General features: G+C 29.9%; 77 protein-coding genes (2 of these 77 cut by a window edge). 64 read left to right on the top strand and 13 right to left on the bottom strand.

Annotated elements, in window-relative coordinates; genetic code table 11:
• On the bottom strand, positions 1–525 hold the 5' portion of the coding sequence (locus tag OCU47_RS15730; protein ID WP_261829559.1) for an ArnT family glycosyltransferase. Its footprint begins 1,017 nt before the window's first position; 525 of the gene's 1,542 nt are visible here — the first part of the coding sequence; the start codon lies at positions 523–525; the stop codon falls past the left edge of the window.
• A gap of 410 nt (positions 526–935) precedes the next feature.
• On the opposite strand from OCU47_RS15730, the gene aguA reads away from it, so the two are divergent.
• On the top strand, positions 936–2,027 hold the full coding sequence (aguA, locus tag OCU47_RS15725; RefSeq protein ID WP_261829558.1) for an agmatine deiminase: 1,092 nt from the start codon (positions 936–938) through the stop codon (positions 2,025–2,027).
• A 159-nt stretch (positions 2,028–2,186) separates the two neighbouring features.
• Positions 2,187–3,050 carry an N-carbamoylputrescine amidase gene (gene aguB / locus OCU47_RS15720; protein ID WP_261829557.1) on the top strand — a complete coding sequence of 288 codons (864 nt, stop codon included), beginning with the start codon at positions 2,187–2,189 and terminating at the stop codon, positions 3,048–3,050.
• Positions 3,051–3,212: 162 nt separating this feature from the next.
• Here aguB and OCU47_RS15715 read toward each other — a convergent pair whose 3' ends face one another.
• Complete coding sequence (locus tag OCU47_RS15715) at positions 3,213–3,893, bottom strand: helix-turn-helix domain-containing protein (protein ID WP_261829556.1); 681 nt, start codon at positions 3,891–3,893, stop codon at positions 3,213–3,215.
• A 238-nt stretch (positions 3,894–4,131) separates the two neighbouring features.
• On the opposite strand from OCU47_RS15715, the gene OCU47_RS15710 reads away from it, so the two are divergent.
• From OCU47_RS15710 to OCU47_RS15685, 6 genes are all read left to right on the top strand, one after another.
• Entirely contained in the window at positions 4,132–5,856 is a 1,725-nt protein-coding gene (locus OCU47_RS15710; RefSeq protein ID WP_261829555.1) for a glycoside hydrolase family 13 protein, read from the top strand.
• A gap of 211 nt (positions 5,857–6,067) precedes the next feature.
• Positions 6,068–6,937 carry a hypothetical protein gene (locus OCU47_RS15705; protein ID WP_261829554.1) on the top strand — a complete coding sequence of 290 codons (870 nt, stop codon included), beginning with the start codon at positions 6,068–6,070 and terminating at the stop codon, positions 6,935–6,937.
• Between the two features lie 144 nt (positions 6,938–7,081).
• A complete protein-coding gene (locus OCU47_RS15700) occupies positions 7,082–8,854 on the top strand; it encodes a M3 family oligoendopeptidase (protein WP_261829553.1) in 1,773 nt (590 codons plus the stop codon).
• A 448-nt stretch (positions 8,855–9,302) separates the two neighbouring features.
• Positions 9,303–12,209, top strand: coding sequence for a helicase C-terminal domain-containing protein (locus OCU47_RS15695; protein ID WP_261829552.1), 2,907 nt, complete (start codon positions 9,303–9,305; stop codon positions 12,207–12,209).
• 84 nt (positions 12,210–12,293) lie between these two features.
• Positions 12,294–15,503 (top strand): DEAD/DEAH box helicase, encoded by a 3,210-nt coding sequence (locus tag OCU47_RS15690; RefSeq protein WP_261829551.1) that lies wholly within the window; start codon positions 12,294–12,296, stop codon positions 15,501–15,503.
• Positions 15,504–15,566: 63 nt separating this feature from the next.
• Positions 15,567–16,103 carry a hypothetical protein gene (locus OCU47_RS15685; protein WP_261829550.1) on the top strand — a complete coding sequence of 179 codons (537 nt, stop codon included), beginning with the start codon at positions 15,567–15,569 and terminating at the stop codon, positions 16,101–16,103.
• 118 nt (positions 16,104–16,221) lie between these two features.
• Here OCU47_RS15685 and OCU47_RS15680 read toward each other — a convergent pair whose 3' ends face one another.
• A complete protein-coding gene (locus tag OCU47_RS15680; protein ID WP_261829549.1) occupies positions 16,222–17,220 on the bottom strand; it encodes a DUF4097 family beta strand repeat-containing protein in 999 nt (332 codons plus the stop codon).
• 17 nt (positions 17,221–17,237) lie between these two features.
• On the bottom strand, positions 17,238–17,837 hold the full coding sequence (locus OCU47_RS15675; protein WP_261829548.1) for a DUF1700 domain-containing protein: 600 nt from the start codon (positions 17,835–17,837) through the stop codon (positions 17,238–17,240).
• Positions 17,838–18,317: 480 nt separating this feature from the next.
• Here OCU47_RS15675 and sfsA point away from each other — a divergent pair, with 480 nt between their 5' ends.
• From sfsA to OCU47_RS15620, 11 genes are all read left to right on the top strand, one after another.
• Positions 18,318–19,010: a DNA/RNA nuclease SfsA gene (gene sfsA / locus OCU47_RS15670; protein ID WP_261829547.1), complete on the top strand. Its 693-nt coding sequence runs from the start codon at positions 18,318–18,320 to the stop codon at positions 19,008–19,010.
• A gap of 119 nt (positions 19,011–19,129) precedes the next feature.
• Positions 19,130–19,813 carry a beta/alpha barrel domain-containing protein gene (locus OCU47_RS15665; RefSeq protein WP_261829546.1) on the top strand — a complete coding sequence of 228 codons (684 nt, stop codon included), beginning with the start codon at positions 19,130–19,132 and terminating at the stop codon, positions 19,811–19,813.
• Between the two features lie 191 nt (positions 19,814–20,004).
• Positions 20,005–21,309 carry a diaminopimelate decarboxylase gene (lysA, locus tag OCU47_RS15660; RefSeq protein ID WP_261829545.1) on the top strand — a complete coding sequence of 435 codons (1,305 nt, stop codon included), beginning with the start codon at positions 20,005–20,007 and terminating at the stop codon, positions 21,307–21,309.
• A 135-nt stretch (positions 21,310–21,444) separates the two neighbouring features.
• Positions 21,445–21,666 carry a DUF3006 domain-containing protein gene (locus tag OCU47_RS15655; protein ID WP_261829544.1) on the top strand — a complete coding sequence of 74 codons (222 nt, stop codon included), beginning with the start codon at positions 21,445–21,447 and terminating at the stop codon, positions 21,664–21,666.
• Positions 21,630–22,181 carry a signal peptidase I gene (gene lepB, locus OCU47_RS15650; protein WP_376778042.1) on the top strand — a complete coding sequence of 184 codons (552 nt, stop codon included), beginning with the start codon at positions 21,630–21,632 and terminating at the stop codon, positions 22,179–22,181. Before OCU47_RS15655 ends, lepB begins: the two co-directional genes overlap by 37 nt.
• A 27-nt stretch (positions 22,182–22,208) precedes the next feature.
• On the top strand, positions 22,209–23,597 hold the full coding sequence (gene pepV, locus OCU47_RS15645; RefSeq protein ID WP_261829542.1) for a dipeptidase PepV: 1,389 nt from the start codon (positions 22,209–22,211) through the stop codon (positions 23,595–23,597).
• 114 nt (positions 23,598–23,711) lie between these two features.
• Positions 23,712–25,835, top strand: a complete 2,124-nt coding sequence (gene ftsH, locus OCU47_RS15640; protein WP_261829541.1) for an ATP-dependent zinc metalloprotease FtsH — start codon at positions 23,712–23,714, stop codon at positions 25,833–25,835.
• A 274-nt stretch (positions 25,836–26,109) separates the two neighbouring features.
• Positions 26,110–28,248, top strand: a complete 2,139-nt coding sequence (locus tag OCU47_RS15635; RefSeq protein ID WP_261829540.1) for a HelD family protein — start codon at positions 26,110–26,112, stop codon at positions 28,246–28,248.
• Positions 28,249–28,381: 133 nt separating this feature from the next.
• The gene (locus tag OCU47_RS15630; RefSeq protein WP_261829539.1) at positions 28,382–29,194 is read left to right on the top strand and encodes a transporter substrate-binding domain-containing protein; all 813 of its coding nucleotides are present in this window, start codon (positions 28,382–28,384) and stop codon (positions 29,192–29,194) included.
• Positions 29,195–29,223: 29 nt separating this feature from the next.
• The gene (locus OCU47_RS15625) at positions 29,224–29,880 is read left to right on the top strand and encodes an amino acid ABC transporter permease (RefSeq protein ID WP_261829538.1); all 657 of its coding nucleotides are present in this window, start codon (positions 29,224–29,226) and stop codon (positions 29,878–29,880) included.
• Complete coding sequence (locus tag OCU47_RS15620; RefSeq protein ID WP_261829537.1) at positions 29,867–30,589, top strand: amino acid ABC transporter ATP-binding protein; 723 nt, start codon at positions 29,867–29,869, stop codon at positions 30,587–30,589. The genes OCU47_RS15625 and OCU47_RS15620 overlap by 14 nt, the downstream gene beginning before the upstream one ends.
• Before the next feature lie 224 nt (positions 30,590–30,813).
• On the opposite strand, the gene OCU47_RS15615 is transcribed toward OCU47_RS15620, so the two are convergent.
• Positions 30,814–31,992: a cation diffusion facilitator family transporter gene (locus OCU47_RS15615; protein WP_261829536.1), complete on the bottom strand. Its 1,179-nt coding sequence runs from the start codon at positions 31,990–31,992 to the stop codon at positions 30,814–30,816.
• Between the two features lie 190 nt (positions 31,993–32,182).
• On the opposite strand from OCU47_RS15615, the gene OCU47_RS15610 reads away from it, so the two are divergent.
• Positions 32,183–33,478: a M18 family aminopeptidase gene (locus OCU47_RS15610; RefSeq protein ID WP_261829535.1), complete on the top strand. Its 1,296-nt coding sequence runs from the start codon at positions 32,183–32,185 to the stop codon at positions 33,476–33,478.
• A 67-nt stretch (positions 33,479–33,545) separates the two neighbouring features.
• On the opposite strand, the gene OCU47_RS15605 is transcribed toward OCU47_RS15610, so the two are convergent.
• A complete protein-coding gene (locus OCU47_RS15605; RefSeq protein WP_261829534.1) occupies positions 33,546–33,755 on the bottom strand; it encodes a hypothetical protein in 210 nt (69 codons plus the stop codon).
• Positions 33,756–34,179: 424 nt separating this feature from the next.
• Between OCU47_RS15605 and OCU47_RS15600 the strand changes: the two genes are divergently transcribed.
• Positions 34,180–34,869: a YesL family protein gene (locus tag OCU47_RS15600; protein WP_261829533.1), complete on the top strand. Its 690-nt coding sequence runs from the start codon at positions 34,180–34,182 to the stop codon at positions 34,867–34,869.
• 356 nt (positions 34,870–35,225) lie between these two features.
• Here the strand turns inward: OCU47_RS15600 and OCU47_RS15595 are convergent, their stop codons facing one another.
• On the bottom strand, positions 35,226–37,727 hold the full coding sequence (locus tag OCU47_RS15595; protein WP_261829532.1) for a glycoside hydrolase family 3 C-terminal domain-containing protein: 2,502 nt from the start codon (positions 37,725–37,727) through the stop codon (positions 35,226–35,228).
• 339 nt (positions 37,728–38,066) lie between these two features.
• Between OCU47_RS15595 and OCU47_RS15590 the strand changes: the two genes are divergently transcribed.
• The 7 genes from OCU47_RS15590 to OCU47_RS15560 all read left to right on the top strand — a co-directional run bounded on the left by OCU47_RS15590 (position 38,067) and on the right by OCU47_RS15560 (position 50,781).
• A complete protein-coding gene (locus OCU47_RS15590) occupies positions 38,067–39,017 on the top strand; it encodes an ABC transporter permease (RefSeq protein WP_261829531.1) in 951 nt (316 codons plus the stop codon).
• A 61-nt stretch (positions 39,018–39,078) separates the two neighbouring features.
• Complete coding sequence (locus tag OCU47_RS15585) at positions 39,079–39,912, top strand: carbohydrate ABC transporter permease (RefSeq protein ID WP_261830643.1); 834 nt, start codon at positions 39,079–39,081, stop codon at positions 39,910–39,912.
• Between the two features lie 104 nt (positions 39,913–40,016).
• Positions 40,017–41,675, top strand: coding sequence for an ABC transporter substrate-binding protein (locus OCU47_RS15580; protein WP_261829530.1), 1,659 nt, complete (start codon positions 40,017–40,019; stop codon positions 41,673–41,675).
• 466 nt (positions 41,676–42,141) lie between these two features.
• Positions 42,142–42,972: an AraC family transcriptional regulator gene (locus tag OCU47_RS15575; protein WP_261829529.1), complete on the top strand. Its 831-nt coding sequence runs from the start codon at positions 42,142–42,144 to the stop codon at positions 42,970–42,972.
• Between the two features lie 259 nt (positions 42,973–43,231).
• Positions 43,232–45,553, top strand: a complete 2,322-nt coding sequence (yicI, locus tag OCU47_RS15570) for an alpha-xylosidase (RefSeq protein WP_261829528.1) — start codon at positions 43,232–43,234, stop codon at positions 45,551–45,553.
• Positions 45,554–46,141: 588 nt separating this feature from the next.
• Entirely contained in the window at positions 46,142–48,307 is a 2,166-nt protein-coding gene (locus OCU47_RS15565; protein WP_261829527.1) for a glycoside hydrolase family 3 C-terminal domain-containing protein, read from the top strand.
• Between the two features lie 125 nt (positions 48,308–48,432).
• The gene (locus OCU47_RS15560) at positions 48,433–50,781 is read left to right on the top strand and encodes a glycoside hydrolase family 95 protein (protein ID WP_261829526.1); all 2,349 of its coding nucleotides are present in this window, start codon (positions 48,433–48,435) and stop codon (positions 50,779–50,781) included.
• Between the two features lie 209 nt (positions 50,782–50,990).
• Here OCU47_RS15560 and OCU47_RS15555 read toward each other — a convergent pair whose 3' ends face one another.
• Both OCU47_RS15555 and OCU47_RS15550 read right to left on the bottom strand, forming a co-directional pair.
• A complete protein-coding gene (locus OCU47_RS15555; RefSeq protein ID WP_261829525.1) occupies positions 50,991–52,007 on the bottom strand; it encodes an IS1595 family transposase in 1,017 nt (338 codons plus the stop codon).
• Between the two features lie 436 nt (positions 52,008–52,443).
• Positions 52,444–55,563 (bottom strand): X2-like carbohydrate binding domain-containing protein, encoded by a 3,120-nt coding sequence (locus OCU47_RS15550; protein ID WP_261829524.1) that lies wholly within the window; start codon positions 55,561–55,563, stop codon positions 52,444–52,446.
• Positions 55,564–57,033: 1,470 nt separating this feature from the next.
• Here OCU47_RS15550 and OCU47_RS15545 point away from each other — a divergent pair.
• The 8 genes from OCU47_RS15545 to OCU47_RS15510 all read left to right on the top strand — a co-directional run bounded on the left by OCU47_RS15545 (position 57,034) and on the right by OCU47_RS15510 (position 67,612).
• Positions 57,034–58,824 carry a cache domain-containing sensor histidine kinase gene (locus tag OCU47_RS15545; RefSeq protein WP_261829523.1) on the top strand — a complete coding sequence of 597 codons (1,791 nt, stop codon included), beginning with the start codon at positions 57,034–57,036 and terminating at the stop codon, positions 58,822–58,824.
• Position 58,825: 1 nt separating this feature from the next.
• On the top strand, positions 58,826–60,346 hold the full coding sequence (locus OCU47_RS15540) for a response regulator transcription factor (RefSeq protein WP_261829522.1): 1,521 nt from the start codon (positions 58,826–58,828) through the stop codon (positions 60,344–60,346).
• Positions 60,347–60,378: 32 nt separating this feature from the next.
• The gene (locus tag OCU47_RS15535; protein WP_261829521.1) at positions 60,379–62,574 is read left to right on the top strand and encodes a methyl-accepting chemotaxis protein; all 2,196 of its coding nucleotides are present in this window, start codon (positions 60,379–60,381) and stop codon (positions 62,572–62,574) included.
• A 243-nt stretch (positions 62,575–62,817) separates the two neighbouring features.
• Positions 62,818–62,988 carry a hypothetical protein gene (locus OCU47_RS15530; RefSeq protein WP_261829520.1) on the top strand — a complete coding sequence of 57 codons (171 nt, stop codon included), beginning with the start codon at positions 62,818–62,820 and terminating at the stop codon, positions 62,986–62,988.
• A 25-nt stretch (positions 62,989–63,013) separates the two neighbouring features.
• A complete protein-coding gene (locus tag OCU47_RS15525; protein WP_261829519.1) occupies positions 63,014–63,667 on the top strand; it encodes a hypothetical protein in 654 nt (217 codons plus the stop codon).
• A gap of 334 nt (positions 63,668–64,001) precedes the next feature.
• Positions 64,002–64,367, top strand: coding sequence for a hypothetical protein (locus OCU47_RS15520; RefSeq protein WP_261829518.1), 366 nt, complete (start codon positions 64,002–64,004; stop codon positions 64,365–64,367).
• A 16-nt stretch (positions 64,368–64,383) separates the two neighbouring features.
• Positions 64,384–66,915 carry a glutathionylspermidine synthase family protein gene (locus OCU47_RS15515; RefSeq protein ID WP_261829517.1) on the top strand — a complete coding sequence of 844 codons (2,532 nt, stop codon included), beginning with the start codon at positions 64,384–64,386 and terminating at the stop codon, positions 66,913–66,915.
• 10 nt (positions 66,916–66,925) lie between these two features.
• Positions 66,926–67,612 (top strand): hypothetical protein, encoded by a 687-nt coding sequence (locus tag OCU47_RS15510; protein ID WP_261829516.1) that lies wholly within the window; start codon positions 66,926–66,928, stop codon positions 67,610–67,612.
• Between the two features lie 370 nt (positions 67,613–67,982).
• On the opposite strand, the gene OCU47_RS15505 is transcribed toward OCU47_RS15510, so the two are convergent.
• Positions 67,983–69,575 carry a peptide chain release factor 3 gene (locus OCU47_RS15505; RefSeq protein WP_261829515.1) on the bottom strand — a complete coding sequence of 531 codons (1,593 nt, stop codon included), beginning with the start codon at positions 69,573–69,575 and terminating at the stop codon, positions 67,983–67,985.
• Positions 69,576–70,214: 639 nt separating this feature from the next.
• On the opposite strand from OCU47_RS15505, the gene OCU47_RS15500 reads away from it, so the two are divergent.
• From OCU47_RS15500 to galU, 28 genes are all read left to right on the top strand, one after another.
• A complete protein-coding gene (locus tag OCU47_RS15500) occupies positions 70,215–72,479 on the top strand; it encodes an alpha-amylase family glycosyl hydrolase (RefSeq protein ID WP_261829514.1) in 2,265 nt (754 codons plus the stop codon).
• A 683-nt stretch (positions 72,480–73,162) separates the two neighbouring features.
• Positions 73,163–75,421, top strand: coding sequence for an alpha-amylase family glycosyl hydrolase (locus tag OCU47_RS15495; protein WP_261829513.1), 2,259 nt, complete (start codon positions 73,163–73,165; stop codon positions 75,419–75,421).
• Between the two features lie 552 nt (positions 75,422–75,973).
• Positions 75,974–77,326 carry an alpha-amylase family glycosyl hydrolase gene (locus OCU47_RS15490; RefSeq protein WP_261829512.1) on the top strand — a complete coding sequence of 451 codons (1,353 nt, stop codon included), beginning with the start codon at positions 75,974–75,976 and terminating at the stop codon, positions 77,324–77,326.
• Positions 77,327–77,470: 144 nt separating this feature from the next.
• The gene (locus OCU47_RS15485) at positions 77,471–79,342 is read left to right on the top strand and encodes an alpha amylase N-terminal ig-like domain-containing protein (RefSeq protein WP_261829511.1); all 1,872 of its coding nucleotides are present in this window, start codon (positions 77,471–77,473) and stop codon (positions 79,340–79,342) included.
• Positions 79,343–79,465: 123 nt separating this feature from the next.
• Positions 79,466–81,592, top strand: coding sequence for a methyl-accepting chemotaxis protein (locus OCU47_RS15480; RefSeq protein ID WP_261829510.1), 2,127 nt, complete (start codon positions 79,466–79,468; stop codon positions 81,590–81,592).
• Between the two features lie 682 nt (positions 81,593–82,274).
• Positions 82,275–83,078, top strand: coding sequence for a sugar-phosphatase (yidA, locus tag OCU47_RS15475; protein WP_261829509.1), 804 nt, complete (start codon positions 82,275–82,277; stop codon positions 83,076–83,078).
• A gap of 81 nt (positions 83,079–83,159) precedes the next feature.
• Entirely contained in the window at positions 83,160–84,263 is a 1,104-nt protein-coding gene (gene glf, locus OCU47_RS15470) for a UDP-galactopyranose mutase (RefSeq protein ID WP_261829508.1), read from the top strand.
• A gap of 247 nt (positions 84,264–84,510) precedes the next feature.
• Positions 84,511–85,608 carry a pyridoxal-phosphate-dependent aminotransferase family protein gene (locus OCU47_RS15465; RefSeq protein WP_261829507.1) on the top strand — a complete coding sequence of 366 codons (1,098 nt, stop codon included), beginning with the start codon at positions 84,511–84,513 and terminating at the stop codon, positions 85,606–85,608.
• A 1-nt stretch (position 85,609) separates the two neighbouring features.
• On the top strand, positions 85,610–86,371 hold the full coding sequence (locus tag OCU47_RS15460) for a phosphocholine cytidylyltransferase family protein (protein ID WP_261829506.1): 762 nt from the start codon (positions 85,610–85,612) through the stop codon (positions 86,369–86,371).
• A 261-nt stretch (positions 86,372–86,632) separates the two neighbouring features.
• Complete coding sequence (gene tagD / locus OCU47_RS15455) at positions 86,633–87,031, top strand: glycerol-3-phosphate cytidylyltransferase (RefSeq protein WP_261829505.1); 399 nt, start codon at positions 86,633–86,635, stop codon at positions 87,029–87,031.
• 303 nt (positions 87,032–87,334) lie between these two features.
• Positions 87,335–87,916, top strand: a complete 582-nt coding sequence (locus tag OCU47_RS15450; protein ID WP_261829504.1) for a sigma-70 family RNA polymerase sigma factor — start codon at positions 87,335–87,337, stop codon at positions 87,914–87,916.
• Between the two features lie 416 nt (positions 87,917–88,332).
• The gene (gene cps2T / locus OCU47_RS15445; RefSeq protein WP_261829503.1) at positions 88,333–89,481 is read left to right on the top strand and encodes a beta 1-4 rhamnosyltransferase Cps2T; all 1,149 of its coding nucleotides are present in this window, start codon (positions 88,333–88,335) and stop codon (positions 89,479–89,481) included.
• A gap of 155 nt (positions 89,482–89,636) precedes the next feature.
• Positions 89,637–90,956, top strand: a complete 1,320-nt coding sequence (locus tag OCU47_RS15440) for a UDP-glucose dehydrogenase family protein (RefSeq protein WP_261829502.1) — start codon at positions 89,637–89,639, stop codon at positions 90,954–90,956.
• Between the two features lie 17 nt (positions 90,957–90,973).
• A complete protein-coding gene (locus OCU47_RS15435) occupies positions 90,974–92,095 on the top strand; it encodes a glycosyltransferase family 4 protein (protein WP_261829501.1) in 1,122 nt (373 codons plus the stop codon).
• 36 nt (positions 92,096–92,131) lie between these two features.
• Positions 92,132–93,121 carry a glycosyltransferase family 2 protein gene (locus tag OCU47_RS15430; RefSeq protein WP_261829500.1) on the top strand — a complete coding sequence of 330 codons (990 nt, stop codon included), beginning with the start codon at positions 92,132–92,134 and terminating at the stop codon, positions 93,119–93,121.
• Positions 93,122–93,155: 34 nt separating this feature from the next.
• Entirely contained in the window at positions 93,156–94,121 is a 966-nt protein-coding gene (locus tag OCU47_RS15425; protein WP_261829499.1) for a glycosyltransferase, read from the top strand.
• A gap of 137 nt (positions 94,122–94,258) precedes the next feature.
• Positions 94,259–95,437, top strand: a complete 1,179-nt coding sequence (locus OCU47_RS15420) for a glycosyltransferase (RefSeq protein ID WP_261829498.1) — start codon at positions 94,259–94,261, stop codon at positions 95,435–95,437.
• Between the two features lie 22 nt (positions 95,438–95,459).
• The gene (locus OCU47_RS15415) at positions 95,460–96,794 is read left to right on the top strand and encodes an O-antigen ligase family protein (protein ID WP_261829497.1); all 1,335 of its coding nucleotides are present in this window, start codon (positions 95,460–95,462) and stop codon (positions 96,792–96,794) included.
• Positions 96,795–97,254: 460 nt separating this feature from the next.
• Complete coding sequence (locus tag OCU47_RS15410) at positions 97,255–98,682, top strand: lipopolysaccharide biosynthesis protein (protein ID WP_261829496.1); 1,428 nt, start codon at positions 97,255–97,257, stop codon at positions 98,680–98,682.
• Positions 98,683–98,925: 243 nt separating this feature from the next.
• A complete protein-coding gene (locus OCU47_RS15405; protein WP_261829495.1) occupies positions 98,926–103,932 on the top strand; it encodes a heparinase II/III domain-containing protein in 5,007 nt (1,668 codons plus the stop codon).
• A 248-nt stretch (positions 103,933–104,180) separates the two neighbouring features.
• Positions 104,181–105,068: a dTDP-4-dehydrorhamnose reductase gene (gene rfbD / locus OCU47_RS15400; RefSeq protein ID WP_261829494.1), complete on the top strand. Its 888-nt coding sequence runs from the start codon at positions 104,181–104,183 to the stop codon at positions 105,066–105,068.
• Positions 105,069–105,167: 99 nt separating this feature from the next.
• On the top strand, positions 105,168–105,800 hold the full coding sequence (locus OCU47_RS15395; protein ID WP_261829493.1) for a sugar transferase: 633 nt from the start codon (positions 105,168–105,170) through the stop codon (positions 105,798–105,800).
• Positions 105,801–105,820: 20 nt separating this feature from the next.
• Positions 105,821–106,864 (top strand): mannose-1-phosphate guanylyltransferase, encoded by a 1,044-nt coding sequence (locus tag OCU47_RS15390; RefSeq protein WP_261829492.1) that lies wholly within the window; start codon positions 105,821–105,823, stop codon positions 106,862–106,864.
• Positions 106,865–106,912: 48 nt separating this feature from the next.
• Positions 106,913–107,782 (top strand): glucose-1-phosphate thymidylyltransferase RfbA, encoded by an 870-nt coding sequence (gene rfbA, locus OCU47_RS15385; protein ID WP_261829491.1) that lies wholly within the window; start codon positions 106,913–106,915, stop codon positions 107,780–107,782.
• 87 nt (positions 107,783–107,869) lie between these two features.
• Positions 107,870–108,433, top strand: a complete 564-nt coding sequence (gene rfbC, locus OCU47_RS15380) for a dTDP-4-dehydrorhamnose 3,5-epimerase (RefSeq protein ID WP_261829490.1) — start codon at positions 107,870–107,872, stop codon at positions 108,431–108,433.
• A 14-nt stretch (positions 108,434–108,447) separates the two neighbouring features.
• Positions 108,448–109,497: a dTDP-glucose 4,6-dehydratase gene (gene rfbB / locus OCU47_RS15375; RefSeq protein ID WP_261829489.1), complete on the top strand. Its 1,050-nt coding sequence runs from the start codon at positions 108,448–108,450 to the stop codon at positions 109,495–109,497.
• A 253-nt stretch (positions 109,498–109,750) separates the two neighbouring features.
• The gene (locus OCU47_RS15370) at positions 109,751–112,345 is read left to right on the top strand and encodes an N-acetylmuramoyl-L-alanine amidase (RefSeq protein WP_261829488.1); all 2,595 of its coding nucleotides are present in this window, start codon (positions 109,751–109,753) and stop codon (positions 112,343–112,345) included.
• A gap of 341 nt (positions 112,346–112,686) precedes the next feature.
• Positions 112,687–113,562 carry a UTP--glucose-1-phosphate uridylyltransferase GalU gene (gene galU / locus OCU47_RS15365; RefSeq protein ID WP_261829487.1) on the top strand — a complete coding sequence of 292 codons (876 nt, stop codon included), beginning with the start codon at positions 112,687–112,689 and terminating at the stop codon, positions 113,560–113,562.
• 139 nt (positions 113,563–113,701) lie between these two features.
• On the opposite strand, the gene trpS is transcribed toward galU, so the two are convergent.
• The 3 genes from trpS to OCU47_RS15350 all read right to left on the bottom strand — a co-directional run.
• Positions 113,702–114,715, bottom strand: a complete 1,014-nt coding sequence (gene trpS, locus OCU47_RS15360) for a tryptophan--tRNA ligase (protein WP_261829486.1) — start codon at positions 114,713–114,715, stop codon at positions 113,702–113,704.
• Positions 114,716–114,791: 76 nt separating this feature from the next.
• Entirely contained in the window at positions 114,792–114,953 is a 162-nt protein-coding gene (locus OCU47_RS15355) for a zinc-ribbon domain-containing protein (RefSeq protein WP_261829485.1), read from the bottom strand.
• 182 nt (positions 114,954–115,135) lie between these two features.
• On the bottom strand, positions 115,136–115,343 hold the 3' end of the coding sequence (locus OCU47_RS15350; protein WP_261830642.1) for a GerAB/ArcD/ProY family transporter. 851 nt of this gene lie beyond the right edge of the window; 208 of the gene's 1,059 nt are visible here — the last part of the coding sequence; its start codon lies off the right edge, out of view; it ends in the stop codon at positions 115,136–115,138.

Genomic DNA, 115,343 nt, shown 5'->3' with positions numbered 1-115,343 from the left:
CCAATTAATGTTATCTTCGATTTTAGCCATAGATATCATTGCAATTGTAAATAATAAAATATAGACACTATCAGCATCGCCAGTTCTAGCACAATGGGAAAGTAAATATTGTGATGTGGTAGCTAAAACTGCTGTTGAAATAATACACGCAATTTTACCATGTTTTTTCTTCACAAATAAAGCAACAAGTATAATTGTTAGTAGTGCTGATACTGCTGAGTATAGTCTAAGCCCAAGAGGAGAAAATCCTACAAGCTTATAGCCAAGCATTATAAGCCAATAACTTAGAGATGGTTTTAAATTATAGTAATCAGTTTTATAATTATATGTATTAACTATATAGTTTTTATTGTGCAACATTTCATATGCATTGACTCCATGTCTTGCTTCATCCCAATCTGCTATTGGATAAGAATTAAGATTTGCAAAGATATTAAAACATGCTAATACTAAAATTCCTAGTAATAATATGAAATAATACTTTTGAAAAAGGTTGGGCATGGTTGTTTTAATATTTCTAATCATGTTTGCTCTCCTTTATTAAAGCGTATTTAAAAAAAATAAAAAGTGTTATGTTTCTACTTAGATTATTGACAAAAATAAGTTCATAATTGATATTGTTATTCTCAAAAGTACTTGCAGTATTTTGAAATTATTAGATGTCTTATGGATTGTATAAAACTCATTAGTCATGAATCTTTATAAGAAATGAACTTTTATGCAACCACATTATTATATCATATATAGTAGATAGTTCTAAATCTATTAAACCAATACCTGTAAAAGTATTTATAGATAATTACTAATTAAAGTATTTATTAGTATCGAATTCATCAAGATTCGTCATACTAATAAAATACTATTGTTTATGTATAATAATATAGATATAATATGTTTAGATATAGACAAAATGGTAAGCAAAGGTGGAATGGTAGATGAAAATAATTAATAGTACGCCTAGAAAAGATGGCTTCAGAATGCCAGGAGAATTCGAACCACATGCTGGTTGCTGGATGGTATGGCCTGAACGTTCTGATAACTGGCGTTATGGTGGAAAGTATGCTCAAAGAGTTTTTGTGGAGGTAGCCACTGCTATATCAAAATTTGAGCCACTTACTATGTGCGTTAGTGGAGCACAATATGATAATGCTAGAAGTATGCTTCCAGATCACATAAGAGTTGTAGAAATTTCAAATAATGATTCATGGGTTAGAGATTCAGGACCAACCTTTGTAAAAAATGATGCAGGTGAAGTTAGAGGAGTAGATTGGAGATTTAATGCATGGGGAGGACTTGTAGATGGTTTATACTTCCCTTGGGATCAAGATGATAAGGTTGCAGGCAAGATTTGTGATATAGAAAGAAAAGATAGATATAGATTAGAAAGTTTTGTACTTGAGGGTGGTTCTATCCACGTAGACGGAGAAGGTACTGCTATGGTGACAGAAGCATGTCTTTTAAGTGCAGGTAGAAATCCATCAATGACAAAACAAGAAATTGAAGAAGTATTAATGGAATATCTTAATGTAGATAAGGTTATATGGCTTGAAAGAGGTATATATCTTGATGAAACTAATGAGCATGTAGATAATGTATGTACATTTGTAAGACCAGGAGTTGTAGTACTAGCATGGACAGATGATGAAACTGATCCACAGTATGAGCTTTCTAAAAGTTGTTATGATATATTAAGCAATACTACGGATGCAAAAGGACGTACTCTTGAGATACACAAAATGTATTTACCATCACCAATATGCATATCAGTAGAAGAAAGCAATGGTGTAGATCAGGTTGTAGGTACTCAACCTAGAATGCCTGGGGACAGACTAGCAGCATCATATGTAAACTACTATGTAGCTAATGGTGGAGTAGTAATGCCTGTATTTGGTGATCCAAACGATGAAAAGGCAGTAGAATTAATGAAGAAGTTATATCAGGATAGAGAAGTTGTGCCAATATATGCAAGAGAAATCTTACTTGGTGGTGGAAACATCCATTGTATCACTCAACAACAACCAGTATAATAGGTTAAGGGTTAAAAATACAATTTGACTTATAAAAATTATGAGCACATTAATAGATTCCTATTATGGCATGTGTTTATATCATGTGATTTTAGATATTTAAATGAGAAATCACAATAAATAATTAAAAAATAGATTATCTTAGGAGGAATTTGCATAATGAGAAAAGTGAAAGTAGCAGCAACTCAGATGTCTTGTTCTTGGGACATAGATGAAAATATAAAAAAAGCAGAAGAAATGGTGAGAGAAGCAGCACAAAAAGGTGCTAACATCATACTTCTTCAAGAATTATTTGAAACACCATACTTTTGCCAAAAAGAAAAATATGAGTATTTAGATTTAGCTAAGAGTGTTGAGGATAATAAAGCAATAAACCATTTTAAAGTTTTAGCTAAGGAACTTAATGTAGTTTTACCAATAAGCTTTTTTGAGAGAGCAGGAAATGTAGCTTTCAATAGTATTGCAATCATAGATGCAGATGGAACAGTTTTAGGTACATATCGTAAGACTCATATTCCAGATGGTCACTGTTATGAAGAAAAGTTTTATTTCTCACCAGGAGATACTGGATTTAAAGTATGGAACACAGCATTTGGCACAATAGGTGTAGGTATATGTTGGGATCAATGGTTCCCAGAATCAGCAAGATGTATGGCATTACTAGGAGCAGAAATTTTATTTTATCCAACAGCTATAGGTTCTGAACCAATTTTAGATATAGATTCACAACCTCATTGGCAAAGGTGTATGCAAGGTCATGCTGCAGCGAATATTATGCCATTAGTAGCATCAAACCGTATAGGAACTGAAACTGATGAAACTTCTATGACCTTCTATGGAACATCTTTTATTGCAGATCAAACAGGAGGAATTGTTACTCAAGCAGATAGAGAAAATCAAACAGTTTTAGTTGCTGAATTTGATTTAGATGATATAAGAGAAATGCGTCGTAGTTGGGGAGTTTACAGAGATAGAAGACCAGAAATGTATGGTCCAATAATGTCTTTAGATTCAAGTAAATAGTTTGATTTCTATAAAACATATTAATATAAAGGGTTATTGCATTAGTAAAAATAAAATGCATAACCCTTTTTTTGTTTAATTTTCATAGATTAAGTTTTTATTAATTCAAAAGTAAGTTTCCTATAGTTTGGAAATACGCTAATCCTAAAAGGATAGAGTTTATTATGGTTTTTGTGAAGATAAATCATTTCTATATTTAGTAGGTGTTACTCCTACTATTTTTTTAAAGTTTCTACTGAAATTAGCTTGGTCACAAAATCCAAGAAGAGTTGAAATTTCTAGAATGCTTTTTTCTGTACTAACTAATAGAGCTTTAGCTCTGTCAATTTTTATTCTCTTGAAATATTCCATTATTGATACGCCAGTGGTTTTCTTAAAGCAGCTAGATAAATATCCAACAGAACTATTTAGAGCTTTCGCAATATCTGCCAAGGTAGGAGAACTCTCGATATTTACATATAGGTAGCCAATAATTTTGTTTATTATAAGGTTATCTGTAACTTCTACAAAATCAAGTAATATATCTATATAAGCAGTGGCAATATCTAGTTCTAGTTTTTGTAATGCGTCTATTGTATTGGCTAATAATATTGCCTTATAAAACTTATTATATATAGTATGTAGATATTGTTTTGTAGCCCCTTTTTTTATTATTCCTCTGGCGAATACAACATTCCACATCAATAGGTCATTTCTTTTTGTAATTATCGGAATATTGTCTTGTAGTTCTTCACAGTGTTTATGTTTTATTAATTTGAGTAGTCCATCTTTGTTTTTTGTTTCAAACAAAAAAGACACATCATTAGAAAAAAAGTAATAATCAGAAACAAATACATCGTACATAAGCAACACCTCATATAAATTTAATACACCTCTAATAAAATTAATACACCTCTAATAAAATTAATACATTAATCGTTTAAATTAAGTAGGAGAAAAAGTTATCATAATATTATTTTACATGAATTATAAACAAAATAAAATAATTATGAACAAAATGCTCAATAAAGTAGTTGCTATAATATGCCTAAGAGTTGCAACCCTTTATAAAAAAGAATAATGATATATCGGAGGTATTGTTATGAATAAATACGCAGTATACCATGTTACAGATGTCCCTTATGCATATGGCAAAGATATAGATACTTTACAAGTAAGATTAAGAGTAGCTAGAAATGATATAAAGAGCTGTAAAGTTCACTATAAAGATAGATATAATTGGACTACAGATTTTGATGTTAAAGAGATGAAAGTTGTAGTTAATACAGAATTATTTGATTTTTATGAAACAGATATATCTGTGGACAGAAATAGATATAGATATTTTTTTGAATTAGAAGATTATGAAGGAAATATAATTTTTTTAGATGATAGAGGCTTCAGAACAGATAATATTAAAATTAAAGAGGCCACAGCATTTCAATATCCCTATATAACAGAAGCCGATTTATATAAAGAAGAAAAATGGCTTCAAGAAGCAGTTGTTTATCAAATATTTGTAGATAGATTTGAGAATGGAGACAAAACTAACGATTTACCGAATACACTTCCTTGGGGGGGAGAAGTAACACCTAAATCTATGTTTGGAGGAGACTTACAAGGAATAATTAATAAATTAGATTATATAGAAGAACTTGGTGTAGATTTAATTTATTTGACACCTATTTTTAAATCTACTTCAAACCACAAATATAACACCATGGATTACTTTCAAATAGATCCTCAATTTGGTACGTTAGATACAGCAAGAGAACTTGTGAAGAGATGTCATGAAAAAAATATTAGAATAGTTTTTGATGCGGTTTTTAATCATTCAGGTAGCGATTTCTTTGCATTTAAAGATGTAATAAAGAATGGAGAAAATTCTAAATATAAGGATTGGTATTTTGTAGATGAGTTCCCTGTGGATACTAACAAGGTGAATTATTATACCTTTGCTAATCACGTTTCTGAAATGCCTAAGTTTAATACAGCAAACCCAGAAGTAAAAGAATACTTATTGAAGGTTGCACAGTATTGGGTTAAGGAAATAGGAATAGATGGTTGGAGATTGGATGTATGCGACGAAGTTGATCATGATTTTTGGAGAGCTTTCAGAAAGGCAGTAAAAGAGTGCAATCCAAAGGCCATAGTTGTAGGAGAAATAATGCATGAAGCAAGTTCTTTCCTAAAAGGAGATCAGTTAGATAGTATAATGAATTATCCGTTTAAAGGAGCAATGACAGACTTTTTTGCAAAAAGAAGTATTAGTGCAGAGAAGTTTGATGATATATTATCTGTAAATAGATGTATTTATATGGATAGTATAACTAGACAAATGTGGAATTTGTTTGACAGTCATGATACTGCTAGATTTTTAACTGAATGTGATAGTAATATTGAAAGAATGGAGCTTGCAATAGCATTTCAATTCACTTATGTTGGAGTTCCATATGTATATTATGGGGATGAGATAGGCCTTGAGGGGGGCCATGATCCTCAATCAAGAAAATGTATGATATGGGATGAAAGTAAACAGAATAAAGACTTCTTTAACCTATATAAGAATTTAATAAAAATAAGAAAAGAAAATCCTGTACTAGTATATGGAGAATATAAAAACTTAGTTTGTAAAGACAATGTGATTATTTTTGAAAGAGTATTAGGAAATGAAAAAATAGTAGTTGCTATAAATAATAATTACGGAAGAAAAACAGTAGAAGTTAATTTACAAGGAGAATATAAAGATCTACTTGCAGAAAATAATCATTGTTATGATAATTGTATAGATTTAGAGCCTATGCAATTTAAAATATTAAAAAAGTAGATAATAAATTTTAAGAAATCTCAAAAATAAAATTTGAGGTTTCTTTTTTATAACAAAAAATTAATATCAGTGAATAAAACAAAGAACTATCACTTGGTTTAATGGTTAATTTAATAAAACTCTTGCTGTATCAAAAAAAATTGTTAAGAAATGTAGTTGGTGCACGATATTAAAAAATGTATTAGTATTATTTACAAAAGGGGGAAATAATATGTTTATTATTTTTGGTGTTTTAGCAACAATCTTGGTTATAGTTGAAGAGTACCTATTATCAGCTTATGCTAATTTTTCTGTATTAGGGTTTACTTTTTTTGGTGTTCTACCAGTTGGAGCAATAATAATAGGTATGTTTTTGGGATGGATGTTGTCAGTTGGAATTAAAAAAAGCAGAAAGCGATTCAAAAAATCTTATTGTTTGGTTGCTGCCTTAATAGGTCTTATTACTTTCTTTGGAATAAGTTATATGGAATATGAAACTACATACATTAGTAATAATACCAATGAACTTAATCGAAAATTTGAAGGAATGCCATTAAGAGATCTTGTTTACCAAGAGAATGGCAAGATAGAGCATTATACTTATTTTACTTATGTAAAAGATTCTTTGGATAATGCCCAATCTACAATAACTCTTAAAGGAGGACATAAATTTGATGTTGATACAAGAGGAACTATTAATTATATAGAGTTCTTTGCTGAATTGATTCTTATAATGATAGCAGCAGCCATTTGTGTAAAAACATCTTTATCCAACAATAAATTCTGTGAGACTTGCAATGTCTATTATAAGACAAAGAAGTTATTTTTCTTTCTTGCTTCAAATTACGATGAAGAAATGGATGCTTTAGATGATGCCTTAAAGAATCCACAAAGGTTAAAAGAACTTGTTGCTAAGAAAAGAAAGAAGAATGGTAGAGAAACCTTTTTTAATGTAGAACTTACTTATTGTCCAGAATGCAAAAAGGGCCAAATTTTAGTTAAACAATATTCTGTTAAAGGAAACAGTGCTGATGAAGTTGTTGCTAATAGAAAGACTATAGAACTAGATAATGGTATTGTTGATATATTAATTAATAAGTAAAGTAGATGTAAGTTTAAGCGTAATGTCTAGTAGAATCTATAGATTTTATGATAAAAGAACTATTTTAAGTTAGAAAGGAATTTCTAGGATAAAATAGTTCTTTTTGTGTTATAATGATATAAAAAATATTAGGGGGCAAAATATATGGAGTTAAATTGGAACTTAGATGCGCTATATAAGTCATTTGAGTGTGATGAATTTAAGAATGATCTTAAGAAATTGGATGAAGTCATAAATGATATTAACTTATGGGCAGATTCTACAGTTAAGGATCATGAAAATGAAGTTAATAAATTAGAAGAGTACATCAATAAATTTTCACGTTTTGTTGAGCTTATAGAGAGATTGTATTCTTATGTAAGTCTTAACTTAAGCACAGATACAAAAAATGCTACTGCATTAAAATATTCAGATATTCTAAATCAAAAGAATACTTTAACTGTAGGTGCTTCTACAAAGATTGAAAAGTGGATAAGTGAGATAGCAGATTTAAATGATAAAATTGAAAAATCTGAATTACTTAAAGAACACAAATTTTTACTACAAGAAGTTGTTGAAAAGAGTCAATATTTACTTAGTGAAAAAGAAGAAGCAATTATCTCTAAGATGCAAAATACAGGTTCTAACGCTTGGAGTAAATTAAAGAATAATTTGATATCTACATTAAAGGTGGATATAGAGCAAGATGGAGAAATGAAGCAATTACCTCTTACGGTAGTACTTAACATGGCTTATGATAAGAATGGTGAGGTAAGAAAGAAGGCTTATGAAGCAGAAATAGCAGCATATCCAAAAGTTGAAGAAGGTGTTGCTGCTGCACTTAATGGAATTAAAGGTGAAGTCTTAACAGTTTGTGAATTAAGAGGATATAAATCACCATTAGAAATGACTCTTAAGGGTTCAAGAATGGATGAAGAGTCCCTTGAAGCTATGTTAACAGCAATGAAAGAAAGTTTGCCAGCATTCAGAAAGTATTTAAGAAGAAAGGCTGAAATATTAGGATATAACAATGGGCTTCCATTCTATGAAATGTATGCACCAGTTTGCGAAGCTGATATGAAATTTACCTATGAAGAAGGAACAAAATTCGTAGAAAAGAATTTTAGAACTTTCAGTGATAATCTTGCTGACTTTGCAAAAAAAGCAGTAGAAAATAGCTGGATAGATGTAAAACCTAAGGAAGGTAAAGTTGGAGGAGCATTCTGTTCAAATCTTCATATGATAGGTGAAAGTAGATTCTTATTAAATTATGGAGATGCTTTTAGTGACGTTGTAACTATGGCTCATGAATTAGGTCATGGATTCCACGGAGAATGTTTAAAGAATGAAGCTATACTAAATTCAGATTATCCAATGCCAATAGCAGAAACTGCTTCAACTTTCTGTGAAACTATAATTAAAAAAGCTGCTATAAAAGAAGCAGGCAAAGAAGAAGCACTTGCTATTCTTGAAACTGAAATTTCAGATTGCAATCAAGTAATAGTTGATATATACTCAAGATTCTTATTTGAAAAGTCAATCTTTGAAAAGAGAAGAGAGTCAGCTTTAACTGTAGAAGAAATAAAAGAATGTATGCTAAATGCTCAAAAAGAAGCTTATGGAGATGGGTTAGATCCAAACTTCTTACATCCATATATGTGGACTTGGAAACCTCATTATTATTATGCAAGTTCTAACTTCTACAACTTCCCATATGCTTTTGGACTTTTATTTGCAAAGGGACTTTATGCAGAATATTTGAAGAGAGGCAAAGAGTTCACTAAGGCTTACGAAAACTTACTTTCAATTACAGGAAAGAACAAAATTGCAGATGTAACTAAGGTTATGGGAATAGATATTCATGATGTGAACTTCTGGAGAGGGTCATTGAAGACTGTAGAAGAAGATATTGAAAGATTTATAGAATTGAGCAAGTAAATATATAGAACTAAGTAGGTAATATGTTTTATGAAACTGTATGGGACTATTCCATAAGAATGTTGGTAGAATTATAGTGTATTTTAAAACAATAGGTCGTAATTTGTCACCAACATTTAAGTGGAATACTTCTATACATACTTGTACAAGATAAAACTATAGGATAGTAACTTTCATCAAATTTGAAGGTTACTATCTTTTTTTGGCTAGATGATATAGTTGGTGGAGTAGTAAGAACTTTGAGTTAGGTGGATTTCCATGATATAAATTACTTGATTATATGCAAAATCTAAGAAATGTTGTTTATTAAAGCTAAAGTTATGAAGAAGTAAGAGAGAATATTTAATATAACATATATATAAATCTTGTATGGATTAATAAGTTGCTTTTAAAATTGCTTGAAATAGAATAAAATATAAGAATGGATAAAAAAATTAGAGGTATGAATATGGATAAGGTTACTAGCTTTGCAGACAATTTAATATATGTGCATATAGAAACTACAGGCAGCGATTTAACCCTTAAAGAATGCGATCCTATTAAGTGGGAGAGAATAATCGAAATAGGTGCTGTAAAATTTAAGGGTGAAAAGTATTCAGAGTTTCATGCTTTTGTTAATCCAAGAAAAAAGTTACCAGTAAATATATTGGATTTGTGTGAAGGCATAGATGAAGAAAGACTTAAGAATTCTGAAACAATTAAAGAAGTGTTACCAAGGTTTTTAGAATTCATAGAGGGATTACCTATAGTGCTTCATAATGCAGAAGCAGAAGGAAACTTTTTGAAAACATATGCAGCAGCTTTGGAGCTTAATATAAATAATGAAATATTGAGTTCAAAGGAACTTGCTGTTATTGTAAATCCATCATTAAAAGAATATACTCTAGATTTTTTAATAAAGGAATATGTAGCTAATAACGAGGGTGAAAAACACAGAGCTCTTGAGGATGCAAGGAGCTTAGCTATTGTTGTGCAAAAGATCATTGAGGAGTTATGGCTTGAGTCAAGTTTGGTAATGCCATATGAATTTACTGAAGTGGATGATTGGAATTGGTATAAATATATAGCTCCCAAAGCTGTAACTTTATATGAAAGGCCTTTAATGGAGAGAGATCTAGTGCCAATAATTCCTGTGAACTATGATAAATATGAGGAATTATTTAGAGATGAAAAGCTGTGGCAGAGAACAGGAAAAAGTTACAGTATTAGAGAGCAGCAGATACAAGTTTCTGAAAAAATAAGAGAAGGTTTTGAAGATGGAAAAATTACATTAATTGAAGCACCAACAGGTATAGGGAAAAGTATGGCTTACTTGCTACCAGCAGTGATTTATTCGTATAAGACAGGAAGCAAAATAATAATATCTACAAATACTAAGGGGTTACAAAATCAACTTGTAGAGAAGGATATACCTAATCTGCTTGATATAATATCCCTTCAAAATAATATTAATTTTATGAGTATAAAAGGAAAGTGTAATTATCTTTGCGGTGATAGATTTAAGCTTATGGATAAGCCAGAAAGTTTAAGAGATAGGCTAGGGTATGTATATTTATATAGATATATATTCACCAAAAAGCTTGGGGATGTAGAAGAGATAAATCATTGGGTGAGAACTACATTTAATATAGACAGTTTTTTAGATGAATGTACCTGTGAATCAGAATATTGTGATGTAAAGAGTTGTGATTATAAAGAGCAATGTTATTATGCAAGAGAGGTTGATAAGCTTAAAGAAGCTAACATAATAATTGTTAATCATTCTTTGTTATTAAAATGGCCATATGGTACTGAAGTAGAAATAAAAAACCTCATAGCAGATGAGGCACATAACTTAAAAATGGAAGCTTACGCAGCTTTTCAAAGTGAGGTAATATCTTCAGAAATAGCTAAAACCATAAGAGAAATTTATTCTAAAGAAAGTAAGAGTGGATATTTGTTATATTTAGCTAAGAAATATAGAGACATTGTAGATGAAAAGAATGTATCAGTATATTCTAGAAATCTTAACAAGGCAGTAGATATGGTTACTGAATCTTTTAGAGATTTTATTAAATTGAAGAGAAAAGATAAAAAGGATGAAGAGGAAATCTATGATATCAATGAAAGTATAAACTTACAAGATAATAGATTTAATATCGTGAAGAAAGCACTTCAAGAATTTTTGCAGCATTTAACTTTATTTAGTATAGAAGTAAATAGGGCAATAGAAAAGTTACAATGCAATGAGGCCTTGAAGGAGGATAAAAGACTGAAAATCTTGCTTGAAAAAGCAAAGAATTTAGAAGTTATAAAAGAAACTATTGATAGCAGTATAAAGCAGGAACGAGAAAATTACTGCTATAGTTATAGTGTACATAAAGGATTTAGATGGTGGGCGATAAAATATATTCCTTTAGATGTACAGGATGAATTTTATGCAAAGGTAGTTGAACCTTTAGAAAGTGGATTGTTTATTTCAGCTACTTTAACTTCTGGAGGCAATTATGAAGATTTTAAGAGGACTTTAGGTTTCACCAAGTGTATAGAAAATAAGAAAAGTCTTGTTGAGATTCCTAAGATTGAACCTGCATTTAAATATAAACAAAATAGTATTATATATTCACCGAATTTAAAAGCTGATCCTGCCAACATACATGAATTTGCAGAGGAGGCAAGTGTTTTTATTCTCAACATTATAGATAATATAAAAGGCAATGTATTGATGTTATTTACTTCTACAGCAAGGCTTAAGGCTTTTGAGAAGGCAGTAACTCCAGATTTTGAAAAAAAGGGCATAAGAATATTAACAAGGAAAGGTGACTTACAAAAATTAAAGAACAGAGATAAAAAATACTTTTTCCTTGGCTCAAGGGGGTTCTTTGAAGGGGTTGATATTCCAGGAGATGCTATGAATACTGTAATTCTTGACAAGGTTCCAAATATAAATGGTAAAGAGCCGTTATATGAAGCTTTAATAAAAAGAAAACAAAGGGAAGATTTAGATTATTTTAAGTATTACAATATAATAAATTACCCTATAGTAGCTATTGATATAAAGCAGATATATGGTAGGCTTATGAGAACAGAATATGATTATGGCAATTTTATAATATTATCGAAGTTTTATAATATAACCAGCATAAATCGAAATCTGGAGAAAGAACTTTACGGGGTTAGAGTGATACGTGCTGATTCAGATATAATCAAAGATGACATAAATAGAAGATATAGGATGTGGCAGAAGGATAATTATAATAAGATAATTTATGAGGTGGGAAATAGATTGAAACTAGCTAGAACTCCAGAAGAAAGGCAGTTAACTTTAAAACAGGAATATGAAAAAAGAAAACTAATGTACGATAAAAATGTTTAAAAGTTCTATAATGGATATAATTTAGACAGAAGAGTAGGGCATCTTTCAGATGCTTAAAGAATTATTTTAAGGGGTTTGTGTGTAATGATTAAGATAGAATTGCTTAAAAATGTAAGGCTTTATGCTAAAAGAAATAGTGGCATGAAAGCTAAAGCATATTTTGAAGAAGGTCTAGTATCAAAAACTGAATATGGAGTATATAAAGATCATTTTATAGTTAGAGGGGAAGTTATATCACAAGATTTATTTAATTTGTATAACACAGAAATTGATATTAACTTATCAGATAACGCATTCTCTGAATTTAGATGTACTTGCAAGGATTTTGACAGGGAAGTAAATGAATTGGGGAGGTCCTTGTATGCTTGCAAACATGTTGTGGCTACTGCATATAATGCTATAAATATGCTGATTGAAGAGCAAGGCAGGCAAAATATGATTTCTAAGTCACAATTTATATTGGAGAAACTAGAGAGCAAGGCTCATGATAAAGTAAAAATAGACCTAGAGCTCAGCAGGGTTGTAAAATCTTATAATTCCTTTATTGCAGAGTTTAGAATTGGAGAAAAGAAAAAGTACTCCTTAAAAAATGTTTTACAATTTATAGATGCATATAGACATGGAGAAAGATTAGAATTTGGTAAAGAATTTATATTTGATGCTAATAGGCAATACTTTTCAGATAGAGACAAGAAAGTCATAGATTTTATAATTGGCATGTTGGATATAGAAGGCTTCTATATTGATAGAAGATTTAGCAGGAGTTCAGAAATCATAAAAGGAAAATCGGTAAGAATTCCATACAGTAGGATAGGTGAGTTCTTACTTTTATATTGTAATGAGAAAATTAATTTTGAATACAATAATTTGATACATAATAGAATTGAAATTGTTCAAGAAGACTTACCTTTAGCTTTTTCTGTGGTAGACATGGGAGAAGATATAGAAGTTCTACCTGAGAAATCAATGCCAGTAGAACTTTCAAATTATGGTCAATTGTATTTATATGATTATAAGTTATATATACCAAAAGAAAATAAAATTGAGCAGTATAAGTTAATAAATGAAGCTTTTGCAAAAGATAAAAGTTTATTGTTTAAAGCTTCATCTTTGGAAACAGTTGTGACAAAACTTGTGCCAATATTAAAGCAGGTTACAGATGAAGTTGCAATTGATTCAGTGATCCAAGAAAGAATTATTAGTGAGAAATTAAAGGCTAAATTTTATCTTGACAGAGACAGAGGTATAATTCTTAAAGCTAAGTTTTTTTATAACAATTATGAAGTTGGTACAGAAGAATTTACAGCTAACAATATGTTGATTTTAAGAGATTTAGAAAAAGAAGCTTATATAAATTCGGAAATTTATGATTTGGGATTTGTAAAGGATGATAACAAGTTTTTCCTTAGAGGAGAAGGTGAGTTTGAATTTTTATCAAAAGGAATTGATAAGTTACTTAAATTAGGCGAAGTATTTTATTCTGATAGATTTAGAAATCACAAAATACACAAAATGGACTCCATTAAGGCTAATATTCAAAAGACTGAAAGAGGCTATTTAGATTTTACCTTTAGTATTGCAGATATTAGTGAAGCTGAAATTAAGAACATATTGAGGGCGTTTAAGGATAATAGAAAATATTATAAGTTAAAAAATGAAGATTTCATTGATCTAGCAGATAAAGAAGTGGCAGAGTTCTTAACGTTAATTGAAAATTTATCAATGTCATCTAAGATTAGTAACAGTACTATTGAGGTTCCTAATAACAAGGCCTTTTATCTTGAAAGTTATATAGATGATAATGAGATGGATTTTATTGATGGTAGGCAGGATGTAAAAGAGATAACTAGCAAGGTTAAGGATTTGCATCAGATGGATTTTCGTGTTCCACAAAATCTTAATGCAGAGCTTAGAGAATATCAGGTTACAGGTTTTAAATGGTTTAAAACCTTAGCTTATTTAGGATTTGGTGGGATTCTTGGAGATGAGATGGGACTTGGTAAGACAGTGCAGACAATAGCGTTTATTTTGTCTGAAGGTTTTAAGAACAGCCTGATAGTTGTTCCTACATCATTAATTTATAACTGGAAAAATGAGTTTGAAAAATTTGCGCCTAGCTTGAAGGTAGGAATAGTTGCAGCTAATAAAGAAGAAAGAGAAGAAACTTTAAATAATAAAGACAAGTATGAGGTAATAATAACAACCTATAATTTACTTAGAAGAGATATTGACATTTATAAAGAATTAAACTTTGATTTGATGATAATAGATGAAGCACAAAATATTAAAAATCCGGGTTCGCAGGCAGCAAAGGCAGCAAAACTTATAGATGCAAAACTTAAGTTTGCATTAACTGGAACTCCTATAGAAAATTCTTTAGTAGAACTATGGTCAATTTTTGATTTCATTATGCCAGGATATCTGTATTCAAAAGGTGTATTTACTGAAACTTTTGAAAAAAAATCTCATGATGAAAATTCATTAAAAGAACTTAATAGGCACATAAAGCCATTTATATTAAGAAGATACAAAAAGGATGTAATTTTAGAGTTACCTGATAAGATAGAAACAAAATTGGTTGTAGAAATGACTGAAAAGCAAAAGAGAGTCTATTCTGCATATGTTAAGGACGTTAAAGAAAAGATAGAGGAGAATATTTCAGAAAAGAGTTTAGAAAAGAACAAAATAGAGATTTTTTCTTATTTAACGAAGTTGCGAGAATTATGCTTAGATCCATCAGTAGTAGTAGATGGCTACAAAGGTGGAAGTGGTAAAATAGATGCACTTGCAGATTTGCTGGATACTAACTTAAATGAAGGGCATAGGATACTTGTATTTTCACAGTTTACAAGAGTATTAAAGAATATATCTAAGACTTTAGAGAAGAATAAAATAAGTTATTGCTATTTAGATGGAAGTATAAAATCAGAGAAAAGAATGGAGTTGGTAAATGAATTTAATGAAGGAAAGTACTCTGTATTTTTAATATCATTAAAGGCAGGGGGGACTGGATTAAACTTAACTTCTGCGGATATGGTTATTCACTTTGACCCATGGTGGAATCCAGCAGTAGAGGATCAAGCTACAGATAGAGCTCATAGATATGGACAAAAGAATGTAGTTGAAGTAATAAAAATGGTAGCTAAAGGGTCAATAGAGGAGAAAATATTAAAGTTACAGGAAGATAAAAAAGAACTTATAACAAAAGTATTAGGAGATGAGCTAGAAGCAGCAGATTCATTCTTGAAACTTTCTCAGGAAGATATTGTTAAATTATTTGAAATAAACTTATAGCCTATTTACCAAAATAAGGAAAAATGTTAATATATATATATACTTTTTAAGGGGTGTATATGAATGAAATTTCAAAATATTATTTTTTATTTTGGTGAATCTAAAGAATGCTCGAATATAAAATCTATGCTAAAAAAAGCTTTACCCAATACAGAAATAAAATCCATATCTAAAGTGATGTCTAAAGAAAAGTTAACCTTTTCTGATTATGAGAGAGTTGGGTTTATTATTCCTTTGGAAAAATGGGAAGTTCCAAAGGAGGTAGAAGAATTTTTTACTAAAGTAGAATTAAAAAGAATAAATTATACTTTTGCTATAATCACTAATAGTATCTTAAGAGGAAAAGCTATTTCTCAAATTGATGAATTATTAATTTTTAATGGATTATATTTAAATTATGGTATGTACATTAATGACTGTAATTCGCATTTTGTATTGGATAAGATAGTAGAGAAAGTAATGAGGATGGATGATTATATTGAATCTGAAGGGCTGGTATATAAATCAGTTTATTCAACGAAAGATGCTTTTGTAAGATTAGAATCAGTGATTAAAAGAAAAGTATTTAGGCAAGTAAAGTCGGTAAATAGTTCACAATAAATGATCTGAAATATTATATTTAGAACTTAGATATTAAATAAAAGTTGAAATAAAAAACAAAGTCTTTATGGCTTATATAATCATAAAGGCTTTGTTTTTCTACATAGAAGAGTTAAATTTAGTCAGCGGAATATTTTAGATTTACATCACCAGAGACAGTTCTAACTTCTATTTTTGAATCTATATTGTTTAGTGATGAGCCATTTAGTTTATGCTCTGAGGAAGTTGAAGATTTTAATTTTAAGTCATTTTCTATACTACCAGAAACAGTTGATATTTCTAAGTTAGGTGAAAAATCTTTTGGTGCGTTAATTGTAACTTCACCAGATGTTGTATTACATGAAATTGAGTTTATATCATTTTTAAACATTAAGGATAAATCTCCAGAAACAGATTTTCCAGAAAAGGATTTTAATTTGCCGTTAACTTTAATTTCACCAGAAACAGAAGAAATATTAGTTGAAACACTATTTATTGAATCTGCAATTACATCTGAAGAAACAGTTTTAACTGATAAGTTAGTGGCACTAATATCACTTAATTTAACATCCCCAGAAGTAGAGTTAATATTTAAAGTATTAAATGTATTTTTACTTAGGCTTATATTACTTGATTGAGTGTTTAATGTTAGCTTTTTATTATAATTATTAGGTAAATAAATTTCTAACTTATAATTAAGATTACCAAAGTTACTTAATAATCCTTTCTTGAATTTTGTTTTAACATCTAAGGTTTTGTTTGTTAGTGACTTAGAAAGTTTAACTTTTGATGAATCCCCAATTAAGTTTACTTGCACATAGTTTTTATCCCAATTTTCAATCTTTAAGTCAGGAGAAACAAAATCTACAGATAAAACATCTATATTATCTAAATTTTCTTTTACAGAGTCAGTAAGATTATTAATTTCTGAATCATCAAAAGTGTACTGATTTAATGAGTGAAAATTTCCCCAACCATTAAAATTGAAGTTTATTCCATGACCGTTATTAATTAAGTTTATTATATCGATATTGGAGTTCCTTAAAATGACAGCAGCAGAAACATATGAGCATATCATTACTATAAATATAATTAGAGAGAAGATTCCAAGCTTTTTATATGATTTTCTTGAATTCATTGTATGATTACCTCCTGTTATCTAAAGAAATTGATGATTTGTTTTATTAAAAATAGTGAACCTTTAATAACAAATATCATTCCAATGATTAATAAAATACATAGACAAATACTGCCAATACCTAAAAGTACTTGAGCTGAACCTGGTATGTTTATATCTACATTAGAGAAGTGAGATATAATTTGATTGAAACCAAGTAAGCCAGAAACAATAAAACCTACACCAACAACTCCTATAGCGAAGCAGATAGCAACAAAAGCTACCACTAATCCTAATATTCCGAAACCAACTCCCAAGATAACTGGACTTAAAATTAATAATAAAATAATGGCCAATACCCAGAAACCAGTACTTTTACTTTTCACACTAGTATTGCTTTGGTAATTAGTATCTTCATATGATCCTTTTTTTCTAAATCTAGTTGAATAAGTGTCTATATAATGTTTTACTATAGAATGTGGATCTCCTAATTCATTAATGATTTCTTGCTCTGTTTTTCCTTGAGATAAACCAGTAGAAAAGCGTTGCTCATAATCATAAAGAATTTCAGAGCGCTCGCTTGCAGGAAAATCACTTAAGCCATTTGCTATAATATTTAAAAACTCTTCTTTATTCATCTTAAAAACCCCCTTTAAAAATAAATTCACGTTGCAATTTCTATCTTATTCCATATCACAACAATATTATATTAGATTAATATTAAACATTACAATAGACTATGTGATGTTTAAGAAAGTATTAAGTATTAAGAAAATCTTAATAAATGTATTGTATATAACTTGACCATTTTAATAAAATTTGATATAAGTAACATCTAAATGTTTTTATATCAAACTTTATAGAACATTTAGATGAATCAACAACTTATCCACAAAAACTGTGTACAACTTGTTGATATTTGTGCATAACATTGTGAAAAAGTCTAAAATAATTCTGAGAAATAGTAAATAGAGTATGCTAATTGTGTATAACTTTAAAAAAATGAATAAATTAATGGCGAAAAAGATAAAATGACATAGAATAATTAAAAAATAAGTAACAAAGTTAAAGGAATTATCCACAATATCAACAGCTTTGTGGATAAAGTGGTGGATAAGATGTATTTTGATAAAAAAATAGTTAATGCAATTTTTTTAAGAAGACCTAATAGATTTCAAGCCTATGTAAAATTAAGAGATGAAGAAATCATGGTTCATGTTCCTAATACAGGTAGGTGTAAAGAAATTTTAACCACAGGAACTACAGTACTTCTAAGAGAAGAGTTAGGTGAGCATAGAAAAACAGCCTATGATTTAATTGCTGGTTACAAAGGAAAGCAGCTAATAAATATTGATTCTCAGATTCCTAATAAAGTGGTTTTTGAGGCGTTAAAAAATAAGAAGATATTAAATTTAGAGAAATATAATATAATAGAGAGAGAGAAGACTTTTGGTAATAGTAGATTTGATTTCAAATTATCAAATGATTTAGGAGAAGAATATTACTTAGAAGTTAAAGGTGTAACTTATGAAGAAAATGGGGTTGTTATGTTTCCAGATGCTCCAACAGAAAGAGGAAAGAAACATTTATTAGAACTAATTGAAGCAAAAAAACAAGGTAAGGGAGCAGGAGTTTTGTTTTTAATTCAATTAGATAATGTAAGATATTTTACACCATACAAGGATATGGATCCGAATTTTTCAGCAGCGTTAAAGTTAGTGGTAGAAAGTGGAGTTGATGTTATGGCGTATTGCTGTTATGTTACAGAACATAGTATTACATTAAAAGAAATTGTAAGAGTAAAAATTTAGATACATGGGAGGCTTTAAATAAAAATTAAATTTTTTTTAAGTACATCTATCATTAGTAAAAATGAGTTATAATTAAGATATATTTAAAATTTGAGGAATAATTAGGGGGAAAGAATAGCATGGATAAAATAGTTAAGGAGCCTAAATTTATACCAGAGGTTAGAAGCAGCCTGAGAAGTCATCTTATAGAAGTACCATCTGTAATTAGAGATGCTAGTGGGATCAAGATATTTGGTAAACGCATAAAATCTCTTGTTTTTAGTACTGATGTGGCTGTAATAAAAAATACTAATGCAGATGCAGTAATAGCAGTGTATCCATTTACTCCGCAACCCATAATTACTCAAGCCCTAATAATGGCAGCAGATGTACCAGTATTTTGTGGAGTTGGTGGAGGGATAACCCAAGGAAAACGCGTGGTTAACTTAGCACTAGATGCAGAATTTAAGGGTGCTGTAGGGGTAGTTGTAAATGCTCCGACTTCCAATGAAATAGTAGCAAAATTGAGAGGAACAATAGATATTCCTATAGTGGTAACTGTAGTATCAGATCATGAAGACATTGAAGGAAGAATTGAGGCTGGTGCAACAATACTTAATGTGTCAGGCGGAAAAAATACAGCTAATATAGTTAAAGCCATAAGAGAAAGACATCCAGAGTTTCCTATAATTGCAACAGGAGGACCAACTGATGAAAGCATAACTGAGACTATAAGAGCAGGAGCTAATGCAATAACATTTACTCCACCAGGTTCAGGTGAAATATTCAGCGAATTAATGGACAAGTATAGAAATAATTTTTAGATATTATTTATACATTAATTGTTAAATGATGTCTTGATATATATTAATTAAATAACTTGAGTATACTAAAGAAATGTGATATTCTTTATTTAAAATACGTCACGGAAGTCTGTGGCGTTTTCTTTTATAGTTATTTGGTTAAAATTATGTTGTTTTTAGAAAGGAAATATAATTGAAAGGGGCTATTAGTAATGAAATTATTTGGTACAAGTAAGGTCGAAAATAATGTATTATGTATTGGTAATATTGATGTAATAACTTTAGCTAAAGAGTTCAAGACACCATTATACATTATGGATGAAGAACATATAAGGAATATTTGCAGAAGATATTATGATTCTTTTAAATGTGAACAACTAAAAAATAGGGTTGCATATGCAGGAAAAGCTTTTTTAACATTAGCTATGTGTAAGTTATTAGCTCAAGAAGGACTTTATTTAGATGTTGTTTCTGGGGGAGAACTTTACACTGCCTTTAGTTCAGGATTTCCAATGGAGAAGGTATATTTTCATGGGAATAATAAAACTATGGAAGAAGTAGATCTAGGAGTAAAACTAGGTGTTGGGGCCTTTGTTGTAGATAATTTTTATGAAATTGAAAATTTAAATTCTATTGCTAAAGTGTATGGAAAGAAACAAAAGATCTATTTAAGAGTTACTCCAGGTGTTGAGGCTCATACGCATGAGTACATAAAGACAGGGCAAATAGACTCTAAGTTTGGGTTTACAGGCATAGGGGAAGCTGAGGCTGTTCTTAATGTGGCAAAGAAGACATTAGAGTTAGACCACATTGAACTTTCTGGATTACATTGTCATATAGGATCACAAATTTTTGAAACAGAACCATACAGAGATGCAGCTAGAATTATGTTGAATATAATTAAAAAGATAAAAGTAGAATTAGATTATGAAATAAAAGAGTTAGATTTAGGTGGAGGATTCGGAATATATTATAATGAGGAAGATGAACCACGCAAGATTGAAGCTTATACTAAAATAATTTTAGATTCAGTGGAGGAGTTCTGTAAAGAAAACAAAATGGCAGTTCCTATATTAACTATAGAACCAGGTAGAAGTATAGTAGGAAATGCAGGAACAACTTTATATACAGTAGGTTCAATAAAAGACATACCTGAGGTGCGAAAATATGTTGCAGTTGATGGCGGGATGGGAGATAATATAAGACCTGCTCTTTACAATGCAAAATATGAGTGCGTGTTAGCAAACAGAGTTGAAGGAAAAAAGAATGAAGTTGTAACAATTGCAGGAAAGTGCTGCGAGTCTGGAGATATATTAATAGAAAATGTAAAATTACCTTTGATTGAAAGTGGAGATTTACTTGCAGTACAAAGTACAGGTGCTTATGGATATTCTATGAGCAATAATTATAATAAGATTCCTAGACCAGCTGTTGTATTTGTTAAGGACGGAAAAGCTAAGTTAGTCTGTAAAAGGGAAAGTTATGAAGATGTAATTAAAAATGAGATAAACTTATAAAAATAAGGATGGGAAAGCCATCCTTATTTTTATTTAGCAATATAAGTAGTACGTTCTAAATTTATAATTTTTATGGTATAATAAATAAATTAAAATATTAGATAAAATTGTATAAAAATATGAAGGAGATTTTATATGGAGAAGCCAATACTAACAGTAGATAGGATTGAAAATGATATTGCTGTCTGCGAAAAAGAAGATGGTAATATGGTTGACATGAAACTGACACAAATTATTGGTAAAGTAGTAGAAGGAGATGTATTATCTTTTACAAAAGAGGGTTATAAAGTAAATACAGAGTTAACTAAGAAAAGAAAAGAATGTGTAGAAAGTGCGTTAAAGGAGATGTGGGAATAGTGGGGAAGGCAAAAAGGCTTCTATTTGATTGGGTTATCCCTATAGTTGCAGCATTAATATTAACATTTTTGATTAATAAATTTTTATTGTTTCAAGTAAGTGTGCCAACTGGATCAATGATTCCAACAATAGAAAAAGATGATAGATTGTTAATAACAAAGGTGTATAATTATAGCTCTATAAAAAGAGGAGATATTTTGGTTTTTAATTCAAGAGAGTATAATCAGCCATTTGTAAAAAGGGTCATAGGACTTCCGGGTGAAAAGGTAGAAGTAGTAGATGGCGTAGTATATATAAATGGCACAGAGCTTAAGGAAGATTATGTAAAGAATCCAGATAAAATGTCTTGTAATTTTGGTGTTATACCACAAGGACACTATTTATTTTTGGGAGATAATAGAGCTATATCAGAAGATGCTAGGTATTGGAAAAATAAATTTATTGATGAGAAGGATATTATGGGTAAAGCTAGATTTACAGTGTATCCATTCAGTAGATTTGGTAGTTTGAAATAGTTAACAATTGTAAAGGGGGACATAGAAATGATAGATGAAAAAATTGATAGTTTATCTAATAAACTAATTGAAGATACACAAAAGGTTTTGCAAATTAATAGTGTAGTTAAATACAATGAGAGTGGAACAAGATTTGGTATTGGTGTTACTAAAGCACTTAACACAGTGTTAAGCATAGCAGAGGAAATGGGGTTTAAAGCTGTAAATTTAGATAATTATATTGGATATGTTGAATATGGTGAAGGGGAAGATTATGTTGCTGTTCTTGGACATCTTGATGTGGTTCCAGAAGGAAATGATTGGATTTATCCACCATATGGGGCTGAAATACATGATGGTAAAATATATGCTAGAGGAGCTTTAGATGACAAAGGTCCTATGATGGCAGCACTATATGGACTTAAGGCATTAAAGGACAGTGGACTTAAAACAACTAAAAGAGTAAGAATAATCTTTGGATTAGATGAAGAAAATGGAACTGATTTGGATATGGATTACTATAAAAGGTTGGAAAAATTACCGGTAGCAGGTTTTACTCCAGATGCAGAGTTCCCTATAATTTTTGCAGAAAAAGGAATATTAACTTTTGACATAAAAGCAATTACTGATAATAAATTGGGAAATGTAGAGGTTATTTCTATTAGTGGTGGAAACAAAGCTAATATGGTACCAGATTATTGTGAGGCAATATTAAAAGGTGTAGATTTTAATGTGTTATTGGGAATAATAAAAAGTGTTGAAGCAGAAACTGGCATAAAGATTATCTGTACAGAAGAAGCCCAGGACCAAGTTATTCTTAAAGCTCATGGGCTTTCAGCTCATGGTAGTACACCTGAACTTGGTAAAAATGCTATTATAGCTATATGCATGGTTCTTAATGCTCTAGGTGGTACATCAAAATTAGCAGAATATATAAACTTTGTAGCTGAAAAAATAGGAACAGATACTACAGGTGAAAAGCTTGGAGTTGCTATGACAGATAAGCCTTCAGGAGCATTAAGTTATAACTTAGGTATATTAAGTTTTGATGGTGAAAACATTTCAACTACAAGCAATGTAAGATATCCAGTAACATACTCTAGAGAGGATGTTTTAGAGCCAATTAGACAATTTGTAGATTTTAATGAATATGAATTTGAAGAAATAAATCATTGTACACCGCTTCATTGTGATAAGGATTCTGAGTTGATAAAAGCATTACAGAATGTTTATAAGGAACAAGTAGGAAAAGAGGCAACTTTAATTGCCATAGGTGGTGGAACTTATGCTAAGTGCATGCCTAATATAGTTGCATTTGGACCTATTTTCCCAGGAAAACCAGATTTGGATCATCAAGCTAATGAATATATTGAAATAGAAGACTTAATTATGTGTGCAAAAATATATGGTAATGCTATATATGAACTAGCAAAATAGACACTGCTGATTTAAGTTTAATAATATTAAAATGCTTTGAAAGCATGCATGAAATGTATTTTGAAGTATTATATGTACAACTAGATTTAATTTAACAAAAGAGAGGTGTAGGGATTGTTTAAAGATAAGAAACAAATTAAATATTTAATTATTTATATTGCCATAGCCATAGGATTCATTGTTATATTTAACTATGGTAAGGCAGGACTTACTACAAAAAAAATCACATATAGTGAGTTTAAAACTTTGTTACATGATAATAAGATTGAAAAGGTAACTGTGGGACCAAGTACAATTAATATAGATCCAAAGGAAAGTGCAGGATATAATGGACTTACTCTATATGCAGATAAGGTAGTGCCTGATACTACTTTAGTTGCTGAGTTAGAGAAGGCAAAGACTGATAGTGGGTTAAAATATGATGGAGCGCCTGAAAAAGGAATTTCATTTACAGAAATACTTATTTATTATATTTTACCTTTTATTCCTATTATAATAATAGGAAGACTACTTTTTGGCAGAATGGATAAAAAGATGGGTGGAGGAGTAATGTCCTTTGGAAAAAATACTGCTAAACTATATGCTGAAGCAGAAACAGGAGTAACATTTAAGGATGTAGCAGGACAAGAGGAAGCAAAAGAGTCATTAAAAGAAATAGTCGATTTCTTACATAATCCTCAAAAGTATGTAGATATAGGAGCCAAGTTGCCTAAGGGAGCATTATTGGTAGGACCTCCGGGAACAGGAAAAACTCTTCTTGCAAAGGCAGTTGCTGGTGAAGCGAAGGTACCATTCTTCTCAATGTCAGGATCTGACTTTGTTGAAATGTTTGTTGGTATGGGAGCATCAAGGGTAAGAGATTTGTTTAAGCAAGCAGAAGAAAAAGCACCTTGTATAGTATTTATAGATGAAATTGATGCTATAGGTAAGAGTAGAGAAGGTTCTATTCAAGGTAATGATGAAAGAGAGCAAACTTTAAATCAACTTTTATCAGAAATGGATGGATTTGATTCCTCAAAGGGAGTTGTTATTTTAGCAGCTACAAATAGACCAGAAGTACTTGATAAAGCTTTATTAAGACCAGGTAGATTTGACCGAAGAGTTATTGTAGATAGACCTGATTTAAAAGGAAGAATTGCAATACTTGAAGTACATTCTAAAGATGTTAAGATGGATGATGAAGTAAATCTTGAAGCTATAGCAAAGGGAACTCCAGGAGCTGTAGGAGCTGATCTTGCAAACATAGTAAATGAAGGTGCTATAAGAGCAGTAAAACAAAGAAGAAGGTTTGTAATACAAGAAGACTTGGAAGAGGCTATTGAAGTAGTAATTGCAGGTAAAGAAAAGAAAGATAGAATAATGTCACCAAAAGAAAAGAGTGTAGTAGCTTATCATGAGGTAGGTCATGCATTAGTGGCTGCAATGCTTAATAATACAGATCCAGTTCATAAAATAACTATAGTTCCAAGAACCATGGGAGCTTTAGGATATACAATGCAACTACCAGAAGAAGAAAAGTATCTAGTTAGCAGAGATGAAATGTTAGATGAAATTACTGTAATGCTTGGTGGTAGATCAGCAGAAGAGGTTGAGTTTAATATAGTATCCACAGGAGCTTCTAATGATATAGAGAGAGCTAGCCAATCTGCAAGAAGAATGATAACTATGTATGGTATGTCAGATAGATTCGATATGATGGGACTTGAAGCTACACAAAATAGATATCTTGATGGAAGAGCAGTTATGAATTGTTCAGAAGCTACAGCTACAATTATCGATGAAGAAGTATTAAATATAATAAAAAAATGTCATAATGACGCAAAGGATGTATTAAACAATAATAGAGATTTACTTACAGAAATAGCTGATGTTCTTTTAGAGAAGGAAACAATTTCAGGAGATGAATTTATGGATATAATATATAAGAAGTATCCTGAAAAGAAAGCTGAAAGAGAAGAAAAAGAAAAGCAAAAGAAACTTTTAGAAGAGGAAGCTAAAAAGAAAAAAGAGGAAAGAGAAATTCTTGAAAGAGAGATTCTTGAAAAAGAATTAGCTAAAGCTAATGAGATAGAACAAAATAAATTAGCTGAACAAAATCCTCAGAATGATATTAGCAGTCAGCAAAATCAAAATATGATTACTGATAATAATCAAAAAGTAGAAGGTAATGAAGTTAATAGTTTAGCAGCAAAAGATAATCAGACTGAAAATGATAGTACAGAAAACAATCAGTGGTAATAATGAAAATCTTTAAATTATTTACATGATATATTTAACTATGTAACTTAAACAGAAAGTAAGCTAAATAAGTCAGGCAGACCGCAAAAGGCTGCCTGTTTTTGTCCTTACATGGTATCGTAATAGATATAAGGCATATGAAAATAAATAACAAGTCCAAACATACTAGCAGATGGTCTTATTTATTTTTTGAAGATTCTTAAGCTTAAGTAGTAATAATGAATAATTAAAAATGCATTTTAATAAATGTGTTTTATGTAGGAGATGAGTATTAATGAAAAATGAAGAAATTAATGAACAAAAGCAAGTTGAATTCTTGGTAGAAAAGAAGAAGTTAGACGAGACACTTGAGATTATTAATAGTGAAATTTTAAATTATATAGAGAGAAGAAAATATATAACTGATTATATTCGTGATTATAGACAAAAGGTAGTTGAAGATTATAAAGATGATGAAGATGCAATTATAGAGTATTTTGATCATGAAAGGTTTGTAAAAGAAGAAGCATATAAAACTATAGATAAAAAACTTAAGGAACTAACAATTTTGAAGGAATCGCCTTATTTTGGTAAAGTTACTTTTGAAGAAGAAGGAGAAGAATATCCGGAAACTCTTTACATAGGTAGGTTTGGTGTTACAAGAGAACAAGACTTAGAACCTATAATTATTGATTGGAGAGCTCCTGTAGCTTCATTATTTTATCATGGTAGCTTAGGCAAGGCTAGTTATGATGTTCCTAAAGGTGTTGTAGATACTGAAATTCTAGGAAGAAGACAGTTGATAGTTAAAAAAGCTCAACTAAAAGGAATGTTTGACTCTGCTATAGATGTAAAAGATGAAATTCTTCAGATGGTACTTAGTTCTAATACCAATGAGAAGTTAAAAGATGTTATTATGACGCTTCAACAAGAACAAGATAAGATTATTAGAATGGATAGAAATAAAACCATAGTAGTAAATGGAGTAGCAGGAAGTGGTAAGACCACTATAGCTCTTCATAGAGTAGCATATTTGCTTTATAATTACAGAAAGCAGTTAGAAAACAAGGTGTTAATTCTAGGACCTAATGCTGTATTTATGGAGTATATATCACAAGTGTTACCTAGCCTCGGGGAAACAGGGGTTAAGCAGGAGACATTTACTAACTATGCAATAGAAGAAATAGGATTAGATGAGTCAATTATAGAGTTTAATGAATTTATTGAAAAAATATTATCAGGAGATGAGGCGTTTATTAAAGATGTTCAGAGAAAATATTCTGATAAGTTTATTAATGAATTAGATGAGTATGTTGAGCAGTTAGAAAATAATTATTTGGATGTACCTACAGTTAAATTTTTTGATAAAGAAGTAATAAGTGCAGAAGAAATTAAAGAATACTTTCAAAAGCATTATGCATATATGCCTTTATTTAGAAGAAGTCAAAGAATAAAGAGAGTTATTTTTGAGAAGATAAGAGAAAAAAGAGATGAAGAAGTAAGAATTTTAAATAAAGAAATTGCTGAAGAAAAGAAATCCTTAAGTAAGGATGAACTTTTATTACAAGAGTCAAACATAGACTTTAAGCGAAAGATAAGAATTAGAGAGATTATCAGAGAAGTAATGGATACTAAGAATAGGATTAGTGAGTGGATTGATAATGAAGATATAGTTTCTTTATATAAGAAGTTTGCTAAGATTGAAAGATTATCTATAGCAGATTTATCACCAATACTTTATTTGATGATTAAGCTAGATGGCAAGAAAGCAAAAAATACAATGAGACATGTAATCATTGATGAGGCTCAAGATTATAGTAAGTTACAATTTATAGTTGTAAAAGAATTAACAGATTGTAAGAACTTTACCATAGTTGGAGATTCAAATCAAAGATTATTTAAGTTTTCAGAAGTTCCAGCCATGTTAGATTTGGATAACATATGGAATGAAACAAAAGTAGAAAAATTAAATTTGAATAAGAGTTATAGATCTACTTATGAAATTATGGATTATGCAAATAAATATTTAAAGGAAGAGAAGATAGTTCCAATAGTTAGAAGTGGTAAGGCAGTAGAAGTTACCTCAGCTAGTAGTGGAGAAGAATTATCAAGTAAGATAATAAGTGAAATAGAGAAAATAAATAAGGAAGGTCTTGAAAGTATAGCTATAATTACTAGAGATGCTGATCAGTTAAATAGAGTTCATTCATTAATTAAAGATAAGGTTCATATAGCTAAATTTGATAATGAATATGTTATTTATAATGGTGGTACTGTAATAATTCCATCATACTTTGCAAAAGGATTAGAGTTTGATGCAGTAATAATGCTAGATTCTGATGGAAATGATTCTAATGAAGATTTAATTAAATATATTATTTCAACAAGAGCACTACATTCCTTGAAAGTTATCAAATTATCAAACATAATTTAGATTTTTTAATAATATGAATTATAAATAGATAAGTTGGTAAAAATATAGTAAACCAATAAATGCTATTGCATATTTATACAAAAGTGTTGTATAATCATGCAATAGGAAAACAAATGTTAGGGGGCACTATATTATGAAAAAAGGATTATTAAAAAAGATAGCTTCAATAGCTTTAGTTTCAGTGATGGCTGTAAGTGTATTAGGATGTACTAACAAGTCTGGTACGGCAGCTAGTGATGATCTAAGTAAGATTAAAGCAAACAAAAAAATAGTAGTTGGGTTAAGTCCAGATTATGCACCATTTGAATTCAAGGATAAGCAAGGCAACATTATTGGAATGGACGTAGAGATAATAAAAGAAGTTGCAAAAGATCTTGGAGTACAATATGAAATAAAAGGAATGGACTTTGATGGTTTAATCAAATCACTAGAAGCAAATAAAATAGACGTTATTCTTTCAGGTATGAATCCAAATCCAGAAAGAGAAAAAAGTGTTACATTCTCAAGAGGATATTATGATTCAGTTAGCCAATTGGTAGTGAGAAAAGGTGATGCTGGTAAGTATAAAACTGTAGCTGATCTTGCTGGAAAGACAATTGCAGTACAAAAAGGAACAGTTCAAGAAACACAAGCCAATACTGCTAAGGCAGGAACTGTTAAAGCACTTGGAAAGACATCAGATTGTATATTAGCTTTACAAGGTAAAAAAGTAGATGCAGTTCTTTTAGATCAACCAGTAGCTATGTTTAATGCAAAAGCAAATGCTGATTTAGAGCTTGCAGATGTACAAATAAAGGATACAACTACTAAGCCTTTTGCAGCAGCAATGAGAAAAAATGAAACAAAATTACAAGAAGCAATAAATAAAACATTAGATAGACTTGAAAAAGAAGGAAAATTAAAGAGTTTCTTTAATGATGCAGTAAATAATGTAGGATCATTATAGTAAGTGAACTCGGGGACGGAGGTTAATAAATGAGTTTTGAGTTTTTGAAAAACTATTATCCCTTTTTCTTAAAAGGAGCTGGAATAACAATAGTATTAGCATTCTTTTCAGTAATAGTTGGTACAATATTAGGATTATTTTTAAGTTTACTAAAGTTATCCAACAATAAAGTGTTGAGATTTATAGCTAGTGCTTATATTGAGTTTGTAAGAGGAACGCCAATTTTAGTTCAAGTATGGATTGTTTATCTAGGGTTATCCAACATAGGACTTAACCTACCAGATATAGTAACGGGTATAATAGCTCTTTCATTGAACTCAGGTGCTTATGTTGCAGAAATAATTAGAGCAGGAATTAATGCGGTGGATAAAGGTCAAATGGAGGCAGCAAGAAGTCTTGGAATGAATAAAGGACTTGCTATGAAAGAAATTATTATACCACAAGCATTTAAGAATATTTTACCTGCTCTTGGTAATGAATTTATTTCTGTTATAAAAGAATCTTCTATAGTATCAGTATTAGGAGTAGCGGAACTTATGTATAATTCTCAAACAGTTGGATCTATAACTTACAAAGGCTTACCACCATTATACGTTGCAGCTGTAATGTATTTTCTAATAACATTTACTTTATCAAGAGGGTTAGCATTAGTTGAAAGGAGGTTGAAGGTAAGTGATTTACGTTAATGATCTTCATAAATATTATGGTGATAATGAAGTCCTAAAAGGAATAAATCAACATATTAAAAAAGGTGAAGTTGTTGTTATAATAGGACCTTCAGGCTCTGGAAAAAGTACGTTCCTAAGATGCTTAAATCTATTGGAAGAGACAACAAATGGACAAATAATATTTGAGGACAAAGATATCACTGGTACAAAGGTAGATATAAATAAAATTAGAGAAAACATGGGTATGGTGTTTCAACATTTTAATTTGTTTCCTCATAAGACAGTCTTAGATAATATTACATTGGCTCCTATTAAGGTTAAGGGGAAATCAAGGGAAGAAGCAGAAAAGAAGGCTTTTGAGTTATTAGATAAGGTTGGACTTAAGGAAAAGGCTAATGTATATCCTGCTTCATTATCAGGTGGACAGAAGCAAAGAATTGCTATAGCTAGAGCTTTGGCAATGGAACCTGATGTTATGCTTTTTGATGAGCCAACCTCTGCATTAGACCCTGAGATGGTAGGAGAAGTGTTAAATGTTATGAAATCACTAGCTTCTGAAGGCATGACAATGGTTGTGGTTACACATGAGATGGGCTTTGCTAGAGAAGTTGGAGATAGAATAATATTTATGGATGGAGGCTTTGTTGTAGAAGAAGGTACTCCAGAAGAGATATTTAGTAATCCTCAAAATGATAGAACGAAAGATTTTTTATCAAAAGTTTTATAAACATAAGGTTTAACTTATTTAGTAGAATTGATTCTTTAATGAATAAAAAAGTAATAGAGCAATAAAAAAGTTGCCTATAAAGAGATGCTAATTTCTTTATAGGCAACTTAATTTTATAAGAAAGTATTGAGTAAACTATCATAAAAATATTTAAGTGCATTTGGCTTCACGCTAATTGATTAATTTAATGTTCAACCTTTCTATGTTAATTGAAAGTGATAAATTTAATTGAAGGATTTATCAATAGTAATTACACAGTTATATTCTGGATGTAAGTTTTTTATATCTAGGATTATTTTATCAATTAAACTTTGTTCATTAGTAGAAGTATTAATTTCGTAACTATTAACAACTAAATCGAAAATTAAGTTTTTTGATTTCCCATCTCCAACTATTCTGAAATCATGCATTGACTTGATTTCAGGATAACTTTTAATAACTTCAGATACCTCATATCTAGCAATATTTATTTCTTCATTATCTAGGCATACAGGATCCATATGAATGACCAATATAATATTTAATTTTTTAGAAAGTTCTCTTTCTGCTAAATCAATAATATCATGGATTCTCATTATATCTATATTTGATGGTATCTCAGCATGTATAGATGCCATACATTTGCCAGGACCATAATTGTGTATAATAAGATCATGTACTCCACTTACATGCTTATAAGATGAAACACCATTACTAATTGCATCTACTAATTCTTTGTCAGGAGCTTCCCCAATTAATGGGCTTAAGGTTTCTTTAGTTAATTTAAAACCAGAATATAAAATACCAAGAGCAACTAAAATACCTATGTATCCATCTATAGGAAGAGTTGTGAAATTTGATAATAAGAAAGATAACGAAACTACACTAGTTATAACTACATCTCCAAGAGAGTCGAGAGCTGTTGCCTTTAGTGCATTAGAATCTATTTTTTCACCTAAATTTTTATTAAATAACCCTAAAAATATTTTAAAGCATATTGATAATAGTAATAATATAAAAGGTACAATTTTAAACTTTATAGCAGATGGATTAATAATTCGGTCGAATGAAGATTTAGTAAATTGAAACCCTACAATAATAACCATGAAGGCAACAATAAGAGCAGATATATATTCAACTCTTCCATGGCCAAAAGGGTGCTCTTTATCAGCAGGCATACTAGAAATTTTAAAGCCTATAATAGTAATGATGCAGGAGCTGGCATCGGATAAGTTGTTGAATGAATCAGCTATAATAGCAATACTTCCTGATAGAAGACCGACAAATAATTTTATTGAAAATAAAAACACATTTATTATAATCCCTACAACACTGGCTGCATAACCTACTTTTATCCTAGATTCTTCATTTTTATAATCCTCGTTAATAGGTCCAAAGCGTCTTAAAATATAATTAGATAACATAAAAAAGTCCCCCCATTAAAAAATTAATATATATTCCATAAATCGATTAATTGCTAGATTTTTGAATAAAGTGGATGATTATATAAATTAATTATATACTAAAAAATAAGAGAAAAATGAAAAATAATAAAATAATATCATCATAATATGATAAAATATAACAATGAGATATAGAAAAGAGGTAAAAGTTATGGAAAAAAAGTTAGCCCTAGAATTAATAGACTTTATATATGATTCTCCAACAGCTTTTCATGCTGTTAAGTCTGTGAAGTCACTAATTGAAAAAGAAGGATTTAGAGAATTAAAATCAGATGAAAGATGGAATCTAGAACAAGAAGGAAAATATTATGTTACAACTAATGACTCGGCTATAGTAGCATTTGTTGTAGGAAAAGAACTACCTCAACAAGCAGGGTTTAAACTAATAGGAGCACATACAGATGCCCCAACTTTTAGAATTAAACCAAAGCCAGAAATGGTTGCAGAAGGAAAGTATTTAAAATTAAATACAGAAGTGTACCCAAGTCCAATACTTACTACTTGGTTTGATAGACCTCTATCTATAGCAGGAAGAGTAACGCTAAGAAGTGATGATATACTAAACCCTAGAACAGAACTTTTAAATGTTAAGAGACCTATAATGATAATTCCTAATTTAGCAATACATATGAACAGAGATGTAAACAATGGAGTTAAAATTAACCGTCAGGAAGATACATTGCCGCTTGTAGGCTTGATAAATGATAATCTTGAAAAAGAAAATTTTTTAATCAATCTAATTGCTAAAGAATTAAAAGTAAATAAGGAAGATGTATTAGATTTTGATTTATATTTATATGAATTTGAAAAGGGGTCAGTAATAGGAGTGAATGAAGAATTTATATCTTCATCAAGAATTGATGATCTTGAAATGGTTCATGCTGGAATTAAGGCACTTATAAGTTCAAAGGTTAATAAGGCTACAAATGTTATGGTTTGCTTTGATAACGAAGAAGTAGGTTCGTCTACAAAACAAGGAGCAAATTCAGAATTTTTAGCCCAATTGCTTGAAAGAATAGTTCTTGTTTTAGGCGGAGATAGAGAGGATTATTTTAGAGCATTAAAGAAATCTTTCATAATTTCAGCAGATGTTGCTCATGCAGTACACCCTAATGCAGGTTCAAAGCATGATCCAGTATTGAGACCAATGATAAATGCAGGTCCAGTGATTAAGATAGCTGCTTCTCAAAGTTATACTTCAGATGCAGATTCTTCTGCAGTATATGAAGAGATATGCAGAAAAGCAGGAGTTCCATGTCAGAAGTTTGCTAACAGATCAGATTCAGCAGGAGGTTCAACTATAGGACCAATCTCTGCAAGGCATCTACATATAAGATCTGTAGATGTAGGAACAGCATTACTTGCAATGCACTCAGTAAGAGAACTTTGTGGAGTATCAGATCATTACTATACTACTAAATCTTTTGAAGAATATTTTAATTTATAATTTAAGAAAAAGAAGTGCAGTACGCTTTTATTGCGTAAAGCACTTCTTTTGTATTTGTAACTTATTACTAAAGATCTTCTGTATTGGTAGGGGTGATATAATCAAATTCTGCATAAGAGATATTGTTACAAACTATAGGATCTTCTACTGGATCTGGAAGTTTAGTGTAGGTACCAGCTTCCTTAGAGTAACTATTCAACTCTTCCTTAGTTGGCTTCATAATATCTCTTATCTTAGGAGCATATTTTCCATCAGTTTTATCTTCAACATTTTTCATAATGAGAAGCCACCTCACAATACTATTATTTTCTATAGGATGGGGTAATTTTAACGGTAATAATAGTATGTGCTTTTTACAATTTTAATATAGAAAATAATATTGGAATATATGGGCGTGTATTCTTATTGTTTCAAAAATTGTTGATGGATATTATCATAAGTGTATAGTTTATCATGATATAGAAGTATAATTTTTAATGATGAAATAATTTAATAAATACTTTATTATAAATACATAAAAATAAAACTTAAATATGGTGTTAAACATCTATATAGGTTAAAGAAGCATTATTATCTATCCCCTCAAAATAGGTAATGCTTCTTTGTTTTTTTTAAATGGTATTTATGATAATATAAACTTATAAGTAAATAATAACCTCTAGAACTTATAGATTAAACGTGTACAAACAGGAGGAATTGAAATGAGCAATAATAAGGATTTATATGAAAATAAGTTTTACAGTATTGTAAGTTATATAACATATTTATTTATAACAAATTTTTGGTTCTTAGTAATGATTTTTCCCCTTTGGTTTTATATTTGGGGAGCAGGTAAGAATATTTCACTTAGCTTGGTTTTACTTTGTTCAATATTAATAGGGCCAGCGGTGACAGCACTTTTTTCTGTAATGGGAAAATTAGTTAGAGGAGAAGATATAAGCTCTACTAAAGATTTTTTTCATAGTTATAAAATTAACTTTGGACAGGCTTTTTATATAGCAATAATTATAAATGCATTAATTACTGTTTGTTATATTGATATTGGATATTTTGTTTCAAGAAATTTAATGATTGTTTCATATATATTTTTGGCAGCAATAGTTATACTTTTAATGCTAAGTTTTTATATTTATCCGATTTTAAGTAGATTTAATTTGGGGATTATCCAGATTTTCAAACTTGCTATAAGATTAGGAGTAAAAAAAGTATATATAAGCTTAACTAGTATTTCAATGATAATAATAGTGTTAGGTTTTGTAAAATTCATGGGAATTTCATTGGTTGGGGTTTTATTTGGAGGTAGTGTGATCTGCTACATTATAATGAGACTTCAAAAGAAAACAATGGATGAATTAGAAGAAGAATTAAAGAATAAATATAATATAGATTAGTGGTGCTAATATAATATAGTAATTCTATATAGAACTGTTCCATCTAAATGTTGGTGGACAAAGTGGCTAAATTTAGATGGACAAGCTACAAAAAATCGACAATATTCTACCAACATTTAAGTGGAATAGTCACATATACGTTCACAACACTTTATAAAGGCAATAGGTCTTGTGAATTTTAGTAAGTAAAAATAAAAAGTTGTTCTAGTAAGGAGTTTGCATCTCCAAATCTAGAGCAACTTTTTTGGTTTTTATAATTTCTAATTAAATTACTGTATTAAAAATTATCTATTTTAAATGAGCTTCGTTAGAATTTACATATAAGTAATAGCTAAACAATAAATTTTGGAAAGTTATTATTGTACTGTTATTGATTGTTGCAACTTAATATTAGCTGAAGAACTGCCAATAATAATCTCGGCAAAGCCTTTTTCTAATGAAAAATCATTTATTTCTTCATTCCAGTACATTAAATCTTCGGATTTTAAAGTAAATGTAACATTTGCAGTTTCACCTGAAGACAAATGGATTCTTGTAAAGTCAACTAGTTGCTTGTTAGCACGTTTAATTCTATTAGAAGGAAGATGCACATACATTTGAGGTACTTCATCTCCAGCTATATCGCTAGTATTAGTTAAATCAAAGGTAACTAAAACTTTATCACCAGCACTGATTGAATTTGATTCTATATTTAAATTGCTATACTTAAAGGTTGAGTATGATAAACCATGACCAAATGGATAAAGAGGATCTTCTTCAAAATACATATAGGTTCTCTTACCGTTGATTATGTCATAATCATTTATATCAGGCATAGTGTCTAAGTTTTTATACCAAGTCATGCTAAGTCTTCCTGCAGGATTATAATCAGCAAAAATACTATTAGCTAAAGCATTACCTAGTTCCTGGCAGCCATGAGCTGTGTAAATTATTGCAGGAATATTATCATTAACCCAATTAATAGCGAAAGGATATCCACTGATAACTACCACTATTGTATTAGGATTTGCAGCATGTACAGCTTTTATAAGTTTTTCTTGATAAGTTGGAAGTTCGATATCTGGTCTATCAATTTCTTCTTTTGCATTGATTAAAGGATGATTTCCAACAACAACTATAGCTACATCACTCTCTTTTGCAAGCTTAACTGCTTCTTCAATACCATTTTCTATAACTTCTTTTTTAAATGAAGCTTCATTTTTATAATTTATAAAATTTTGCTCATATCCTTTGGTGACATGTAAGAAGCCACTGGTATTTTCATACTGTATATTGTCACCATTCCAAGTCTTGATTTTGAATTTATCAGAATAAAAATCCTTAATTTTGAATTGCTGTTTTGCATACCAGCCCCAGATATTTTCTGAAGAACAATCAATAGTTAGGTCATCTGTATTCAAATATTTGTTATTAGTTTTGTTTTTAAAGGTGTAGCTGTTATATCCCCAATCACAGACTTCAAATTTATCTGCAAATTCAATGTTATTATGAGAACAAGCAATATTTTCGAAAGAATCTCCTGATAAACTTAGATATTTTTTTGCTTCTTCGCAATATAAAGCAATAGTGTCATTTCCACTATGGTATAAAATTTCTTTATCTGGAAGCTTTGTTTTTATTCCATCTAGTGCAGTAATTTTATATGGAACATTTCCAGAATACCACCCCTTAGGTAAAGCATCAGCTAAAGGTCCTAGAACTGCAATTTTATTTATTTTATCTCTTTGAAGAGGAAGTAAGTTGTTTTCATTTTTCAAAAGTACCACAGCTTCTTCTGCTGCCTCTAAGGCTAATTTATTATGTTCTTCTGAACAAAGCTCTTCTTCAGGAATATTAGAGTAAGGATTCAACTCATCAGGATCAAATTCTCCTAATCTAAAACGAATTTTAAATATATTTGTAAGTGCTTTGTCTATATCAGCCTCTGTAATTAACTTTTTATCTATAGCCTCTTGCGCAGCTTTGATTACTAATTCAGCCTCATCAGTGAAGCAGTCAATACCAGCTTTAAGAGCATTAGCAATAGTTTCAGCATGTGAAGAGTAATATTTATGATGTGTAACAGTTTGACTCATATCACCGCCATCACATACTATAAAACCGTTACAACCCCAAGTATCTTTAACGATAGTTTGAACTTCAGGATTTACTATGCATGGAATTCCATTTATGCAATTATAAGCTGTCATCATAGAATAGGCTTTCCCTTCAGTAAAGGCTGGTTTAAATGCTTTCAAGTAATATTCATTCTTAACTCTAGGAGTCAAATAAGAAGAAAGCCAAGTTCTACCTACTTCAACGTTATTGGCATAAAAATGCTTTGGAGCTGGAACAAATTTTAGATAAAAAGGATCATCGCCATGCATTCCCTTTATTAGTTCAACAGATAATTTTCCTGTTAAGCAGGGGTCTTCACCATAGGCTTCTTCAGTTCTTCCCCAACGAGGGTCTCTTTCCATATCTATTGTTGGAGCCCAACGTGTTAACCCAAATACTCGATTATGTTTATCATAATAAATTCTAGCTTCGTCTCCTATAACAGAGCCAATCTGTTTCATCAAGTTTGTGTCCCATGTGCACGATAATCCAATTGGCTGAGGAAATATGGTGGCAGGTTCTTTAGGCATTGATATTCCATGAGCAGCTTCACCTCCTACATGATACTCCCTTATGTTAAGGCGTTCTATGGGTGCTTGATTAGTCGGTAAAATACTAATTTTTTCTGATAAAGTTAGTCTAGAAATTAGATCATTAATTCTAGTAGTTAAGTCAAGCTGAGGATTCATATAAGAAAATTTATTTAAGGGTTCCTTTCTATCTTTATATTTGCCTGCAGAAACAGAATTTTTATTAATCATATATATAACCTCCATAAAGTTTTTCTTAATAACAATCAAATAATGAATGTACATAAATATTGTAAGATTCAATAGTTCAATGTAATCGTTATTATAAGTTACTTTATATATTAAAGGAAAAATAACATATTAATACATGCAAAAATATACCTTCATAGCATATAAAAGTATAGATTTATTGTGATTTTATATAAATTATTAGTGTTTTTTTATAGGAATAGCACTAATTTTTATATGAAAACATATACATTTTTGTGGGTATCCGAAAAATGTAATCGATATTAAAATTACATTGTAAGGTGAACGAAGAAGCAAATTAAGAAGAAATGGGGGAGAAGGATGCAAGTTACATCTAAAGTAAAAACAAAACAGCAGAAAAAGAATAACTTTTCACTTAGAAAAATAAAAGAACAAAGATTTTTAATATACATGTCATTACCATTTGTAATCTGGCTAATTATTTTTAAATATATACCATTGGTTGGATGGTCAATGGCTTTCCAAGATTATAGACCAGGAAAATCAATATTCAATCAAAAATGGGTTGGTTTAAAACATTTTAAAGTATTATTCCATGAGGATACATTTTATCAATCATTAACAAATACACTTGCGATGAGTTTACTAGGATTGGTTTTTGGAACATTCTTTGCTATACTATTTGCATTGCTATTAAATGAGTTAAGAGCGATAAAGTTTAAGAGAGTAGTTCAAACAATATCTTATTTACCACACTTTATTTCATGGGTTGTAGCATCAACAATAATTGTTAGTATGTTATCTCAAAGTGGAATTATAAATGAATTATTAATGAATTTACACATTATAAATTCTCCAATAAATTTTATGTCCAACCCTAATATGTTTTGGGGAATAGTTACAGGTTCTGATATATGGAAGGAAACAGGTTGGAATGCAATAATTTATCTTGCAGCAATAACTTCAATAGACTTAGAACTTTATGAAGCAGCTGAAATGGATGGATGTAATAGATTTCAAAAGATGTTACACATAACATTACCAGGAATAAGACCAACAATAATAGTTTTATTGATAATGAGTATAGGAAATCTTGTTAATATAGGATTTGAAAAACAAATGTTATTAGGTAACAATATAGTAGCAGATAAATCACTTGTATTAGATAAATACGCTCTAGATTATGGTATCGGAATGTTTAGATACTCATTTGGTACAGCAATTGGTATGTTTAAATCAGTAGTAAGTATAATCTTATTATTTATAGCGAACGGAATTGCTAAAAAATCTGGCGAAGGTAGAATAATGTAAGGGGGGACGTATTGTGAGAAAAAGGAAGATAACAACTTTTGATATAGTATTAATAGTAATAATGATTTTGGTTGCGATAATAACAATATACCCATTCTTAAATGTTCTTGCAGTTTCATTTAATGATGCCAATGATACAGTAAAGGGTGGAATTCATATTTTACCAAGAAAGTTTACTTGGCAGAATTATAAGGAAATATTCAGCGGAACAAGTAAGCTAACACATGGCTTTATAATATCAGTTTTAAGAACTGTAGTAGGAACTGGAGTGGGTGTTATAGCAAGTGCTATGGTAGCTTATACTTTAAGTAGAAGAGACTTCATATTTAACAAGGCTGTAGCTGTATTATTTGTTTTAACAATGTATGTAGGTGGAGGATTAATTCCTGAATACATGCTTATAAGAAATCTTGGATTAGTAAACAAATTTGCAGTTTATATATTACCAGGTTTAATTAGTGCATTTAATGTAATTATAATTAGATCTTTTATAGATGGATTGCCTGAGGCACTTCAAGAATCAGCAAAGATAGATGGTGCAAACGATATAACAATATTCTTTAAAATAATATTACCGTTATGTGTACCAGTAATTGCTACAGTATCATTATTCATAGCAGTTGGCCAATGGAACAGTTGGTTTGATACTTACCTTTATGCAAAGAGCAATGATGGCTTAACAACATTGCAATATGAATTGATGAAGGTTATGGATAATGCTTCAGCATCAGCTAAAGTAGATCCACATAGTTTAACAGCTAGAACAGTTAATTCAAACCCAGAATCAATAAAAATGGCAATTACTATGGTAACAACAGTACCAATATTATTGGTATATCCATTCCTTCAAAAGTACTTTGTGTCAGGTATGACAATAGGTGCAGTAAAGGGTTAACAGGTTAATAATAAGATAATAAAACTGAAGTTAATAATTATCTTATTTTTATAAAATTTCTATAAATAAAAATATTAAATTTAATTATTATAAGGGGGATTATCATGAAAAAGAGAAAGCTTGTATCAGTTATATTAGCAGTAGCAGTAGTTGCTGGTACTATGGTAGGTTGTGGTTCAAAGGACGAAAGTAGCAATAGTGCTACACCAAAAAAGGAACTTGACAAGAGCCCAATAACATTAACATTCTTCACAGCAGATACAACAGATGATATGCCATTTACAGATGATGTTGCTAAGGAGATTACAAAAAGAACTGGTGTAACTTTAAAAATTACTCATCCAGTTGGAGGAGATACACAAGCAATTCCATTAATGATTGCTAGTGGAGAATATCCAGACTTAATATATGCAAAAGGTGATACTGGAAAGTTAATTGACGCAGGAGCACTTTTAAAACTTAATGATTATATCGATAAGCAAGGAGACGATCTAAAGAAGTTATACGGAGATCAACTTAAGAGATTAAAGTATAGCGAAAAGGATCCATCAATATATACAGTTGGTACTTATGGAGTAAGTTCAGCTCCTTGGGATACTAGTGGAACTTTACAATTACAAAATGGGGTATTAAAGGAACTTAACTACCCACAAGTAAAGACATTAGATGATTTTGAAAAAGCATTAAAAGATTATAAGGCTAAGCATCCAGATAAGATTGGGTTATCTTTAATGGGTAGTGACTGGAGATGGTTAATCACTGTTGGTAATACTGCTGGTTATGTAGCAGGATATCCAGATGATGGACAATGGATAGTTGATGAATCAACTCAAACAGCTAAATATAAATTTACAGATCCAAAATTAAAAGACTTCTTCAAATGGTTAAACAAATTAAATGATGAAAAATTATTAGATCCAGAATCATTTACACAAAAATATGATCAATATATAGCTAAATTATCAGCAGGTAAAGTAATCGGTATTGCAGATTCTACTTGGGATTATGGTACAGCTACTACAAGTTTAGTTGGAGCTGGAAAAGAAGATCAAACATTTGCTAAATTACCAGTAACTTTAGATGCAAACACTAAATGTCCAGCATTAAAGGACTATGGCTTTGGCGGAGGCTGGGGAATCGGTGTTTCTGCAAATAGCAAGAATAAAGATAGAGCATTCCAATTCCTTAACTGGATGGCATCAGATGAAGCTCAAGTTTTAATTAACTGGGGTATACAAGACAAACACTACAAGATGGAAAATGGTAAGAGAGTAGTATTACCAGAAGTTCAAAAACAAAAGAACACAGATAAAGATTTCGGTAAGAAAACAGGTGTAGGACAATATGTTTACCCATTCCCAGAAAGAGGAGATGGAGCTAAGGATTCAACTGGAAATTACTACACTACAAATAGCCCAGAAACTTATACAGCTAACTACAACAAAGCTGAAAAAGAAACTTTAGCAGCATACAAAGTAAAAATGTGGCCAGATTTATTCCCAACACCAAAAGACTTAGGTGGAGTATCTAAACATGGTCAAGCTTACCAATATAATATTCCAAGTGATAGCGACTTAACAGTAATCCAAAAGAAATGTGATGATTATACTCAAAAAGCTATAACTCAAGCAATTCTTGGAAAACCAGCAGATTTTGATAAAGCTTGGGATGAAATCCAATCAACATTAAAGAGCTACAATGTAGACAAAGCTAACGAAGAAATGTCTGCTCTTGTAAAAGAAAAGATGAAGTTATGGAACTAATTTTAGGTTAGTTGCAGAATATATAAATTAACTGTTTGAAATATTAAACTTGGTTAAGGTAATAACTTTAACCAAGTTTTTTTATAATTAATTATATTTTAAAGTTTCATTGATTTTTGTATTTTGGAATGCTGTTATTTGAGCAAGTGCATATGTTGTTGGCAGGTTAATTAATCTTTATATATGTATGCTGTAAAAAGTTTCTGCACTTTGATGTATAGGATATATATAGCTAGTATTCGTATAGAACTGTTCCATAATAATGTTGTTGGACAAGTTACAAAAATTCGACATTTTTTTCACCAACATTTAGATGGAACACTTCTACATAAATATATATTGGATTAATACTTGCATTGATATTTAGAAAATTACGTACTTTTAATAATTAACAGTATTAATAACTTACCTTTTCTATATTTACAAAATATAGAAAAGGTAAGTCTCAATAAATATGGAGGTAAATATGAATTATTATCAGGAGAAAATAGAGAATGATGATATAATCCCGGCTAAAATTTATATACGAAAATCAGAAGGTGGAAATTGTCATTATCCAGTTCATTGGCATAAAAATCTTGAATTTGATTTAGTTCTAGAGGGAACTATTGAAGGTAAGATCAATGGCAATAAAGTAGAAGTTTTAGCAGGAAACTTTTTTTTTGTAAACAGTGGAGAGTTACACGAAACTGATGCACAAGATAGAAATAAGATGTGTTCTATTACTATCCTATTATCTTATAATTTGCTAAGAGAATATTGCTCAGATATTGATTCGTATTATTTTGATTTTACAGATAACAAGAAGGCTCAAGATAAAGTAAGGAATTTAATTATAAAATGCGCTGAATTATATGAAAAACAAGAAGAATTTTATTCACTTGAGATATCAATTTGTTTAAGACAGATATGTAGTGTTTTATTAAAAGAATGTAAAAAGAAAAAACAAGAAATTAATTATAGTAGATATGAAGAGAAGAGTTTGCAAAATATTAAAAAGGTAATTACATATATGGAGGAAAATTATGAAAACACTATTTCACTTGAAAATATAGCAGATGAAGTAGCTATGACTCCTAATTATTTTTGCAGATTTTTCAAGAAAACAACAGGGGAAACCTTCTACAACTACCTAAATGAAATAAGACTATATCATGCTCATAGAGAAATCATAAATAGTGATTCATCTATTACTGAAGTTGCTTTAAATAATGGTTTCCCTAATGTGAAATCATTTATTGAAGTTTTTAAAAAGTGCTATAAAGTTACTCCAGCGAGATATAGAAAACAATTTTAAATAAGGTAGAGTAAAATTTTATAAAGATAATAATTGCCAAAAACAAGTCAAGAAACAACAATACTTTGAAATAAAGTGATGATAATATAATGAATGAAAGGAAGTGAAATTTATTTTATATTTTAAGTAGATATATTAACACATAATTCTTTGTATGTAATTATCACAATAAAATATATAAAATTTATGTGGTATACGGTTACATGGCTAATTTGTATAATAAAATCATGATAAGAAATCATAATTAAGGAGTGATAGTATGAAATTTAGTAACGGTTGCTGGCTAAACAAAGATGGATATCAAGTATCAAGTCCAGCTGAAGTATATAGCACAAAAATAGAAGATAATGTTTTAACAATGTATTCTCCATGTCGTAAGATTACACAAAGAGGGGACACATTAGGTGGGCCCGTAATAACATATAAAATATCATCACCATTAAAGAATGTAATAAGAGTTCAAGCTTATCATTATATGGGGATAAATCAAAAAGCCACTGAATTTGAACTTAATGAAGATAAATCTACTAAAGTTGAAATAAATGACTTAGAAAATGAAGTGACATTTAAATCAGGTAACTTAACAGCTAAAATTAATAAAGAAAACTGGTTAATGGAATTCTTAAGAGGTGAAGAAAGATTAACTTTCACTGGGAATAGAAATGCTGCTTATATAGTAACTGATGAAAAAGAAGTGTTTATGAGAGAACAATTAAGTCTATCCGTAGGCGAATTAGTATATGGTTTAGGTGAAAGATTTAGTCCATTTGTTAAGAATGGTCAAACAGTTGATATATGGAATGAAGATGGTGGTACAAGTACAGAACAATCTTATAAAAATATACCATTCTATATGACTAACAAAGGCTATGGTGTTTTTGTAAATGATCCAGGAAAAGTATCTTTCGAAGTAGGATCAGAAAAAGTTACAAAGGTTCAATTTAGCGTTCCAGGTGAATCTCTAGATTATTTCATAATTGGTGGAGATAGCATGAAGGAAGTTATTGAAAACTATACAACTTTAACAGGAAAACCAGCATTACCTCCAGCATGGACTTATGGCTTATGGCTAACAACATCATTTACAACAAATTATGATGAAGAAACAGTTACTAGTTTTGTTGATGGAATGGCAGAAAGAGATATACCACTAGAAGTATTCCACTTTGACTGCTTCTGGATGAAGGACTATAACTGGTGTAACTTTCAATGGGATAAGAGAGTATTCCCAGATCCACAAGGTATGCTTAAGAGACTTAAAGCAAAAGGACTTAAGATCTGTGTTTGGATAAATCCATATATAGCTCAAGAATCTTCATTATTTGAAGAAGGTAAGAAAAATGGATACTTCATAAAGACACAAAACGGAGATGTATGGCAATGGGATATGTGGCAACCAGCAATGGCTATTGTAGACTTTACAAATCCAGCTGCATGTAAATGGTATGGAGACAAGCTTAGAGTTTTAATGGATATGGGAGTAGATTGCTTCAAGACTGACTTTGGCGAACGTATACCAACAGATGCAAAATATTTTGATGGATCAGATCCATTTAAGATGCATAACTACTACACTTACTTATACAACCAAGTAGTATTCAATGTTATCAAAGAGAAAAAAGGAGAAAATGAAGCTGCTGTATTTGCTAGATCAGCAACAGTTGGTGGACAAAAGTTCCCAGTACACTGGGGTGGAGATTGCAGTGCCGATTTTGAATCAATGGCTGAAAGCTTAAGAGGTGGATTGTCATTATGTATGTCAGGATTCGGATTCTGGAGCCATGATATGGGTGGATTTGAAAGTACAGCAACACCAGATGTATACAAGAGATGGGCTGCATTTGGATTGTTGTCATCACATAGCAGATTACATGGTAGTACTTCTTACAGAGTTCCATGGGTTTATGATGAAGAAGCAGTTGATGTTGTAAGATTCTTTACTAAATTAAAATGTAGCATAATGCCATATTTATTTAATACTGCTAATGTGGCATCAGCAACAGGTATCCCAATGATGAGATCTATGATATTAGAATTCCAAAATGATTTAAATTGTAATTATGTAGATCGTCAATATATGCTAGGAGATTCAATACTTGTAGCTCCAATATTTAATGATAAGGGAGAAGCTAACTACTACTTACCAGAAGGAACTTGGACAAACTTCATAACTGGAGAAAAATATGAAGGCGGAAGATGGGTTAAAGAACATCATGGATATCTAACTGTTCCAATGATGGTACGTGAAAATAGCATCATAGCAGTTGGAAACCAAAATAATAAACCAGAGTATGACTATAGAGAAAATGTATCTTTATATGCATATGAATTAAAAGAAGATGTTAAAGCAACAGCAAGAGTTCTTGATACAAAGAGCAATGTACAACTTGAAGTTGAAGCTATTAAGACAGGTAACACAATAGCTATAAAAGCTGTTGGAACTGATAAGCCATGGAGTTTTGTATTGAAAAATGTTAAGAATGTATCTAAGGTGGATGGAGCAGAGTTTTCAGTAGAAGAAGATGGTACAAGAATTACTTTAGTATCAGGAAACTGTGAAGTTAAATGTCACTTAGCATAAAAACTAGAATTGGTTAATAGTGATATATGAATATATGTTTATATAGATTATTTCCAAGTTAAGAAGCCATAACAGAATACAAATTACAATGTTTAAAGCTATGCGGTTTTGAAAGCTGCATAGCTTTAGATACAAGTTATAGGAAAATGTAATGATTAATTAATAATAAATAAGAAATAAATTTGAAAGTAAAGATCAATCCTTGTTTTTATATTGCAGATTAATATAATATATAAGTCTTAAATAATATTCTACATAAATACCCAATAGAGTAGTAAGAACGTGTAGTTTATTTATTGGAATATATATAAGTACTATATTGAATAGTTTAATATTTGTAAGCATGAGGTAAGCCTGAAAAGAATAATCTTTTTAAGGTTGATAGCAGATGCAAATTTAAATGGGATAGATATAAATTATAGATAGAACGAATATGTTGCTAAGGATATAAAATTCTCTAAACCAAGAAAAATAGATATGGATTATAGATAGATTAATAGAGCAAAATCTCAATCAAATTTAGGTTTAAATATCAAATGTCAAATAGATATAAGTTATAGATAGATTAATACGAGGAGGAAAAACGATATGTCAACTCATACGTTAGATAACCAACCAAAGATAGATAAGAAAATAGAAGAAAAGATAGAGAAATTAATTAGCCAACTAACTTTAAAAGAAAAAGCAGGTATGTGTCATGGAGCTGGATTATTTAGAACAGAAGTAATAAAGAGATTAGGAATTCCAGCTTTAAAAATGTCAGATGGCCCAATGGGCGTTAGACATGAGTTTCCAAATGCTAATTGGGAACCTATAGGCAATACAGATGACTTTGTAAGTTATTTACCTTGTAATGCATCTTTGGCTTCAACATGGAATCCAGATTTAGCATATGCTGAAGGTTCAGTTTTAGGAAAAGAAGCAAGAGGTAGAGGAAAAGATATAATTTTAGCACCAGGTATAAATATAGTAAGAAGTCCGTTATGTGGTAGAAACTTTGAATATATGTCAGAGGATCCATATCTAATAAGTAAGTTAGTTGTACCTTTTGTTAAAGGTGTACAAGAAAATGATGTAGCTGCATGTGTAAAACATTTTGCAGTTAATAATCAAGAAACTGAAAGATTGAATGTGGATGTAAAAGTAGATGAAAGAACATTAAGAGAGCTATATTTACCAGCCTTTGAAGCAGCTGTTAAAGAGGGGGATGCCTACTCAATTATGACAGCATACAATAAGCTTTTTGGAGTATATTGCTCACATAGTCCGTATTTGCTTGAAGAAATACTAAGAGAAGAATGGGGATTTGATGGGGTAACTATATCTGACTGGGGTGCAGTGCATGATACAAAGGAAGCTGCTGAAGGCGGATTAGACATAGAAATGTCTGTTACTTATAACTTTGATGATTATTTCTTTGGAAATCCACTTATCGAAGCTGTAGAATCAGGAAAAGTCAGTGAAGAAATCATTGATGCAAAGATTAGACGAATACTAAGATTGATGTACAAAATAAACATGTTCTCTGAAGAAAGACAAAAGGGAGAATACAATAGTCCAGAAAGTAGAGCAAAGACACTAAATATAGCAAGAGAAGCAGTTGTACTTCTAAAGAATGAAGAAAAGATTCTTCCTCTTGATGAGAAAAAGATAAAAACATTAGCAGTTATAGGTGATAACGCTAATATAATTCAATCAAATGGCGGTGGCTCTGCTGAAATAAAAGCATTATATGAGATAACACCTTTACTTGGAATCAAAATGAAGCTTGGTGGAAATACAGATATTAAATTTGCAAAAGGATATACAGCAAACAAAGATGAAAAAGAAACGTTAATGAATGAAGCTGTAGAACTTGCAAAAACTTCAGATGCAGTCGTAATAATAGGTGGACTAAAGCACACTAAAGAAAACTTTGTATTATTCTCTAATGCTTTAGGTTCAAATAGAGAAGATGGAGAAAAGATTAACATTGATAGTGAAGGCAATGATAAGACAGATTTATCTTTACCATATGATCAAGATGAATTAATCAAGAGAATATTAGAAGTAAATAAGAATGCGGTGGTTGTTATGCTTACTGGATCTCCTGTAGATATGAGTAGCTGGGCAGATGATGCAAAAGTTATAGTTCAAACTTGGTATAACGGTATGGAAGGTGGTAGAGCTTTAGCAGATGTATTATTTGGTGATGTTAATCCATCAGGAAAGCTTCCAGTAACATTCCCTAAAGTATTAGAAGATTGTCCAGCACATAAGTTAGGAGAGTTCCCAGGCGGAGAATCTGTTAATTATGGAGAGGGTATATTTGTTGGTTATAGATACTTTGACACATATAAGGTTGAACCTCAATTTTGCTTTGGGCATGGATTATCTTACACTGATTTTAAATATAGTGATTTAGTTGTTGCAAAGGATGAAAATGATGATAATGCAAATATAGTAGTTAAATTTGCAGTAACTAATATTGGAGACAGAGAAGGTGCTGAAGTAGCGCAATTATATGTAGCAGATCTAGAATCATCTGTGGAGAGACCTGCTAAAGAATTAAAAGGCTTTAAGAAAGTTTGGCTAAAACCAGGTGAATCAAAGGTAGTTGAACTTGAAATAGATAAAAAAGCATTAGCCTTTTATGATGTAACACAAAAGAAGTGGATTGTTGAACCAGGTGAATTCACTATATCTATAGGAAGTTCTTGTAATGATATTAGATTAGAAAAATGTATGTCAGTAAATAATTCTTATAGAGCATAATTTGTGAAATTGATTTTTATTAAAGCATATTATTTATGATGGGTTGGATATAGTTTAAAGCAGATAGAGTTCATTAAATATAGTTATTTAGTGAAAGAATATTTTGTGTAAGGAAGGCTAGGGGTATGGAAAAGTCAAAAGTAAATAGCAATTTAAGGTTATGGTATAACACACCTGCAAAAGAATGGGTAGAAGCACTTCCAGTTGGAAATGGCAGACTTGGAGCTATGGTTTTTGGAAATGTGTCAAAGGAAAGAATTCAATTAAATGAAGATACCTTATGGGCAGGAATTCCAAGAGATACTCAAAATTATGAATCACATAAATATTTAGAAGAAGTGAGATCATTAATAGTTAAAGATAAATTTTTTGAAGCTCAAAAATTGATGAATGATAAATTACTTGGAGCATACACTGAATCATATTCTCCAATGGGAAATTTATATTTAGACTTTCAACATTCATCAGATGCATATATTAATTATAAACGTGAATTAAATATACAGGAGGCTGTGCTAAGAATTAGTTATGATATAGAGGATGTAAATTATAGAAGAGAGATATTCGCCTCTAAGCCAGATAATGCAATAATAATGAAATTTGATGCAGACAAAGTTAATAGTATTAGTTTCATAGCTCATTTAGATAGTTTGCTTAGATATGAAGTAGAAAGTATTAGTCCAAATTCAATAGCGTTAAATGGAAGAGCACCAATACATGCTGTACCAAGTTATGAACAATCAGATAATGCTATAATTTATGATGAAGATAATAGAATGGGCATGACATTCCAAACTAGAGTTAATGTAAAATTAGTGGGGGGGACGGTTAGTACTAAAGATGGTGTACTTAGTGTAGAAAATGCAAATAGCGTTATTTTAGTAATAACAGCTCATACTAGTTATAATGGCTTTGATAAAGAACCAGGCACTGAGGGTGTTAATCCCATAGAATTATGTAAGAACACTATAGAAAAAGTAATAAATAGATCCTATAGAGAGATATATAATATTCATGTTATAGACTATATGAAATTATTTGATAAGGTAGAGTTTGACTTAGGTGATGCTGATAAAAATAGCATCCCAACAGATGAAAGATTAAAACGTGTAATTGAAGGAGAACAAGATTTAGCCTTAGTAACACTATATTTTCAATATGGCAGATATCTATTGATTAGTAGTTCAAGAAAAGGAACTCAACCAGCTAACCTTCAAGGTATATGGAATGAAGACTTAAGGCCAGCATGGAGCAGTAATTATACCACTAATATAAATGTAGAGATGAATTATTGGCCAGCTGAAGTTTGTAATTTATCTCAATGTCATGAGCCTTTATTTAGAATGTTAAAAGAGTTATCTATAACAGGAGCTAAAACAGCCAAAATTCAATTTGGATGTGATGGATGGACTGTTAATCATAATGTGGATTTATGGAGACATTCAACTCCAGTTGGTGGTCATATCATGTGGGCATATTGGCCAATGGGGGCAGCTTGGATGTGCCAACATCTTTGGGAACATTATGACTTTACAAGAGATCAGAAGTTTTTAGAAGATGAAGCATATCCTCTAATGAAGGGAGCGGCTACTTTTTTATTGGATTGGTTAATAGAAGATAAGGAAGGTAATTTAGTAACCTGTCCATCAACTTCTCCTGAAAATGCCTTTGCAGATGAGAACGGAAATGCTTGTTGTGCTAGTATAGGATCTACTATGGACATGGCTATAGCAAGGGATTTGTTTACTAATTGCATTGAAGCAAGCAAGATATTAGATGTTGATAATGATTTTAGAGAAACGTTAGAAAAGGCAAAGGCTAAGTTACTACCATATAAAGTAGGAAAGCATGGCCAAATTCAAGAGTGGTTTAAGGATTTTGAAGAAACAGAACAAGGTCACAGACATATGTCACATCTATTTGGCCTATATCCTGGGAAGGAAATAACTGAAGAAACCAACAAAGAAATTTATGAAGCTTGCAAAACTACAATAAGTAGAAGACTGGTTGCAGGTGGAGGGCATACTGGTTGGAGCTGTTCTTGGCTAATTTGTTTATTTTCAAGACTTAAAGATGGAGAGTCTGCATATAATTATGTATTGACATTATTAAAAAAATTGACATTATCTAATTTATTTGATGTATGCCCTCCATTCCAAATTGATGGTAATTTTGGTGGTACAGCAGGGATAGCAGAAATGCTAATTCAAAGTCATAATGGTGCAATAGAGATTTTACCAGCAATTCCTAAGGCTTGGAAAGATGGTTCAGTAAAAGGACTAAGAGCAAGAGGTGGATTTGAAGTTGATTTTTCTTGGGAAGATGGTAAAGTTAGAAAGATTGAAATAATATCTGATAATGCAGCACCACTTAAATTAAAATATAATGATAAAGAAATTGAAATTGCAGCATTTAAAGGAGCTAAGTACGTTTTTAATAAGGATCTTAGATTAACGTTAATAAAAACAAAATAATATGTTTACCAAAAAGAATTTAGTTAACAAATATAAAATACTAAGTTATTAATATAAAGATAATCCCTTTAAAGCAAGTCACTTGAATTGAAAAATTCATGTAACCTGCTTCTTTTCTTATTAACTATATTGGTTTTATTTGATATAGTTAATAACTTGTCAATACATAGCTGTTACTTCTTAAAACTACAAGTTAATTAAAGTAATAATTAATGTGATACCCCATCTAAAGTTACATTCTTAAAATCAACAGTTCTCAAAACTTTATTGCTGTTTAGTAATTTTATAAATAACTGTTTTACTGCAACACAAAATTGGTTTGCCTTGTTTTTAATATCCCAAACATATAAATTAAGATAATAATTCACATATTTCGTGGCAATCCCCATGAATTTTTCTATATATCTAATAAAATTAAATCCATTATTTCTGGCTGTTTTGTTATCTAAGTATTCCCCTGTTTTGGTTTTATACCGTTTCGATCTTTCTAACTCTATTCTAAACTTATTTTTCTTTGCAAAACTTATATACGAAAAATTTCTTGCTGTACATAGTATTGACTTTGGTTTCACTAACGGAGATAAGAACTTTCTTGCATCTTCATAATTTACTACACTATTGTCTATTCCTCTTAAAACTATATTTTTTGAATCATCTATGCAGCTTATTACTCTTATTCTTTCATTCATAGGTGCTTCAAACCTTGAATATTTTAATCTAGCTTTTTTAGTTTCTAAAGGAATTTTCTTATTTCCTTTTAAGTTTTTTCGCATCATAAAATCATCAACTTGCACATGATGTGACAACTCACTCGCCATTACTTTACTCTCAATAGAACTTAATATCTTATGTCTCCACGCAAAAGCTGTTTTAATATTTATTTTTAATTCCTCTGATATTGCTTTCAATGTCATACCCTTAGCCATGCAGCCTAAATATTGTATCCATACGTGAATATCTTTTTTACTGTAGCTTAATGGAGATGTGGTAACCTCAGAAAAAGTTTTATCACAGCATTTACATAGATGTCTTTTATACATATTGGTGCCTGACTTTGTGTATCCATATTTTATTATGTTGATACTGCCGCAGTGTGGGCATTTGGCTATGTTTTTAGCTGATTTTAAAAAGTCGTAATAGTAGTTTAAACAATCTTTTATGTAAGTTTCCTTAAATTCTTCATTGCATTGGTTCGTTGAAAATAAATCTAATTTATTAGTCCTCACCTCAATCACTCCATTCAGAAAATATGTTCTCTCTGAATTTTTGACTGATTATTTTTTTATATTCACTGTGATTAAAATTTTTTATGAAGAATTAAGGAGAGGTATGTGACTATGTATCTATGAGAATCCCTATAGAACTATTCCATAATAATGTTGTTGGACAAGTTACAAAAATTCGACAAAATTTTCACCAACATTTAAGTGGAATAGTTCTATACACGATTTAGAATATACCTAAAAGCACCTATACCTAAAAGTACTATGTTAATTTCTTATGTATAAAAAAATAACTGCATATAAAAATTATGATTTTATACGCAGTCTTTAAATTTTTGTAATAGTTAATTATAGAATGTTAAGGTACATAATGTTAGATACTTTAACATTTAATTTCACTCAATATTTAACTTGCAAAATGGTATTCCTTTATAGATTACTAAGGCTCTACACCATACACTAAAGTATCATTATAGTATACTGGGCATTTAGTAAAGTCAACAAAACTTGATGAGGAATTGAAGGAGTAATCATTGGTCTGATTGTAGCTGCTCCAATTATTTTTAGCCAGCATTGTTTGGATATCAATGCTACTTCCAGCTTTAAGCATACCAGCTGAGTTTGAAAAAGTGATTTCTAAATATGAATCTGAATTAGTTTTTGTTGTAGATAATTTATTGAATGTACCAATGACGTTGGTACTTCCAATACTTGACCAATTACACCAGAATGTTTGGTTAACATCAGAATCTACAGTGTAATAATATCTTATTTTGACTTTAGATAAATCTAGATCACTTGTTGATGTATTAGTTAATCTAAACATTGGGTCTAACTTGGTACTTGATGCTGTAGTAGTACCGTTAAATGTTTGTAATTTTAAAGTACTGCTTTGCACTGGCGTAGGATCTGGTGTAACGTCTGAATTCTTAATAGTAACTGCTAATGTACAATTATTGCCTGCACTAAATTTGAAAATTAAGTTTAATGATCCTACTGATTGCTTTGCTAAATAACTTTTTGATATAGTAACTGTACTATTAGAAACAGTATAATCAGTGCCTTGAATCAAAACTGTTGATTCACTTGATATTGAAGATAATGTGTTACCATTTAACGTAGTTGATATTTGAATATCAGTTTGCTTATCTTTAGATAAATCAAAAGATGCTGTTGTTGGAGAAATTGTTGAGTCATTAATAGTTGGTTGCGTAGGTTGGGTTGGTTCAGATGAATTTACAGGGTCTCCATAAACTATACCTCTACCATTAGTTCCAACATATACACGGCCAAATATTCTTGGATCTCCAGTAATTGTAGCATTTGTACATCCATATTGGTGGGCATCATCATTAATTCTTATCCAGTTTGCACCATAATCATCTGATCTGAATATTCCACGTACTCCTCCGATTTGAGCACTTGTATATAATGCAACATTTGTTTTATTAGGGGCTGCTTTACCAAAACCAATAACATCTGCTTTATCAACATTAGTTAGTTTGGTAAATGTTGCACCTGAATCAGTTGAATGCCATAAGCCATAAACGCCTTCTTTATCGCTTCCACCAGTTAACCATATATCACCCTCAACTCCTGGTACTGCTTTGAAATCTCCAGTACCTGTTGTAGGTAATCCTGTGGCAGAAGTTTTAGAGAAGGTTGTGCCACCGTCGGTACTAATATAAAATACTCCATTTAAGAAACCATAAAATTTCTTTGAATTTACACGATCGGAGTAAACCCTTGCATGAGCAGGTATACCAATGCAGCTGGTCCATGAGTTACCGTTAGTTTTAGAGTAGCCTACAGTAGCTTTTTCACCAGTAGGGCTCCATACAACTGTATTTCCATCTGCGGAAACAGCAACAGAACCGCCACCTTCACTACCTGAAATATCTGAGTTCCCAGGGTTCCAATTGCTTCCTCCATCATTTGAAGAAGCAAAGCATTGAACTTTCTTATCAGTAACACCTACACGTACAACATAGTTTGGATTTGATTCAGCATAATCAATGCAAGAAGTAGTTGAGAATGTAGGGTTTGAAAACATTTTACTTGGAACCTTTGTTAAGTCATTGTCATACTTGAATCCAGATACATCACCTAAACCACTTAATAAGTGTGCTCCGGAAGGTAAACTAACTAATGAGTTTACAGCAGTTTCTTCAATACCGTCAGCTTTAACTGAAATAGTTATTTTATCACCTTTATCTAAGTTAGTAAGGTTATCTGAACCATATAATGTTGCACCAGTTCCATATAACATCTCATCAGAATTAAATGGGTTTATCTCTATGTCACCTATCATCCAACCTATTTTTGGATTCATTTCAGGGAAAGCAGGAGTTGTTCCCCAATTTAACCATGGTGAAACAGAGATATCTTGAGTGTAGCGCATAGTTCTTGTTGGATAACCATTCCATGACCATAAAGAAGTCCAAGTAGCACCTCCATCAGTACTACGATAAATGTTGGCATCAGGCCACCAAGAATTTAATGTAGTTACTACTAGGGTATTGGGATTTTGAGCATCTACTGCTAATCCTCCATATCCATAATAGTCATCTTCACTAGTTGAAGCTACAGGACTAATTTTTGTCCAATCACCAGTTTTTGTATTACACTTCCAGACATCACCCTTACTCCCATCATAAGGGCCACAGGTATTGCTATATGTTACGTATAGCATACCATTGGATGCTAAAACTCCATGATGAGGAAAGTAACCAGCTTTAGGTTGGCCTTCTACAGGTGCCCAGGTAGAGCCACCATCAGTACTCTTATATATAGTGTTATTTGTATCAGCCACGCCAACATAAATTGTTTGAGAACCAGAAGTTCCTTTTGCTGAAGTTGGATCAAAAACAACCCACGCAACTCCGATTTGATCTTTAAAATAATCGTCTGCATAATTACCTACAGCACTAAAACTTGTTACCTTAGACCAAGTTACACCTGCATCTGTGCTTTTCCATAGGCCATTACCACTTCTAGTACCAAGGTATAAGATATTGTTATTGTTTGGATCTATGACTAATCTCTCTCCCATAGATCTACCGGGCATATTTCCACCAAGTTTTATTGGTAGGGTTGTAGATTGCCAGGTTTTACCCCTATCACTGGACCTTAAAATCTTTCCATTTTGAGTAGTCCAATCATTAGTGTAGGTTCCAGCAGCAATGTATACACGATCAGGATTTACAGGGTCTGTTGCAAGGCTTTCACAACCTAAAGAATTCCAATCATCAAATCCTACCCAGTCTGTTAATGGAATCCATTTATTATTAATTTTATCCCATCTATAGGCTCCACCCATATCTGTACGGATGTATTTTAAATCTTTTTCTTTAGCATTATAAATGATTCCTGGTATAAATCCACCACCAACAATTTTTGCGTTATTCCAGTTGTAAGCAGTAGTAGCTACAGTTTGGTTTGATGCTACATTTGAATTTGTAGCAGCTTTAGCAGTCTTAACGTAAGAAGTTGTTAAGTTTAATGCAAATGAAGAACTAAAAAGAACAGCAGTAAATAAACTAAGAACTTTTTTATTCATACAATCATCTCCATAATAAATTTAACGATAATACTAAATTCTGAAATTCATTTATAATATGGTGTTTACGATTAATGATATTAATAATTCTGTTTGAAATGGTAATAGAAAATTGTTAATAAAATTATTTAGAAATAGGATTAGATTTGTTTAAATTAATTAATAATGGAGTGAGCTAAAACAAGAAAATTCCCCCTCTATATTTTATTCCAAACACTCAAATCAATATATTTCAATTGCTTGAAATATACACTAATTATACAATTGTAGAAAAGGTTTACAAATGTAAAAATTAGACATGATTTACATGCAAAATTATACTGAACAGTTTAGAAAATTGGATATATAACTATAGAAGTCGCAGAATAATGATGTGAAATACTAAATAATTTATCAAATGTTACAAATGGAAAATGTAATCCACAGTTAAGTAAAAACTTATGAGTGTCCTATATATTTATAAAGTTATATATAGAAGTATTATATTTAAATCTTGGTAATAAGTGTTGAATTATTGCAACTTGAACAGGGCATTATTATTGAGGAGTTTTGTATAGATAACATATACATTATGTATTAGAGTGCAGAAATTTTGTCATAACTTATACATCATTAGTATCAATAGAAATGAGAAAATAGGCTTATAGCAATGGTATAGCTTTAAGCCTATTTTCAATTAAATTCAAAGATGGTTTTATTGAAAGTGTAATGATAGATTTTTAATATATATGTTCAAATAAATAAATTGCATATTAAGTTTATTTTACTGATTATTAATGTAGAACATTACTTAGAACGTATATATTACAAGGTTGTTAAGTATTTATAATTAATGTAGTGGACAAAATATTATTAATTAATAGTCCGATAATTTGTAAGGTAAACGAACTGTATTAATTAGTAGTTTTTCAGGTATAAAATTATTAAATCTAACCATTAGGTTGACACTTTCTTTATAAAAATTTGCAGGTAATATTCTAGAATATTTATGTGGTATCTATGTTATTTGAGCAGCTATGAATATAATCCTTAAATCATTTTTAAGTAGTGTATAAAAAATGTTATCAAGCTGCTTAAAATCGTAGCATTTTATTTAGTTGTATAAGTAAAAACTAAATACTTGTAAAGTTACAAAATTTATATTTTAAAGTATACATGGATCATCTATAGTGTGCACCTATAATACTAATTACAGTATTAAGTTTACTATAGATTTTTTTTATTAAATACTATATAAATTTTATAAATTTTACTCGCTAAATTAGTTATAAAAATTTTTAAAATATTAAAAATGCAAATATAATAATAAACTAATTAAGCTGAGTTAAATATTTAACTGAAAATATAATTATGTTTTTGATACTGTAATGTATGTGATTAAATGAGAGAGAATGAGAGAAATTCAGTATACGATTACAATAAAATGTGGTATATTTATATAAAGGATATATTAAGGAATGAGTAGAAAAAATGAAAAAAACAAAATATTTGTCGACCGCTGTAAAAAATATGAAAATAAGAAATAAGTTGATATTTATATATCTCATAGTTGTTTTTATTCCAGTGTTAATTGTTGGTGTGTATTTAACTAAAAGTATGACTAACATAGTAATAAATAATACGATTCATGAAGCAAGTTACAATACGGATATAGTTAAGTATAGGTTTGAAGAGATTATAAGAATAGCAGCTGATGTTTCAGATAGAATCTACGTTAATCAAAGTATCGCAAACCTAATTAATCACAAATACACTAGTTACAATGAAATAATAGAGGCATATGGTAATAACACTACTTTAGACGAATACCTTAGATCTTATAGTGAGATTAAGAGTATAAGACTTTATACAGATAATTCAACTATGTTGGATAATTCTCAGTTTATTTATGCAAGCAATGATATAAAAGCGAAGCAATGGTATAAGAATGCTCTTGAAAATAACGGAAAGATAAATTGGATTTATAAAAATGATGAAATTACAGGCACTAATGGACTAAGTTTAGTGCGTTGTATAAAGGATTATAGCGGAAATAAAATAGCTGTATTGGTAATTAACGTAAATAATAGTAACTTAAAATCCATAATACAAGGAGAACCTTATGAAACTGTAATATCACTGGATAACAATTCAATATTCAGCTCAACATTAGGTGTAACAGATAAAACATATGATATAAAAGATTATAACGTACCAGTAAGAGATGAAAATTATAAAATTAAAGGTAACTTTAATGATAAACCTAGTTACGTAGTGGTAAATTCATTTTTTTCTGAAAAAGCTTTAGTAAATAAGTTCGAAATTTTAATGGCTGTTCCTATTGAATCAGTTACAAAGCAGACTATGCCAGTTGCTATTAAAGGAATAGTTTTAATCATTGTTAATATATTAATATCTCTGATATTAATTTTAATTTTCTCTAAAAACTTATCGGATAGAATATTTATTTTAAAACGTGAGATGCATAAAGTTGCCTCAGGTGATTTTAATATAGAAAAAACTATTGAAGGTAAGGATGAGATTGGAGAATTATATAATGATTTAAATATTATGATGGAAAGCTTGAAGCAGTTAATAAATGAGGTATATGTGGAAAGGATACATACAGAAGAATTAAGAACAAGACAAAAGGAAGTACAATTTAAAATGTTGGCAAGCCAGATTAATCCACACTTTTTATATAATACTCTAGAAACAATTAGAATGAAGGCATTTTGTAATGATCAAATTGAAATTGCCAATATTGTTAAGATGTTAGGAAAGATAATGAGGAGAAATCTAGAGGTCACAGATAAGATTGTTTCTTTAAAATCAGAAGTTGAGTTACTACAGAATTATTTAAGTATACAAAAAATTAGATTTGAAGACAAAATAGAATATGAATGTAATGTGTATTTAGACGCTGATAAGTGTGAAATACTACCTTTGCTTATACAGCCAATTGTTGAAAATGCTTTTGTACATGGCTTAGAAAATAAGAAGGAGAAAGGCAAGATAGTTATAAATATATATAATAATAACAACAACTCAATAATTGTAGTTACTGATAATGGATTTGGTATACCTCCTGATAAGTTAGCACAAATAAACAATGATTTTGCTAGTGATGATAATAAAACTAGAAGAAGCATTGGGATAAACAATGTAAACCAAAGAATAAAACTTTTTTATGGTAAGGAATATGGTTTAAATGTAGACAGTGAAGTAGATAAGGGAACTAAAGTTACAATTCTACTACCTATGTTAGGAAGAGGGGAATAGTATGTTAAATGTATTAATAATTGATGATGAGCCAAGTGTTAGAGCAGGGTTGAAAAAAATAATTAAATGGGAGCAGCATGGATTTTCTGTATGTGGAGAAGGTATAGATGGTGATGATGGCTACAACAAAATAATGAAATTGAAACCTGATCTAGTATTAATGGATATTAATATGCCAGGAATGTTTGGAATTGATGTTATTAAAAAATCTCAAGAAAATGGATTTAACGGCAAGTTTATAATAATTACAGGATATTCAGATTTTCAATATGCTAAGAGTGCAATAACTTATGGAGTAAAAGCATATATCTTAAAGCCAATAGATGAAGATGAGCTGACTGAATTGATTGTAAGTTTAGGCGAGGAAATAAATAGAGAAAAAGATAGTGAAAAGAATGTAGCAGTTAGTAAAAAGTATTTAAGAGAGTTAACATTTAAGCAATTAATTTTAGGGGAAAGTAAAGAAAAAATAGATTTAGGAAACTTAGAATTTGATACAGATAATTTAAAAGTAGAAGTCGCTCTTGTATCTAATTCAAAATATAATAACAATGCAGAGATGTACAAGCTAGAAAAGATGGTATCAGAGCAAGTTGGAATGATAGAAAATCTTCATATTTTGATATTGGAAAACTTTATTGCTTTAGTTTTTATAAATTTTAGTATGAGTCATATAATGAAAACTTTGAACAAACTTGAAGAAAAGTTAGATAAAAAAACATTCATTACTTTAGGCAAAGAAGAAATGTCATTAGAAAAAGTTCAATATTCATATTTAGATGCTAAAGAGTTAATGAAAAAGAAATTCTTATTTTTTGAATATAGAATAATATCAAAAGAGATTATAGAAAAAATCATGAAGGAATCATTAAAAGAATATGAGGATATTGAATTAAATAATTTATATAGCTATGTTGAAATTAATGATATTGAGAAGTTGGTCAAATGTTTCTTGAAATTTGCTAATAACTTGAGAAGAGAAGGGTACTCAGAGGAAAAAGTTAAGATAGTAGCAATAAATAAAGCTTTAGAGTTAAGAGAAAAAATAATTAATGATTATAACATTAAGAAAGAAGAAATTACTGACAGTAATGAAGTAATGGAGGAATTTTATACAAAAACAAGTCTTAATGAAACAATTGATTATTTAGCAGAACAATTTATAAACTTATCTGAAAAAGTAAGCAACATCTCTACAGATAGTACTATGAAAAGAATTATTAATTATATAAATAAGAATTATTATAATGATTTAAAACTGGAGCTATTAGCACAAATATTTAATTATAATAGTGCTTATCTGGGCAAAGCCTTTAAGAATTATGTAGGCGAAAATTTTAATACTTATTTAGATAAGGTGAGAATTGAAAAAGCAAAAGTATTGTTGATGGAAGATAAACTTAAAGTATATCAAGTATCTGAAAAAGTAGGGTATAAAAACATTGATTATTTTCATGGAAAGTTTAAAAAGTATGTGGGAACTAGCCCACTTAACTATAAAAAGCAACTTGAAAACAAGTAAGATTAATTAATGGTATACAGGGGTGAAGAATTATGAAAGGGAAAAGAGGCAAAATACAACAAAGAGAAATTACAGATGATAAGAGTGATGATTTAATTAAAAATGTAGATGGGAGAAAGAAGAAAAAAAGAAGATTGAGAAATGAAAATAATAATTTTGCTAAAGGAATTATGAGAAAATTAGTTAATAAAACAGTAGGGAAAGAAAGTAGATTATTAAAAAAATTATTGTTGACTATTAATTCAATTGTAATAATATCATTAATAGGAACTGGAGTAATTACTTTTACTGTAACAAAAAGTAATTTTAAAAAGCAGTTTAAAAATTCATCTATGGAACTACTAGAGAAAAATACAAGTTCTATGGACTTAATTAATAATATAATAAATAGTGCATCTATTGAAATACTTGCAAACGATAACTTATCTAAGTTCTTAACTGACCCTGCTGTAAGTAAGGATTTTGCTACAAGACAATCAACAGAAAAGTATTTAGGCACAACAGCAAATAGTTCTGTGTCAAAATTAATAAAAAGTATATATGTTTATAATGACAACGGATTGTCTATATCCTCAGATGGTACAACAATAACTGATGAAGAAATAGCTAAAGTGAAAGAAACAGAATGGTATAAGAAAGCTACAAAGCAAGTAAGTGGGAGTATTTGGACAACTCCTATGTTAGAAAAAGAATCAGACACAACTAGCAACAAAAAGGTCATTAGTAATGTAAGAATATTAAAAGATGTAAATACGTGGCAAGTAATGGGAGTACTAAGAATCAATATAGATGTAGAAAAGCTGCAATCTATTTTTAATGGAAACAATGGCGGAAGTAATGGATATGAATTTATAGTAGATAATAATGGCACAGTTATATCACATAGTGATGATAAATTGATAGGTACGAAGATAACTTCAACATATATGCAAGAAGCCCTAAAGAAGAATTCAGGGGATTTCACATTTAAGGATAAAGGTACAAGTTATTATGGTGTGTATACAAAATCTAATCTAACAGGTTGGAAATATTTTTCTATAATACCTGAGAAAAATTTAACTTCATCAGCTAATATTATAGGTATTGTTATTATATTAATAGGAATATTGGTTGTAGGAATTGCATTTGTAATATCACTTTTGATTAGTAGGCAGATTAGTAATCCAATTAATGACATTATAAGTATAACCAAGGATGTTTCAGAAGGAAACTTTAAGGTTGAAAATGTTAGTAAATATAAAATTACAGAATTAAATCAGTTAAATCATAATTTTAATAGTATGATAAAAGATTTAAGCGATTTATTGGGAACTACAGCTTCTTTAGCCGTAGAAACTAATAATTCAGCAACAAAGATGGTTTCACTATCAGAAGAAATATATTCATCTTCTAAGCAAATTGGAGAAGCTGCTGAAGAGATAGCTACAGGGTCTTTGAAGCAAACTGAAGAAACTCAAAATTGTGTGAAGATATCAGATGATTTTAATACTATTGTTAATAGCACAGATGAATATATTAATGATTCGAATTCAGCAGCAGAAAATTCAATGATAAAAATTCAAGAAGGTTTTGTAAGTATAGATTCATTGAAAGTATCATCAGCAAAAAATTCAAAGGCAATGGAAGATCTGGGAGGCAGCATTGACACTTTACACACATATACTAAGGATATTGTAAAGATATTAGGAAATATAAATGGAATAGCATCTCAGACTAATTTATTAGCATTAAACGCATCTATTGAAGCAGCTAGAGCTGGGGAAGTTGGTAAAGGGTTTAATGTGGTAGCACAAGAGATAAGAAAACTATCAGAAGAGTCAAATCAAGCATCAAAAGAAATAAAGGCAATAATTGATAATGTTAATAATACAATTGAATTATTATTAGGATTATCCAATGAAGCGAAAGAAACAATTAGAGATGAAAATGAGAAAGTTAATAGTACAATAGGGTCATTTGAGGAAATCAAGGCTTCTATAGATAAGACTAAAATTGCTATGCAAAAAACATTACAATCTATGAATGATATAAATAGTGAGAGAGAAATATTGAAAAGTTCAATAAACAATATTGAGATTATTTCAGAAAATCATACAGCTTCTACAGAAGAAGTGATTGCAACAATACAAGGACAGGTAGAGGCTAATGAAACATTAACTGAAATTTCCGCTGAATTAAAAGAAAAATCTGAAAAACTAAATAAGTTAATAAATAAATTTCAATTTTAATTTTAGATTAAAGATGGACTGCAGTTGGTTTTACAAACAAATTGCAGCCTTTATTTTATATATTATACTAGTTATAAAGTGTAAAAAGTTTTATATTTCACTGATAAAGTAAAATTTGTTTTATTGATTATATAGATACGAGGGTATATGGTTATAATAATATATTTATCACAATATATTTTATATTAATCGTGTTTGCAGTATAATATAAGAATATATTGAAATGAATGGAGGATTTTTGAAATGAAGTGTTATATATATTTATCATCAACATCATATAATGCAGAGGAACCTGATATAGAAATTGATGCTTATGATGTAAGAAGAGATGGAGACTATTTAATGTTAAGAGATTCAAATGGATATTCTCATATAATAAACTTAATAGAAGTTTTTTCAGTTACATATAAGTAATTGAAGTAGTAAAGGTAATTATACAATGGAAAATAAACAATATAAACCTAACATGTATGAGGTATACAATAATTTTAGAAGAGGATTAAATAAGTTTAAGTGGCAGTTGATTTCTACGCCTTTTGCTTCATCTATGACTTTAATAGATAGGATTCCGTTTAGTGATAAAAAGTTGGAGTTTAAATCTATTGACATAAGTAATTTTTTTGATGAAAAAGTTGTTGATTTACTTAAATCACAGCTTGAAAGTGAGTTATTAATTTTAGATTTAAATGAGAGTATTGGAATTGATTTAGCTGTATATTTAAATTTAAACTATAAGATTAAGATAATTCCTGTGTTTGCGCATATATTCCATGAAAATGCCAGAGTTGGAACTATTGAATTGCTACAGAAACTCATAGAAACTTCTAAAATAATTGATAATGATTTGAATATAGAGAAGTATTGTCTTTTATTAGATTATGATAGATATAGTGATGAAGAATATGATAGAAAAAAATATTTTAATAATCAATACAGGCTCACAGAGGAAGAGTTGCCATCTTGTGAAGAGCTTAATGCTTATGGTGTGGACAAGGTTAGCATAATATCTAAAAGTTCATTAAAAGAGGATATAAAAGAATATATAGCTTATATTTCTGATAATGGAGTGCAGGTAAAAAGTATTGAGATTTAATTACTATTTATCGATAAGGGTAGAAAGATAAAGGTAAACAGAAAAATAAATTAATGTGATTAATTGCTTTGTGTAAAAAGTATCACTGCTTAGAGAAATATTCAAATATTTTAAAAGATTTGAATTAAGAAAAGATATATATTTTATAATGTGAATAAGGCATCTGAAAATAAATAACAAGTTCAAATATGTGATGGATATTTTTAGTTAGACAAGGAAACAAGTTTCCCAGATAGCAGCGCTATCTAAGGGTTATGTTGACGCAGTATAAGGTAAAATAGACCAGTATATAAACCTATGTGCTTTCAGATGCTTAAGGTTTGAGGTGTAATGTATGGATAAAAAGTGGAAGAAGAAAGCAATTTCTTTATCTCTAGCAACCACAATGACCATAGGCGCACCTATGGTTTTCTTAGGTTGTGATGATGTAGTTGTAGATAAGGTTGGAACAGAGAGTCCTAAGGATGATGCATATCATGGAACTGGGGCTACACCATTTGTATTTCCTGAAGAGGAAAGTGATTCAAAAGTTGGGGTTCAAAATGGTGGAGGATATAGTGTGTTTATGTATAGAACAAGCAGTTGGAGAGTATGGCAAGATGCACAAAATGATAATAACTCATCATATAGTTCTTCTGGAGGCGGAGGAGGACATTCGGGTGGATATTCATCATACATTAGAGCAAGTTCATCTTCTTAATTAATAGGAGAATGGAATGATGAGATATGAAAGTTATTGGGACAAGTTATTGTTTGATTATAAGCTTATTCATTCAAAGAGTGTGAAAGAAATATATTCTGATATACCCTACTTTATGAATAAGAATGTATATAAACAATTTAAATATACTGCCGGGATAATAAATAATGTAGCACTAAAGATTAAACAAGGAATAAGTCTTGAGTATAAAGACTATAGAGAATACTTAGGGAATTTTCAATATTTAGATGATATTCTATTACTTAAAAGAGAAAATATCCCTGTATTTTGGGCAAGATATGATGGATTCATTGGACAGGATAGTGTGTTTTATGCAGAATTAAATTATGATAAACCATGTGCTCAGAGGGAGTGCATGGTGGCAGAAGAAATGCTACAAGGATATAAAAATATAAATGAAGATTTTACATTAAAATTCAAACAAGGATTTTATGGGATAAAGGAAAAGTATTATGCTGATAAGCCAGTAAATATTGCAATTTTAGTAGATCCAGCACATTATGAGGAAGCACATTTAGCTTTATTATTTCAAGAAAAACTAAAAAGGCAGGACCTTAATTTTATTTTAGCAGGTGCTGATAATTTTATAGTTGAAAAAGATGAAGTAAGAGTATTTGAGAAAAAGATAGATATAATTTTAAGATTATTTCCTACAGAATTTTTATATGAAATATCAGATTTTAAGGAAATATTAAGACTTTTTGATGAGGAAAAATTGCTTATACTAAACGATCCTCGAGATATTATTATGCAATGTAAAAATTTATATTCATATTTATGGAAGCTTATAAAAAATGATGATACTAGACTTTCAACATTGGAGAAGGAGATAATATCAAAAGTGCTTCCTTACACAGAGCCATTAACAGATGAAAATATAAACTTTGCCATGTTGGACAAAGATAGGTATGTTATTAAGCCTGTATATGGTAGATATAGTGAAGATGTATTTATTGGAGTTATGCATACAGAAGATGAGTGGATTCAAAGTTTAGAGTATATAAAATCTAAGATGCAAGAAAAGAATTTTTTGTTGCAACATTTTAAAGAGCAAGAAGAAGATATAAGTTATTATTATAATGGGAGTTATAGAATTCCTGCAAAATGTTTTGGCAACTTCGGCATATACCTATGTAACAATGAAGTTATTGGAGCATGCGTAAGATGGAATTCGACGTATCTAACAAGTGAAGGTGAAACCTGGTTTACTCCAATTGGTATAGAAGATGATAGTGTTGAATGCATTAAAACTGGCTTAGAGTTACAGTCATTTCTTGATAAATTAGTTTTCGAAGCACAATTTACTGGTTTTAATATTGATGAGAAGGAGTATTTGAGCTTAGATATTGGTACAATTAGTGAACAAGCTTTTAGTGAATTAAAACAGGCTACAGTAGCACTTAATAAGATTTTTATAAAGACAAGAGATTATGTCATAGAAAATCTAAACATTTTTAAAGAGATATTAAGTATTGAAGGCCTAGAAGACACTATAAAAAGAGAGAAAACAAAAGAATTTACGTTTATAGGCAGATTGGATTGGATTATGGATTCATATGGTAGATGGAAGCTACTAGAGATAAATTCTGAGACTCCAGCTGGAATTTGTGAAGCGACTTATGTGGAACAGATACTAGAAGAACAATATAAAGAAAAATTGTGTAATGAAGAATCTATAGGTAATATGTTTGATAAAGATTCAAATGTTAGCAATACAATAAATGTTGGAGAAGACAATATTAATTATCCAAAAGTAACCTTCAACAAAACTAGTAGAATTAATGATATGCTAGTAAAAAACATAGTTAAGCAAGGAAAAAAGATAATTAATGACTATAATATAAAAAATCCAATAATAGGGTTTGTATCTTTGACATATTATGAAGATTGGGTTACAACAAATGCAATTATGAGAATGTTCAAAGAAGATGATACTTGCAGAGATAATTCCTATATTTATGGAAATATTAATGATTTAGTTGTAGAGGATGATGGAGTATACCTTTATGGTACAAAGTTAGATTTTATTTTTAGGTATTATCCATTGGATTGGCTTCTTGATGAGGAAGATGAAAACCTAAAGAGATTGTTGAATGCAATAAATGACAAGGTAATAACTTTAAATCCAGCAAGTACAATAATTTCTCAATCGAAAGCTTTCTTTGTAATAATATATGAACTGATTAAACATGGTTTTTATTCAGAAGATGAAATGAAAAATATAGAAAGGTACATTCCATTTACTACCTTTGATTATGATGAGCTTAATACAAATGAGTTCGTTATTAAGCCATTACTAGGCAGGGAAGGGCAGGCTGTACAACCTAGTTATTTATTAAGAAGTATTCCAGATGAAGATATAATATTTCAAGAAAGAATATTTCAAAAGAACACTGGTAAAGAAGGTGGATTTATGGTATTTGGAGTATTTATAACTGGAGAAGAATTTTCAGGAATTTATACGAGAATTGGTGATGAGGTAACCACAAAATATTGTAAGTTTCAAGTCATGAGGTCTAGATTATAAGGGGTATATTATGAGAAAAAAATTGAAAAAATTAAATAGAATTAGTAAACTTCATAATCATAATAATGCAAATTTGAATAATACTCGGATTAGTGGGAGTGTTAATAAGCATACAGCTACGAGAACTAATAGTAAAGTGCCTAAAAGGACAACTGCAAATCATAAGAAATACAAGTCAACCAGCACTGGAGGAATAAGTTATACAGATAATTTGCAGTCAAGTAGAAAGTATTCTACCGGTAGCAAACCAATAAAAACATCAACTAAGATTTTGTGGGGAGTGTTAGCTTTACTATTAATTTTAGCAATTATAATTGGTAGTAGAGATGAGCATGTTAATATGTTCAGTGGCAAAGAATATCTAAAATCTTTAGATGTAGATACTAATTATGGGTACACAGAAGAATATTATAAAACTTATACTTTGCATAAGATAGATGGATATGCTATGGGAATGTCAGATGGAGATGGAACTGAAAAAAGATATAGGTTCTGTGTTGAAGATCATGGCAAAATTTCATATGATGTTGAACTAACGTCAAGCCAAGTATCTATTGAAAGCACAAGCATAGATACTGATTTGCCTTTGGTTGATGTTTATAAGAGAAGATATAAGAATAGAAAGGGTATATTTGTTGATACTTATTATTACAAAATACATTGTTCTCCGAAATTTATAAAAGTTTTTCAAGGTTAGTTTTATATTTATGGTGATATAGTATAAGATTATAACCCATATAGGACTATTCCATCAAAATGTTGGTGACCAAGCTTTCTGCGTTTCAATGGACAAGTTACCAAAAAACGACAGAATTCTACCAACATTTAAGTGGAATAGTTCTACACACATTTGTAATTATACATAACACCTTATATGACAACTTCTAAGTAATAGGTATCTATATATTTATAAAGTTATTTAGATACAAAAAAGGTGGAGGTAACTCCACCTTTTTTACTATATAATAATTTTTTATAAATGCATTTTTTAGCTAGCATTCGTAACATAACAATTTTTAAGCAAGAAGTTATGAATATAAATTAATTCATAAGTCAAGCTTACTAAATTACATTCCTTTACCTACATCAGAAAGGATTAACCCCTTATTATGATCTAAGGCCCAACTAATTCCCCAATCATTTTGGAAAATTAATAGGTTTCTTTCTTTAAAGTCTGTAACTTTCTTAGTATCAGAAGTTAAGTTTAATGAATCTACATCTATAGGATCATTTTCGATCCATCTAACGTATCTGTAAGCAAGTCGATCCATCTTAATATCTACGTTGTATTCATTCTTAAGTCTATATTCTAAAACTTCAAATTGAAGAACACCAACAACACCAACGATGATTTCTTCCATTCCAACTCTTAATTCTTTAAAGACTTGGATAGCACCTTCTTGAGCTATTTCAGAAACACCTTTTACGAATTGTTTTCTCTTCATAGAGTCTATTGGTTTTACTCTTGCAAAATGTTCTGGTGCGAAACTTGGGATTCCTTCAAACCTAAATTTAGCGTTACTTTTACATAAAGTATCTCCAATACTGAATATACCTGGATCAAAAACACCAATAATATCTCCTGCGTAAGCTTCTTCAACAATTTCTCTGTCTTGAGCTAAGAATTGTTGAGGCTGAGCAAGTTTTAGTTTCTTGCCACCTTGAATGTGGTTAACTTCCATACCTTTTTCAAATTTACCTGAGCAAATTCTCATGAATGCAATTCTGTCTCTATGAGCCTTATTCATGTTAGCTTGAATCTTAAATACAAAGGCAGAGAATTCTTCTTTGAATACATCAACTTCTCCTTCAGTTGATTTTCTTGGAAGAGGTGCAGATGTAAGCTTTAAGAAGTCCATAAGGAATGGCTCAACACCAAAGTTTGTAAGGGCGGAACCAAAGAATACAGGTGAAAGTTCACCATGTCTTACTTTCTCCATATCAAAGTCATCACCAGCAATATCAAGAAGTTCAATATCTTCCATTAGCTTATCATGTAATGGAGCACCTAATAGATCAGCAAATACAGGATCTGAAACATCTCCAGTTACAGAAGTAACTTCATTTTGACCATGATTACCACCACTAAAGGCTTGAATCTTATTTGTGTCTCTTTCATAAACACCTTTAAATTCTTTTCCAGAACCTATTGGCCAGTTCATTGGGTAACATTTAATACCTAATTCATTTTCGATATCTTCCATAAGTTGAAAAGGATCCTGAGCTTCTCTATCCATCTTATTTATGAAAGTAAAGATAGGAATTCCTCTTAAAGCACATACATGGAACAATTTTCTTGTTTGATCTTCCACACCCTTAGCAGCATCAATCACCATTACAGCACTATCAGCAGCCATAAGAGTTCTATAAGTATCTTCAGAGAAGTCTTGATGTCCAGGTGTATCTAATATATTTATACAATATCCATCGTAGTTAAATTGCATTACAGAAGAAGTAACAGAAATACCTCTTTGTTTTTCTATTTCCATCCAGTCTGAGACAGCATGCTTAGATGCTTTTCTTGCTTTAACAGAACCGGCAAGTCTTATAGCTCCTCCGTATAATAGAAGCTTTTCAGTAAGTGTTGTCTTACCAGCATCAGGGTGAGAAATTATAGCAAATGTTCTACGTTTATTAATTTCACTTATTAAATCGCTCAAAGCTTTTACCTCCAATATCTAAATTAATATCTATTTTATATATTTTTTCTTACTTTTATTTATTTGTATATGTTAAATTGGCAACTTTTCTACCTCCAAATATGAATTTAAACTGTAATTCGTAAACATTACAATTATAACAATTAACCTTTGCAGTTACAAGGGTTATATAATTTAGTTTATTAGAGGGATATTATCTTTACCTAAATGGAAAAGTAATATAATTATCTATTTATAAAGCTGTAATAAATTATATGGAAGAAAGAAATACAAATTATTAACTTAGTAATAGAAAATAAAAGAATATATATAATTAATAAATTGAAAGGCTATTTTTAATTAATTAGTAATAGTTTTAAAATGTAACAAAATCCTATTGACAATGTTTACACAAGTGATAATATGTAAGCAAAGGAACAAAATAACAAAAAACTAACATCGGAGTTATATCAAACCTGTATTAAATGTATAAGAGTTAAGTGTTGGGAAAGGCAAACAAGAAAATTTAAATGTTTATAATCTCTAGGATATGTCTTATTTAATGCCAAATTTAAGGTGCATTTTAGAGTTTATAAAAATATAATGACAGCTTGTATTGCATGGTGCAAACGTTTATATACCAAATATAGGGGGGATAATATGAACAAAAATCTAAGAAAGACTATTTGTTTAAGTACTACATTGGCAGTAGTAATCACTTTAACATCAGTGGTTAGTGACAGACAAATTTCCGCTAGTTTTAGTAACTCAATGATAGCTAAGGCAGCTACTACATCAGTTAATGCTGATGCTTTAGGGCCAGTAACACCTAAGGATGTTGTTTATCAAATCCTTACAGACAGATTCTATAATGGAGACACAAGCAATGATAGACCAGGAGGTTCTACATCTGACGAATTTGATGGAACTGATACTGATCTAAATAAGTACCAAGGAGGAGACTTCCAAGGCGTAATTAATAAGATACCTTATTTAAAAACCTTAGGAGTAACTGCAGTATGGATTTCACCACCATATGAAAACAGGGAAGGTGCTCTTAATGGTGAGTATACTGCTTATCATGGATTCCATGCAAGCGATTATTTCTCTACAAACAAACACTTTGGAACAATGCTTGATTTTGCAAGATTAAGGGATGCACTTCATAGCAATGGTATGAAGCTAGTAATAGATTTTGCAACTAACCATAGTAGTGCACCTACAGGAACTGTTATTTCAGACGGAAAAGTATATGAACCTAATAAGGATGCAAACGGAAACTATATATTTGATAGTACAACAGGAGAAGCTGTTGGAAGAAACTTAGTAGCAGACCCAATGAATGATAGTAAAATGTTTTTCCATCACAATGGAAATAGAGCTGACAATGAGACATCTTATTTCCAATATCAATATAAGGATTTAGCTAATTTGGCAGATTTTAATCATGAGAATCCTTTAACAATTAAATATTTGGATAAAGCATATATGTTCTGGAAACAAAAAGGTATAGATGGTTTCAGAGATGATGCCACACTTCATCAAAACCCAGCATTTATGGCAAATGTTAGTGATATGATTAATAGTGATTCTAATGGTCCTATAACACAATTTGGAGAATACTTTATTGGTAGACCAGATGCAAAATATGCACACTATGCATCTTTCCCTGAAAGAACAGCAATAAACAATCTTGATTTTGAATTTTATCAATCAGTAAATACTACATTTGGAAACTACACTAAAACTATGAAAGATTTTGCTAATATGTTAGTGTATACATCAAGTGATTATAAGAATCCTGAACAAGCAGTTACATTCATTGATAATCACGATGTTAGTAGATTTGGTAGAGTTCAACAAGATCAAAGAATCTTTAATGAAGCATTGGTTGCTTTATTAACAGCAAGAGGAATTCCAAACCTTTACTATGGTACAGAAGATCAATTACAAGGTAAGGCACTAGGATCTGATGCTGGAAGAGTGTTAATGCAAGCTGAAAGTAACTTCAGCACAACAACTACACCATTTAAAGTAATTCAAAAATTAGCTCAATTAAGAAAAGATAATAATGCAATAGCATATGGAAATACTACTATACTTTATTCTGATGATAATGTTTTAGTAGAAAAGAGACAGTTTGGAAATGACGTTACTATAGTTGCAATGAACAGATCAACAACAAATTCAACTACAATAGGAAGCAGTTTAGCTACTGCAATGCCTGATGGAACTTATTCAGACTATCTAGGAGGATTACTTGGTGGTAAGAATATTTCTGTAAGTGGTGGAAATATCGGTTCATTAACTTTAAATCCAAGCGAAGTAGATGTATGGCAATATAATGCTTCTGATTCAACTCCAAGAATAGGAACAGTAGTTTCAACTAGAGGAAGAGTTGGAAATCAAGTATATATCTATGGAGAAAACTTTGATTCAAGCACAACAGTAACATTTAATGGAGTAGCTGCACCAGTTCTTTCTGTAAGCAGTGATACTTTAAAGGTAACAGTACCAAGTACAACTCCAGGAAATGCAACAATAAAAGTAACTAAGGGTGGAGTTTCAAGCAATACAGCAAGTTACTTTATCCTATCAGGAGATCAAACTCAAACTATATTCCATGCTAATGCCACAACAAACTGGGGTGACAGTATTTATATAGTTGGTAATATACCTGAGCTTGGCAACTGGGATGTAACTAAGGCTATGAAATTACAAGATGGAATGTTCTGTCCAAGTTATCCAGCATTCTTCTTGCCAGTAAGTGTACCAAAGGGAACTTCTTTTGAATTCAAATTTGTAAAAGTAGATTCAACTGGAAAAGTATACTGGGAACAAGGTAACAATAGAACATTCACATCAACTACAGATGGTGAAGGAGTTAGTGATACTCCAACTTACAATATTACATGGCAACAATAAATTAATTTTTCCCCAAAATTAAATTAATTATTTTAATAGACCAGTTAAGTAAAAATAGAGAGTATGAAGATTTGTATAATAAAGTGTTAAATTGCTATAGCATTTTATAATTTAAGTAATACAATAGTCTTCATACTCTTTTGATTTATAAATCAAAAGAGTATTTTGTGTTGCTTTATAGCACTTTATGGAATGAGAAAAAAGTTTATAAAGTAAGATTCATTTGCAAAGAACATTTAAATGAATGATTATCAAGTAAAAAACGCAAAAAAAGTAAAAAAGAGTAGAAAAAAGATTAAAAATAGAATACGAATTATTAGTTCTTTAACTAAAGCAACTATAATATGATTAATTAATACAAAAATAGCAAATTTATTACACTTTGGTAATAAGTTTCGAAAAAGGGTTTTTAGTATTGACAATGTTTACATAGGTGATAATATGTAAATATAAACACAAAATGTTATTTACTTTTGTGTAGTAGAATCATATCAAACCCGTATTAAATATATAAGAGTTAAGTGTTGGTAAAAATGCATATGAGAAAATCCAAAGTTGTATATTCTCTTAGAATGTGTTCTATTTAATGCCAAAATTAGAGTATGTTCTTGTGAGTTTATAATAAAGCGACAACTTGTACTGCAGAATAAAAACGTTTATATACCAAATATAGGGGGGATATTATGAATAAAAATTTAAAAAAGACCATTTGTTTAAGTACTACATTGGCAGTAGTAATGACTTTATCTTCTGTTATTAATGACAGAAAATTCTCAGCTAGCTTTAATGCGCCAATAGTGGCTAAAGCAGCTACTACATCAGTTAATGCTGATGCGTTAGGACCAGTAACACCTAAGGATGTTGTTTATCAAATCCTTACAGACAGATTCTATAATGGAGACACAAGTAATGATAGACCAGCAGGTTCTACATCTGACGAATTTGATGGAACTGATACTGATCTAAATAAGTACCAAGGAGGAGACTTCCAAGGAATAATTAATAAGATACCTTATTTAAAAACCTTAGGAGTAACTGCAGTATGGGTTTCACCACCATATGAAAACAGAGAAGGTGCTATTAGTGGTGAATACACTGCTTATCATGGATTCCATGCAAGCGATTATTTCTCTACAAATAAGCACTTTGGAACAATGCTTGATTTTGCAAGATTAAGGGATGCACTTCATAGCAATGGTATGAAGTTAGTAATAGATTTTGCAACTAATCATAGTAGTGGACCTACAGGAACTGCTGCTTCAGACGGAAAGGTATATGAACCTAATAAGGACGCAAATGGAAACTATGTGTTTGATAGTACAACAGGAGAAGCTGTTGGAAGAAATCTAGTTGCAGATCCAATGAATGATAGTAAAATGTTCTTCCATCATAATGGAAACAGAGCTGATAATCAAACAGCGTTCTATGAATATCAATATAAGGATTTAGCTAACTTAGCAGATTATAATCAAGAAAATCCACTAACAATTAAGTATTTAGATAATGCATATATGTTCTGGAAACAAAAAGGTATAGATGGCTTCAGAGATGATGCCACACTTCATCAAAATCCAGCATTTATGTCAGGTGTTAGTGATATGCTTAACAGTGATTCTAAAGGACCTATAACACAATTTGGAGAATACTTTATTGGTAGACCAGATGCAAAATATGCACATTATGCATCTTTCCCTGAAAGAACAGGAATAAATGATCTTGATTTTGAATTTTATCAATCAGTAAACACTACTTTTGGTGACTATTCAAAGACTATGAAGGATTTTGCCAATATGCTAGTGTATACATCAAGTGATTATAAGAACCCTGAACAAGCAGTTACATTTATTGATAATCATGATGTTAGTAGATTTGGTAGAGTTCAACAAAATCAAAGAATTTTTAGCGAAGGTTTAGTTGCTTTATTAACATCTAGAGGAATTCCAAACCTTTACTATGGTACAGAAGATCAATTACAAGGTAAGGCACTAGGATCTGATGCTGGAAGAGTATTAATGCAAGCTGAAAGTAACTTCAGCACAACAACTACACCATTTAAAGTAATTCAAAAATTAGCTCAATTAAGAAAAGATAATAATGCAATAGCATATGGAAATACTACTATACTTTATTCTGATGATAATGTTTTAGTAGAAAAGAGACAGTTTGGAAATGACGTTACTATAGTTGCAATGAACAGATCAACAACAAATTCAACTACAATAGGAAGCAGTTTAGCTACTGCAATGCCTGATGGAACTTATTCAGACTATCTAGGAGGATTACTTGGTGGTAAGAATATTTCTGTAAGTGGTGGAAATATCGGTTCATTAACTTTAAATCCAAGCGAAGTAGATGTATGGCAATATAATGCTTCTGATTCAACTCCAAGAATAGGAACAGTAGTTTCAACTAGAGGAAGAGTTGGAAATCAAGTATATATCTATGGAGAAAACTTTGATTCAAGCACAACAGTAACATTTAATGGAGTAGCTGCACCAGTTCTTTCTGTAAGCAGTGATACTTTAAAGGTAACAGTACCAAGTACAACTCCAGGAAATGCAACAATAAAAGTAACTAAGGGTGGAGTTTCAAGCAATACAGCAAGTTACTTTATCCTATCAGGAGATCAAACTCAAACTATATTCCATGCTAATGCCACAACAAACTATGGAGATAATATTTATATAGTTGGTAATATACCTGAGCTTGGCAACTGGGATGTAACTAAGGCTATGAAATTACAAGATGGAATGTTCTGTCCAAGTTATCCAGCATTCTTCTTGCCAGTAAGTGTACCAAAGGGAACTTCTTTTGAATTCAAATTTGTAAAAGTAGATTCAACTGGAAAAGTATACTGGGAACAAGGTAACAATAGAACATTCACATCAACTACAGATGGTGAAGGGGTTAGTGATACTCCAACTTATACTATTAACTGGTAGTTGACAGTAATGATTTTTCCCTTTAATAATTAAATAATTTATATATACGATATCGACAAAATACACAATTTGGCATAGAGATTAATGTAATTAATAAGATGAGTAGGCTAGATGTAGCTTAACAATCTAAATTTTATAAAATCTCTATGCATTTTTTTATCAATTTTAAGAGAAATAAAACTTTTGAGTATATAACTAGCAGTTCTCCGTTGTTTACTGACAATTACAGTGAATTTTTAAATTCCTCTTTTTTTCGTACATCCTACTTTTTACCTATATGTTACTTTTCATAATTTCAGTGTTGATGAATAATATTTTTTAGATATCATATATAAAAAATATTATGAGAGACTATATTGATAAAAAATAAAGTATAATTATACCTAATAGTTATATTTTATGAGACAAGTGCCTATGCAACTTATTGACAATGTTTACAGGAGTGGTAATATATAAAGTAAATAAAGAAATAATTTACAAGTGAACAATAAAATATAATCGTTTAAATTATTTTAATGGTAGGAGGGGATCAAAATTAAAATTAATTTAAAAATGAAAATAATTTCTGCTGCAATGACTGTATTGTTATTGTTATCAGGTTGTTCAAGTAAGGCTAATACCTCGAAAGATACTAGTAAATTTAGAAGCCCAGATTGGGCGAAAAATACCACAATTTATGAGGTTAATGTGAGACAGTATACAAAAGAGGGAACATTCAAGGCGTTTGAAAATCATTTGTCTAGATTAAAGGAACTAGGTGTAGATACATTATGGTTTATGCCTATTAATCCAATATCTAAGGAAAAGAGACAGGGAACTTTAGGATCTTACTATGCAGTACAAAATTATAAAGAAGTAAACCCTGAATTTGGTACAATAGATGATTTTAAAGAATTAGTTAATAAGTGCCACTCTATGGGATTTAAAGTAATTATTGATTGGGTAGCCAATCACACTGGATGGGACAATCCTTGGATTAAAAATAAAGACTGGTATTTACAAAATGAAAAAGGTGAAATAGTCTCTCCGCCAGGACTTAATTGGGATGATGTAGCACAATTGAATTACAACAATAAAGACATGAGAAAAACTATGTTAGAAGATATGGAATATTGGATAAAGGATATTAATATCGATGGATTTAGATGTGATCATGCTGAAGGGGTTCCAGTAGATTTCTGGGAAGAAGCTAGAGCAGCTTTAGACAAAATCAAGCCTGTATATATGCTAGCAGAAGATGATACTAAGCCAGAGTTTTTAGACAAAGCCTTCAATACTAATTATGGATTTGATTTATATAAGACTATGAATGGTATTGCAGCAAACTCTAGTTCAGTAGCTTCATTAGAATCTTCTATAGATAAAATAAAGGATGATTATAGTAAAGGTGCATATCCACTTTTATTTACATCCAATCATGATGAAAATAGTTGGAATGGAACAGAGTATGAAAGATTAGGTGGTGCTGTAAAGACAATGGCAGCATTAACGTATGTGGTTCCTGGCGTTCCATTAATTTATACAGCTCAAGAATTTGGAATGAATAAGAGATTAAAGTTCTTTGAAAAGGATCAAATAGAAGAGAAAAAATCAGATATGGCTGATTTATATAAGAAACTTAATAAATTAAGAAAAGATAATAAAGCATTATGGAATTATGATGGAGATAAAAAAGTCACATATTTAGAAGGTTCAAATGCAGATGTATTTACGATTGTTAGGGAAAAGGATGGTAATACAGTTATAGGGGTGTTCAATTTTACAAATAAAAAGATTAATTCAAAAATAAAGTTTGATAATTTAAAAGGAAAATATAAAGATTCTGAATCAGATCAAACTGTAGATTTGGAGAAAGAGCAAAGTGTGGATCTTGAAGCTTGGGGTTTTAAGATATATACAAAATAGATATTACTAAATTTGAGCAGAAGATGCTTAATATAAAATTAAAACAATATAACATTAATGTACCTAAAATCTAAGTCTATAGGTGGTTAAATGTTTAATTGATATTTGCAAAAAAAATTTTATTTAAATTAAGGAGATATATATATGGAAACAACAATAGTTAATAAAGCAGATAATACTCAATGGACAAATAGTATTTTTTCCGATGGAACTAATATGTTTGTCAATAATCAAAACCCAAAGTATGGTGATATAGTAGAAATTAAAATAAGAATGTTAAAAGGTTCTCCTATCGAAAAGGTATATATTAGATATTTAAGAAATGGAGAAGAAACTTTAAACTTGATGGAGTTAGTAAAAGAAGAAAGTGAAGGTAAGTTTCAATACTATAAAGTTAGTGTGAAATTAGATATACCAACATTAAACTATCATTTTATTATAATAACAGAAGACAAAACTTATTTTTATAATCAACTTGGATTGACAGAGTATATCATAACAGAGGATTATGATTTTAGAATCATAGCAGATTTTCAAACATCAGAGTGGGTAAAAGAGGCTGTGTTCTATCAAATATTTGTAGATAGATTTTTTAATGGGGATCTAGAGAGTGATGTAAAAGATAATGAGTATAGCAATGACGGTTTTGACTCAAAGCATATTCCATGGGGACAAGCACCTGGGGAATATGAACAATATGGATGTCTAGATTTTTATGGTGGTGATTTACAAGGAGTAGAACAAAAGATACAGTATTTAAAAGAATTAGGTGTAACTGCACTATATTTAAATCCTATTTTTGATTCAGTATCAAACCATAAGTATGATTGTAAGGATTACTTTAATGTTGATAAACATTTTGGAGGTAATGAAGCTTTACAGAGCTTAGTTAAGAAGTTACATGAGAATGGTATCAAGGTTATCGTAGATATATCAATAAATCATACAGGAAACACTAATGCTTGGTTCAAGGAAAAACCAGAGTATTATTACGAAAAGGAAGATGGAGATTTTGAATATTGGAATGGAGTGAGATCATTACCAGTATTAAATTATACAAATGAAGAAGTACAAAATGTTATTTATAAAGATGAAGATAGCGTCTTAAAGCATTGGTTAAAGCCACCTTATAATATAGATGGATGGAGACTTGATGTGGGACATAATGTAGGGAAGATGCACAAGGTTAAGATGGATAAAGAAATTTGGAGAGATGTTAGAAAGTCAATTAAATCTGTAAATGATGAAGCTTATATTGTTGCAGAGCACTGGACAGACTGTAGCGAGTATCTTCAAGGAGATATGTGGGATGGAACTATGAACTATTTTGGTTTCATGAGACCAGTTAGAAGATATTTAGGTGAAATGGATAAGTTTTTAAGTTGGAAGGTTGGAGGCTTAAAGATGACCACAGGAGATGGAAGGATACTTGAGGAAGAGGTGTCTAGACATTACGGCAAGTTACCATATCAACTTCAGACTTTACAACTTAATTTATTAAGCAGTCATGATTTACACAGGCTTCATAATTCTCCATATGTAGAAAAAGAAGATGTTAAGGCTGCGATAATGATGTTGTTTACTTTTAGAGGAGCTCCTTGTGTATATTATGGGGATGAAGTTATGTTAGATGGTCATACAAATGTTGGACAAGGATGTCGTTATCCAATGGAATGGCATGAGGAAAAATGGGATAAGGATATAATTTCGCTATACAAATCAATGATTTCTCTTAGAAAACAAGAAAAGGTTCTTATAGATGGAAGCTTTAAATTTTTAATAGATGAAGGGAAGAAAACTTCTTATTGTAGATTTAATGATGAGGAAGCTATTATATTTGTGAACTCACAAGAAAACGAAAAAACAGAAATTAATCTAGAATTAGAGGCTATAGGTGAAATTTGTAAAGTAGATATATTAAATAAAAAAGAGCTAGCTTATGAAGTAAGCAATAATATATTAGTTTTAAGCATAGAGCCTAAAGAAAGTTTGTTAATTAAGGTTAATTTAAAATAAAACAATTGTTTTAAAGTGTATTTTAGCATATATGGACTCCATTAATTAATGGAGTCCAATATATCTACATAGTTGGATTTTGGTGGTTTCTACTAAATCATAATGGGAGAGTGAAGTGGTATTATGGCTAATAAATCAAAATTAGAAAAGAAGTTAAAGGATGACAAAAAATCAAAGAAACATTTTAGACGTGAAACTAAGAAACATGGGAAAAATAGAGTATTATCTGATTTAAAAACAAAGCATAGTTTATTAAGAAAATTAGTTCTTACTTTTTCTCTAGTTATATTATGTGCAATGGTTGTAATGACAGCACTAAATTTTGTTGTAGTAGATAAAAATACAACGGCAGATTTTAAAAAATCTACAGATGAAACTTTAACTCAAAATAAAAATTATGTAGAACTAGTCAATGAAACAGTAATGCAAACTGCTTATCAAATTATGAGTAATCCTGAGATAACTAATAACGTAGCAATCAGTTATCAGGATGAAAATGATAGAGTAAAAAGATATCAACAAGCTAAGACTGTTATAACTAGTTTCTTAGGAACAGATAAAACATTAATAGGTTCGATTGAACTTTATACTGCAACTGGAGTAGTGAGTACTGAAGTGGATGCATATAATGCTCAAAAAGATCTTGCAGTTAAAGTGCAAAAAGAAGATTGGTACACAAAGGCAATGCAAGATCCTAGTGATGGCTCTTGGAGGATATTTGATGAAAATGGTAAGAAAAGTTTGTGCTATATTAGACAGGCGTACAATGCTGATAATAAAACTCCAATGGGAGTGTTGAAAATACACGTAGCAGATGATATTTTTGATAAATCCTTAAAGAATATGGATATAGGTAAAGATTCTAAAATTGTGATAATAGATTCTAATAAGAAAGTTATTAGTAGTACTGGAAGTTATGCTGTTGGAGATGAGTTTAAAACAGACTTTATTTCTAAGATATCTTTAGGAAAGAGTGGAGACTTTTATACAGATGTATCTGGAAAAAAACATTATATAATATATTCAGCTCTTGATTCAAATGGATGGACTTACATAGCAATGATACCAAACAGTAGCATACTTAGTTCAGCTTTTAGCATAGGTAAGTTTTCTATAATAGTATTAATTTTAACTCTTATAGTTTGTATGTTAGTATCAACTATAGTTTCATTGCAGGTATCAAATCCAATTAAAAACTTTATTGAAAAAACGAAGAATTTAGCTTCAGGTGATTTCTCAACAGACAATAATCAAAAATATTCAATTAAGGAATTAAACACTCTATCAGATAATTTTAATAATATGACACATAGTTTGAAAGATGTATTTGTAGCTACAGCTAATTTAGCAGAAGAATCAAGTTCTGGTGCAAAAGAACTGTTAGACTTTACTAAACAAATTAATGAAAAATCAGAACTTGTAGTTGCCAATATAAGTGATATATCTGATGGTTCCAGTAAGCAAGCATCAGATACTATGAATTGTGCAGGTATTTCTAATGATATTAATGAAGAGATATCATCTGCCATTGAATTATTAAATAAGGTATCTACTGCAAAAGAAAATACAATAGAGCAGATAAATGTAAGTTCACAAGAAATAGATGAATTAAGAAAGACATCTTCTGATAATGCAGAAGCAATGGAAAAGGTAGCAAACACAATAAGCAACTTAAATGGTAGTACCAAGTTGATTTTAGGAATTTTAAAAGATATAAATGCAATTGCAAATGAAACTAATCTCCTTGCTCTTAATGCATCTATAGAAGCTGCTAGAGCTGGGGAAGCAGGAAGAGGATTTTCAGTGGTTGCAAATCAAATTAAAAAGTTGGCAGAGCAATCTTATAATTCATCTAAAGAGATTGAAAGTATTATAAAAGAAGTAAACGGAAAGATTAATCAATCTATGGATATCTCTGATAATGCTATGAAGATTTTTGAAAAGGAGAAAGAGCAAGTTCAGTATAGTATTAAATCTTTTAATGCTGTGGCTGATTCCTTTAATGAAGTTGCAAGTACTATAGAAATAGCTTTAAATTCAGTTAAAAATGTAGAATCGACTAAGGATATATTGACTGTAGCAGTTGAAAGTATAGCGTCTATCTCTGAGGAAAATACAGCTTCAACTGAAGAAGTTGCTGCATTAATTCAGCAAGAGGCAAGAGATATAAGTAAAGTTAGAGAATTAGCGGAAAGATTCAATTCACAATCTACTAACTTAATTGAGATTATGGATAAAATAAAATTTTAACAAATACATTTTGAGAGATTTCAGAGGTATATATTCTACTAAGAGTATATACCTCTTATGTTAAGCAATATCAAGTGAAACTTGATTCAGGTGGGGGTTGATCCCCATCTGAATCTTAGCTGAACTTATCCAGGAGCGTGCAGCCGTTATCTCCAACTTAAACAAGTTGGAGTGTTACGGATGCTAGCTATCGGATAAAAACAAATAAATCTTTTTTATATAAGTTTGTGAATGATTGGCATGAGATGAATATAAGTGTTTAAATAGATGTGTGTGTGGTTATTCCATCTAAAAGTTGGTAGAATAATGACGAAAAGAGTCAATAGACAAGCTTACTGAATCAGACAAATTTCTACCAACATTTAAGTGGAATAGTTCTACATGGAGACTAATAAGAACAAATATATAATGTCCTTAATGCAAAAAACTAATGATGAGGAAGCGTATATTTTTATGGATTTTTGTAATATAAGTTTTCATAAATTCAAGAAAAATGTTAATATAGACTTATATAATAGACATTAACTTATATGCTTTATTTATAAAATAATAATATTCATAAATTGTATACAACTTATACTTAGCAAGTAAATTAGAATTCACATTTAGTAAACTAATTAGAATTGAATATAGCAGTTAAACAGAAGTAAATGAAAATATAGTCGAATTGGAGGAAATTTAGATGTACAAATTAATTGCATTAGATATGGATGGGACATTATTAACAGAGGATAAAATAGTATCAGAGAGAACAAAGAAAGCTATAGAAAATGCCAGAAGTCAAGGGAAGTATGTGGTGTTATGTTCAGGAAGACCAATAGAGGGGATAAATAGATATCTTGAGGAACTTGGAATGACCAGTGAAGAAGATTATGTAATAAGTTTTAATGGTGCAATTGTTCAACATGCAAAAAGTAGAGAGGTTATTTCAAGAAATACATTAACAGGTAAAGATCTTCACTATTTATATAATATAAGCAAGGAACTAGGAGTAAATATTCATGCTTTCTCAAAAGATGGCTGCATCACTCCAAAAATGAGTACATATTCAGAGCATGAAGGTAAAATCAATGGTATACCAGTACTAGAAATTGATTATAATATAGTATCTGATGATGAAGAAATCGTCAAAATAATGTTAGTTGATGAAGAAGAAATACTAGATGAAGCTATAAAGAAATTGCCACAAGAAGTTTATGAAAAATACACAGTGGTAAGAAGCGCACCTTTCTTCACAGAATATTTAAGCAAATATGCTAACAAAGGTACAGGTGTTGAAATGCTTGCAAAACATCTTGGAATTAAAAGAGATGAGGTTATATGTGTAGGAGATGCAGGAAATGATATACATATGATAGAATATGCAGGACTTGGGGTAGCAATGGGCAATGCCTTTCCTGAAGTGAAGAAAATAGCAGATTACACAACAGCTTCTAATGAAGATGATGGAGTTGCAGAAGTTATTGAAAAATTTATGCTTAAATAAAATGTAGTATATTTAAAGTAGAGTTATTAAAAATAGAGCATTAGGTGTATACAAAGTAGTTTTATATAGGAGAAGTAGCTTATGAAAGAGTATGATTATTTAATAGTTGGAGCCGGGCTTTTTGGAGCAATATTCGCTTACGAAGCTAAAAAAGTAGGGAAAAAGTGTTTAGTAATAGACAAAAGAAATCATGTAGCAGGTAATATTTATTGCAAAGAGGTAGAAGGAATCAACGTTCATGAATATGGTGCACATATATTTCATACAAGCAATAAGGAAGTTTGGGATTATATAAATCAATTTGCAGAATTTAACAGGTATACAAATTCACCAGTTGCAATTTATAAAGATGAATTATATAATCTGCCATTTAATATGAACACTTTTAATAAGCTTTGGGGTGTAAAAACTCCAAAAGAAGCTAAGACTAAAATTGCAGAACAAATGGCTGAAAGCAATATAGTGACGCCTAAAAATCTTGAAGAGCAGGCAATAAAACTTATAGGTAAAGATATTTATGAGAAACTTATAAAAGGATATACAGAAAAGCAATGGGGGCAAAGAGCCACAGAACTTCCTGCATTTATAATAAATAGACTTCCTGTAAGATTTACTTACGATAATAACTATTTCAACGATAAGTATCAGGGAATTCCTATAGGAGGTTATACTAAGATAATTGAAAAGATGCTGGATGGAATTGAAGTTAAAATTGAAACTGATTTCTTCAAGCAAAGAGCAGAACTTGAAGCAATGGCTGATAAAATAATATTTACAGGAATGATAGATGAATTTTATGATTACAAGTTTGGTGCCCTAGAATATAGAAGTTTAAGATTTGAGCATGAAATACTAGATGAAGAAAATTATCAAGGCAATGCAGTGGTGAATTATACTGAATATGAGATACCTTATACACGAATAATAGAACATAAACACTTTGAATATGGAACTCAACCTAAAACAGTTATTACAAAAGAATATCCTGCGAATTGGAACAAGGGGGATGAACCATATTATCCTGTTAATAATGATAAAAATAATTTAATTTATGCTAATTATAAAGAATTAGCAGGTAAAGAACCTAAAGTTATTTTTGGAGGAAGACTTGGTGAGTATAAATATTATGATATGCATAATGTGATTGAGCAAGCTTTAAAATGTGTTAAAGATGAATTTTATTAATCGTTAATAAGTTCAATATTGAAAATAGAGGCAATAAAAGTTAGCCAGAAGTTAATGCGTTCAGGATTTAAAAAGCAATAGATAATAGATGTGAAAAGAAATAAAAAATAAATATTACAAAAAGTTTACAATATCGATACAAATTAATACATTGTAAACTTTTTGTTTTTTTATGTGATAAAATAGAAGTTAATGATGAAAGAAATTAATCAATAATGCTTGGTAAAGTACTATATAGGGAGGAAAAATGGAAAAATTAGATCATAAGGATTACTTGAATTTTACGGTTGGACCTGTGATGATGGATGATAAGATTAGAAAAATAGGGGAACAGCAGATTCCTTATTTTAGAACAGATGAATTTTCCTATATAACTTTAGAAAGTGAAAGATTAATAAAGGAAATAATAAAAACAGAAGAGAAATCCAGGGTCATATTCCTAACAGCTTCAGGAACAGGAGCTATGGAAGCTACTGTAATGAATACATTAAGTAAAGATGATAAGGTATTAGTAGTTAATGGTGGTAGTTTTGGACATAGATTTGAAGAATTATGTGAAATTCATGAGATACCACATGAAGTAATTAGACTTGAATGTGGTCATAAGCTAACAAAGGAACATTTAGAGCAATATAGAGATAAGGGATTTACAGCATTCCTAGTTAATGCTCATGAAACATCTACAGGAGTACTTTATGATTTAGAGTTGATAGGAGAATTTTGCAAGGAACAAAATATATTCCTTATTGTAGACTCTATAAGCTCATTTATAGCTGATAAATATGAGATGGATAAGTGTCATATAGATGTCACTATAATAGCATCTCAAAAGGCTATAGCCCTTCCACCAGGAGTTTCTATAATAGTTGTAAATGAAAGAGCAGTAAAGAGAATAGAAGAGAATAATGTAAAGAGCATGTATTTTAATTTGAAGAGCTATCTATCAAATGGAGAGAGAGGACAAACTCCATTTACTCCAGCAGTAGGTATATTAATTCAATTAAATGCAAAACTTAAAGATATAGCTGAAGTAGGGGTAGAGACCTATATCAATAGAAGTAGAGCATTAGCTGAAGATTTTAGAAATAAAATAAAAGAGTTACCATTTGAAATAGTAAGTGAAAATTTATCTAATGCAGTGACTCCATTAAAACCACTTGGTAAGATGGGAGCTCATGATATATTTGAATATATTAAAGATAATTGCAACATATTTGTTTGTCCAAATGGTGGAGAACTTAGAGATACTTTATTTAGAGTGGGTCATATAGGGGATTTAAAGATAGAGTATAACGATAAATTAATTGAAGTTTTAAAAGATATGTATAAAAGGGGTATGTTATAATATGAGAGCATTGATATTAGCAGCAGGTAGAGGTACTAGAATAAGCAGATATTTATCAGGGAGACCAAAATGTACTGTGGATATTGGTGGAGAGACTTTAATAGAGCACACAGTTAAACAACTTAGAAAAGCAGGAATTAACGAGATTGGTATTATAGTTGGATACAATCAAAAGGCTGTAAGGGAAATATTGAGAGAACATCAGGTTTCTTTCTTTTATAATCCGTTTTTTGATGTAACTAATAGTATAGCATCAGCATGGTTTGCAGATAGATTTATAAAAAATGATGATGACATAATTATAATGAATGGGGATGTATTTATAGAAAATTCATTATTAGATGATATCTTGAATGAAAAAGTAAGCCCAGTTCTTTTCTCAGATTCATCAAGAAAGGAACAGGCAGACTATAAGTTCTATTATGAAGATAATATATTGAAAAAGTATGGAAAAGAGCTATCTGGAAAAGATGTTTCAGGAGAGTACATTGGTATAGCAAGGATTGGCAGAGAATTTATCGATACCTTCAAGAGTAGTTTAGATAATATGATAGAAGCACAACAACATTCTTTATGGTGGGAAAATGCTCTATATGAATTAAGCAAAGATAATGATATCTATGTTAGAGATGTAGCAGGTAAGTTCTGGGCGGAAGTAGATTATATAGAGGATTATGAAAGAATACTAAAATTTAGAAATTATGACATGAAGTTTAATATAGATGTATGTAAGCATGAATCTTCAGCTGGAGATATAGTTTAAAATAATTATAAAAGGATTATAATATATATAAATAGAGTGGGTTTGAGTAGCGGCATCTTGAAAAAATCAATAAGTTTATATGTGACGAATATTTGAACTTGTTATTTTTTGAAGAAGCCTAATAAGCGTTAATAACTTTCTAACGAATATTTATACTAAATTCACTTTTATTTTGCATGCAGTTTGTGATATAATTATTAAAGTGTTAAAAGTAGGTAAAATTTGCACGGGGAATTAGGACAATGTCTGGGAGGTCAAAAGATGAAAAGAGTTTTAACCTATGGTACTTTTGATTTATTGCATAATGGTCATATTAATATATTAAGAAGAGCAAAAGATTTAGGTGATTATCTTATCGTAGCTGTGTCTACAGATGAGTTTAATGCAATTAAGGATAAAAAAGCATATTTTACATATGAAGAAAGAAAAGCTATGATTGAGTCCGTAAGATATGTAGACTTAGTTATACCGGAGCAAACTTGGGAACAAAAAGTTGATGATATAAAGAGGTACCATATAGATACAGTAGTTATGGGTGATGATTGGAAGGGTAAATTTGATTATTTAAAGGAATACTGTGAAGTTATATATTTACCAAGAACTGAAGGAATATCTACTACTCAAATAAAAGAAGATTTATCTGACTTTTTGGATTCGTAAGAATCTTAAATATGTAATAATTTAAAAACTATTTTTCAAAACAGTAATAAAGTTGTTTTGAAAAATAGTTTTTTTTTATTCTTTAGAAAATTATAGTCACCTGCCAAGTTTTTCTCACATTCATTTCGAAAAGGCAGATGCATAAAAAATGTGTACTTATAAAATATGTAAGTATAAAAATAGATGTACAGAATGTAAAATAAATAAACAAATTGAAAAATAAACAAGAGCAATATTGACAGTTAAAAAAAGGTAAATGTATAATTGTGGAATAATGATTAAAAAAATCTAGGAGAGAGATAAATGGAATCAAAAAATGTTGAAAATGAATTGATTAAGAAAGCTAAAGAGAATGATGAGAAAGCAAAGTTATTGATCATCGAGAAAATGACTCCATATATTAGAAAAGTAGCAAAGAGTTATTTTATTCACTGTTACACTGAAGAAGATTTAGTACAACTGGGTGTAGTGTCAGTGCTTAAAGCTATTGATAGCTATGATTTGAAACGATATACAAATTTTTTTGGCTATGCAGCTCTTGCTATAAAAAACAATTACGGATCTCTATTAAGAAAAGAATATAAGAAAAGTGAGGAACTTAGCTTAAATCGTACAGATGAAAATGGAATGGAAATCATTGAAACACTATTTAGTGATGAGACACTAGAAGATGAGTGTATACTAAAAACACAATTGATTGAATTGAGGGAAACATTAGGATTGTTAACAAAGGAAGAAAAAAACTTTATTATTTATATATATATGATGAAGCATGGGGGAATAAAAGCATATTCAGAAAAGTATGGAATAAAGTATTCATCTTGCATATCTATGAGAGATAGAATAATTAAAAAGTTAAAGAAGGGGATGAAGGAACTAGAATAGTATTAAAGTTCAACAATAAGATTACATGGAAAAATCAAGTTTATAGTAAATAGAGTAATTAAAAATGAGTGTGTCTTTACATGACACCTCTTTTTTATTTTATGTGAAAAAGAATTACTTGTACGACTTTAATTTCTAGAAGAAAGGATTTGTATAAGCTATAAGAAGTAAATGGATAAATGCAATGAGAAATTGATTTAAAAAAACAATTGACGAAAGTTTGAAATTAAAATATACTTTAACTGGATTAAAAAACTGAAATTAAAATCCGGCGCTTTAATGAGAAATGAAAAGAAAAATGTTGAAAACAGGTGAAAATGTAAAAATTATAAAAAGATAAATTAATAAAAAGTTGAGGTAAGGGGTACATTAAATCTATCACAACTTTTAAATATATAAGTAAATAGGAGAAAAAAATGAAAAACGTTTTTATTATTGGATCTAAAGGGATACCTGCAAATTATGGCGGCTATGAGACTTTTGTTCATAAGTTAACAGAAAAAAAGATTTCCAAGGAAATCAAATATCACGTTGCATGCATGGCAAATGATGATAAGGAATTTGAAGTTAATGGAGCTAGATGTTTTAACGTAAAGGTCACCAATATAGGTAATGCTAAAGCTATTTTATATGATATAAATTCTATAAAGTGTGTTTGCAAGTATATAGAGGAAAACAATATTAAAGATGCTATTTTGTATATCTTAGCGTGCAGAATAGGACCCTTTATGAAGCATTACAAGAAAAAACTTCAAAGGCTTGGAGTGACAGTGTACATAAATCCAGATGGGCATGAATGGATGAGAAGCAAGTGGAATGCAGCTATTAAAAAGTATTGGAAAGTAAGTGAAAAGCTTATGGTTAAGCATGCGGATTTAGTTATTTGTGATTCAGTTGGAATTCAAGATTATATTAAAAAAGAATACAGAGAGTTCAATCCAAAGACTACTTTTATAGCTTATGGTTCAGATGTTGAAGAGAAAAATGAAAAATTGAGTGCTGAAGCAATAAGATGGTATAATGAGAAATCAGTTAAAAAAGGAGAATATTATCTTATAGTTGGTAGATTTGTGCCTGAAAACAATTATGAAACTATGATAAGTGAATTTATGAGGTCAAACTCTGACAAGGATTTGATTATTATCACAAATGTGGAGAAAAATAAGTTTTATGATGATTTAGTTCTAAGAACAGCCTTTGATAAAGATTCAAGAATTAAGTTTGTTGGAACAGTTTATGATGAAAAACTTTTAAAAGAAATAAGAGATAATGCTTATGCATATATTCATGGCCATGAAGTTGGAGGAACAAACCCATCGTTACTGGAAGCGTTAGCGAGTACAAGAATTAATTTGCTTTTAGATGTAGTATTCAATAGGGAAGTAGGTAGAGATGGAGCTGTATATTTTACGAAGGAACCAGGAAATTTGGGAAAACTTATCAATGAAGTTGATATGTATGATATAGAATTAATAGATGCCTTGGAGAAAAAAGCAAAGGCACGTATTTTAAATCATTATTCTTGGAACTATATAGTTAAAGAATATGAAAAGCAATTTTTATAAAAAAACATGATTTTTGTAATACATATATAAATTAAAGATTTAAAGTTCTTATTGGAAAAATAAGTTAAATTATAGAGCTGAATAGTGTATATTATAAGCTAAGTTATAATGTTTTATAGCATAGAAACTTAAAATAATATGATAGGGGGAAAATTATGAAAATAGCAGTGGCAGGAACTGGATATGTGGGATTGGTAACAGGAGTTTGTTTATCAGAGCTGGGATTAAACGTTATATGTGTAGATATTGATGAAAAAAAAGTTCAAACTATGAAAAATGGAATTTCACCAATTTATGAGCCAGGGCTAGATGAGCTTATGGCAAAAAATTATAAATGTGGAAGGTTAAATTTTACTACTAATTATGTAGATGCATACAAGGATGCGGATATAGTTTTTATAGGAGTAGGTACACCAGAAAGAGAGGATGGTTCAGCTAACTTAGATTATGTTTTTACAGTATGTGAGCAGATATCAGAAAATGTTCAAAAGGATTGTCTAGTTGTAGTAAAATCAACAGTTCCTATTGGAACTAATGATAAAGTAGAAGAATTCCTTAAAGAAAGAGTAAAACATAATGTCAATATAGAAGTGGCTTCAAATCCAGAATTTCTTTCTCAAGGAACGGCTATTAAAGACACTCTTTATGCAAAAAGAATTGTAATAGGTGTTGAATCAAAAGATGCTGAGTATAAATTAAGAGAAGTTTACGAAAGATTCAATCAACCTATTGTAGTTACAAATAGAAGAAGCGCTGAAATGATTAAGTATGCTTCAAATGACTTTTTAGCCTTGAAAATTTCTTTTATTAATGAAATAGCTAATTTCTGCGAGATAGTTGGAGCGGATATAGAAGATGTAACAAAAGGAATGAGCTATGATGCAAGAATAGGAGATAAATTCTTACAGGCAGGTTTAGGATATGGTGGTTCATGTTTTCCTAAGGATACAAAGGCATTACACTGGCTAGCTAATGATAATGGATATGAGATTAAGACAATAAAGGCCACTATTGAAGTAAATGAGAACCAAAAATATAAATTGTTCAGAAAATCTAAGGAGAGATTTGGAAGCCTAAAAGGAAAGAAAGTTGCAGTATTAGGTCTTACTTTTAAACCAGGTACAGATGATTTAAGAGAAGCACCTTCAATACCTAATATAAGAAGATTATTAGAAGAAAAGGCTGAAATTGTGGTTTATGATCCTGTTGGGGAAGATAATTTCAAGAAGTTGTTTCCTAATGAAGTTTCATATGTAAATACTCCGAAAGAAGCTTTAAAAGATGCAGATTTAGTGTTTATATTCACAGAATGGGAAGAAATCAAACAAATTAGCCTAGCTACATATAAAGAACTAATGAAGACACCAGTTATTTTTGATGGAAGAAATTGTTACAAAGTACAAGATGCTGCTGAAAGTGGAATTGATTATTATTCAATTGGAAGAAAAGAAGTGGTGCAAAATAAGATGAATTAAGAGAAGGGATAGACGTTATGAAAGTATGTATTGATGCACATGTGCTAGGAGACAGATCTGGAGGAAATGAAACTTATTATAGAAATATAATAGATAACATTTATAAGAATCTAGGGGATACTGATGAGTTATTTATTTTGCTTGATAGTGAAGAGGAAAAGAAAAGAATAGATGCAAAGAATATAAAAAACGTAAAGACGATCATGTTCAAGTATAAAAATCCAATAAAGAGATATGGATATGAAATGGCGAAAATAGTTAAATCTTATAGTATAGATGTTTTACATACTCAATATTATTCACCAATAATCAAAAATTGTAAGCTAGTAGTTACAATTCATGATGTATCTTTTATACATTATCCGGAATGTTTTAATACAATGGAGTTAATCAGAAATAGGTTATGGATACGTAATGCGGCTAAAAGAGCTGATAGTATTCTAACTGTTTCTGAATATTCTAAGCAAGATATTGTTAAGCAATTTGGCGTGAATGACAATAAGGTGCATGTTACATATCTTGCTCCATCAGGTATATTTAGAGAGTTAGAAGATAAAGATGTAGAGCAGGCAAAAGAAAAATTTAAAATTGACGCTCCTTATATTTTAGCAGTTGGTAATTTGCAACCACGTAAGAACTTAGTTACATTAATTAATTCTTATGTAAAGATAAAAAGTAGTGATATAAATTTTAAGCACAAATTGGTCATTGTTGGGAAAAAAGCTTGGAAATATGATGCTATTTTTTCAACTTTAAATAGTCATAATTTATCTGATGATATTATATTAACAGATTATGTATCTGAGGAAGATTTAGTAAGACTATATAATGGTGCAGATGTATTTATATATCCATCAATTTTTGAAGGATTTGGTTTACCTGTAATAGAAGCAATGGCATGCGGAACTCCTGTAATAACTTCTAATACCACATCATTGCCAGAAGTTGTAGATGATGCAGCAATTTTAATTGATCCATATAACCAAGAAGAAATTGTAAGCAAGATTGAAGCTTTGTGTATGGATAATCAACTAAAAAATGAGCTTAGAGGAAAGGGCTTAAAAAGGGCAAAACTTTTCTCGTGGGAAACTACAGCTAAAAAAGTTATGGATGTTTATAAATTTACAATGCAAAAATAACATAATTATATTTTAAATTGAAAGGAATGAAGAATTATGTTATGTGAAGATTTGGATTTGAGTATAATAATACCTGCATATAATGTGGAAATTTACATAAGACAGTGCTTAGATAGTGTGCTTAGACAATCAATAGAAAATTATGAAATAATTCTTGTAAATGATGGATCAACAGATACAACACAAAAAATTTGTGAAGAATATACTAGCAAATATAGTTGTATTAAGTTAATAAATCAAGAAAATAAAGGGTTAGGTGCAGCTAGGAATACAGGGCTTAAGCATGCAAATGGCAAATACATTGGATTTGTTGATAGTGATGATTTTATAAAAGAAAATATGTTTTCTGCTATGCTTAATTTAGCGAAAAAAAAAGATTTAGATTTAGTTATATGTGATGTTGAGTTATTTTTTGAAGATACAAATATAAGAAAAACTATAGAAAATGATTTGAAAGCAGATTTTGTTTACCATACAAAAAATACTTTAGAAAGTTTTTTTACCTATAATGTTAAGGGGTTTGCTTGGAATAAAATATACAAAAGATATCTATTTGATGGAATAAGATATGAAGAAGGAAAATATTATGAAGATATTTATCCTATGTTTAGCATATTAACGAAAGTAAAAACTATGGAAGTAATAAAAGAACCACTATACTTATATAGACAACGAAAAAATAATATAACAAGTGGGTGTACATTAAAACATGTACAAGATTTTAATATTGCAATAGAAAAAGTAAATAGAGAATATAAAAATGAAGAAAATTTTAATGAGGAATTATTAAGCTGTTTCAATATATTATATTCAAGTACAAGTTTTGACTTATATATTAGATACAAAAAATTTAAGACAGTAGATATTTATCAGGATTATAGCGAAGTATATTATAATGTTCCTAAATATACATTCAGGGAAGTTATATGCAATAAATATGCAGATGGTAGATATAAGATAAATTATTTGTTGTGGAAAATTAGGTTATTACCAATACTAAAGAAATTAAGATATAAGCTTAAATAGAATCTAAAATAAAGAAGTTGAAGGGTTGAATAATATGAGTAGTTTGGCAATTAGTGTAATTGTACCAGTATATAATGTTGAAAAGTATTTAGATGAGATGTTGGCATCTATATATAAGCAAACTTTTGAAGACTTTAATATAATAATAGTTAATGATGGGTCTACAGATAACTCCGAAGGAATAATAAAAAAATACGTAGATCTGTATAAAGATAAAACTATCTACATTAAGCAAGAAAATGCAGGGGTATCAGTAGCTAGAAATACTGCAATACCTTTTATAAAAGGTAAATATACTTTATTTTTAGATCCAGATGATTATATACGAGAAGATATGTTTCAAAAAATGTATGACAGAGCTGAAAGAGCATCGGCTGATATTGTGATGTGTGGATATGAAAAGGTATATGATTATGAGAACAATGATAGTAATAGACAATTTGTGCATGATGTAGAAGAACAAAAACAATATTGTAGTTATGAAGTTATGAATAGGATGTTAGATTTGGAAGTTAAGGGATACTTGTGGAATAAGCTATTCATTACTGAGAACGTAATGAAATATAAAATGCATTTTGCAGAAGGTCGGCTTATACAAGACTGGGCTCCAGTTTTTGAACAGGTAAGTGTTGCTAATAAAATTGTTTTTATAAATGAACCATTATATTTTTATAGGCAGAGGCAAAATTCAAATTTGCATAGAAAAAATATAAAACAAATAGAAGATTTTAATGTTGCAGTAAAAACAATAATTAATTATATAGTTGAAAATAATATAGAAGTAGCTGAAAGTAAATTCTATAGTTTTATTGCAGATTCACAAACTTCTCAAATTCATGATTATGTTAACTTGGGTAGAAAGTGTAATGAAGAGATATATAAGAAATGTGAAATAAAAGCTTTGAAATTATGGAATATAATTTTTAAAATAAAAACAAATAAAAGAGCAAAAATAAAATTGATACTTTTTAAATTAAGATTATTACATAAGGCTTTTTGAAATCATAAATGTAGTGATGGGAGTGTATGGTAGATATTTTATTGACAATATCTACATTTTTTATGATTATAAATATATAAATGAAGTAAAAAAAATTCGGTATAAAACCTAATTAAAATAAATAGGGGAATAATGATATGAAAATTTGTTTTATAACAAGTACTGTTTTTAATCTGGGTGGCGTTCAGAGAGTAGCGTCAGTAATAGCTAGCAAATTAAGTGAAGAACATGATGTAAGTATAGTATGTCTGTCAGATGAATTTCCCGTAGATCGAGCAATTTATAATTTAGATAAGAGAGTAAAAGTTGAAATTAAAACAACTCTGCTCTCAAAAAAGTCTTTTACGAGACTCATAGGTAGGATAGGTAGGGAAATAAATAATAAAACAAATTTACTTAATAAAAAAGATATGGTATCATTGACAGTAAACTTCTATTATCCTAAACAGATTCAAAATAGGTTTATTGATTATATTAATTCAAGAGAGTTTGATATTGTTGTAGGTGTTGAAGGAGTATACAGTATATTACTTGGCGTGATTTCTGATAAACTAAAGGCAAAAACTATAGGATGGCAACATAATTCTTATGATGCATATCTAAAAAATCCGTTTAGATATTATTGGCATCAAGATGAAATATTTAATAAATATATACCAAAGTTAGATAAGTATATAGTATTAAATGAATATGATAAAGAAATGTTTAAGAAAAATAATAATATTGATTGTCATGTTATAAGCAATCCAAGAAGTTTTGATAGTGATATTAAATCTGATGTTAAATCTAATAACTTTTTTGCAGCAGGAAGATTTGAATATCAAAAAGGTTTTGATTTGCTTATAGAGGCTTTTCAAATTTTTTCAACAAAGAATAGCGAATGGAACCTAACCATAGTTGGTGAGGGAAAAGAAAAAGATACCATAAACAATTTGATAATGAAGTATAACTTAAATGACAGAATAAAAATAGAGCCATTTACTAAAAATATAAAAAAGTATTTTCTTAATTCTTCTGCATTACTTTTATCTTCAAGATGGGAGGGAATGCCAATGATTGTATTAGAAGCTTTGGAGATGGGGGTACCTACAATTGCTTATGATATTACAGCTGTGAAACCATTAATAACTGATGGTCAACAAGGATTAATAGTAGAAAAATATGACGTGAGTTTTTATGCTAATGCTATGCTTAGCATAGCTAATAACTATGAATTAAGAAGAGAAATGGGGCTAAAATCAAGTGCAAAGTCTGAAGAGTTTAGCATAGAAAACATAAAAAATAATTGGAATAAAATAATTAATGAGTTATTTTAATTAAATATTATAGGAGAAAGCTATGAAAATAAAAGTTTTATTTATAATGAGTGCTATATTCTTTATATTTCTTATTCTTAATAAGTTTTATGCCGGCAAGCACAGAAAAGAAAAGAATATAATAGCTCTTTTAGTGATTACATGTGCTAATTTAGGTATTAGTATGAATTATACTACACATCTTATGAAACTAAAGCAAGAACTTTATGTACCATTAATTGTAGTAGTATTGTTAATAGTGATTTTAACCAACATTAATATTAACAATATTAAAACTAATTTGAATGATTTTAAGTTTCGCTTAGATGATTATTTTATACTATTTATATTAATTTGTAATTTAGCGTCTTTAGGGTTGGGTTATATAAGAAATGGTGTTAAATTTTTCAATATAATAGTAGTATACATTTGTGCAATTTTGATTTCAATCGCATTTAAGTTTTTAAAGGGATATGATTATAGAAAAATAACTGATTTTTTTAGCTATATAGCAATTGTAAATGGAATTTTAGGGATTGCTCAATATATAACTGGAAAAAAACTGCTTATAGGTGAATTTACAGAAACTATTTACTACAAACAAGAGGGATCGTATATAAAAAGAATAGTTGGTTTTGTAGGTACTAACAATGCAGCAGGTAATTTTGGAATGATTCTATTTGCAATAGTGTTATTCAATTTATTAAGAACTAAAGATAAAAAACATTTTATCGCGTTAATTTTTACATCTATATTTTCAATACTAACATTAACGAGAATAGGTTATGTTGCAATATTAATCGTAATACTTACTTACTTAGTGATTTTTAGGGATGAGGTTATTAAGCAGGTCAAGAAATATAAGATAATAGTAGGTGCTATTGGATTCATAGCTGTAGTTGCGGGATTATTTTTTGGAAGCCGTATTTACAATGTTCTTTTCCTACAAAGAGGAAATACACAAGATTCAAGATTTAATCAATATTATGTTGTTTACGATAAAATAATACGACATAATCCATTTTGGTACGGAATAGGAGCAGGTCAATATCAATATTTTGACTATTATTATATAAAAAAATGGGATATAGACATACATTCACAATATGTAAATCTTGTTGTAGAGAATGGATGGGTAATCGCTTTTGTGTTCTTATGCTTTAACTTATCTATTTTATTTGGGGCATTAAAAACATGTGAATCTAAATTGGAGAAATCACTTGTTATTGGTATTTTTATGGCCAACTTAGTTTGCTGTAATTTCAATCCAAATCAAGATTATTTTATAAACAATATTTTGTATTTTATAGTGATGTATTTATTTGTGTATAAAGCTAAGATAAAACATGATTCTTATAAAAGGAAGCATAAAATATAACAATATGTAATGTTGCTATTTAGGTTTGGGATATGTACATAATGGTGTTAAGTTTTTAGAAATAATCTTAGTATATGCATATGTATTTTTGGTTTGAATTTTATTTCATTTACTGAAAGTATATGATTATAGAAAGTAACTAATGCTGTTAGTTATATAGCTATTAATGGAATTTTAGGAATTACTCAATATATAACAGGTACAGAATTACTTAAGTAGAAGCATATTTAAATGGACAATCTATAAATATAGTAAGTGGAATATTATCAGATATATTTATAAAAAGTATGACTTCAATTGAAAGTAGATATAATGAAATTAAAATAATTGGTTATGAACATACTAAGTGGAAGGGACTGTTTCAAAGTTAATATGATTTAAAATAGTTTCAAACAGTACTAATTTTAAACAGTATATAGTGGAAGAAGATATTGAGTTATATATAATAGAGGTGATAATTATGGATGATAAATCCAAATTGAAAAGAGGAATACTTGTAACCTTTGTGGCGAAATATAGTAATGTATTTGCACAATTAATAATTAATTCAGTATTGGCTAGATTATTAATGCCGCAAGAATTTGGAATAATAGCAGTTATAACAGTGTTTATAGCATTTTTCAATATGCTAGGGGATATGGGGGTTGGACCCGCTATAATACAAAATAAATCATTAAAAAAAAAGGATATATCAGATATATTTAAATTTACAGTAGTTGCAGCAATAGTAATTGCAGTTGGATTTGCTTTATTCTCCTTTTTTATTGCGTATTTTTACGAAAATAAAATTTATATAAAGCTTGGATTTTTGTTATCAATTTCTGTTTTCTTTTCTATATGTAATATAGTACCTAATGCATTAATATATAAAAGGCAGAACTTTAGGTTGGCAGGATCAATAAATATAATAGTTAATGTATTTATTGGGATCATTACCATTACTCTTGCATTCAATGGATGGTCATATTATTCATTGGTAATGGATTCGATATTAAAAAGTTTATTTATATTTATTTTAACCTTTAAATTTTCTAGAATAAAAATAAAAAAAGGATATTCACCCGAATCAATTAAAAAGATAAAACAATACTCAAGTTATCAATTTTTATTTAATTTCATCAATTATTTTTCTAGAAACTTAGATAATATATTAGTCGGAAAGTTTTTAGGCTCATCTACATTAGGATACTATGATAAGGCATATAAGTTAATGTTGTATCCAGTACAAAATTTAACTAATGTTATAACACCAGTGTTACATCCCGTATTATCCGAATATCAAGATCAGATTGAAGTTATCTATGAATCGTATATAAAAGTTGTTAAAATTCTTGCTTATATAGGTGTTTTTGTTTCTGCTTATTGTTTCTTTTCCTCAAGAGAAATAATACGGATAATGTATGGCAGTAATTGGGATGCATCTATACCAATTTTTAGAATACTATCAATGACTATAATAATTCAGATGATTTTATCAAGTATTGGATCGATTTTTCAAGCAACAGGATATGTTAATAAGTTATTTTCCACAGGAGTTGTATCAGCATGTTTTACAATAACAGCAATAGTAACTGGAGTTGTAACTAGGAATATAGAAATATTGGGATATGGTCTAGTAGTGGCTTTTGTATTGAATTTTATTCAATGTTTTTATGTTTTAATTACACAAGTATTCCATAAAAACTTTGGAAGTTTTCTATTTGGACTTAGAAATATATTTATAATAGGCATTATTATGGTTATAGGATATTTATTAATGTCAAGAGTTTATATTAGCAATGTTTTATTAAGTGCCATAGCAAAATTTATAATAGGTACAATAACTTATTTAATTGGGTTGATTATAACAAAAGAATATAAACTATTTAAAAATATTATTAAAAAGTAAAATGAATGTCTTACATCAAATAGGATATTTGTTGTCATAAGGTTTCCATAATCATAACAATTATAAGAATGATTATGGAAACCTTATTTTATTATAAATAAGACATAATAAAAATAAACAATTTTAGACAAAAAAAGCAGGACAACAAAAAGAAATAGTATTATTTTTACGAAAAATAATGTAAAATTAAATTATACATTAAAAGTGTGTAATTTATGTTATGTACATTGAGGAGGGGGAAGGATGAACAAAAAAAGTGTGAGGTTAGTTGCTATTGTAGTTGCATTTGCATTAGTTGCAAATATTGCATTGCCATTGCAATTAATATCAGTATTTGCATTGGACAATTCAACTATATTTAAAAATAACAGTTTTGAATATGGTACTACTAATTGGACAGTTTGGAAAGGGACAAGTAACTTAAATGTAGATGCAGATGCAGCGAAATATAAGTCGGGCAGAAAATCTTTGAGAGTGTATAGCAATTCTTCTAGTGTTGCAAGAGGCTCAGTATCTCAAATTATATCTGTAAGTGGTATGTTAGGAAAGACTTTGCAATTAAGTCAATGGGTACAAAGTGCAGGGTTTTCAGGCAGTTTTCAGATAAGAATCAGATTTTTAGATGCCAAATATCAAAGTGTATCAGAAACAGACATTAAAGAAATGTATATAAGTGCTAATAGTAATTGGCAGCAAAAGAAGTATTTAATAAACATACCTAATAATGTTGCTGTTCAAAAGGTTAGCGTAGAATATATTTATAACAATAGTAAGGGATCTGTCTGGTTAGATGATGTAAGCTATAGTGTTGTGCCTACAGTAAATGCAAATAGTATAATAAAAAATGGTGGTTTTGAAGAAGATTATAGTTATTTCGCTGTTTGGAAAGAGCAACAGAATTTTAGTGCTGATATAGATAGCAGTGTTAAAAGATCAGGAAATAGTTCTCTTAAGTTGTATAGCAATAATGGGCAGACTGCAAGGGGGATAGTTTCTCAGAATATAGCTGCTAAAAGTGTTTTAGGAAAGACTTTACAGTTAAGTCAATGGGTACAAAGTGCAGGGTTTACAGGTGGTCTTCAAATAAGAGTAAAATTTTTGGATGTAAATTCACAGAGTGTAGCTGAAGCAGATATGAAGGATATGTATATACCTTATAATAGCAGTTGGCAACAAAAGAAATATTCTATAGATGTACCTAATAATTCTAAGATTCAAAAAGTTAGTATAGAATATATCTATAATTACAGCTGTGGAAAAGTGTGGATAGATGATATTGGATATGCTATTACGTCAACAGTAAAAACAGCAAATTTGATAAAGAATGGTAACTTTGAAGAAGATTATAGTTATTTTACTGTTTGGAAAGCACAAAGTAATCTTAGTGCTCAAATAGACAATACAGTGAAGAAGACAGGATACAATTCTCTTAAGATTTATAATAATAATGGTCAAAATGCAAGAGGCATAATTTCTCAAAAAGTTAATATTCCAAGCAACCTTAATGGTAAAGTTTTAAAGGTTCAGCAATGGATAAAAACAAGCCAGCTTTCAGGTGATGGAATTAAAGTTAGAATAGGGTATTATGGAAGTGGTACAACAGAAATAAGTGCTAAAGAAACTTATATTTTAGGGGTTTCAAAAAACCAAGATTGGAGACAAGTTCAGTATAACGTATTTATACCTAACAATAGTAATCTTAAAGCAATTACGTTAGAATATATTTTTGATAATTGCAAAGGAACTATGTGGTTAGATGACTTAAATGCAGTTGAAAATACAGCAGAAAGTAATAAAAATATAATTCAAAATGGGGGATTTGAATCAAATCTTCAAAATGTAGTTAATGCATGGACTACTTGGAATGATGTACAATATTCAGTGGAAACGCTAGATAAGTTTGAAGGCAGTAGTTCACTAAAAGTTTCATCAACAGTAGCCAATAAAGAAGCTAGAGTAACACAATACATTCCAATTACAAGTGATATATTGGGCAAAAATTTGAAGTTATCTGAATGGATTAAAACTGCAAAGGCTAATAATATATATGTAAACATCTATTATTGTGATGCAAAAAATGTTGATGTTGCTCAACCTTCAAAATTCAGTTATAATCTATCAGCAAATAATGCTTGGAACAAGTATGTTCAGAATGTGAAAGTACCTAATAATAGTAATATTAAGGCATTAGGGATAGAATATAAAATTAAAAATATTACAGATAAAGTCTTACTTGATGATGTGAGGCTTGAGCCTTATGTAGCAATAAGTAATATAACACCAGTATTACCTATAGTTGAATTGCAAAAAGGTGAAAGTAAAAATATAAGTTTTAATATCGCTCCAACTTACGCTACTCATAAGAATTTAAACTTATCATCAGATAATGCTTATATTGCAACAGCTAATTCTCAAGGGAAAATTACAGGTATAAATAATGGGACAACTAAAGTAAAGGTAATTCAGCAATATGAAGGATTAACCTTTGAGATACCTGTAATTGTGGGAGGAAGTAACATTATAAATGTGAATAAGATAAATAATCTTTCTGCAGTTTCAGGTCAGTGCATAAGTGGAAAAGTTACTGTGAATTCAGCAGATAGAAATTTAACTTATAGTATGATTGCAGATAGCCAAAATGGTTATGTTGATTTAAGTAAAGATGGAAGTTTTAAATATTATGCAAGTTCTGATTTTGTGGGAAAAGACTCTTTTGCCATAAAAATTCAAGATACTCATGGTAATTTTACTGCAGCACAATTTACTGTTAATATATCGGCTAAAAGTTTAAACTTAGCAAAAGAAGAGTTTGTAGTAAGTACATCAGAAAATCAAAAAGTTAATGGTGTAGTAGCAGTAAACTATTCAGGAACATCAAAATATCAAATAGATACAAATTCTTCAAATGGAGTGTTTACAATTAATAGTAATGGTTCGTATTCATATCAACCTAACTATGGATTTTTTGGATATGATAATGTAAAAGTCAAGGTTACAACAGATAATAATCAAACAGGTACTATAAACGGAACTATATATGTTGCGCCTAAAGCTTCAACTTTAAAGAATAAATTGAATTCTCAGCATCCAAGAATATTAGTAAATCAAGATAGATTTAATAATATAAAAACATTGATTTCTACAGATTATGATGCAAAACGTTGGTTTGCATCACTAAAGAAAAAGATTGATCCAATTTTAAGTGCACCAGTTGTAAGTTATAGTAAGCCTGATGGTGTGAGATTAGTGACTACATCAAAAGATTATATAGAGGGCTTGTGTTTTATGTATAAGGTAACTGGAGATGTTAAATATGCAGATAGAGCTTGGAAAGAAATTAATAACATTTGCAACTATCCTAGTTGGAATGAAGCGCATTTCTTAGATACTTCAAGTATGGCAGTAGCTGCAGCTATAGGATATGATTGGTTGTATAGTTATTTAAATGATTCTCAAAAAGCTATTATAGAAAATGCCATAAAGGATAAGGCTTTAAAGAAATATGCTTTAAACACGTGGCTAGACAGTTCAGAAAGTAACTGGAGTATTATATGTAATTCGGGAATGATTTTTTCAAGTTTAGCAATAGCTAACGGAACTAACAGCGACATTACACTTGGAACTGTTGAAAATGCATTAAAATCTATGCAAACATCTTTGAAAAATTATTATAAGGATGGAAGTACTTTTGAGGGTGCTGGTTATTGGGAATATGCAACTGAATATTTAATGTATGCAGATTCAAGCTTAGAAAATGCAGTTAATATGAAAAATTCATTTAGTTCCATTTTAAATTTCAAAAGTATAGCTGAGTTCCCAATGAATATAACTGGGACTAATGGAAGTTATAATTATGCAGATACATTAGAAAGTGTTATACCTAGTTATTTTAATTTATGGATTGCTAAAAAGTTGAATCAATCAAATCTTACTCAATATGCAAAACTATGTGATGGAAGAGCGAATGCAATTAATATTTTCAATTTATTGTGGTATGATCCTCAGTTATATAATCAAGGGTATAATACTGCATTAGATAAATATTTCGATGAAAATCAAGTAGTAACTATGAGATCTAGTTTTGATAAGGATTATGCTAATTTTATAGGAGTTAAGGGTGGTACTACTGGAGTTGACCATAGTGATTTAGATGTAGGTAATTTTGTATATGATGCCTTAGGAGTAAGATGGGCTGTGGATTTAGGAAGAGACAATTATAACTTACAAGGATATTTCAACGATGATTCTATAGGTGAAAGATGGAATTATTATAGAAAAAGAGCAGAGGGTCATAATACTTTAGTTATAGGTGATTCATCTGGCGCAGATCAAGTGGTAGGAAGTACATCTAGTATAATTACAAATGCGTTGAATAGCACAGACCCATATGTGGTTCTAGACATGACACCAGCTTATGCTAATAAAGCAGCTAAGGTAAATAGAAAAATACAACTTATTAATGCCAGAAAAGAAGTAGTAATAGAAGATGATTTTGTTCTTAAAAAGCTTGAAAAGGTAAGTTGGCAGATGCATACCAATGCTAGTATTACTATTTCAAGTGATGGACAATCTGCAATTTTAGTTCAAGATGGTAAGAGTTTAAAGATGACACTTTTAAGTGGATGTGGTGGAAAGTTTGAAGTTAAAAATGCTACACCTTCATCTACATCTCCTAATCCATCAGGTCAAAATCAAAATGTTGGAGTGAAGAAACTTGTAGTTACTACCAGTGTTAAGAGTGGGAAAATCAAAATACAAATGACTCCGATGGGAGATGTAAATTCAATGAAACCTATTGTAAGCAATGGTAGCTTTGAAGATAATCTTAAAGATTGGATAGTTTGGAATGCTACAGGAAATTTAAATGTAGCTGTGGATTCTACAAGTTCTAAAGATAAAAAGAATTCAGTTAAAATTTCTAATTCCAATAGTACTGTAGCGAGAGGAACATTGAGCCAACAAGTAAATGTAGTAAAATATGCAGGAAAGACATTAAAATTAAGTCAATGGGTAAAGAGCAGTGATTTAGTTGGAGATTTAAATTTAAGATTAACAATTGCAGATTTTAATTGGAATCAGATAGGCAGTAAAACAATCACAAAAATAAATATATCAGGAACTGAAGAATGGAAGTTGATAGAGTATACGATAAATATACCTAAAAATTGTACTTACCTAGGTTTTGAGTATTTATATGATAATGCTACAGGAACAGTATGGATGGATAATGTTCAGTTAAGTGTCCAGTAGAGCAGAATTTCAGAGTGACTTATAATATAACAGAATAGAAAAATAGAGAAATAGAGCATTATTTTTTATGTTCTGTTTCTCTATTTTAAAATATTCTAATAAATTTCTTTATTAGGTACAGAATAAAAGAAGAATATCTGTAGTATTTTAATCTTGAATAAATTGTAATTAAATTATCTAAAAAACTATTTTTGTATATAGTATAATAATCTAAATAAAATAAACTTAATTTTAGGAGATATATAACTATGAAAATTATTGTTACAGGAGCTAGAGGGCAGTTAGGAAGTCAGATAGTAGAAGACATAAATAAAGGATATTCTGAAATTGGTGAATTACCAGAAGTAATTAAAAATGCTGAAGTATTAGGGATTGATGTAGAGGAGTTAGATATATCAGACCTAAACAAGGTAAAAGAGTTTATATCAATTCAGAGACCGGATGTAGTAATAAATCCAGCTGCATATACTAATGTGGATGGGTGTGAAAGCAATGAGCAACTAGCTTATCAAATAAATGCATTAGGAGCTAGAAATTTAGCCATAGCATGTGAAGGTATAGGCGCTAAGCTTTTACATATTTCCACAGATTATGTTTTTTCAGGGGAAGGAAATGTTCCATTAAAAGAATATGAGTTGCCAGCACCTCAAAGTGTTTATGGAAAAACTAAGCTTGCGGGAGAAGAATTTGTAAGAGAGTTTTGTTCAAAATATTATATTGTCAGAACATCATGGCTTTACGGATATAATGGTAAGAACTTTGTATACACAATAATGAAGGCTGCGCAAGAAAGAGGAGTGCTTAAAGTAGTAAATGACCAAAAGGGGAATCCTACTAACGCTGAAGATTTAATTCATCATTTGTTAAAAATAATACTCACTGATGAATATGGGATATATCATTGTACAGGAGAGGGTGAATGCAGTTGGTATGATTTTGCTTCGAAGATTGTAGAATATGGGAATATAGAGTGTATAGTAAATCCATGTACTTCAGATGAATTTCCAAGCCCAACTAAGAGGCCAACTTACTCATCTCTAGACAATATGATGCTTAGAGTTACTGTAGGAAATGAAGTAAGAGAATGGCAAAAAGCGCTAAAAGAGTTCATAAAAAGACAAAATAGAACATATTAATAACAAATTATAACAGTTTTTCGTAGACAAAATAAATTTATGCAATTATAATAAAAAATGAATCAAGTATGAACTTTTATGATAAATTATTAAGTTACAGTGTTGAGAAAAAGAGGTGAGTATATGAAAGCACTAAATAGAGGAATAAAAAGAATAGTTGACATAGTACTTTCTATAATCGGACTTGTGTTTACAGTACCTACTATACTTGTGGTAGCCATTCTTATAAAGCTAGAGGATGGCGGAAATGTCTTTTTTGCACAAACAAGGATTGGTCTTAATGGGAAAAGGTTTAAAATGTTCAAAATAAGATCTATGCGACCAGATGCAGAACAGATTAAAGAACAATTATTAAAACATAACGAGATGTCTGGACCGATGTTTAAGATTAAAAATGATCCTAGAATGACAAGAATTGGTGTTTTTATAAGAAAAACTTCTATAGATGAACTTCCACAATTATTTAATGTATTGAAAGGGGATATGAGTCTAGTTGGACCTAGACCAAGTTTACCTCAGGAAGTTGAACAATTTGAGCCTTGGATGTTGGAACGTTTACAAGTCAAGCCTGGTCTTACTTGTTTTTGGCAAGTTAGTGGGAGAAATCACATAGACTTTGAAGATTGGATGAGGCTTGATGTTAAATATGTAAAAGAGCAAAGTTTATGGCTAGATTTAAAACTGATTTTCAAGACTGTTTTTGTTTTATTTGGAGATGAACATGCAAGCTAGATTTTAGGAGGAATGGATGAATGTTATGTGCATTAATTATGGCTGGTGGTAAGGGAACTAGGTTTTGGCCCATTTCAACAGAAGATAAACCTAAGCAATTTTTAAACTTAATTAGTGAAAAGACAATGATACAAATGACTATAGATAGAATAAAGCCTATGATACCTATAGAAAGAATTTTTGTTTGTACTTCTCAGCAATATGTAGATTTATTATCAGAACAAATACCAGATTTACCAATAAGGAATATAATAATTGAACCAGAAGGTAGAAATACAGCACCATGTATAGCTTTATCTGCTTTGGTTATAAATAGATATTACAAGAATGCCAATATGATAGTTTTACCTTCAGATCATTTAATAAGAGATGAAGAGGAATTTAGAAAAATTCTAACTACAGGCAATAAATTTGTTGATATGAATCCTAAATCGATAGTAACTTTAGGAATGAAACCTTCTAGACCAGAAATAGGGTATGGTTATATTAAGTATACTGATGATAAACAAGTGGTAGATAATAGAAAAATAATAAAAGTAGAAAGTTTTGTAGAAAAACCTAGTTTAGAAAAAGCAAAACAATATTTGCAAGAAAGCAAATATTTATGGAATGGCGGCATGTTTCTTTGGAACACAAATGAAATTATAGATGAAATCAAAAAGTTTGAAGAGGATACATATGAAGCGTTACAGCATATAAGAGATATTAGTGAAGAAAAGCTTCAAGAAGAAATTAATAATAATTATAATAAAACTAGAGCTATTTCTGTTGATTATGCCATCCTTGAAAAATCAGATAACATATTTGTTATAGAGAGTGAATTTGGATGGGATGATATTGGTAGTTGGGAAGCGATAGAAAGGTATAGAGAAAAGGATACTAATAATAATATTTATATAGGGAATATAAAAGCAAATAATACAAAGAATAATATAATAGCAAGTTCTTCTAATAAGGTAATCATAAGTGATTTAAGTGATATATATTTAGTGGAAAATGATGGGTATATAATTATAGGGAAGAAAGAAAATATTAGTGAAGTAAGAAATTATAATATGAGTTAGTGTAAAATAATACGTTTTGTAAATTAGCCTAATTTAGGAGGAGTAAGAATGAAAGGTATAGTATTAGCAGGTGGTTCTGGTACTAGATTATATCCAGTAACTAAAGCTATGTCTAAGCAAATGGTTCCGATATATGACAAACCTATGATATATTATCCTATGTCTGTGTTAATGCTAGCTGGCATAAGAGATATATTAATAATATCCACTCAAAGAGATATAGTTCATTTTGAAGAGTTATTTAAAGATGGACGTGACTTAGGACTTAATATATCATATAAGGTTCAGGAACGGCCTAATGGACTTGCAGAAGCATTTATTATTGGTGAGGAGTTCATTGGAAATGATAATGTTGCTATGATCTTAGGAGATAACATTTTTTATGGGCAAAGTTTTTCTGCTCATTTAAAGCAAGCAGCAAAATTAGACAAAGGAGCTATTATATTTGGATATTATGTTAAAAATCCAAAAGCTTTTGGAGTTGTAGAATTTGACGAGTGTGGAAATGTAATATCTTTAGAAGAAAAACCAGAAAAACCAAAATCAAAGTATGCAGTTCCAGGTCTTTATTTTTATGATAATTCAGTGGTTGAAAAAGCAAAAGCTTTAAAACCATCTGAAAGGGGAGAATTAGAAGTAACTGATTTAAGTAAAATGTATATGGAAGAAGGGGAATTAAAGGTTAATCTTTTAGGAAGAGGTATGGCGTGGCTTGATACAGGAACACATGCATCTATGCTTCAAGCGTCTAACTTTGTTGAAGCAGTACAAAATACACAAGGTACATACATTGCTTGCTTAGAGGAAATAGCTTACAGGCAGAAATGGATAGATAAAGAAAAGGTAAGAGAATTAGCAGGTCCTTTAATGAAAACAAATTATGGAAAGTATCTTATTGATATAATTGAAGAAATATAAAATCTAATCTATATTTAGTAAAACATAAAGTATATTTAATTAGTAAAAAATAAAATTAAGTTTTAGAATATAAATAAGGTGGCTAAGATGAGTAAATTTAAATTTGTAGATACAGGAATAAAAGATTTATATATAATAGAACCTAATGTATTTGGTGATAACAGAGGGTATTTCATGGAAACTTATAATAAGCAAGATTTTCTACAGGCTGGGTTAACCATGGAGTTTGTACAAGATAATGAATCAAAGTCTTCAAAAGGGGTGTTAAGAGGATTACATTTTCAAACACAACATACTCAAGGGAAGCTTGTAAGAGTGACAAGCGGTGAAGTCTTCGATGTAGCTGTAGATTTAAGAAAAGGTTCTCCAACTTATGGGCAGTGGAAGGGCGTTTTGTTAACTGAAGAAAATAAAAAGCAATTTTATGTACCAGAAGGTTTTGCACATGGATTTTTAGTGGTATCAGATGAAGCAGTTTTTAACTATAAGTGTACAGATTTCTATGCACCTGAATTTGAAGGTGGTGTTATGTGGAATGATCCTGATATAGGTGTGGAGTGGCCGCTAGAAGGTATAAATGATATAATTTTATCAGATAAAGATGAAAAACATAAAAGTTTTAAAGAATTAGATTTGCCGTTTAAATATTAAGGAGAGATAATATTATGAAAACATATTTAGTTACAGGTGGAGCTGGATTTATAGGATCAAATTTCATTCTATATATGCTAAATAAATATGAACAGATAAAAATAATTAATTTAGACAAGTTGACTTATGCAGGAAATTTAGAAAATCTCAAGTCTATTGAAAATGATGAAAGATACATATTTATTCAGGGAGATATTTGCGATAATCAGTTAGTTTCAAATCTTTTTGAAAAGTATAAAATTGATTATGTAGCTCATTTTGCAGCAGAATCACATGTGGATAGAAGTATATTGGATCCAGGTATATTTGCCAAAACGAATGTTCTTGGAACTGTGAATTTATTAAATTGTGCTAAAAATGCATGGGAAACAACTGAAGGATGGAGAGAAGGGGTTAAGTTCCTTCATGTATCAACAGATGAGGTTTATGGATCTTTAGGCGAGGTAGGTTATTTTATGGAGACTACTCCGTTAGATCCACACAGTCCATATTCTTCAAGTAAGGCTGGTTCAGATTTAATGGTTAAGGCTTATTATGATACTTATAAAATGCCTATAAATATAACAAGATGTTCTAATAATTATGGTCCATTTCAATTTCCTGAAAAATTAATACCATTATTAATAAACAATTGCTTACATCATAAAGAGTTGCCTGTATATGGTGATGGAATGAATATTAGAGATTGGCTATTTGTAGAGGATCATGCAAAAGCAATCGATATGGTTATTAATGATGGTAGGATTGGAGAAGTTTACAATGTTGGAGGACATAATGAAAGAACTAACATACAGATAGTAAAAACAGTTATATCATATATTAATGAAAATGTGGATAAAGAAGTAACTGAAAACTTAATAAACTATGTAGAAGATAGAAAAGGTCATGACAGAAGATACGGGATAGCTCCAGACAAAATAAAAGAAGAATTAGGATGGTATCCAGAAACTACTTTTGAAGTTGGCATAAAGAAAACAATTAAGTGGTATTTGGATAATAAAGATTGGATGTACAATGTAACCTCTGGGGATTATCAAAAATATTATAGCAAAATTTATAAATAGTAATTGTATATAGTACAAATGAAAATATAAATAGTCATGCAATGTTATTTGGGCAGGTTATTATATGCCTGCTTTTTAAATTTATATAAAATTAAAAGTTGCAAATGATTCAGAAAAAGCAGATGCAAAAAATTTAATGAGGAATTTTCTGGATTTATAAAAAATAAGTAGAGCTATTATTTAAAATATAGAAAAATAGCATATTATGTGCTAAAATGTAGAGTGAAAATAATTTGTAAAATAGGAGGGGAAAATGAGAAAACTAAAAAGATCAGTTGCTATAATAATATCTATATTATTAATAGCTAATGTGATATGTATAAAAAATGTACAAGCATATGACGATGTTAATTTACTATCAAAGACTAGTATAACAGCAGAACAAGCAGCAGCTTGGGCTAAGGAAAAAGGAGCTACAAGTGAATTTATAAATCTTGCTCAACTATATTGGAAGTACTTTTCAACCCATGGAAATGTTAATCCAGCAATAGCATATGTTCAATCGGCATTAGAGACTGGATATGGAAAATTTGGTGGAGTTATAGATGCAACCTATAAAAATCCTTGTGGACTAAAGACAACACAAGGTGGAGATAACTCACTTCCAAGTTCACATGCAAAATTTGCAACTTGGGATTTAGGTGTACAAGCTCATTTGGATCATATAGCATTATATGCAGGTGCCTATGGTTATCCAAGGACTAATAATACTCCAGATCCAAGACATTTTTCCTATCTTAAGGGAATAGCTACAACTGTTACTCAGCTAGGAAGTAGCTGGGCATCAAATACAACATATGGTGATTCAATCTTAAAGTTATATTGGGAATTAAATGAAAAAGCTAATAATTTAAAACCTAATATGTATGTAGATTCTGTAAAGGATGGAGCAATAATAGAAGACACAACTTTTGTTGTAAGTGGTTGGGCATTAAATTTATCAGGTGTCAAAGAAATTCAAGTATATGTAGATAATATATTAAAAAATAAAACTACTGTTGGCGGAAGCAGATTAGATGTAGAAAAAGTTTTCCCAGAATACCCATATGCAGATACTAGTGGATATTCATGTAGGGTAGATGCAAGCCAATTATCATCAGGAATGAAAACATTAAGAGTTGTAGCAGTAGGAAATGATAACGCAAGTGCATCCATTTCTAGAACAATATATATAAGACCAAGCAGTCTGGCTCCTAGAATGAACGTAGATTCTCCAGCACAAAACACAAGTTTAAATACTGATAGTGTTAATATTAGAGGTTGGGCTTTAAATGGAACAGGTATAAAGAAAGTACAAGTATATGTAGATAATGTGTTAAAAGGTGAAACTACTGCATCACAAATTAGATGGGATGTAAGAAATGCTTTTCCTCAATATCCTAATGCACAATTAAGTGGATTCTCATATAACTTAAATACTAATTCATTATCAACAGGTCCAAAAACATTAAAGATTGTTACAATTGGAAATGATGGTAAAAGTACAACTAATTCTAGAACAATATATATAAGACCAAGCAGTCTGACTCCTAGAATGAACATAGATTCTCCAGTACAAAACACAGTTGTAAATAATGATAGTGTTAATATTAGTGGTTGGGCTTTAAATGGAACAGGCGTAAACAAAGTACAGGTGTATGTGGATAATGTATTAAAAGGTGAAACTACTGCATCACAAATTAGATGGGATGTAAGAAACGTTTTTCCTCAATATCCTAATGCACAATTAAGTGGATTCTCATATAACTTAAATACCCAATCATTAACATCAGGAGCAAAAACATTAAAAGTTATTGCTGTTGGCAATGATGGTAAGACTACTTATATGACAAAAAATATAACAATAAAACGACCATTACCTTTAATTATGAGATTAGATAGTGCTTCTCAGACACAGACTGTTAAAGGTGCTACTACTACTTTTACAGGGTGGGCTATAAATGGAGCCGGTATAAAAGAAGTAAGAATATATGTTGATGGCAATCAAGTAGGAACTACTAATGTAGGGTTAAGCAGAACAGACGTAGGTAATAGTTATTCTCAGTATCCTAATAGTGCAACAAGTGGATATAGTTATCAATTAAATATAGCACAATATTCACAAGGAAATAAGAACATAAAAGTAGTTGCAGTAGGAAATGATGGAGCTACTCAAGAAGCGTATACTACACTAAACATAGTTAAGCCGTTAATTGTGGTTGACCCAGGTCATAATCAAGGTGGAGATTATGGATGTGAATCAAAATTTGATGGGGTAACTTATTCTGAAACAACATTAACTATGCAGACAGCAGTTAAGCTTCAATCTGAACTTGTAAATAGAGGTTATAGAGTACAGCTTACAAGACAACCTTGGGATAACTTAACTGATGATATGACTACAAGTTTGCACAAAAGAGCTGATTTAGCTAATAGTTTAAAGGCAGATGCATTTATAAGCCTTCATTATAATTCTGCTGGCTCTTCTGCAAATGGAATTCAAACTTTCTATTCAACATATAAGCCAGGATTAAAGGATGTACAATCAGATCTTGCACCATTAACATCAGGGTATGATGGATACAAGGATACAAATCCAACTGCTGCTGGAATTAAGAGTAGAACTTTTGCTAAGAATGTGGAAAATGCATTGACAAGTAAATGTAATTACAACGCAATAGGATGGGATCAAGATCAACATGGATATCTTGACAGAAACTTATATGTTACTAAGTATACTAATATGCCAGCAACATTGATAGAATTAGGATTTTTAAGTAACTCTGGTGAAGCTAAAAGATGTGCTGATTCAAATGAACAATTGGCGAAGTCTAAGGTTATTGCTGATGAAGTAAGTAAAATGTTTTAATAATTAAAAAGTATGAATAGCTAACTAAGAATAGAGTATAAATCTATTTTAGTTAGCTATTTTTTTATTCTTTAGGAAATTATAATAGAATGAAATTTGTGTATAACTTATAAAAAGGCAATTTGATTAAATTTTGTATGGAAAAAGAATAAAAAAGAAATTATATTAGTATGCAAGTTTTTCCTATATTCACTCCAAAAGGCGGATTCGTAAAAAATCTTATAAATAATTTATCAATAAAGTTTTTGACAAAGTATGCGGATTTTATAGTATAATAGAATTAAATAAATTAAAATGATTTATTATTATTTAGTCAGTAATTTTAGATGGAGGCATGAATTATGAAAGTAAAAAAAGCTATTATTCCAGCTGCAGGGTTTGGAACAAGATTTTTACCTGCTACCAAAGCTCAACCTAAAGAAATGTTACCTATAGTAGATAAGCCAACTATACAATATATAATAGAGGAAGCAGTAAAATCAGGAATAGAAGAAATATTAATAATTACAGGAAGAAATAAAAAATGTATTGAAGATCATTTTGATAAATCAGTTGAACTAGAAATGGAACTTGAAAAGTCAGGTAAAAAAGAAATGCTTGAAATGGTTCAAGGAATTTCAGATTTAGTAGATATACATTATATAAGACAAAAGGAACCTAAGGGACTAGGAGATGCAATCTATTGTGCAAGAGCCTTTGTAGGCAATGAGCCATTCGCAGTATTATTAGGGGATGATGTAGTTTATAATGATGAAACTCCTTGCTTGAAACAATTAATAAATTGTTTTGATGAATATAAGACATCCATATTAGGGGTTCAAAGAGTTGGAAAACAAGATGTTTCAAAGTATGGTATTGTAAATGGTATAAATATAGAAGATAACGTATATAAAGTAAAAGACTTAGTTGAAAAACCAGCTGTAGAAGAAGCTCCAAGTGATGTAGCTATTTTAGGAAGATATATAATTACTCCAGCTATATTTGATATATTAAAGAATACTACTCCAGGTAAAAATGGAGAAATACAATTAACTGATGCTCTTAAAACATTAATGTCTCAGGAGGCTATGTATGCTTATAATTTTGAAGGTAAGAGATATGATTTAGGGGACAAACAAGGATTTTTACAAGCAACTATAGAGTTTGCATTAAGAAGATCTGATTTAAAAGAAGATTTTATTGAATATCTAAAAACAGAACCTTGGAATCAGGTTTAATTTTAAGATAAAAAAGCAATCTACACAAAAGTGTAGATTGCTTTTTAACTATTCTCTCTTATCCCATACTTATAGTTACCTACTGATAACATTAACTTTGGTGAACAATAGTTCTTATATTTTACATATTTAAAAGTTATTAATGAGGAATGAATCCAATCTTTTTTTGCATTTTTCTTAATGTTTTCATAGCAACATAGTTTGCCTTTTTAGCACCTTCTGTATATATCTCTTCCAAAGCTTTTTTATCTTCTAATAATGCTTTAACTTTGTTTTGTAATGGCTCTAATTCATCTATTAAGGCTTCAGTTACTGTATTTTTAAGTTCTGCATAACCTTTGCCTTCAAAATCCTTGATAACCTGTTCTGGAGTTGTACTCCTTAAGGCACAAAGTATATCTATTAGATTTTTTATTCCAGGTTGTTCGTTGCAATAGTTTATAACTCCAACTGTATCAGTAACAGCTCTAGCAATTTTTTTCTTAATCACTTCAGGTGAATCCATTAAGAATATTATTCCATTAACATTGTCTGCACTTTTAGACATTTTCTTTGTAGGATCTTGTAAATCCATTATTCTGGCTCCAGCTTTAGGAATGTATGGTTCAGGTATTTTAAATGTAGGACTATAATTATTGTTAAACCTGTTTGCTAAGTCTCTTGTTAGCTCTAAGTGTTGTTTTTGGTCTCCTCCAACAGGAACAAGATCAGTATTATATAATAGTATATCAGCTGCCATTAAATCAGGATAAGCTAATAATCCAGCACTTATTGATTCTCCGCCATATCTTTGAGATTTGTCTTTGAATTGAGTCATTCTTGAAAGTTCCCCCATGTAAGTATTACATGTTAATAGCCATGAAGCCTCACTATGAGCTGGTACATGAGATTGTATAAAGATAGTATTCTTGTTTGGATCAATGCCAGCGGCAATATAGATGCACATAAGCTCTAAAGTTCTTCTTCTTAAATCTGATGGAACTTGCTTAACAGTTATGGCATGAAGATCAACTATACAAAAATAACAATCGTATTCATCTTGTAGTTTAACCCAATTTTTCAATGAACCTAGATAGTTACCTATGGTTAGATCACCTGATGGTTGAATACCACTGAAAATTACTTTTTTATTTAATTCCTTGTTGTCTTCCATATAAACCTCCAATATAAATATATATAAATTAAAAACTCCTACTAGTCTATAGTAGGAGTAAAATTACAAAGAAGAATTATCTTTCTCTGCTGAATTTTTGAGCCTTTCTTGCTTTTCTGCATTCTGGGCATCTAACTGGATCGTTTTCAAATCCTTTTTCTTTGAAGAATTCTTGTTCTCCTACAGTGAAAACAAATTCCTTTCCACAGTCTTTGCATACGATAGTTTTGTCTTCCATTTATAGTTACCTCCTTTAAAATCCATAGGTATAATTTACAAAAAAACACTTTCCTCATTCTGTAAATTTGATTTTAAAGAATGGTAGATATCTCGTAAATTAGCCTAAAAACAAATTATTTTACACCCCAATTATACCATATTATAGGGTAAAAAAACAATAGTTTTGCCACCATAAATGAGCTAAATTCGTTTGAAAAATTTAATGCAAAATATCAATATTGGCACTAGTAAAAAGACGAATATTGCACAATATTGATAGATTTTTATTAGGGTAAAAAGTAGCAAAGTACTATTACTTATGTATCCGGATAAAAAGAATATAATTACAGTAATAAATGCTAAGATGCTTGTATTAGATGTCATCTTTTTGGGAAGTAAAAAGCTTAAT

The organism is Clostridium sp. TW13, assembly GCF_024345225.1.
Classification (GTDB): Bacteria; Bacillota; Clostridia; order Clostridiales; family Clostridiaceae; genus Inconstantimicrobium; species Inconstantimicrobium mannanitabidum.
The sequence above is the reverse complement of the archived record's forward strand: the minus strand, read 5'-3'. Positions and strand labels throughout refer to the sequence as shown.

Excerpts from the sequence above, each read along its gene's own strand:
- cps2T (WP_261829503.1), top strand. The coding sequence starts at position 88,333 with ATGAAAAACGTTTTTATTATTGGATCTAAAGGGATACCTGCAAATTAT.
- OCU47_RS15625 (WP_261829538.1), top strand. The coding sequence starts at position 29,224 with ATGAGTTTTGAGTTTTTGAAAAACTATTATCCCTTTTTCTTAAAAGGA.
- OCU47_RS15710 (WP_261829555.1), top strand. The coding sequence starts at position 4,132 with ATGAATAAATACGCAGTATACCATGTTACAGATGTCCCTTATGCATAT.
- OCU47_RS15610 (WP_261829535.1), top strand. The coding sequence starts at position 32,183 with ATGGAAAAAAAGTTAGCCCTAGAATTAATAGACTTTATATATGATTCT.
- glf (WP_261829508.1), top strand. The coding sequence starts at position 83,160 with ATGAAAGAGTATGATTATTTAATAGTTGGAGCCGGGCTTTTTGGAGCA.
- OCU47_RS15715 (WP_261829556.1), bottom strand. The coding sequence starts at position 3,893 with ATGTACGATGTATTTGTTTCTGATTATTACTTTTTTTCTAATGATGTG.
- OCU47_RS15460 (WP_261829506.1), top strand. The coding sequence starts at position 85,610 with ATGAGAGCATTGATATTAGCAGCAGGTAGAGGTACTAGAATAAGCAGA.
- OCU47_RS15630 (WP_261829539.1), top strand. The coding sequence starts at position 28,382 with ATGAAAAAAGGATTATTAAAAAAGATAGCTTCAATAGCTTTAGTTTCA.
- OCU47_RS15595 (WP_261829532.1), bottom strand. The coding sequence starts at position 37,727 with ATGATTAATAAAAATTCTGTTTCTGCAGGCAAATATAAAGATAGAAAG.
- tagD (WP_261829505.1), top strand. The coding sequence starts at position 86,633 with ATGAAAAGAGTTTTAACCTATGGTACTTTTGATTTATTGCATAATGGT.
- lepB (WP_376778042.1), top strand. The coding sequence starts at position 21,630 with ATGTGTAGAAAGTGCGTTAAAGGAGATGTGGGAATAGTGGGGAAGGCA.
- OCU47_RS15430 (WP_261829500.1), top strand. The coding sequence starts at position 92,132 with ATGTTATGTGAAGATTTGGATTTGAGTATAATAATACCTGCATATAAT.
- yicI (WP_261829528.1), top strand. The coding sequence starts at position 43,232 with ATGAAATTTAGTAACGGTTGCTGGCTAAACAAAGATGGATATCAAGTA.
- OCU47_RS15390 (WP_261829492.1), top strand. The coding sequence starts at position 105,821 with ATGTTATGTGCATTAATTATGGCTGGTGGTAAGGGAACTAGGTTTTGG.
- OCU47_RS15485 (WP_261829511.1), top strand. The coding sequence starts at position 77,471 with ATGGAAACAACAATAGTTAATAAAGCAGATAATACTCAATGGACAAAT.
- OCU47_RS15550 (WP_261829524.1), bottom strand. The coding sequence starts at position 55,563 with ATGAATAAAAAAGTTCTTAGTTTATTTACTGCTGTTCTTTTTAGTTCT.
- OCU47_RS15490 (WP_261829512.1), top strand. The coding sequence starts at position 75,974 with ATGAAAATAATTTCTGCTGCAATGACTGTATTGTTATTGTTATCAGGT.
- OCU47_RS15615 (WP_261829536.1), bottom strand. The coding sequence starts at position 31,992 with ATGTTATCTAATTATATTTTAAGACGCTTTGGACCTATTAACGAGGAT.
- OCU47_RS15435 (WP_261829501.1), top strand. The coding sequence starts at position 90,974 with ATGAAAGTATGTATTGATGCACATGTGCTAGGAGACAGATCTGGAGGA.
- OCU47_RS15425 (WP_261829499.1), top strand. The coding sequence starts at position 93,156 with ATGAGTAGTTTGGCAATTAGTGTAATTGTACCAGTATATAATGTTGAA.
- OCU47_RS15415 (WP_261829497.1), top strand. The coding sequence starts at position 95,460 with ATGAAAATAAAAGTTTTATTTATAATGAGTGCTATATTCTTTATATTT.
- OCU47_RS15355 (WP_261829485.1), bottom strand. The coding sequence starts at position 114,953 with ATGGAAGACAAAACTATCGTATGCAAAGACTGTGGAAAGGAATTTGTT.
- OCU47_RS15695 (WP_261829552.1), top strand. The coding sequence starts at position 9,303 with ATGGATAAGGTTACTAGCTTTGCAGACAATTTAATATATGTGCATATA.
- OCU47_RS15605 (WP_261829534.1), bottom strand. The coding sequence starts at position 33,755 with ATGAAAAATGTTGAAGATAAAACTGATGGAAAATATGCTCCTAAGATA.
- OCU47_RS15655 (WP_261829544.1), top strand. The coding sequence starts at position 21,445 with ATGGAGAAGCCAATACTAACAGTAGATAGGATTGAAAATGATATTGCT.
- OCU47_RS15465 (WP_261829507.1), top strand. The coding sequence starts at position 84,511 with ATGGAAAAATTAGATCATAAGGATTACTTGAATTTTACGGTTGGACCT.
- OCU47_RS15525 (WP_261829519.1), top strand. The coding sequence starts at position 63,014 with ATGGAAAATAAACAATATAAACCTAACATGTATGAGGTATACAATAAT.
- pepV (WP_261829542.1), top strand. The coding sequence starts at position 22,209 with ATGATAGATGAAAAAATTGATAGTTTATCTAATAAACTAATTGAAGAT.
- OCU47_RS15580 (WP_261829530.1), top strand. The coding sequence starts at position 40,017 with ATGAAAAAGAGAAAGCTTGTATCAGTTATATTAGCAGTAGCAGTAGTT.
- galU (WP_261829487.1), top strand. The coding sequence starts at position 112,687 with ATGAAAGTAAAAAAAGCTATTATTCCAGCTGCAGGGTTTGGAACAAGA.
- OCU47_RS15545 (WP_261829523.1), top strand. The coding sequence starts at position 57,034 with ATGAAAAAAACAAAATATTTGTCGACCGCTGTAAAAAATATGAAAATA.
- OCU47_RS15450 (WP_261829504.1), top strand. The coding sequence starts at position 87,335 with ATGGAATCAAAAAATGTTGAAAATGAATTGATTAAGAAAGCTAAAGAG.
- rfbC (WP_261829490.1), top strand. The coding sequence starts at position 107,870 with ATGAGTAAATTTAAATTTGTAGATACAGGAATAAAAGATTTATATATA.
- OCU47_RS15530 (WP_261829520.1), top strand. The coding sequence starts at position 62,818 with ATGAAGTGTTATATATATTTATCATCAACATCATATAATGCAGAGGAA.
- OCU47_RS15590 (WP_261829531.1), top strand. The coding sequence starts at position 38,067 with ATGCAAGTTACATCTAAAGTAAAAACAAAACAGCAGAAAAAGAATAAC.
- aguA (WP_261829558.1), top strand. The coding sequence starts at position 936 with ATGAAAATAATTAATAGTACGCCTAGAAAAGATGGCTTCAGAATGCCA.
- OCU47_RS15410 (WP_261829496.1), top strand. The coding sequence starts at position 97,255 with ATGGATGATAAATCCAAATTGAAAAGAGGAATACTTGTAACCTTTGTG.
- OCU47_RS15515 (WP_261829517.1), top strand. The coding sequence starts at position 64,384 with ATGATGAGATATGAAAGTTATTGGGACAAGTTATTGTTTGATTATAAG.
- OCU47_RS15575 (WP_261829529.1), top strand. The coding sequence starts at position 42,142 with ATGAATTATTATCAGGAGAAAATAGAGAATGATGATATAATCCCGGCT.
- OCU47_RS15405 (WP_261829495.1), top strand. The coding sequence starts at position 98,926 with ATGAACAAAAAAAGTGTGAGGTTAGTTGCTATTGTAGTTGCATTTGCA.
- OCU47_RS15635 (WP_261829540.1), top strand. The coding sequence starts at position 26,110 with ATGAAAAATGAAGAAATTAATGAACAAAAGCAAGTTGAATTCTTGGTA.
- rfbA (WP_261829491.1), top strand. The coding sequence starts at position 106,913 with ATGAAAGGTATAGTATTAGCAGGTGGTTCTGGTACTAGATTATATCCA.
- OCU47_RS15495 (WP_261829513.1), top strand. The coding sequence starts at position 73,163 with ATGAATAAAAATTTAAAAAAGACCATTTGTTTAAGTACTACATTGGCA.
- OCU47_RS15510 (WP_261829516.1), top strand. The coding sequence starts at position 66,926 with ATGAGAAAAAAATTGAAAAAATTAAATAGAATTAGTAAACTTCATAAT.
- yidA (WP_261829509.1), top strand. The coding sequence starts at position 82,275 with ATGTACAAATTAATTGCATTAGATATGGATGGGACATTATTAACAGAG.
- OCU47_RS15480 (WP_261829510.1), top strand. The coding sequence starts at position 79,466 with ATGGCTAATAAATCAAAATTAGAAAAGAAGTTAAAGGATGACAAAAAA.
- OCU47_RS15600 (WP_261829533.1), top strand. The coding sequence starts at position 34,180 with ATGAGCAATAATAAGGATTTATATGAAAATAAGTTTTACAGTATTGTA.
- rfbB (WP_261829489.1), top strand. The coding sequence starts at position 108,448 with ATGAAAACATATTTAGTTACAGGTGGAGCTGGATTTATAGGATCAAAT.
- lysA (WP_261829545.1), top strand. The coding sequence starts at position 20,005 with ATGAAATTATTTGGTACAAGTAAGGTCGAAAATAATGTATTATGTATT.
- OCU47_RS15370 (WP_261829488.1), top strand. The coding sequence starts at position 109,751 with ATGAGAAAACTAAAAAGATCAGTTGCTATAATAATATCTATATTATTA.
- OCU47_RS15700 (WP_261829553.1), top strand. The coding sequence starts at position 7,082 with ATGGAGTTAAATTGGAACTTAGATGCGCTATATAAGTCATTTGAGTGT.
- OCU47_RS15440 (WP_261829502.1), top strand. The coding sequence starts at position 89,637 with ATGAAAATAGCAGTGGCAGGAACTGGATATGTGGGATTGGTAACAGGA.
- trpS (WP_261829486.1), bottom strand. The coding sequence starts at position 114,715 with ATGGAAGACAACAAGGAATTAAATAAAAAAGTAATTTTCAGTGGTATT.
- aguB (WP_261829557.1), top strand. The coding sequence starts at position 2,187 with ATGAGAAAAGTGAAAGTAGCAGCAACTCAGATGTCTTGTTCTTGGGAC.
- OCU47_RS15585 (WP_261830643.1), top strand. The coding sequence starts at position 39,079 with ATGATTTTGGTTGCGATAATAACAATATACCCATTCTTAAATGTTCTT.
- OCU47_RS15685 (WP_261829550.1), top strand. The coding sequence starts at position 15,567 with ATGAAATTTCAAAATATTATTTTTTATTTTGGTGAATCTAAAGAATGC.
- OCU47_RS15535 (WP_261829521.1), top strand. The coding sequence starts at position 60,379 with ATGAAAGGGAAAAGAGGCAAAATACAACAAAGAGAAATTACAGATGAT.
- OCU47_RS15565 (WP_261829527.1), top strand. The coding sequence starts at position 46,142 with ATGTCAACTCATACGTTAGATAACCAACCAAAGATAGATAAGAAAATA.
- sfsA (WP_261829547.1), top strand. The coding sequence starts at position 18,318 with ATGTATTTTGATAAAAAAATAGTTAATGCAATTTTTTTAAGAAGACCT.
- OCU47_RS15560 (WP_261829526.1), top strand. The coding sequence starts at position 48,433 with ATGGAAAAGTCAAAAGTAAATAGCAATTTAAGGTTATGGTATAACACA.
- OCU47_RS15675 (WP_261829548.1), bottom strand. The coding sequence starts at position 17,837 with ATGAATAAAGAAGAGTTTTTAAATATTATAGCAAATGGCTTAAGTGAT.
- OCU47_RS15690 (WP_261829551.1), top strand. The coding sequence starts at position 12,294 with ATGATTAAGATAGAATTGCTTAAAAATGTAAGGCTTTATGCTAAAAGA.
- OCU47_RS15680 (WP_261829549.1), bottom strand. The coding sequence starts at position 17,220 with ATGAATTCAAGAAAATCATATAAAAAGCTTGGAATCTTCTCTCTAATT.
- OCU47_RS15520 (WP_261829518.1), top strand. The coding sequence starts at position 64,002 with ATGGATAAAAAGTGGAAGAAGAAAGCAATTTCTTTATCTCTAGCAACC.
- OCU47_RS15665 (WP_261829546.1), top strand. The coding sequence starts at position 19,130 with ATGGATAAAATAGTTAAGGAGCCTAAATTTATACCAGAGGTTAGAAGC.
- OCU47_RS15540 (WP_261829522.1), top strand. The coding sequence starts at position 58,826 with ATGTTAAATGTATTAATAATTGATGATGAGCCAAGTGTTAGAGCAGGG.
- rfbD (WP_261829494.1), top strand. The coding sequence starts at position 104,181 with ATGAAAATTATTGTTACAGGAGCTAGAGGGCAGTTAGGAAGTCAGATA.
- OCU47_RS15705 (WP_261829554.1), top strand. The coding sequence starts at position 6,068 with ATGTTTATTATTTTTGGTGTTTTAGCAACAATCTTGGTTATAGTTGAA.
- OCU47_RS15420 (WP_261829498.1), top strand. The coding sequence starts at position 94,259 with ATGAAAATTTGTTTTATAACAAGTACTGTTTTTAATCTGGGTGGCGTT.
- OCU47_RS15500 (WP_261829514.1), top strand. The coding sequence starts at position 70,215 with ATGAACAAAAATCTAAGAAAGACTATTTGTTTAAGTACTACATTGGCA.